This window comes from Shewanella sp. TB7-MNA-CIBAN-0143 (assembly GCF_040310065.1).
Taxonomy (GTDB): Bacteria; Pseudomonadota; Gammaproteobacteria; order Enterobacterales; family Shewanellaceae; genus Shewanella.
On record NZ_JBEOPL010000010.1, the window covers coordinates 1 to 115343 of the forward strand.

The 115343-nt window shown below is 42.3% G+C and carries 88 protein-coding genes and 1 pseudogene (1 of these 89 running past the window's edge); 60 read left to right on the forward strand and 29 right to left on the reverse strand.

The window, feature by feature from the left end; genetic code table 11:
• Positions 1–667: 667 nt before the first annotated feature.
• The 9 genes from mutT to nadC all read right to left on the reverse strand — a co-directional run bounded on the left by mutT (position 668) and on the right by nadC (position 9017).
• Positions 668–1063 (reverse strand): 8-oxo-dGTP diphosphatase MutT, encoded by a 396-nt coding sequence (gene mutT, locus AAEY97_RS09790; protein WP_192116417.1) that lies wholly within the window; start codon positions 1061–1063, stop codon positions 668–670.
• 24 nt (positions 1064–1087) lie between these two features.
• Positions 1088–1300, reverse strand: a complete 213-nt coding sequence (gene yacG / locus AAEY97_RS09795; protein WP_182773742.1) for a DNA gyrase inhibitor YacG — start codon at positions 1298–1300, stop codon at positions 1088–1090.
• A 42-nt stretch (positions 1301–1342) separates the two neighbouring features.
• Positions 1343–2077: a cell division protein ZapD gene (gene zapD / locus AAEY97_RS09800; RefSeq protein WP_350998497.1), complete on the reverse strand. Its 735-nt coding sequence runs from the start codon at positions 2075–2077 to the stop codon at positions 1343–1345.
• Positions 2070–2699 carry a dephospho-CoA kinase gene (coaE, locus tag AAEY97_RS09805; RefSeq protein WP_350998499.1) on the reverse strand — a complete coding sequence of 210 codons (630 nt, stop codon included), beginning with the start codon at positions 2697–2699 and terminating at the stop codon, positions 2070–2072. The genes zapD and coaE overlap by 8 nt, the downstream gene beginning before the upstream one ends.
• Complete coding sequence (locus tag AAEY97_RS09810; protein WP_350998501.1) at positions 2696–3622, reverse strand: prepilin peptidase; 927 nt, start codon at positions 3620–3622, stop codon at positions 2696–2698. The genes coaE and AAEY97_RS09810 overlap by 4 nt, the downstream gene beginning before the upstream one ends.
• A gap of 15 nt (positions 3623–3637) precedes the next feature.
• Positions 3638–4900 (reverse strand): type II secretion system F family protein, encoded by a 1263-nt coding sequence (locus tag AAEY97_RS09815; RefSeq protein WP_350998504.1) that lies wholly within the window; start codon positions 4898–4900, stop codon positions 3638–3640.
• A 107-nt stretch (positions 4901–5007) separates the two neighbouring features.
• Positions 5008–6714 (reverse strand): type IV-A pilus assembly ATPase PilB, encoded by a 1707-nt coding sequence (pilB, locus tag AAEY97_RS09820; protein ID WP_350998506.1) that lies wholly within the window; start codon positions 6712–6714, stop codon positions 5008–5010.
• 97 nt (positions 6715–6811) lie between these two features.
• Positions 6812–7246 carry a pilin gene (locus AAEY97_RS09825; RefSeq protein WP_350998509.1) on the reverse strand — a complete coding sequence of 145 codons (435 nt, stop codon included), beginning with the start codon at positions 7244–7246 and terminating at the stop codon, positions 6812–6814.
• 892 nt (positions 7247–8138) lie between these two features.
• Positions 8139–9017, reverse strand: a complete 879-nt coding sequence (gene nadC, locus AAEY97_RS09830) for a carboxylating nicotinate-nucleotide diphosphorylase (protein ID WP_350998512.1) — start codon at positions 9015–9017, stop codon at positions 8139–8141.
• A gap of 417 nt (positions 9018–9434) precedes the next feature.
• On the opposite strand from nadC, the gene ampD reads away from it, so the two are divergent.
• The 8 genes from ampD to AAEY97_RS09870 all read left to right on the forward strand — a co-directional run bounded on the left by ampD (position 9435) and on the right by AAEY97_RS09870 (position 25838).
• Positions 9435–9989 (forward strand): 1,6-anhydro-N-acetylmuramyl-L-alanine amidase AmpD, encoded by a 555-nt coding sequence (gene ampD / locus AAEY97_RS09835; protein ID WP_350998515.1) that lies wholly within the window; start codon positions 9435–9437, stop codon positions 9987–9989.
• A 149-nt stretch (positions 9990–10138) separates the two neighbouring features.
• The gene (ampE, locus tag AAEY97_RS09840) at positions 10139–10990 is read left to right on the forward strand and encodes a beta-lactamase regulator AmpE (RefSeq protein ID WP_101087721.1); all 852 of its coding nucleotides are present in this window, start codon (positions 10139–10141) and stop codon (positions 10988–10990) included.
• Between the two features lie 447 nt (positions 10991–11437).
• Positions 11438–12190 carry a pyruvate dehydrogenase complex transcriptional repressor PdhR gene (gene pdhR, locus AAEY97_RS09845; protein ID WP_101087720.1) on the forward strand — a complete coding sequence of 251 codons (753 nt, stop codon included), beginning with the start codon at positions 11438–11440 and terminating at the stop codon, positions 12188–12190.
• Between the two features lie 91 nt (positions 12191–12281).
• Positions 12282–14948 carry a pyruvate dehydrogenase (acetyl-transferring), homodimeric type gene (gene aceE / locus AAEY97_RS09850; protein ID WP_350998518.1) on the forward strand — a complete coding sequence of 889 codons (2667 nt, stop codon included), beginning with the start codon at positions 12282–12284 and terminating at the stop codon, positions 14946–14948.
• Positions 14949–14959: 11 nt separating this feature from the next.
• A complete protein-coding gene (aceF, locus tag AAEY97_RS09855; protein ID WP_350998521.1) occupies positions 14960–16972 on the forward strand; it encodes a dihydrolipoyllysine-residue acetyltransferase in 2013 nt (670 codons plus the stop codon).
• Between the two features lie 199 nt (positions 16973–17171).
• Complete coding sequence (gene lpdA, locus AAEY97_RS09860; protein ID WP_101087717.1) at positions 17172–18602, forward strand: dihydrolipoyl dehydrogenase; 1431 nt, start codon at positions 17172–17174, stop codon at positions 18600–18602.
• A gap of 399 nt (positions 18603–19001) precedes the next feature.
• On the forward strand, positions 19002–23465 hold the full coding sequence (locus AAEY97_RS09865; RefSeq protein ID WP_350998523.1) for an EAL domain-containing protein: 4464 nt from the start codon (positions 19002–19004) through the stop codon (positions 23463–23465).
• 108 nt (positions 23466–23573) lie between these two features.
• On the forward strand, positions 23574–25838 hold the full coding sequence (locus AAEY97_RS09870; protein ID WP_350998525.1) for a patatin-like phospholipase family protein: 2265 nt from the start codon (positions 23574–23576) through the stop codon (positions 25836–25838).
• Positions 25839–26463: 625 nt separating this feature from the next.
• On the opposite strand, the gene hxpB is transcribed toward AAEY97_RS09870, so the two are convergent.
• Positions 26464–27123 carry a hexitol phosphatase HxpB gene (gene hxpB, locus AAEY97_RS09875; RefSeq protein ID WP_350998687.1) on the reverse strand — a complete coding sequence of 220 codons (660 nt, stop codon included), beginning with the start codon at positions 27121–27123 and terminating at the stop codon, positions 26464–26466.
• Positions 27124–27525: 402 nt separating this feature from the next.
• Between hxpB and acnB the strand changes: the two genes are divergently transcribed.
• Positions 27526–30123, forward strand: a complete 2598-nt coding sequence (gene acnB / locus AAEY97_RS09880; RefSeq protein WP_350998527.1) for a bifunctional aconitate hydratase 2/2-methylisocitrate dehydratase — start codon at positions 27526–27528, stop codon at positions 30121–30123.
• A 149-nt stretch (positions 30124–30272) separates the two neighbouring features.
• Here acnB and AAEY97_RS09885 read toward each other — a convergent pair whose 3' ends face one another.
• The gene (locus AAEY97_RS09885; RefSeq protein WP_350998530.1) at positions 30273–30632 is read right to left on the reverse strand and encodes a hypothetical protein; all 360 of its coding nucleotides are present in this window, start codon (positions 30630–30632) and stop codon (positions 30273–30275) included.
• A gap of 131 nt (positions 30633–30763) precedes the next feature.
• Between AAEY97_RS09885 and AAEY97_RS09890 the strand changes: the two genes are divergently transcribed.
• Complete coding sequence (locus AAEY97_RS09890; RefSeq protein WP_350998532.1) at positions 30764–31543, forward strand: helix-turn-helix domain-containing protein; 780 nt, start codon at positions 30764–30766, stop codon at positions 31541–31543.
• 1724 nt (positions 31544–33267) lie between these two features.
• On the opposite strand, the gene AAEY97_RS09895 is transcribed toward AAEY97_RS09890, so the two are convergent.
• The 7 genes from AAEY97_RS09895 to priA all read right to left on the reverse strand — a co-directional run bounded on the left by AAEY97_RS09895 (position 33268) and on the right by priA (position 40949).
• Entirely contained in the window at positions 33268–33489 is a 222-nt protein-coding gene (locus AAEY97_RS09895) for a hypothetical protein (protein WP_350998535.1), read from the reverse strand.
• Positions 33490–33616: 127 nt separating this feature from the next.
• Positions 33617–34003 carry a gamma-butyrobetaine hydroxylase family protein gene (locus AAEY97_RS09900; RefSeq protein ID WP_011639181.1) on the reverse strand — a complete coding sequence of 129 codons (387 nt, stop codon included), beginning with the start codon at positions 34001–34003 and terminating at the stop codon, positions 33617–33619.
• A gap of 174 nt (positions 34004–34177) precedes the next feature.
• Positions 34178–35503 carry an ATP-dependent protease ATPase subunit HslU gene (hslU, locus tag AAEY97_RS09905; protein ID WP_101087709.1) on the reverse strand — a complete coding sequence of 442 codons (1326 nt, stop codon included), beginning with the start codon at positions 35501–35503 and terminating at the stop codon, positions 34178–34180.
• A 25-nt stretch (positions 35504–35528) separates the two neighbouring features.
• Positions 35529–36053, reverse strand: a complete 525-nt coding sequence (hslV, locus tag AAEY97_RS09910) for an ATP-dependent protease subunit HslV (RefSeq protein ID WP_101087708.1) — start codon at positions 36051–36053, stop codon at positions 35529–35531.
• A 170-nt stretch (positions 36054–36223) separates the two neighbouring features.
• On the reverse strand, positions 36224–36823 hold the full coding sequence (locus AAEY97_RS09915) for an SPOR domain-containing protein (protein WP_350998538.1): 600 nt from the start codon (positions 36821–36823) through the stop codon (positions 36224–36226).
• Between the two features lie 2 nt (positions 36824–36825).
• On the reverse strand, positions 36826–38571 hold the full coding sequence (argS, locus tag AAEY97_RS09920; RefSeq protein ID WP_101087706.1) for an arginine--tRNA ligase: 1746 nt from the start codon (positions 38569–38571) through the stop codon (positions 36826–36828).
• A gap of 182 nt (positions 38572–38753) precedes the next feature.
• Positions 38754–40949, reverse strand: coding sequence for a primosomal protein N' (gene priA / locus AAEY97_RS09925; protein WP_162024070.1), 2196 nt, complete (start codon positions 40947–40949; stop codon positions 38754–38756).
• A gap of 82 nt (positions 40950–41031) precedes the next feature.
• On the opposite strand from priA, the gene AAEY97_RS09930 reads away from it, so the two are divergent.
• The 34 genes from AAEY97_RS09930 to AAEY97_RS10095 all read left to right on the forward strand — a co-directional run bounded on the left by AAEY97_RS09930 (position 41032) and on the right by AAEY97_RS10095 (position 82880).
• Positions 41032–41901, forward strand: a complete 870-nt coding sequence (locus AAEY97_RS09930; RefSeq protein ID WP_350998543.1) for a FimV/HubP family polar landmark protein — start codon at positions 41032–41034, stop codon at positions 41899–41901.
• A 288-nt stretch (positions 41902–42189) separates the two neighbouring features.
• Positions 42190–43422, forward strand: coding sequence for a FimV/HubP family polar landmark protein (locus tag AAEY97_RS09935; RefSeq protein ID WP_350998546.1), 1233 nt, complete (start codon positions 42190–42192; stop codon positions 43420–43422).
• Positions 43423–43561: 139 nt separating this feature from the next.
• Entirely contained in the window at positions 43562–43774 is a 213-nt protein-coding gene (gene rpmE, locus AAEY97_RS09940) for a 50S ribosomal protein L31 (protein ID WP_011639173.1), read from the forward strand.
• 435 nt (positions 43775–44209) lie between these two features.
• Entirely contained in the window at positions 44210–45457 is a 1248-nt protein-coding gene (locus tag AAEY97_RS09945; RefSeq protein ID WP_101087702.1) for a malic enzyme-like NAD(P)-binding protein, read from the forward strand.
• Positions 45458–45662: 205 nt separating this feature from the next.
• Positions 45663–47573 carry an RNase E specificity factor CsrD gene (gene csrD, locus AAEY97_RS09950; protein ID WP_350998551.1) on the forward strand — a complete coding sequence of 637 codons (1911 nt, stop codon included), beginning with the start codon at positions 45663–45665 and terminating at the stop codon, positions 47571–47573.
• A gap of 287 nt (positions 47574–47860) precedes the next feature.
• A complete protein-coding gene (locus AAEY97_RS09955) occupies positions 47861–48742 on the forward strand; it encodes a protein-tyrosine phosphatase family protein (protein ID WP_242445183.1) in 882 nt (293 codons plus the stop codon).
• Complete coding sequence (locus tag AAEY97_RS09960) at positions 48739–49359, forward strand: PilN family protein (protein WP_350998554.1); 621 nt, start codon at positions 48739–48741, stop codon at positions 49357–49359. Before AAEY97_RS09955 ends, AAEY97_RS09960 begins: the two co-directional genes overlap by 4 nt.
• Complete coding sequence (locus AAEY97_RS09965) at positions 49356–50012, forward strand: MSHA biogenesis protein MshJ (protein WP_350998557.1); 657 nt, start codon at positions 49356–49358, stop codon at positions 50010–50012. Before AAEY97_RS09960 ends, AAEY97_RS09965 begins: the two co-directional genes overlap by 4 nt.
• Positions 49993–50319, forward strand: coding sequence for an MSHA biogenesis protein MshK (locus tag AAEY97_RS09970; RefSeq protein WP_502959450.1), 327 nt, complete (start codon positions 49993–49995; stop codon positions 50317–50319). Before AAEY97_RS09965 ends, AAEY97_RS09970 begins: the two co-directional genes overlap by 20 nt.
• 13 nt (positions 50320–50332) lie before the next feature.
• Positions 50333–52009 carry a pilus (MSHA type) biogenesis protein MshL gene (mshL, locus tag AAEY97_RS09975; RefSeq protein WP_192116400.1) on the forward strand — a complete coding sequence of 559 codons (1677 nt, stop codon included), beginning with the start codon at positions 50333–50335 and terminating at the stop codon, positions 52007–52009.
• 69 nt (positions 52010–52078) lie between these two features.
• Complete coding sequence (locus AAEY97_RS09980) at positions 52079–53023, forward strand: ExeA family protein (RefSeq protein WP_162024065.1); 945 nt, start codon at positions 52079–52081, stop codon at positions 53021–53023.
• Positions 53020–54372: a tetratricopeptide repeat protein gene (locus AAEY97_RS09985; RefSeq protein WP_350998562.1), complete on the forward strand. Its 1353-nt coding sequence runs from the start codon at positions 53020–53022 to the stop codon at positions 54370–54372. The genes AAEY97_RS09980 and AAEY97_RS09985 overlap by 4 nt, the downstream gene beginning before the upstream one ends.
• A complete protein-coding gene (locus AAEY97_RS09990) occupies positions 54369–56129 on the forward strand; it encodes a GspE/PulE family protein (protein ID WP_350998565.1) in 1761 nt (586 codons plus the stop codon). The genes AAEY97_RS09985 and AAEY97_RS09990 overlap by 4 nt, the downstream gene beginning before the upstream one ends.
• Positions 56130–56131: 2 nt before the next feature.
• Complete coding sequence (locus tag AAEY97_RS09995) at positions 56132–57346, forward strand: type II secretion system F family protein (RefSeq protein WP_350998568.1); 1215 nt, start codon at positions 56132–56134, stop codon at positions 57344–57346.
• Between the two features lie 56 nt (positions 57347–57402).
• Positions 57403–57981: a hypothetical protein gene (locus AAEY97_RS10000; protein ID WP_350998571.1), complete on the forward strand. Its 579-nt coding sequence runs from the start codon at positions 57403–57405 to the stop codon at positions 57979–57981.
• Positions 57982–58090: 109 nt separating this feature from the next.
• A complete protein-coding gene (locus tag AAEY97_RS10005) occupies positions 58091–58696 on the forward strand; it encodes a pilin (protein ID WP_101087690.1) in 606 nt (201 codons plus the stop codon).
• A gap of 65 nt (positions 58697–58761) precedes the next feature.
• Positions 58762–59280 (forward strand): type II secretion system protein, encoded by a 519-nt coding sequence (locus tag AAEY97_RS10010; RefSeq protein WP_350998574.1) that lies wholly within the window; start codon positions 58762–58764, stop codon positions 59278–59280.
• 206 nt (positions 59281–59486) lie between these two features.
• Positions 59487–59969 carry a type II secretion system protein gene (locus AAEY97_RS10015; protein ID WP_502959451.1) on the forward strand — a complete coding sequence of 161 codons (483 nt, stop codon included), beginning with the start codon at positions 59487–59489 and terminating at the stop codon, positions 59967–59969.
• A complete protein-coding gene (locus AAEY97_RS10020) occupies positions 59959–60495 on the forward strand; it encodes a type IV pilus modification PilV family protein (protein ID WP_350998580.1) in 537 nt (178 codons plus the stop codon). Before AAEY97_RS10015 ends, AAEY97_RS10020 begins: the two co-directional genes overlap by 11 nt.
• A complete protein-coding gene (locus AAEY97_RS10025; protein WP_350998583.1) occupies positions 60495–61322 on the forward strand; it encodes a prepilin-type N-terminal cleavage/methylation domain-containing protein in 828 nt (275 codons plus the stop codon). The genes AAEY97_RS10020 and AAEY97_RS10025 overlap by 1 nt, the downstream gene beginning before the upstream one ends.
• The gene (locus AAEY97_RS10030; protein WP_350998586.1) at positions 61312–61767 is read left to right on the forward strand and encodes an MSHA biogenesis protein MshP; all 456 of its coding nucleotides are present in this window, start codon (positions 61312–61314) and stop codon (positions 61765–61767) included. Before AAEY97_RS10025 ends, AAEY97_RS10030 begins: the two co-directional genes overlap by 11 nt.
• Before the next feature lie 85 nt (positions 61768–61852).
• Positions 61853–66364: a DUF6701 domain-containing protein gene (locus tag AAEY97_RS10035; RefSeq protein ID WP_350998587.1), complete on the forward strand. Its 4512-nt coding sequence runs from the start codon at positions 61853–61855 to the stop codon at positions 66362–66364.
• Between the two features lie 192 nt (positions 66365–66556).
• Complete coding sequence (locus AAEY97_RS10040) at positions 66557–67606, forward strand: rod shape-determining protein (protein WP_011639153.1); 1050 nt, start codon at positions 66557–66559, stop codon at positions 67604–67606.
• A 63-nt stretch (positions 67607–67669) separates the two neighbouring features.
• Positions 67670–68626, forward strand: a complete 957-nt coding sequence (gene mreC / locus AAEY97_RS10045) for a rod shape-determining protein MreC (RefSeq protein WP_101087684.1) — start codon at positions 67670–67672, stop codon at positions 68624–68626.
• Entirely contained in the window at positions 68623–69114 is a 492-nt protein-coding gene (gene mreD / locus AAEY97_RS10050) for a rod shape-determining protein MreD (RefSeq protein ID WP_011639151.1), read from the forward strand. Before mreC ends, mreD begins: the two co-directional genes overlap by 4 nt.
• Positions 69115–69171: 57 nt before the next feature.
• A complete protein-coding gene (locus AAEY97_RS10055; protein WP_350998590.1) occupies positions 69172–69759 on the forward strand; it encodes a Maf family protein in 588 nt (195 codons plus the stop codon).
• An 81-nt stretch (positions 69760–69840) separates the two neighbouring features.
• Positions 69841–71331, forward strand: a complete 1491-nt coding sequence (gene rng / locus AAEY97_RS10060; protein ID WP_059747760.1) for a ribonuclease G — start codon at positions 69841–69843, stop codon at positions 71329–71331.
• Entirely contained in the window at positions 71331–75647 is a 4317-nt protein-coding gene (locus AAEY97_RS10065; RefSeq protein WP_350998593.1) for a YhdP family protein, read from the forward strand. The genes rng and AAEY97_RS10065 overlap by 1 nt, the downstream gene beginning before the upstream one ends.
• Positions 75571–76401 (forward strand): carbon-nitrogen hydrolase family protein, encoded by an 831-nt coding sequence (locus AAEY97_RS10070; RefSeq protein ID WP_101087681.1) that lies wholly within the window; start codon positions 75571–75573, stop codon positions 76399–76401. The genes AAEY97_RS10065 and AAEY97_RS10070 overlap by 77 nt, the downstream gene beginning before the upstream one ends.
• 110 nt (positions 76402–76511) lie before the next feature.
• Positions 76512–77960 carry a metalloprotease TldD gene (gene tldD, locus AAEY97_RS10075; protein ID WP_101087680.1) on the forward strand — a complete coding sequence of 483 codons (1449 nt, stop codon included), beginning with the start codon at positions 76512–76514 and terminating at the stop codon, positions 77958–77960.
• A 180-nt stretch (positions 77961–78140) separates the two neighbouring features.
• Positions 78141–79574 (forward strand): TolC family protein, encoded by a 1434-nt coding sequence (locus tag AAEY97_RS10080; RefSeq protein WP_350998596.1) that lies wholly within the window; start codon positions 78141–78143, stop codon positions 79572–79574.
• The gene (locus tag AAEY97_RS10085; protein ID WP_101087678.1) at positions 79564–80553 is read left to right on the forward strand and encodes an HlyD family secretion protein; all 990 of its coding nucleotides are present in this window, start codon (positions 79564–79566) and stop codon (positions 80551–80553) included. Before AAEY97_RS10080 ends, AAEY97_RS10085 begins: the two co-directional genes overlap by 11 nt.
• Positions 80554–80565: 12 nt before the next feature.
• Positions 80566–81738 (forward strand): ABC transporter permease, encoded by a 1173-nt coding sequence (locus tag AAEY97_RS10090; RefSeq protein ID WP_350998599.1) that lies wholly within the window; start codon positions 80566–80568, stop codon positions 81736–81738.
• Positions 81735–82880: an ABC transporter permease gene (locus tag AAEY97_RS10095; protein WP_182744114.1), complete on the forward strand. Its 1146-nt coding sequence runs from the start codon at positions 81735–81737 to the stop codon at positions 82878–82880. Before AAEY97_RS10090 ends, AAEY97_RS10095 begins: the two co-directional genes overlap by 4 nt.
• Before the next feature lie 178 nt (positions 82881–83058).
• Here AAEY97_RS10095 and AAEY97_RS10100 read toward each other — a convergent pair whose 3' ends face one another.
• Positions 83059–83571, reverse strand: coding sequence for a tetratricopeptide repeat protein (locus AAEY97_RS10100; RefSeq protein ID WP_101087675.1), 513 nt, complete (start codon positions 83569–83571; stop codon positions 83059–83061).
• A gap of 479 nt (positions 83572–84050) precedes the next feature.
• Between AAEY97_RS10100 and AAEY97_RS10105 the strand changes: the two genes are divergently transcribed.
• Positions 84051–84635 (forward strand): aspartyl/asparaginyl beta-hydroxylase domain-containing protein, encoded by a 585-nt coding sequence (locus tag AAEY97_RS10105; RefSeq protein WP_220487301.1) that lies wholly within the window; start codon positions 84051–84053, stop codon positions 84633–84635.
• Between the two features lie 35 nt (positions 84636–84670).
• On the opposite strand, the gene AAEY97_RS10110 is transcribed toward AAEY97_RS10105, so the two are convergent.
• From AAEY97_RS10110 to yjgA, 4 genes and pseudogenes are all read right to left on the reverse strand, one after another.
• Entirely contained in the window at positions 84671–85561 is an 891-nt protein-coding gene (locus tag AAEY97_RS10110) for a LysR family transcriptional regulator (RefSeq protein ID WP_350998603.1), read from the reverse strand.
• 337 nt (positions 85562–85898) lie between these two features.
• Positions 85899–86300, reverse strand: a complete 402-nt coding sequence (locus tag AAEY97_RS10115) for a YajG family lipoprotein (RefSeq protein ID WP_101087673.1) — start codon at positions 86298–86300, stop codon at positions 85899–85901.
• Between the two features lie 291 nt (positions 86301–86591).
• Positions 86592–89072 (reverse strand): annotated as a pseudogene (locus AAEY97_RS10120) (hypothetical protein).
• Between the two features lie 46 nt (positions 89073–89118).
• Positions 89119–89652 (reverse strand): ribosome biogenesis factor YjgA, encoded by a 534-nt coding sequence (gene yjgA / locus AAEY97_RS10125; RefSeq protein ID WP_101087732.1) that lies wholly within the window; start codon positions 89650–89652, stop codon positions 89119–89121.
• Positions 89653–89811: 159 nt separating this feature from the next.
• Between yjgA and pmbA the strand changes: the two genes are divergently transcribed.
• Both pmbA and AAEY97_RS10135 read left to right on the forward strand, forming a co-directional pair.
• Positions 89812–91191: a metalloprotease PmbA gene (gene pmbA, locus AAEY97_RS10130; protein WP_101087671.1), complete on the forward strand. Its 1380-nt coding sequence runs from the start codon at positions 89812–89814 to the stop codon at positions 91189–91191.
• Between the two features lie 199 nt (positions 91192–91390).
• Positions 91391–92758: a hypothetical protein gene (locus AAEY97_RS10135; RefSeq protein WP_192116381.1), complete on the forward strand. Its 1368-nt coding sequence runs from the start codon at positions 91391–91393 to the stop codon at positions 92756–92758.
• A 136-nt stretch (positions 92759–92894) separates the two neighbouring features.
• Here the strand turns inward: AAEY97_RS10135 and AAEY97_RS10140 are convergent, their stop codons facing one another.
• Positions 92895–94334, reverse strand: coding sequence for a methyl-accepting chemotaxis protein (locus tag AAEY97_RS10140; protein ID WP_350998606.1), 1440 nt, complete (start codon positions 94332–94334; stop codon positions 92895–92897).
• Between the two features lie 579 nt (positions 94335–94913).
• On the opposite strand from AAEY97_RS10140, the gene exeM reads away from it, so the two are divergent.
• Positions 94914–97529: an extracellular exonuclease ExeM gene (gene exeM, locus AAEY97_RS10145; RefSeq protein ID WP_350998609.1), complete on the forward strand. Its 2616-nt coding sequence runs from the start codon at positions 94914–94916 to the stop codon at positions 97527–97529.
• Positions 97530–97605: 76 nt separating this feature from the next.
• Here the strand turns inward: exeM and AAEY97_RS10150 are convergent, their stop codons facing one another.
• Positions 97606–98709, reverse strand: a complete 1104-nt coding sequence (locus tag AAEY97_RS10150) for a phosphoribosylaminoimidazolesuccinocarboxamide synthase (RefSeq protein ID WP_350998612.1) — start codon at positions 98707–98709, stop codon at positions 97606–97608.
• A 207-nt stretch (positions 98710–98916) separates the two neighbouring features.
• Here AAEY97_RS10150 and AAEY97_RS10155 point away from each other — a divergent pair, with 207 nt between their 5' ends.
• A complete protein-coding gene (locus AAEY97_RS10155) occupies positions 98917–99885 on the forward strand; it encodes a DMT family transporter (protein WP_350998615.1) in 969 nt (322 codons plus the stop codon).
• Positions 99886–100327: 442 nt separating this feature from the next.
• On the opposite strand, the gene AAEY97_RS10160 is transcribed toward AAEY97_RS10155, so the two are convergent.
• The 3 genes from AAEY97_RS10160 to uvrA form a co-directional block, all read right to left on the reverse strand.
• On the reverse strand, positions 100328–102220 hold the full coding sequence (locus tag AAEY97_RS10160) for a DEAD/DEAH box helicase (protein ID WP_101084976.1): 1893 nt from the start codon (positions 102218–102220) through the stop codon (positions 100328–100330).
• 254 nt (positions 102221–102474) lie between these two features.
• A complete protein-coding gene (locus AAEY97_RS10165) occupies positions 102475–103446 on the reverse strand; it encodes a M20/M25/M40 family metallo-hydrolase (protein ID WP_350998618.1) in 972 nt (323 codons plus the stop codon).
• Between the two features lie 50 nt (positions 103447–103496).
• Positions 103497–106358: an excinuclease ABC subunit UvrA gene (gene uvrA, locus AAEY97_RS10170; protein ID WP_350998621.1), complete on the reverse strand. Its 2862-nt coding sequence runs from the start codon at positions 106356–106358 to the stop codon at positions 103497–103499.
• A 244-nt stretch (positions 106359–106602) separates the two neighbouring features.
• On the opposite strand from uvrA, the gene AAEY97_RS10175 reads away from it, so the two are divergent.
• Positions 106603–107970 (forward strand): MFS transporter, encoded by a 1368-nt coding sequence (locus tag AAEY97_RS10175; RefSeq protein ID WP_101084979.1) that lies wholly within the window; start codon positions 106603–106605, stop codon positions 107968–107970.
• A 65-nt stretch (positions 107971–108035) separates the two neighbouring features.
• Positions 108036–108764, forward strand: a complete 729-nt coding sequence (locus AAEY97_RS10180) for a single-stranded DNA-binding protein (protein ID WP_162024042.1) — start codon at positions 108036–108038, stop codon at positions 108762–108764.
• Between the two features lie 163 nt (positions 108765–108927).
• On the opposite strand, the gene AAEY97_RS10185 is transcribed toward AAEY97_RS10180, so the two are convergent.
• Positions 108928–109674, reverse strand: a complete 747-nt coding sequence (locus AAEY97_RS10185) for a phosphatase (RefSeq protein ID WP_101084981.1) — start codon at positions 109672–109674, stop codon at positions 108928–108930.
• Positions 109675–109952: 278 nt separating this feature from the next.
• On the opposite strand from AAEY97_RS10185, the gene AAEY97_RS10190 reads away from it, so the two are divergent.
• From AAEY97_RS10190 to AAEY97_RS10230, 9 genes are all read left to right on the forward strand, one after another.
• A complete protein-coding gene (locus tag AAEY97_RS10190; RefSeq protein WP_162024040.1) occupies positions 109953–110171 on the forward strand; it encodes a DUF6500 family protein in 219 nt (72 codons plus the stop codon).
• 275 nt (positions 110172–110446) lie between these two features.
• Complete coding sequence (locus tag AAEY97_RS10195) at positions 110447–111244, forward strand: MlaA family lipoprotein (protein WP_350998625.1); 798 nt, start codon at positions 110447–110449, stop codon at positions 111242–111244.
• A gap of 3 nt (positions 111245–111247) precedes the next feature.
• A complete protein-coding gene (locus AAEY97_RS10200) occupies positions 111248–111649 on the forward strand; it encodes an ATP-binding protein (protein ID WP_101084984.1) in 402 nt (133 codons plus the stop codon).
• A gap of 6 nt (positions 111650–111655) precedes the next feature.
• Positions 111656–111985 carry an STAS domain-containing protein gene (locus AAEY97_RS10205; RefSeq protein ID WP_011639120.1) on the forward strand — a complete coding sequence of 110 codons (330 nt, stop codon included), beginning with the start codon at positions 111656–111658 and terminating at the stop codon, positions 111983–111985.
• Positions 111978–112775: an ABC transporter ATP-binding protein gene (locus AAEY97_RS10210; protein ID WP_101084985.1), complete on the forward strand. Its 798-nt coding sequence runs from the start codon at positions 111978–111980 to the stop codon at positions 112773–112775. Before AAEY97_RS10205 ends, AAEY97_RS10210 begins: the two co-directional genes overlap by 8 nt.
• Entirely contained in the window at positions 112775–113569 is a 795-nt protein-coding gene (locus AAEY97_RS10215; RefSeq protein ID WP_162024038.1) for an MlaE family ABC transporter permease, read from the forward strand. Before AAEY97_RS10210 ends, AAEY97_RS10215 begins: the two co-directional genes overlap by 1 nt.
• Positions 113570–113581: 12 nt before the next feature.
• On the forward strand, positions 113582–114031 hold the full coding sequence (gene mlaD / locus AAEY97_RS10220) for an outer membrane lipid asymmetry maintenance protein MlaD (protein ID WP_101084987.1): 450 nt from the start codon (positions 113582–113584) through the stop codon (positions 114029–114031).
• Positions 114031–114606: an MlaC/ttg2D family ABC transporter substrate-binding protein gene (locus AAEY97_RS10225; RefSeq protein ID WP_350998628.1), complete on the forward strand. Its 576-nt coding sequence runs from the start codon at positions 114031–114033 to the stop codon at positions 114604–114606. The genes mlaD and AAEY97_RS10225 overlap by 1 nt, the downstream gene beginning before the upstream one ends.
• A gap of 8 nt (positions 114607–114614) precedes the next feature.
• A protein-coding gene (locus AAEY97_RS10230) for a PP2C family protein-serine/threonine phosphatase (protein WP_350998630.1) crosses the window boundary here: on the forward strand, positions 114615–115343 show its 5' portion. The gene runs 429 nt beyond the window's last position; 729 of the gene's 1158 nt are visible here — the first part of the coding sequence; its start codon is at positions 114615–114617; its stop codon lies off the right edge, out of view.

A 115343-nucleotide genomic window follows, 5' to 3' on the forward strand; every position in this document is an offset into this window, starting at 1 on the left:
GCGCCTAATTGACTCGAAAGAGTAGTGATAAGCCCGTTACTAACGTAACGGGCTTTTTTACGTCTGCAATTTATAGTATAGAGTTTGTTATTGGCCAAAACATGACAGCAGTTTGTCGAATATGGCCATGCGTCCCCTTCGGGGATAAAAGAGTAGGTCATTTCCAGGCGCCTAATTGACTTGAAATATTCGTAAATTGATTTTCAACCTACATCTTTAGCACCAGTGTAGCTTTGCCATTTATATTGATTATTTTATCTAATAGGTCATCATCTTCTTATCAATCATCTTATAAAAGCATCAACGTCACGGCAACGGATAAATCTCAGAAATACGCAAGTAAACGGTGTTTTAACTCGCTGGTCTATTTCATTAATAAACTGATCTGGTCAATTTAATCTGTACTAGGGGCAAGTGTTTACGCTGTCATTTCGGCTATTGATGTAGTCATATAGTCGTTATAACTATGACCACTTTTTATCGACTTAACGTTTTAAAATGACTAAGTAACGGTTAATTACGGCGCTATGTAATGCTCCAATGAATATTGATAGAGAAGGAGTATTTGTGAATTTTTTCAAGGCAGGGAAATATTTGTTTTAAGGCCATTACTTTATTAGCAATGGACTTATTTTTTAGATCGGTATTTAAATGGGGAGGGACAATTTCAGAGTTCAGCTAATATCTTTTCTACGATAGGCTGATTGGCTTCTGGGAAGTCGTATTCTGCAATACTATGTATCGGCACCCATTCAATTTGCTGTTGTTCCATACCTTGCGCTTGGTTTGAAAATTCAGTAATTAAATGAATATCAAGTCTGACGTGTTTATCTGGATAATCATGACTGATGTCCATGAAGGGAGTTGAATTAGCTACATCAAGATTAACTTCCTCTTTGAGTTCTCTAATTAACGCTTCAGTAACCGTTTCATTTATTTCCACCTTACCGCCTGGGAATTCCCACTTTCCACCTTGATGAAGGTGTCCTAGCCTCTTAGCCAGTAAAATGTGCCTATCTTGATTAATGATGACACCGACAGCGACATGAATTCTTTTTTGCATGTTTGCCCCCTTTATAATTTCAACTTATTGTTTAAAGAAGTCACCTTCATCAAAACCAGCATCATCCAACAGATCTAGGTCTACATCGTGCTTAACCGGAATGGCATGCTTCTCGCTGGCCCAGTCGCCAAGATCGATCAATTTACAGCGTTCGCTGCAAAAAGGTTTAAATAGGGATTCGTCTTTCCATTCAACTTTGGTTCTGCAAATTGGGCAGTTTACTACTGTTAAAGGCATAATCATTCTTGGTTATTTATATTACTAGTGATGTTAAAGTGTTTATGTGCAGGTTGCTAGTGAGAACTCAACAGTTTCACTCGTATGACGATGTAAATCGAAATCTACAAAATGAATGGCATAACGATTTCGATTGCCGCTGATGGTAGGATAGCAGTTTTGATTGGAATTTATTTGTACTCGAATTAATGACAGAGGTTGAACTGAGTTACCTTGGTAGAAACCCACTGGAGCTTGGCATAAACCAAAATCTGCTGTCGTTCGAATCAGTTCCAGAAGTAATGTGATCGGGGCGAGTAGAGGCTGGTATTGAATAAGCCAACTTTTGATATCTTGCTGTCGATGTTGCCAGTCTTTGCCAAGCCAAAAGTGCAATTGTGGAAAGTCGAAATTACAGTATGCGCCAGTCATGTTGAAGCGCTGTCGTAATGCAGAGATAAATTTGTCTTGTTTAAGGCTACAGCCAATTCTTTCTTGTGCTTGCAGTGGTAATTTTAGCGCGATAAGTCTTTGGGTGAGTTGATCCACTTGAGCGTTATCTACATTTGAGTGGGCACGCCAATGAGAAATTATCTGAATCTGTTTTTCAATATCTTTTAAAATATCGGTGCGATAATCACATCGTTCAGTTAGTTCGGCAAGAGCAAATAAAGGGCTAAAACATTGATGTTGGTTATCTTGTTCGGCATGCTGTTGCAACTGGAGGGCAAGGTTTTCTATACGTAAATAACTGCGTATTTTTTCATTTAATGGTTGTTCATAAATTAAATCAGTCATTGACGTTAGTTTCTAAATCGGCTGCCTGTTGTAAGTATTGTTGATGCAGACGAAGTACTTGACTGCGCAACAGCTCATATTCTCCTTGATTATCAATAATGTTATCAGCTTTAGCGAGTCGTTGCTCTCGAGTCATTTGACTCGCCAGAATATGCTCTACCTGTTGTTTACTGACACCATCACGTTGCATCGTCCTTGAAATCTGTAACTCTGGTGCTATATCTACAACCAAAGTAGTATTAACTAAACTATCTAAATGATTCTCAAATAGCAAGGGCACTACCATTATTACATATGCAGAAGTCGATGCTTGCACTTGGTCGAGCATCTTTTGGCGGATCATTGGATGGAGTAAATTATTAAGCCATAAACGTTGTTGAGGATTATCGAATACCTTTGCTCGCAAAGCTGCTCTATCAAGGCTACCATCGGATAATAGCAGTGACTGACCAAAGTGTTGCACTATTGCTTTGAGTCCATCAGAACCTATTGATACCACCTCTCGGGCAATAACATCGGCATCCACTAAGTCTATGCCATATTCTGCAAATAAGTTAGCCACGGTGGTTTTACCGCTGGCTATGCCGCCTGTTAACCCTACAACATACTTGTTTAAGCTCATAACGTACTAAGATACCAATTAAGAATGTCATGTCCCCATACTAACGCTATCCAGCCTGCAGCAGCAATATAAGGACCAAAAGGGATTGGGTTACCTTTATTGAGTTGTTTAGCCATAATCATGGTTATGCCCACTACCGCGCCTACTAGTGAAGACAGTAAGATAATTAATGGCAACACTTGCCAGCCTAACCAAGCACCGAAAACGGCTAATAGTTTAAAGTCACCGTAGCCCATACCTTCTTTGCCAGTGACTAATTTAAATAACCAGAATACCGACCATAAACTTAAATACCCTGCAGCAGCGCCAATAATCGCGTCTTCCGGACTGGTATAAATGCCTTTAAGGTTAATGATTAATCCTAACCACAGGATCGGTAGTGTTAGCTGATCCGGTAATAGCATTTCATCTAAATCGATACCCGTTAATGCCACTAACACAAAGGTTAAAATACTGGCATAAACAAATTGCCATGTAGGGCCAAAATGCCAGGCTAATGCGGCAACTAATACACCGGTTAACAGTTCAATAATGGGATAGCGGCTTGAAATGCTGGTTTTGCAATCGGCACATTTACCCTTAAGCATCATCCAACCTAATATTGGTAGATTATGCCAAGGCTTTATATTGGCTTTGCATTTAGGGCAGGCAGAGCCTGGCACTACCAGATTGTATTTTTCAGGAAAGGGATCGATGGCTTTCTGTAAACGCTCACTGCCTACTTGTTTGACAATGTCAGGATGATATTCATTGAGGTAAAAGTTACATTCGCTTTGCCATTCACGTTTCATCATCACTGGTAAACGGTGGATCACGACGTTGAGAAAGCTGCCAATAGTAGCAGCAAAAATAAAGCTAATTGCAACAAAGACCCAAGGGTATTGAGTCATTGTTGTAATAAAAGTTGTGATAAATTCAGTCATTTTTTCTTATTTAAATTATAAAACATCGCCAAGTTGGAAAATAGGTAAATACATACCGATGATCAAACCACCAACTAGAGTGCCAATGACGACCATCATTATCGGTTCTATTAAGCTAGATAAGCCATCAACTGCATCATCAACTTGCATTTCAAATATATTTGCAACTTTGTTAAGCATATCATCCAATGACCCCGCCTCTTCACCTATTTGGATCATTTGAATAAGCATATCTGGAAATAAGTTAGCCGTTCTCATTGCAACATTGAGCTGCATACCTGACATGACTTCTTGGCGAATCTTTAATAAGGCAATTCTATAAACGGCATTACCAGATGCACCAGCTGCAGAATCCAAACCATCAATCAAAGGCACACCAGCAGCAAAAGTTGTTGCTAAAGTACGAGCAAAGCGTGCCATCGCTGCCTTATGCAAAATATTGCCTAATATTGGAATTCGTAGAATGTTTGTATCAACTTGGTCTCTAAATTTTTGTGATTTTCTATGTGCTTGCTTAAAGAAGTAAATAAATATAATTATGCCTACAACAAAGAAATACCAAGATGCTTGTAACCATCTAGATGCATTTACTATTAATTGTGTGAATGCTGGTAATTCTGCACCAAACCCTTTGAATATTGATTCAAATTGTGGAACAACAAATAAGAGTAATAAGACTGTTACACCAATTGCAACGGTTGTGACTGCAGCAGGATAGAACATGGCTTTTTTTATCTTTGATTTTAATTGTTCTGCTTTTTCTCTATAAATAGCAATACGGTCAAAAACCACATCTAGTGAACCGGAGTTTTCACCTGCGGCTACTAAATCAACGTATAAATCATCAAAATATCGTCTATGGGGTCTTAATGCTTCGGAGAAAGGTATACCTGATTCTACATCAGATAGAATAATATTGAGCAACTCTCGCATTTTGGCTTTTTCATGACCGCGGGCTATTAGTTGCAAGGCAGTTACGAGTGGAACGCCTGAAGATAGCATTGTAGCAATTTGTCGAGTCATCATCGCAATATCCATTGCTTTAATACTCGGCTCTCCAAGTTTAAATAAAGGAGTTGCTTTTTTTCGAACACCTTTAGGTGTTACTCCTTGTGATTTTAGAATTCCTCTCACTTCAGCAACGGAGACACCTTTCAATTCTCCCGAAGTTTTTTTGCCATCTCTATTTAAACCTTTCCATTCAAATGTGAACACCTTGGGTTGGAGTTTTATTTTTTTCTTTACTTTAGATTTTCTATTCGCCGTTGTTGTGGCCATGAAGCCAGTCCTTTTATTATTGCTGCATCCACTTTAAAATACTAATGTTGATAAGAAATAATCAATTAAATGGTTGATTTACTCTAACAGATTTGACTATAGCTGAATTAAAAGCTGGTGACACGGTTAATCTCGGCAATACTGGTTACGCCATGAATGACTTTAAGTAACCCTGATTGACGTAAATCGCGCATCCCTTGTTGTTTGGCTAAAGTGGCAATTTGGAGTGAGTTGCCGCCTTCCATAATAGTGCGCGCTATTTCATCGCTCATTTTCATTACTTCATAAATGCCGACTCGGCCTTTATAGCCACCTGAGCATAGCTCACAACCAACAGGTTTAAATACGCTAAAACCAGCGGTTATATTGGCTTCAGAAAAACCTAAGCGTTGCATCTCAGCAACAGGAATTGTCTCTTCATGTTTACAAGCTGGGCATAGGCGCCTGGCAAGTCGTTGGGCAATAATTAAATTGACTGAGCTGGCAATATTATAACCGGGCACACCCATATTGATTAATCGAGTTAAGGTTTCTGCAGCCGAGTTGGTATGCAGGGTTGATAATACTAAGTGGCCGGTTTGTGCCGCTTTAATAGCTATTTCAGCCGTTTCTAGGTCGCGAATTTCACCCACCATCACTACATCAGGATCTTGGCGTAAAAAAGAGCGAAGTGCAGAGGCGAAAGTTAAACCAGCTTTTAAATTAATGTGGACCTGGTTAACCCCTTCAAGATTAATTTCGACCGGGTCTTCGGCGGTTGAAATATTACGCTCTTCTGTATTGAGGATGTTAAGACCAGTATATAAGGATACGGTTTTGCCTGAACCTGTAGGGCCGGTAACTAAAATCATCCCTTGTGGTTTGGCGAGCATTTCTTCGTATAATAAGCGTTGGTCATCCTCATAACCGAGCTTTTCAATACCCAGTTGGGCGGAAGATGAATCCAAAATACGCATCACGATCTTCTCGCCCCAAATGGTCGGCAAGCTACTGACACGAAAATCGATAGATTTGGTGCGTGACAGCTTCATTTTAATGCGACCATCTTGCGGCACTCGGCGCTCAGCAATGTCTAATTTCGACATGACTTTTAAACGGGCGGAAATGCGGTTGGACAGATTGACTGGCGGTTCTGATACTTCATGCAAGATACCATCAATACGAAACCGAATACGGTAACGTTTCTCGTAAGGCTCAAAATGTAAATCTGAGGCGCCTTTACGGATTGCATCGGTTAGAATTTTATTAATATAAATAACAATGGGTGCATCATCACTGCTATCACCGCTTGGTTCATCGTTACGACTGGTATCGGCAACTTCGATACCAGCTAATGCTTCTTCGTCAATCCCTTCTAATCCTAGACCACTAATGTCTTCTTCGAGAATTTTTTCTAAGGCTTTATTGAGTTTATCATCTTCAACGAGTATTGCTTCAGCATGTAAGCCTAGACTAAATTGAAAGTCTTCAAGGGCTGCAATGTTAGTTGGATCTGAGGTGGCAATATAGAGGCGATTACCGCGTTTAAACAACGGCAAACATTTATGTTTGGAGATGAGTTTTTTATTCAACAACGCTTCTGAAATATTAGTTATATCAAATTCATTTAAATCGAGTAGTGGTGTTCCGTATTCTTCGTAACACAATTCAGCTATTTCACGAGCGGAGAGTAGTTTTTTTTCTATTAAGGTAGTAACAAGCGAAACTTTTGCTTTTCGGGAGTCAGCTATAGCTGAGGATAACTGCTCTTCGTTGAGAAGGTTTTTACGAACAAATAAAGTTGATAATCCTAAATGAAGTGCTGTTGCAGACATATAACTTACTCAGAAGAAGGATAATATTTTCAGTATTACATAAAAGTGTTAAAAAATAAAAAAGGCAGCTCAATGCTGCCTTTTTAAATTAAACCTATTAGGCGCCGGGACAAGATTTTGGAGCAAAGGCTGTAGCAACTGTTGTCGCGCAAGTCCAAGTTCCTGTAGCTGAACGAGAAAGTATTACAGTTTTACCTTGTACATCAGGGCCACCTTGTGAATAGGTAAAGGTAACAGTTCCTTCACCACCACCTACTAGGGCCAAAGCGATAGTACCATTAGATGGTGCGTTAATACCTACATCACTCTCTTTACCTGCATCAGGAAAAACACCCTCAGTTAATACATATGATTCAACAGGCGATTTTAATGACGTTAATGATTGCACAGCAGAAGCTACATCTGATTTTGCCACATATGTTTGATACTGTGGAATAGCGATAGCAGCAAGAATACCGATAATTGCTACTACAATTAATAATTCGATAAGAGTGAAACCCTTAGCGTTTTTGATTTGGTTAATACCTTTCATTTTTCTCTCCGTAAAATAGGCTGTGGCAGTTTCAATCCTAGAGTTTTAGCACACTTTTTTATAGTTGAGTGTGCTAAATGGCAATCCATATGCCTAAGGCCTTACAGACACAAATATGTGACAATAATTGTCACGATGTCGTTTATGTCGTCGCTTGTGCATATTACTCATACCATAGTGTGCAATGATTTAAGTTTTATGTGTCCATGATGACAAGGTTTGTTAATTCTTTTTTCTAAAATGTGCTTTTAGAGGGCTAAACCTATGAAACATTTCAGTATAACAAGTTTTACAGTTTAGCCATCGCTATGTTTGTTATCCATTGGACAGTAAATTCCATCACTTATAGATAGCAACAAGCTACTTACTTTATTGTGTCAGTATTGCATTTCGGCTGAGCTGCAATGCTAGTGTAAACGCTCGTTTTATTAATCGGTAATATTAATATCACTAACAAGCTGTTGAATCAATGTTACGTGATTGATAAAACATAGACGTTTTTTGCAACTTTAGTATTGCAGTACATGGCCGAAAGGCCAACTCGCCTACATTAGACGTTAGTATAAACCGCCTAAAAAAGGAATAGTTTTATGATACAAATTAAAAATAAATGTCTAAAAAGGCTCTGCTTTCACATTTTCCGCACATTATACCCTATATGTTTTTTGACGTGCTAGGCATAGAGGAAAAATTATTTGACAAAAATGCAACAATGTCGGTTTATTGGCGCTCTTTTTGATGGCAGATGTGGCAGGTTTATCGCTAAACTAAAAGCCTAGGTTCTAGAGCGCTGCGCTGTTAGATGCTATAAAATCTTAGCAGCAAAGCTGTCCCTAGAAGCGCAGCGACCTAGCAGGACGCAGTCCGTTCTAGAACCTAGAAAATGTAAGTATTAAGCCTTTAATCTCAATGATAAATCTAATGCTTTGACATGCTTAGTCAGGGCACCTACCGAAATATAATCAACGCCAGTTTGTGCGAAGGTGGCTAGGGTGTCTAACGTGACATTGCCTGAAACTTCTAATTTTGCGCCTTTAGCTTGATCTTTATAACGATTATTAAGGCTGACTGCGTCGACCATCATGGTGACGTCAAAGTTGTCGAGCATAATGATATCGGCTCCGCCATCAAGTGCTTGGGTGAGCTCATCAAGAGACTCTACTTCCACTTCTACTGGCTTGTTAGCATCTAAGGCGCGTGCTGCTGTAATGGCTTGTGAGATGCCGCCGCAAGCCATAATGTGGTTTTCTTTGATTAAGAACGCATCGAATAAACCAATGCGATGGTTTTTGCCGCCACCGCAGGTTACTGCGTACTTTTGGGCGGTGCGAAGCCCTGGGATGGTTTTGCGAGTATCGAGCAATTGAGTATGGGTGCCTGCAAGCTTATTAACGTACAATTTGGTTAAGCTGGCTACCCCTGATAAGGTTTGAATGAAGTTCATTGCTGTACGCTCGCCAGTTAAAATAGCGCGTGCTGGGCCAGATAGTTCGCATAACAATTGATTGGCTACAATTAAGTCACCGTCATCAACATGCCAATGCAGCACGACTTCACTGCCAAGTTGATTAAATACTTGCTCTGCCCACGCTTTACCGCAAAAAACCCCATCTTCGCGGGTGATTAACGCGCCGGAAACGTGTTTGTCTGCAGGGATAAGCTGAGCGGTAATATCAGCATTGAGCATATCGTGAATGGTATTATGGGCTGTGTGACCTAAGTCTTCATCAAGCGCTGTTTGCACTGCATGACGGATGTCGTTTTCTAACATAAGCAAAATCCTTGCTAAAGAGTGTAATAAAGCTAAACAGTATCTGCATTCAACGGAGTGTTTGTTACAGAATGCATTTGTTAAAGATTACCATAACTTGGCTAGATACTGACACTACCCAGTCGGCAATTTTCAGCATGGGTATGGCCGTTTAATACTGTTAAATTCAGATTGAGAATGGTTAAATAACCTTAGTTTGGGATAATAAACTGTTATCGAACTGTCCTTTGAGCCGCTAACTGTGTTGCATTGACTTACAATGGACCAGCTACTGACACTGCTAATGATAAGTGGCAGCACCTTGTTAGCGAAGCAAATGACAAGTTTGATCTCCAATAGGCCAATTATTCTCGTTTTGGCTTACAATCCTATTGTTAACTCTGGTTGAGGTTATGTCGTTATGTTTAAAGGATGAATATGGCAAAAGGCTTATTAAAACAAGGTTGGTTAGCCAGCGCTAGAAAGTGTATTTCGCCCCATTTTAATTCACGGCCAACAGATGAGGTGAGTTTGTTGGTGATCCACAATATTAGTTTACCGGCGGGTTGTTTTGGCTTACCGCACATTGATGCACTTTTTCAAGGCTGCTTAGATATTGATGCTGACGACAGTTTTGCTGAGTTGGCAGGTTTGCAAGTTTCGGCACACTTTTTAATTCGCCGCGATGGTGAAGTGGTGCAGTATGTGAGTTGTGATGACAGAGCATGGCACGCTGGTATCTCTGAGTTTAACGGGCGTAAGGGCTGTAACGACTTTGCAATTGGTATTGAACTAGAAGGCACCGATAGTAGTGGTTATACCGATGAGCAATATCATCAATTAATGCTGTTAACATTTGAGTTAATGGCGCAGTATCCTATGATTAACGTAAATAATATTGTTGGCCATTGTGATATCGCACCAGGGCGTAAAACAGACCCAGGTTTTAGTTTTGATTGGCCTCGATATAAGCAAGCCATTGCCGTTGCTTAGGCTAGTCTTGTGGACATAACTGTTGTTGGTCGCATTTGTTGATCTCATTTATTGATCGCATTTGCTGAGAGCATTTGTAGCCATCGCCCACCTAAAAACGGTTCTTTAATGGCGACAGCAACAACTGAATTGAAGTTAAAAGGATATTCATGGCGTTATTTTCATTATTAGTGGCAATTCTAGTTGAGCGTATGAAGCTTCTGCCGAGTGGTTGGCAGTTCGATAGTGTGATGACGCGTTACCAAAAGCAGTTTTGGGATAGCCAGTCGCTAAAATCACCATTCGGTGTGGTGATTGCCATCGTGTTGCCTGCTTTATTAGTGTTGTTGATCTGTTTTCTGCTTGATGGCATTTTTTTTGATTTATTGAGCTTGTTGTTTTGGGTGCTGATATCGATTATTTGCTTTAGTCACCAAACATTACGAATTGTGTTTAAACAGTATATTCAAGCGGCATGCCGCGGAGATGTACAAGCCTGTTACTGTTACGCTAGCGAGTTGGACTCTACAGAGCATTTGGATGTCGTGGACGAACAGGATTTAGGCCGCAAAGTGGGCCAAATGGTGGCGTGGATTAATTACCGCTATTACGGTGCTGTGGCGTTGTATTTGATATTTTTAGGCCCAGTAGGTGCAGTTTTATATTGTACAGTGCGTTTTTATAGTGAGTACAACAGTAAGAATAAGCTTGAAATGCCATTGGTCGACCGTTTACAAATGATATTTGATTGGTTGCCAAGCAGAGTGTTTAGTTTTGGTTATGTGTTAAGTGGTCAGTTTAGTTCAGGGTTAAGCGTTTGGCGACAATATGGTTTAAGTGTCAATACCGATGCTAAAACGATAGTGACCCATACTGCTGTTGCGGCAGAGTCTTTACCTGAAGTTGGAGATGCGCCGTTGAGTGTGCAATCTACCCTGGCATTACTGGCATTAAGTAAGCGTAACTTTGTATTACTGCTAACCATGGTTTCGGTATTAACCATTTTTGGATTTGTTAGTTAGACTCTAGGGCGCTACGCTTCTAGGGCGGACTACGTCCTGCTAGGACAGCTTCGCTGCTGAGATTCTAGGACAGCTTCGCTGCTGAGATTCTAGGGCAGCTTTGCTGCTAGGATTCTAGGACAGCTTTGCTGCTAAGATTCTAGGACAGCTTCGCTGCTGAGATTCTAGGACAGCTTCGCTGCTGAGATTCTAGTACAGCTTCGCTGCTGAGATTTTATAGCCACTAGAAGCGTAGCGCTCTAGTTTCTAGGACTTCCGGGTAAATGGTCTGACCCCTTAAGCATAAATATCGGTTATGCTCTGGGCTTGAGCGTTTTAAACAAAGCGGTGTTCTTTTGTTGGTTTGCTGATAACTAGACACGGCTTGTATGATTTGATAAAGTGCGCTCTCTCATATTAATTGGTAAGACCAATTGACAATTGCTTGTTTAGGGAGCAGAGCGCTACATGGCTTATATTAAGATTAACCAGCCAAAAATTTCTGATGTGATCATGGAGCAATTAGAGCGGATGATCCTAGAAGGCAGTTTGCAGCCTGGTCAGAAACTACCTCCTGAACGCGAACTCGCGGTGCAATTTGAAGTGTCTCGTCCTTCTTTACGTGAAGCGATTCAAAAATTAGAAGCTAAAGGGTTGCTCATGCGTCGTCAAGGCGGTGGCACCTATGTTAAAGAACAACTGTGGCAAAGCCTTGCCGATCCTATCGTTGAATTAATGCATAACGACTCTGAAAGTCAGTATGACTTACTCGAATTCCGTCACGCCACTGAAGGCATGATGGCGTATTATGCTGCGCTGCGTGGCACCGATTCGGATATGCAGAATATTCAAAAACGAATTATTGAAGTAGAAGCTGCGACGAATATTGAGGCTAAAGCTGCTGCCATTGTACGTTTTTATCGTGCGGTTGCTGAGGCATCACACAATGTTGCTATGTTGCATTTAGTATTAAGTTTAACCCCTGTGCTGCACAAAAATGTCGCACAAAATCTGGAGCTTTTAAGCATACGCGAAGAAGCTTCCACCATGGCAAATGATCACAGACGCGCGTTACTGGCTGCGATTATACGCCGGGACCCAGACGCTGCACGTGAAGCTTCGAATGAGCACCTAAGCTACATAGAAGAAGTCATGTTGTCAGTAAGGGAAGAAGACAGTCGGTTGCAACGTAGTTTGCGCCGTTTAAAGAGCGGCGTGTAGCACTTGTCACTTTGAATAAGAATACACTTTTGCTGTGTCAACAAGCAGCAAAAAGCCGAAATATAATCCGTATATAGAGAAGGACTGCGAGATGTCTGAAGATATGCTTCAAGATTTAGACCCATCAGAAACCCAAGAGTGGGTTGATGCTCTACAAGCTGTGTTAGAGCAAGAAGGGCCTGAACGTGCACACTTTTTACTCGAAAAATTAATCGACAAAGCTCGCCGTAACGGTACTCACTTACCGTATAACGCGACAACTGCGTATTTAAACACTATTCCAGCAGGCCAAGAGCCAAACATGCCTGGCAACCAAGAAATGGAACGCCGTATTCGGGCGATTATTCGTTGGAATGCTTTGGCTATGGTGTTACGTGGTTCTAAGAAAGATTTAGAGCTGGGTGGCCATATTTCAAGTTTCGCGTCTAGTGCGACAATTTACGATGTGTGTTTTAACCATTTCTTCCGTGCGCCTAATGAGCATGACGGTGGTGATTTGGTGTATTTCCAAGGTCATATTGCACCTGGTATTTATGCGCGTTCGTTCCTTGAAGGCCGTATTACTGAAGAACAAATGGCTAACTTCCGTCAAGAAGTTGATGGCAAAGGACTTTCTTCGTACCCACACCCTAAGTTAATGCCTACTTATTGGCAGTTCCCGACGGTATCGATGGGTCTTGGTCCTATTCAAGCGATTTACCAAGCGCGTTATTTAAAGTATTTAACTGACCGTGGTTTAAAAGATTGTTCTAAGCAGACTGTTTACTGTTTCTTAGGCGACGGTGAGTGTGATGAGCCAGAAGCATTAGGTGCTATTGGTTTAGCTGCTCGTGAAGAATTAGATAACTTAGTCTTTATCGTTAACTGTAACTTACAGCGTCTTGATGGTCCTGTACGTGGTAACGGTAAAATTATCCAAGAACTTGAAGGCGAATTCCGCGGCGCAGGCTGGGAAGTGGTTAAAGTGATTTGGGGACGCTATTGGGATCCGTTATTGGCTCGTGATACTAGCGGTAAATTATTACAGTTAATGGAAGAAACCGTAGACGGTGAATACCAAAACTGTAAAGCCAAAGGCGGCGCGTATACGCGTGAGCATTTCTTTGGTAAGTACCCTGAAACTGCCGAAATGGTTGCTAACATGTCAGATGATGACATTTGGCGTTTAAACCGTGGTGGTCATGATCCTGTTAAAGTTTACGCTGCACTTGAACATGCACAGAAAACTAAAGGTCGCCCAACCGTTATCTTAGCTAAAACCGTTAAAGGTTACGGTTTAGGTGATGCAGGCGAAGGTAAAAACATCGCTCACAACGTGAAGAAGATGGGCGCTGAATCTATTCGCTACTTCCGTGATCGTTTCAATATCCCGATCCCTGATGACCAGCTGGAAGATCTGCCTTTCTATCATCCTGGTCCAGACTCTGAAGAAGTGAAATACTTGAAGAGTCGCCGTGAAGCATTATTAGGTTATTTACCGCAACGTCGTGAAAAGTTCACTGAAGAGTTAGAAATTCCTTCATTGAAAATTTTTGATTCGATTTTGAAAGGCTCTAATGGCCGTGAAATTTCGTCAACCATGGCGTTTGTACGGGTATTAACCGCGTTATTGAAAGACAAGGGTATTGGCAAGCGTATTGTGCCGATTATTCCTGATGAAGCGCGTACTTTTGGTATGGAAGGTTTATTCCGTCAAGTGGGTATTTATGCTCACGAAGGCCAAAAATATATCCCACAAGATTCTGATCAAGTGGCGTACTACCGTGAAGATAAAACCGGTCAAGTTTTACAAGAAGGTATTAACGAATTAGGTGCAATGTCATCTTGGGTATCAGCTGCAACTAGCTACTCAGTCAATAACATGCCAACGATTCCGTTTTACATCTACTACTCTATGTTTGGTTTCCAACGAATTGGCGACATGGCATGGGCTGCTGGCGACATGCGCGCTCGTGGTTTCTTAGTCGGTGGTACTTCAGGCCGTACAACATTGAACGGCGAAGGTTTACAGCATCAAGATGGTCACAGCCACGTATTGGCTAACACTATTCCAAACTGTATCTCTTACGATCCAACTTACGGTTATGAAATTGCAGTTGTAGTACAAGATGGTATTCGTCGTATGTATGGCGAAAATCAAGAAGATATCTTCTTCTACCTAACCACAATGAACGAAAACTATGTTCAGCCAGAAATGCCAGCCGGTGCCGAAGAAGGTATTGTCAAAGGTATTTACAAGCTTGAAACCGTTGCCGGTAGTGGTAAAGGTAAAGTGCAGTTAATGGGTTGCGGTACGATACTTGAAGAAGTGCGTAAAGCAGCACAAGCATTAGCAAAAGACTTTGGCGTAAGCGCTGACGTATTCAGTGTAACTAGCTTTAACGAGTTAACTCGTGACGGCCAGGCTGCTGAGCGTTGGAACATGTTGCACCCAACAGCAAAACCTAAGCAATCATATATTAGCCAAGTATTATCTGCAGACGCGCCAGCGATTGTGGCTACTGACTACATGAAGATATACGGCGAGCAATTACGTGCTTTCGTACCGACAGACTATAAAGTACTTGGTACTGATGGTTTTGGTCGTAGCGATAGCCGCGCAAACTTACGTCACCACTTTGAAGTAGACGCTAAGTTTATTGTTATTGCGGCACTGAAGTCTCTTGTTGATCGTAATGAAATGCCTGTTGATGTGTTGACTAAAGCCATCGCTGAATATGGTATTGATGCTGACAAGATTAACCCACAGTTCGCGTAAGGGGATACAAAATGGCTGAATTAAAAGAAGTTTTGGTTCCTAACATCGATACTGATGCAGTACAGGTTATTGAAATTTGTGCTGCGGTTGGTGATTATCTTGAAAAAGAAGCATCAATCATTACAGTTGAAAGTGATAAAGCGACCATGGACATTCCAGCACCTTTTGCTGGTACGTTAGCAGAATTAAAAATTGCTGTCGGTGATACCGTTTCTGAAGGTACCTTGATTGCGATGATGAGTGCAGCTGACGCTGCACCGGCTAAAGCCGAAGCAGCTGCGCCAGCACCTAAAGCTGAAGCGCCAGTGGCACAAGCAGCAGCTCCTGCACCAGTGACGCCAGTTGCCGCACCAAGTGTTGGTAGCTCAGAAGTGATTGAAGTAAAAGTACCTGATATCGGCGGAGACACTGATGTGTCAGTCATCGAAGTATTAGTTGCTGTTGGTGATAGCATTGACGTTGATACGGGGTTAATTACCTTAGAAACCGATAAAGCAACCATGGACGTACCGTCACCTAAAGCGGGTGTGGTTAAATCAGTGACTGTAGCCGTTGGCGACAAAGTGTCTGAAGGTTCATTGGTTATCACGCTAGAAGTTGTCGGTTCTGCGCCTGTTGCAGCTGCGCCTGTTGCAGCTGCACCTACTGCATCTGCGCCACAAGCCGCTGCACCGGTTGCTCAAGCGGCTCAGGCTCCTGCAGCACAAGCCGCAACGACAACTCAAGTACAAGAAATTCATGTGCCTGATATTGGCGACGCCAATGATGTTGATATTATCGAAGTGTTGGTTTCTGTTGGTGATGAAATCACTGCAGATCAAGGGTTAATTACCCTTGAAACAGACAAAGCTACGATGGAAGTGCCAGCACCGTTTGCCGGTAAATTAGTGTCGTTAACGGTTAAAGTGGGCGATAAAGTGTCTCAAGGTAGCTTAATTGCGACCATTGAAACCACTAGCTCTGCACCAGTAGCGCAAGCTGCTCCTGCTCAAGCAGAACCCGCTCCAGCGGCAGCCGTGCCAACTATGGCGGCTAATCGTCCATCAACTCCACCAGTGCCGTTTCATCCAAGTGCTGCAGTGACTGCGTCAACTGGCGTTGTTCATGCTTCGCCTGCGGTACGTCGCTTAGCGCGTGAATTTGGTGTTGATTTAACCAAGGTTTCTGGTACTGGCCGTAAAGCGCGTATTTTGAAAGAAGACGTGCAAGCGTTTGTTAAATACGAATTATCACGCCCTAAAGCAACTGCTGCTACAGCGGTTTCTGGTGGTGCTGGTGGCTTAAACGTGATTGCAGCGCCTAAAGTTGATTTCAGTAAGTTTGGTGAAGTGGAAGAAATACCACTAAGCCGTATCCAGAAAATCTCTGGTCCTAACTTGCATCGCAACTGGGTAACCATTCCACATGTCACCCAGTTTGACGAAGCTGATATCACTGAGATGGAAGCATTCCGTAAGCAGCAGAACGACCTTGCCGCGAAGAAGAAAGCGGATTACAAGATCACTCCACTAGTGTTCATGATGAAAGCTGTCGCCAAAGCATTAGCTGAGTTCCCAGTGTTTAACTCTAGTTTGAGCCCTGATGGTGAGTCGCTTATTCAGAAGAAGTACTTCCACATTGGTGTAGCTGTTGATACGCCAAATGGCCTAATGGTTCCGGTGGTACGTGACGTTGATAAGAAAGGCATTGTTGAATTGTCGCGTGAGTTAACCGACATTTCTATCCGTGCTCGTGACGGCAAACTAAAGTCTGCTGACATGCAAGGTAGCTGTTTTACCATTTCAAGTTTAGGTGGTATTGGCGGTACGGCGTTTACGCCGATTGTTAACTACCCAGACGTGGCTATTTTAGGTGTATCAAAATCTGAAATTAAGCCAAAGTGGAATGGTAAAGAGTTTGAACCTAAATTAATGTTGCCGTTATCGTTGTCATATGACCATCGCGTTATTGATGGCGCAATGGCTGCACGCTTTAGTGTGACCTTGTCTGCGATACTATCAGACATTCGTACATTGATTTTATAACCACAAAGGTCGCTCATATGAGCGACCTTTTTATTGTGATCGGTTTCAAACAAATTGATTTGAGTATAAAATGCGCCCATCCCAATTTTTTAGTCCACAATTGAAAGAAATTGGAAGTGAAACGTAAGTTTCAAGCTGGCGACATCGACATTTGGGCCGATCCGTCTTTCACACGGAATGAACAAGATTAGAGGAAATCATGAGTAACGAAATCAAAACTCAAGTAGTCGTACTAGGAGCAGGCCCAGCAGGTTATTCTGCGGCGTTTCGTGCTGCTGACTTAGGCTTAGACACCATAATTGTTGAGCGTTTCAGTACCCTTGGTGGTGTGTGTCTAAACGTTGGTTGTATTCCTTCAAAAGCACTATTGCACGTAGCAAAAGTCATTGAAGAAGCCAAAATTGTTGCTGACCATGGTGTTGTTTTTGGTGAGCCAAAGATTGATTTAGACAAATTACGTAGCTTTAAAAATAAAGTCATTGGCCAATTAACAGGCGGTTTAGGCGGAATGTCTAAAATGCGTAAAGTTGATGTGGTTAATGGTTTTGGTAAGTTCACTGGCCCTAATAGCTTAGAAGTTACTGCTGAAGATGGCACTGTGACTGTTGTTCAGTTTGAACAAGCCATTATTGCAGCGGGTTCACGTCCAATTAAATTACCGTTTATTCCACATGACGACCCACGTATTTGGGACTCAACTGATGCACTTGAACTGAAAGAAGTGCCTGGTAAGTTATTAGTGATGGGTGGCGGTATTATTGGTCTAGAAATGGGTACTGTGTATTCATCTTTAGGCAGCAAAATTGACGTGGTTGAAATGTTTGACCAAGTTATTCCTGCTGCAGATAAAGACGTTGTCCGTGTATTCACTAAGCAAATCAAGAAGAAGTTTAACCTTATTCTTGAAACTAAAGTGACCGCAGTTGAAGCAAAAGACGACGGTATTTACGTAACAATGGAAGGCAAGAATGCACCTGCCGAACCTGTTCGTTACGATGCTGTTTTAGTCGCAATTGGTCGTTCACCTAATGGTAAGTCTTTAGCTGCTGAAAAAGCAGGTGTGAATGTTGATGAACGTGGCTTTATTAACGTTGATAAGCAGTTACGTACTAACGTACCGCATATTTATGCTATCGGTGATATCGTTGGTCAGCCTATGTTGGCTCATAAAGGTGTGCATGAAGGTCATGTTGCAGCGGAAGTGATTTCGGGCATGAAGCACTACTTCGATCCTAAAGTGATTCCATCAATTGCTTATACTAATCCTGAAGTAGCATGGGTCGGTTTAACTGAGAAAGAAGCGAAAGAGCAAGGTATTGCTTACGAAACCGCGACTTTCCCTTGGGCTGCAAGCGGCCGTGCAATCGCTTCTGATTGCAGTGAAGGTATGACTAAGTTAATTTTCGACAAAGAGACTCATCGCGTGATCGGTGGTGCTATTGTTGGATCTAACGGCGGTGAATTATTAGGTGAAATTGGCCTAGCAATTGAAATGGGTTGTGATGCTGAAGATATCGCATTAACGATTCATGCTCACCCAACATTACATGAGTCTGTAGGCTTAGCGGCTGAAATGTATGAAGGTTCAATTACTGACTTACCTAACCCTAAAGCGGTTAAGAAGAAGTAATTAACACTGACTAAATAGCCTTAAAAAAAGCATTCCATTTTGGGGTGCTTTTTTTTGTCTTTTTTCTGATATTTTAGGCTAGTCTTAATGATTAATATGTGTGAGTTATATTACGTTATAGGGCATTTCACAACATGTTGATTTAGCAGAATAGAAAGCGAATCGAATAATGATTCAATCGGGGGTGACTTTCCTACTAAAATAATGTTAAAACATTAATATTACTTATAAAAATCGCATTCAAGTCGTTAACAATAAAAATAAGTGATATTAACTTTTTTGGCTAGTAACCGATCCATCACAACACCAAGATGATTAATGTGTCGATGATGATAAGCCTGTTTTTTACTACGTGTGGGGCTTGCCTGCATTTGATCACGTAAAGGATAAACTGAATTTATGACCAGAGCAGTATTGGTGAGCCTAGGCTGTTTTATATTGTCTTTATTTACTGTATTGCCTGCGTGCAGTGCAGACATTGTTCAGCGAGTCTTTAACGCCAAAGATGGCTTAGCTAATGCGACGATTCAAGACATTAGTTTTGACCGTTATGGTTATGTTTGGCTGGCGACTCAGCAAGGTCTTTATCGCGTTAGTAATAGTAAAGTAAGGCGTATTGATAAAGTGGGTTTTGATTCGGTACTTGATGACGAACTGATTACAACAGTAGTTAATTCTGGCCAAGACCATTTACTTGTTGGCACCAATTCCTCGCTATATCTTTACAGTATTTTAGATAATCACTTCAGTTTATTGCTTAAACCTGAAGATAATGATGCGACTAATATCAATAACAGTATTCGCGTGGCGGCAACTCAGCGTCAGCTTGATGGACGATTGCTGATACTCGCTTATTCTGGTCAAGTGTATTATTTTGATGATGCTTCTCAGCAATTGTCTTTATCTCCAAGTCATTCTTTAGACCATAATTTACCTTGGCGCAATGCGCTTGAATTGCACAATTCCCAGTATTTGTTTTCAACTAATCACGAGCTTCAACTTCACCAAGCCGATGGTAGCTTCATTGGTCTATTTTCGTTGTCTGATAAAAATGATTCCATCAGGAAGTTGTTTCAAGATAGACAACAACGAGTGTGGATGCTGACATCGAAAGGTTTATTTAAGGTCAATACCGAAACGCTTACGGTGCAATCTGTGCCTGAGATTCCCTATTATGTTGACCAAATGGAGCAAGATCTTAATGATGACTTGTGGATTTCAAGCCGAGCAGGATTGATTTTTTGGAGTCCAGAAAACAACAAGTTAACCGTATACCATGACGAGCTTAAACAGCGAGCTAATATTGATTACATTCATGATATGGCTGTGGATTCTGAAGGTTTACTGTGGGTTGGTGGCTCTGGTGATGGGTTAGCGGTGATAGCGGGTAAACCTCATTTTTTAATTGAAGATTATTCTAAAAAGCCGCCTTATCAACTTGATAATGAAATGGTTTGGTCGGTATACAGCGAAGGCGATAAGGTGTGGCTAGGCACCGATGGTGGTTTGTCTGTCGTTAACACTCAGAACCAAACCTCAACCATGGTAATCCCCAAAGGATTTGAACTGAGTGACAGTATTTATCGAATTGAGTCTTTAAACGCACAGCATCTTGTGTTGGCCACGACCAGTGGCTTATATGTTGTTAATAAATTGACTAATGCCAGTACCGACTTTGCGACATGGAGTGGTGGTAAAGAGTCACTGGACGATAGAATCGTCATTGGGATTTATCGTGACGAGTTACTGAGTGATGTGATTTGGTTTACCACCACTAAAGGATTGTATTATTGGCAAGATGGTAATACTGATTTGACGTTACAAGTTTTATCAGATGGCCAGCAGTCATTAAGTCATACGCTATATAAAGCCTTATTAAGGGATGATGCTGATCATTTATGGATTAGTGGCAGTAAACATTTTGGCTATTTAACCACTACGGGTGAATATATTTCTAAAGTGGATGTATTTGCTGATTTTACAAATATCCCAACCATGAATAGTCTTATGCAAGTGGCGCCGGGGGTTATATGGCTAGGCACGTCCCAGCAAGGTATTTATCAATTCAATACTCAAACCGATGAGCTCATTTCGCTGGATCAACAGTGGAAGATTGATTGTAAAGTGGTGTTCTTTTTACAGGACACTGAAACAGACCATATTGTTGGCTGTGCCAGTGCCATTATTAAGGTTAATAAGGCGACAGGTAAAGTCAGTTCGTTTAGCCATAAAGACGGTTTTATTTCCGATGAATTTAATGAGTCGGCAAAGTTTTATGACCCTGCAAAAGGCTTTTTTGTCGGTACGCCAGACGGAGCGATGTTAATCGATCTCGATAAACTGGCGCCACGGACTGTAAATGACAAAGTGATACTTGAATCTGTGTCGGTGTTTTATGAAAACAATACCGAGGTTTATCTCATTCCAAGTCAATTGTCGCAAGTCGAACCGGGTGCCAGCTTAATTAGCTTTCAAATTGCCGTGCTCGATTACCTTGATGATAAGCCAATGACTATACAGTATCGTTTGGTCAAAGATGGCGCAGACTCTGGCAATTACGTGCTATTAGAAGGCCAGTCACAGATTAATATTACCGGTTTAAGCGCTGGGTCGTATGCACTTGAGCTTTTATATAAAAGAAATGGCGTGTGGTCGAATGAGCCATTTCAATATCGATTTACTGTAAAGCAGTTTTGGTGGCGCTCACAACAATTTAAAGGCGCATTGATTTTTAGCATATTACTGATAGCCGCCATTATATTGTTATATAGACAGCGGCAAATTCATCGGTTTAAGCAAATGAATCATGCTTTGGTTGAAAGTGATGAACGCCTACGTCAATCGTTAAAAGGCAGCGATTCGGACCTATGGGAGTGGCATAAATCAACACAAGTGCTGTCACTCGATAATCGCGGTGGTGTATTAGGACCAGAGCAGCAGATTGACGTTAAACTAGAAGAGATCCCAATTCATCAAGACGATGTTGAGAGAATCACATCGGTTTGGCAGGACCTTGTTAACGGTAACGTCGAGATGATTGATGCCGAGTATCGATATCGTAATCAGCATGATCATCAGTGGCATTGGTTACGAATTAAAGGCCGTGCTATTGAGGTAGATCTTAACAATGGAAGATTAATTTATGCTGCAGGGATGTATACCGACATCACTCAACAAAAAACCCTTGAAAGTGAGGTTAATTTATTAGCCCAAGCATTTGAAAATACTTCCGAAGGCATGTTGATATTAGACATGAAAAAGAACATCAAAATTAGCAATGCTGCGGCTAATTTAATTCTAGCGGCTAAAAAGAGTGATTTAGCCGGCACACCTTTTTCCGACTTAGTGTTTGAGACCGTAGAACCTTTTGACATGGACGATGTGTTCGATAAGGAGCGCTTTTGGACCGGAGAATGTGAATTTAATTGTAGTGATGGTAGCCGATGCCCTGTTTGGATCAATGTATCGACCATGTTCAATATGAATGGTTCGGCATTACATTATGTGGTGGTGTTTTCTGATATCACTGAACGTAAGCATAATGAGTTACATCTGCGCCGCTTAGCAAACAATGACATGTTAACCGGCTTAGCTAATCGAGCGATGTTTTCGCGTCGATTGGGCCAGGTTATTGAAATAGCAAAACAGCATAAAGAAACCCTAGCGTTATTGTTTTTAGACCTCGACAGATTTAAACATGTTAACGACTCATACGGTCACAGTATGGGTGATGCATTACTCGTTGAAGCCGCAAGTCGACTACAGTCTTGTTTGTCTGAAGAACATTTATTGTGTCGTTTTGGTGGTGATGAGTTTGTTATTTTGCTGCGTGATGCAAAAGACGTCGACACCATTAACCACATTGCCAAACAGTTATTAAAACAAATCGAAACGCCTTTTAAATTATACGGTCGAGAATTTTTTATTTCGACCAGCATTGGTATCAGCATTTGGTCTGGCGATGATCAAACGCCAGAAACCTTGATTAAAAACGCCGATTTAGCCATGTACCATGCTAAAGAAGAGGGCCGTGGTAATTTTCAATATTATTCAGCAGAACGGAATGCAGAAGCCTTATATCACTTACGCATAGAGGCTGATTTGCATCGAGCGATACTGTGCAATGAATTTGAATTGTATTACCAGCCTCAGATAGATGTTAACCAACAAAATAGTATTGTTGGCGTTGAAGCGTTAATTCGTTGGAAGCACCCAAAAGATGGCATGGTGAACCCCGATGTGTTTATAGGTATTGCAGAATCCTGTGGTTTGATTGTTGAGATTGATCGTTGGGTGCTAACTCAAGCTTGTCTCGACGGTGCAGATTGGCATCAGCGATACCAAAGCGACATAAAAGTGTCGGTTAATGTGTCTGCAATGCATTTCAGACAGCCAGACTTTATCGACTTTTTAACCGCGACATTGCATCAAACTGGCATGCCTGCTAAATGTTTGTCGGTAGAAATTACCGAAGGCGTATTGATGAAAGAAATTGCTATCGCCAGCCAGCATTTACTCGCGTTAGAGCAGTTAGGTATTGATGTTGCTATAGATGATTTTGGTACAGGTTATTCGTCGCTAGCGTATTTACGTTCATTCCAAGTCAATATTCTGAAAATAGATCGCTCGTTTTTAATTCATATTGACAACCATCAAGCCGATCAAGCCATTGTGAGCAGTATTATTGAATTAGCACGTAACCTATCGCTTGAAGTCGTGGCTGAAGGTGTTGAAACATCTGAGCAACTTGCACAAGTCGTTAAGCGTGGTTGTCATATTATTCAGGGATATTATTTTGCCAAGCCGATGCCCAAAGCCGAACTTGAGCTCGATATTAAGCGACAAATGGGGATTAATGAATGATGAGTTCATTAGTGATGCCAGGGTAATCTTGTTACTGCTATCCATTAGTATGGGTATTGATTAAATTTTGTTAGAATAAGTTGTTTTTACTTACTTTCGGAATGATTTATGCAACAAATTTTGCGCCTTAACTTACCTACCTGGTTTTTGGCTAGCTATATTTGCTTTAGCCTAGTAGTGCAACCTGTCTATGCTGCAAAAAAAGCCGCTAAAGAAAGGCCCACTATTGGCTTAGTGCTGAGTGGCGGCGGGGCAAAAGGTGCTGCTCATATTGGTGTGTTGAAAGTACTTGAAAAATATCATATTCCTGTTGATTACATTGCGGGTACCAGTATTGGTGCTTATGTTGCTGGCATGTACGCGTTAGGCTATAACGCCGATCAAATAGAAGAAATAATGCTTAGTGGTGAGTGGTCTAAAGGCTACTCAGACACCATTCCGCGCGATAAATTAAGCTACCGTGATAAACAGCAACGTGATCAGTTTAATATTCCACTGACCGTGGGTTATAACAATAATAGCTTAACCTCACCTAGTGGCTTGTTACGTGGCCAAAGCATGTCTCAATTACTGCGCCACTCCACGGGTTTGGTTGAACAGTTTGGTGACTTTGATGAACTCGCGATTCCGTACCGAGCGGTGGCGACGGATTTAGCAACCAGTGAAGCAGTGGTGTTATCCAGCGGCAGTGTAGTACAAGCCATGCAAGCATCTGCCACCGTTCCAGGTGCATTGCAGCCAGCATTGATTAACGGTCGTTTACTGGTTGATGGCGGAATTGCCAATAATATGCCTATCGATGTGGTAAAAGCCATGGGGGCAGATATCATCATTGCCGTCGATATTGGTTCCGCACTGACCAAACAAGAACATTTAGACAGTACCATTGCGGTTTTAGAGCAACTTTCAACTATTTTGACTCAAGCGAGCACAGCTCGCCAAAAAACCTTACTGACTTCTAGCGATATCCTCATTCGTCCCGCCATTGATAGCCTAAGCACCACTGATTTTTCAATCATGCCATTAGCGCTCAAATTAGGTGAAAATGCCGCCAATTTAGAGTTAGTGAAGCTGGAAGCGCTTGGTATTAGTGAGCAAGACTATTTAGCTTATCAAGCGGATAAATTACAACAAAGTTTACTGTGGATCGATCCGCTTAAAAAACCCATTTATAAAATTGCTTTCGATAATCAATCAAAAGTCAGTGAAAAATTACTGCGTGAGCGTTTAGGGATTACCGAAGGCGTTGTACTGACCAAAGAAGAGTTAAATTTAGCGTTAAATCGAGTGTATTCACTGAATAAATTCGAGCGTGTCGATGCCGAGTTTGAAGATGTTGAACAGGGCCGAATTCTAACCATTACCACCAGAGCCAAATCATGGGGGCCGAATTACTTTCAAGCAGGCTTTAACTGGGAAGATGATTTCACCTTAGATTCGGCTATTACACTCAGTTTGGCTTACACCATGACCGACTTAACTGAAAATGGTGGTGAGTGGCGTAACGAATTAGAACTGGGGTATAAAAAGTTAGTCGGCACTGAGTTTTATCAACCATTAGACCGTGATCAAACATTTTATAGCCTAGCGCGATTCCAGTATGAAATGAAAGATTGGGATTTAATTGATCAAGATAGCCGTTATGTAGAACTCGAAAATAATGTTGCTCAAATCGTTTTAGGTATCGGCTATAACTTTGATTCAGATGGTATTATCGAATTAGGCTTTGTCGGCGAAGATGGTCGGGTTAGCAGTGAATTTGGCTCGGTTGATTCACTAGATTATCATTCCACGGGTGGCTATTTAAAAGTGGCCTACGACAGCCTAAACAGCATTAGCTTCCCGACGGAAGGTAATCGAATTACCTTTGTCAGCTACTTAAGAGATGAATCCTACAATGGACTAAGCAATGTCGATACGACTTTTAGTGATGACTTAGCATGGCAATTTGAAGCAGATTGGAAAGGTGCGTTGAAACTCGGAAATCACGCCATTGTAGGTAAGATGGAACTGGCAACTGTTGAGAATGACGGTAACTTTACCTTGCATGTGGCAGATTTAGGCGGCTTCTTGAATTTGTCGGGTTTCCGTAAAGACACCTTAATTGGTGCACATAAAGTGTTTGGAGCCGTGATTTATCAATATGATCTCGGCCGTGATGTACTGATCACCGACTTGCCTTTGTATTTAGGCACCAGTCTTGAAGCCGGTAATGTGTGGTTTGATCGTGATGATGTCGATTTAGATGATTTGATTTACGCCAGTAGTTTGTATTTAGGTACTGATACCGACTGGGGCCCGGCAGCATTAGGTTTTGGTTTTACCGATCGCGGTGAAACAGCATTCTATTTATTTGTTGGTAAAAACTTTTAGGCCGTCTACTACGCCAAAAGCTTAGAGCGCTTCGCTGCTAGGACGCTACGCGGCTAGAGGCTATAAAATCTTGGTGACGGGCGGTGGCAAGCGATGACGAGAGATAACAATCGAGCTAAAAGCTAAAAGCCTAGTGGCTAGAGCGCTTCGCTACTAGAGGCTATAAAATCTTGGTGATGAGCGGTAGCAAGCGATGACGAGAGATAGCAATCGAGCTAAAAGCCTAGTGGCTAGAGCGCTTCGCTGCTAGAGGCTATAAAATCTTGGTGACGGGCGGTGGCAAGCGATGACGAGAGATAACAATCGAGCTAAAAGCCTAGAGGCTAGAGCGCTTCGCTGCTAGAGGCTATAAAATCTTGGTGACGGGCGGTGGCAAGCGATGACGAGAGATAACCATCGAGCCAAAAGCCTAGAGGCTAGGACGCTGCGCTGCTAGAGGCTATAAAATCTTGGTGACGAGCGGTGGCAAGCGATGATGAGAGATAACAATCGAGCCAAAAGCCTAGAGTGCCCTATCCGTGAGCGCAGCGTTCGCTGTTATCGCTTGTTATCGTCCTCGCAGCGAAACTGTCCCTAGCAGGACGAAGTCCGCTCTAGAAGCGCAGCGGACTATCCGCGTAGCGGCCTAGGCCTCTAGCAGCGCGGGTAATAATCCTGCGTGAGCTAGCTGATGATGGGCAATCACCCATTTAGCTTGTGTAGCAGTGTGAGGCGCAGGAATTGCCACGGTTTGCATACTGGCTGCCCGCGCGGCGATTAAGCCATTAAACGAATCTTCAATTGCCATACATTGTCCCGGTGCGATGCCCAACCCTTTAGCACAATTTAAATATACCTCAGGATGTGGTTTACCATAATCGAGATTTTCAGCTGACTCAATCGCATCAAAATAATGGCTAATGGCCAGCTTATGCAGCACAGCTTCAATAATTAATGACGATGACGAGGTGGCTAACCCTATTTTAAGCCCTAAACGTTTGCACGCCTCTAGCGACTCAATAACGCCTCGCATCGGTTCACCATTGGCTTTTATTTGGCTTACCACTTCATTAACGATGGTATTCGCTGTAGCTGTATTGTCGTAATTCGGCCAAGGAAAACGTTGGTACCAATAGCTAACAACATGATCAATACGCAAGCCTGTGGTTTGCTCTACTTCTTCAAGACTGAGGTTAAGCCCAAAGCTATTTAGCACCGTCAGCTCGGCCAACTGCCAAGCCGGTTCGGAATCGATTAAAATTCCATCCATATCAAAAATAACGGCTTTTATTTGGTTTGACACAATACTGACTCCATAAACGGCACAACGTAAAGTGTTAATTATTACGTTGTTGTTGATTAGACACAATCAAAACACACTTTTTAAAAAATATTTCATCTAAAAAAGGGGATATCTTTTTGTATATAGTTTAATCAGCGGGTACTGTATAAGTTAATGTATTTAAATGTTTTTCCTTCTGTTTCAAACTATTGTCTAATTTTATTTTATTCAACTTAGCGCTAAATTGATTTTTAGGTTGATAAATCGCGTTGATTTCATACCTCTGAGAGTGTGAGCTGATTCATACTTTTATAAAGCTGTAGTATACTGGAGGTCGGATTTCAAGCCCGAACCAGTGGAATTATCAGCGTAACCATAGTGGCGCTGAGTTTCGCCGTTAGGCGCCAAACAAAGAGGAATGTTGCCGTGCTAGAAGCATATCGTAAACACGTCGCAGAACGTGCTGCAGAGGGCGTAGTCCCTAAGCCATTAAATGCACAACAAGTGGCTGAACTGGTTAAGTTATTTGAAACACCACCAGCAGGTGAAGAGGCGTTCATCCTCGACTTGCTCGAAAATCGTATTCCACCAGGAGTAGACGAAGCTGCTTACGTTAAAGCCGCTTTCCTTGATGCAGTCGCTAAAGGCACTGTGTCATCTCCTATCTTAAGCGCAGAACACGCTGTTAAACTGCTTGGCACTATGCAAGGTGGTTACAACATTGAGCCGCTAATTGACCAACTAGATAATGCAGCACTAGCACCTCTATCTGTTAAAGCACTTTCAAATACATTGTTGATGTTTGATTCATACCACGATGTTGTTGAAAAAATGCAAGCGGGTAATGACTTTGCTAAGCAAGTTGTCGACGCTTGGGCCAATGCTGACTGGTTCTTAAACCGTCCAAAATTGGCTGACAAAGTATCATTAACAGTGTTTAAAGTGTCTGGTGAAACCAACACTGATGACTTGTCTCCAGCGCCAGATGCATGGTCTCGTCCAGATATTCCATTACACGCATTAGCAATGCTAAAAAATGCGCGTGACGGTATTGTGCCTGATGAATCAGGTGTTGTGGGTCCAATCAAAGAAATCGAAGCGTTAAAAACTAAAGGTTTTCCTTTAGTTTACGTTGGCGATGTTGTTGGTACGGGTTCTTCACGTAAATCTGCCACTAACTCAGTGTTATGGTTTATGGGTGATGACATTCCTTTTGTGCCTAACAAGCGTGCTGGTGGCTTCTGTCTAGGTAACAAAATTGCGCCTATTTTCTTCAACACCATGGAAGATGCGGGTGCATTACCGATCGAACTCAACGTTGATCAAATGGAGACCGGTGATGTGATCGATATCTACCCTTATGAAGGTGTAGTTAAGCGTCACGGCACTGATGAAGTGATCTCTACATTTGAGCTTAAAACCGAAGTATTATTAGATGAAGTTCGTGCTGGTGGTCGTATTCCGTTGATCATTGGTCGTGGCCTTACTGACCGTGCGCGTGAAACCTTAGGTCTTGAAGCATCGAAAGTATTCGTTCGCCCACAAGATATCGCCGCTTCTGATAAAGGCTTTACTTTAGCTCAGAAAATGGTTGGTAAAGCATGTGGCGTATCAGGTGTTCGTCCTGGTCAATACTGCGAACCTAAGATGACCTCTGTAGGTTCACAAGACACTACCGGCCCTATGACACGTGATGAGTTAAAAGACTTAGCATGCTTAGGCTTTAGTGCTGATTTAACCATGCAGTCATTCTGTCACACTGCGGCTTATCCAAAGCCAGTTGATGTAACGACTCACCACACACTACCGGATTTCATTATGAACCGTGGTGGTGTTGCTTTACGTCCAGGTGACGGGGTTATTCACTCGTGGTTAAACCGCATGTTACTACCAGATACCGTAGGTACTGGTGGTGATTCACATACTCGTTTCCCTATTGGTATTTCGTTCCCTGCCGGTTCTGGTTTAGTGGCGTTTGCTGCTGCAACAGGTGTCATGCCTCTTGATATGCCTGAATCAGTGCTAGTGCGCTTTAAAGGCGAAATGCAACCCGGTATTACCTTACGCGATTTAGTCCATGCTATCCCATTAAAAGCAATTGAAATGGGTCTGCTAACGGTTGAGAAGAAAGGCAAAATCAACGCTTTCTCTGGCCGCGTATTAGAAATCGAAGGTCTTGAAAAACTTAAAGTTGAACAAGCATTCGAATTATCTGATGCATCTGCTGAGCGTTCAGCTGCAGGTTGTAGCATTAAGCTAGACAAAGAACCAATCATTGAATATCTAACCTCTAACATCGTGATGTTAAAGTGGATGATTGCTGAAGGTTATGGCGATCGTCGTACGATTGAACGTCGTATTACTGCGATGCAAGAGTGGATTGCCAAGCCAGAGTTGATGGAAGCAGATAAAGATGCAGAATATGCTGAAATTATCGAAATCAACTTAAACGACATCAAAGAACCAATCCTTTGTGCACCAAACGATCCTGATGATGCAGTATTATTATCAAGCGTTGCACAAACTAAGATTGACGAAGTGTTTGTTGGTTCTTGTATGACTAACATCGGTCACTTCCGTGCTACCGGTAAGATGTTAGAAAAGTTTGCTACTACGCTACCAACTCGTTTATGGATTGCACCACCAACTAAGATGGACCGCGATCAATTAACTGAAGAAGGTTACTACTCCATCTTCGGCCGTGTTGGTGCTCGCATCGAGATCCCTGGTTGTTCTCTATGTATGGGTAACCAAGCACGTGTTGCAGAAGGTGCTACTGTAGTATCAACTTCTACACGTAACTTCCCTAACCGTTTAGGTACTGGCGCAAACGTATACTTAGCATCAGCTGAGTTAGCAGCAGTAGCAGCGTTATTGGGTCGTTTACCTTCAGCAGAAGAGTATCAAGAATACGCTAAAGAATTAGATGCAACAGCAGCTGATACTTACCGTTACTTGAACTTCGACCAAATCGATTCTTACACTAAGAAAGCCGACAGCGTGATTTTCCAAGCCGCGCTTTAAGCTTAAACGAGTTAACAATTGATCAAAAATGCCAGCAGAAATGCTGGCATTTTTATTTGGTTTTTAGTTATGTAGGATTAGATATTGCTTTGTTAGAATGTAATATTTAGCAATAAGATAATTTACGGTGAGCCTGTCAAAACAAACAGTTATGTTTCTTTCTGTGACTTATGCCAATGGTGACCAAGCAGGATTTTACTAACATTTCCTTTTGCTTGATATGATGCATAAAGGATGTACATAAAGCCAAACATACCGCCCATAATAATGCTCAAAAATCCATAAATTGCCCCTTTCAGTTTCGATTCTTCACGCCAAAACACCCATGAACATAAAATGAATAAGTGAATTAAAAAATCAGTATTAAACTGCTGGCGCCAAGGATTACCTAAAAATAAATCTCCAAAATAGATAGCGGGCCAATTAGGACCGGCTTGTACGGTAGCGTAAGCCGTTATGCTCATAATTAATATCCATGATATTAACAATGCCACTCTAAAATTAGTCATCGCTTTTACTCTTTGTTGTGTGTGTAAACTATATTGATATTTGCAGGTAATAAAAGCTATTACCTCGGAGGTAATGTTCATTGATTTAAATCGCGGTAACATAGTCCTATAAAACGTTAGCAAGGGTCATCATGAATAAATTTGGTCAGCAGTTACGCTTTTGGCGTACTAGTCGTCGTTTGAGCCAACTAGATTTAGCATTAGAAGCAAACGTAAGTACTAAGCATATTAGTTTTATTGAAACGGGTCGCGCCAAACCCAGTAAAGAAATGGTCATGAACTTGTGTGAAGTACTTAGTTTGCCCTTAAGAAACCGCAATGAACTGATCACGTTAGCAGGCTTTGCTGAACAATATGTACGTACGCCACTGAGCGATAATAAAAAAGTGGAAGTAGCGAGTATTCTTGAGCTTATAGTCGCCAAACATGAACCATTCCCAGCTATTGTGGTTGATTGGTACTGGAATGTAGTGATTCGCAATAAAGGCTTTGATAAATTAATTGCCTTAATGGAGGCTGAAAACCCGCAATGTATCTGGTTGGATAATATTGCTCACTGGCTAATGCACCCTAATGGTTTACGTCATGTGATTACCAACTGGCAGGAAGTGGCTAAAACAACTTTGCAACGCTTGAATCTGGAGAATCAATACGCCCCTAAACGTCATGATGAATTGATCCAATCTTTATATCAATATCCTGGCGTAGCGAATTTATTAGCGGATAAAACACTTATCGTGTCGACTGAACCTTTTATCTATTTAGACATAGTGGTCTCTGGTAAAACGCTGCGCTTTTTAACTACATTGACTTCATTTGGTACGCCGTTAGACATAACAGCCTCGGAATTGTTGATGGAGCATTACTATCCTGCAAATGCACAAACAGAGCAATTTCTAAAAAGCCTGTAGAAGAGTCGATCGCTTGATAATGTCACTTTTTAGATTTATTTTATGAGGCTAATGCTAAATAACATCAATGGTGTGTGCAGGGCGACAATATAACAATTTATGTTCAGAGCGGGTATTCTCTCAGCTGCGACCTAGCTTTAAATGTGGTCCCTATAAACAATCTTGGAGATAATAGTCGGAATAAATCATCTGGGATAAGGATGTGAGTTTGATAATGTTGATATTCATTTACATATCATCTGCAGGCAATTGATACCATTGAGCTTAAGGACGTTGAAGACTCTTTACAACAGGATGTTTGAGCCTGGCAGACCTTTAACGTACATCCTTGTGCTTCAAGGCATTCTAGTTATTAGAGTCAGGCTAGCTTTTGCTGTAAAAAGGTCGTTCTTTAGTTTCCTGCCATCACGATATTCGTGAATCCGTCCACATCAGATGTACCATCGGAAGCATTAGCATTTACACTCTTTATTGAAAAATGGGCCGAAGCCGATGACAAACGACGTTAAATTAAATGCTGACATTTTTGGGATGTAAAATCATTTATTTGTTCTTCGAATGCCATTTCCCCGATAAGATCATAATATAAACTCCGATGGTTATTATGCCCAACATAAGACCGATAAAAGGATCTGTACTTCCGATAAGTAAAGACATACCAAATGAAACCCCAAGGCATAAGGTTACAGCACTCAGTTTTGCCTGAGTAAGCTTGTGGTTAAATTTCATTTATATCACCTCTTCCGATGAGTTTACCGATGGCAAATTTAAACATATAAAAGTGCTTTCGCACAGCATAGAATGCTTGTTCCGAGTATGGAACAATATAGTTGTACTTAAAGGATAACGTTTATAGTAATTATGATATCTATGGTTTCATCCCCATTCCTGAAGTTGATTCTAAAATAGCAGTCCAAAAATTCAATTTAACCAATTGCCAGTCGCAGGTCATCGTGTAGATAATTCAGCGAGACGCCGACTCTTGATGTAAAAATTAGCATCCATGTGGACGTATCCAAAACCTCCATGCTTTGGATACTCGCAGACTCATCTAAATCTGTGATTTTTATCTCTTCGATTAACGTTATTTATGGTTGTCAGTTATTTAAAGTTTAGAACTGATTAAACTCTTTCAGGTTTCATATTATTGAGGATGTTGAAGAAAATAGCGTGAAGCTCACATGGATGTGAGCTTAGCTTTAGAGGGGAAGGGACGCCCCATCTGAAGCGTTAGCATTTTCAAATAAGTCCGAAGAACACGAAACAGAGGCCAAAAGCTAGAGCCATTTCCGTCGCAATTTTTTCGCTGCTGTTGTTTGGTTAAATAGCGAAAATGTTGCCGGAACGGCAAGGGTGATCCAAGAGGGGATTGCTGTTGATCCCCTTTTGGCCGGTGCAGGGTGGAACCTTGCGATCTTAATTCAAACGAAGTTTGAAAAATCTGGTGTGGGCGAGGCGCTACGACCTTAGTGGCCGTATGCCATCAGGGATAAGTGCTAAGCATAACGAAACACCTGGATCCCGGCTCAAAAGCATTGCCGGGATGACGAGGTTAATGAGATTTATTTGGATTAAATTTATTGCCAGAAATGCAACTTTAGCACTTGGTCTGGTGTGGGCGAAGCGCCACGACGTTAGTGGCTGCAGGCCATTGTTAACACGAGTTAACTAAGTTCATTATTCAACAATGCCAGCAAAATAGCTGGCACTTATAGTAGAGTCATTTAACGTTTTCGAATGATAACAACATCCTTTTGATGAACGTTATTAACATTAACGACGCGATATGCCGCTGGTTTAACAACGATCACTTTAGTTACAGCAGTCTTATTTTTCGGTGCTTTTACGTGTCCATGATGAGCACGTGGGGCACAGGCACTTAAACTGATAATAGCGAATCCGACCAATAACACTTTAATCATCGGAAATTGAATTGACTGTTTCATACACACCTCGATACGAGTGAAGACTATGACTAAGCATAATCGTTTGAGTGTCAATTGCTGATCGCAATGAGTAAAGTTATGCAAATATAGTGTTGAAATTAACGTCTATCGTTAAAACGTACCGTCATCATGAATACTTAATATTCATTGAAATCAGTGGTTCTCGTGAGCCTTTCTCTGCCCGCAATCGGGCTAAATACTGTTGCCATAATTCAGTTTGATTACTGCACAGGTTATGTAGCACCTGCCAAGAATACAAGCCAGTATCATGACCATCATCAAAGGTAATTTTTACCGCATAGTGGCCAACAGGTTCGAGCGCTTTGATATTTACAGCTTTCTTATGGGTAACCAATATTGGGTCGCCATGACGTTGCACTTCAGCAGATGGCGAGAATACTCGGAGCATTTCACAACTGATGTTGTAAGTTTGGTCGTTATCAAAGGTCACTTCGAGTAACTTAGATTGACGCTTAAGCTTAATGCCGGTGACGGTAGGCGTTGATTGGGTCATGGGAATACCTATAAAAAAAAGGATTAACGCTAAATCGCAGATTATCATCATACGCGATTTTGCTGTTAATCCTATTGTTGTAACCTGCATTCGTGATGTTTATTCATAAACCAAAAGTCACGAGACCTCCAATTAATAATAACCAAATGGGAGGGCGCTTGATTCAAATAATGGTTATAAAATAAAGCGGCTTAAATCTTCATCTTGTACCAAGGTATCTAGGTGGTCATTGACATATTCAGCGTCAATGACAAATTTAGAACCCGACTTTTCAGAAGCTTCGTATGAAATCTCTTCCATCAATTTTTCCATCACGGTATGTAAACGGCGTGCACCAATGTTTTCGGTGCGCTCATTCACTTGCCATGCCGCTTCTGCAATGCGCTCAATACCTGATTCAGTAAACTCTATGGTGACGCCTTCGGTGTTCATCAGGGCGACATGTTGCTCAGTGAGTGAGGCAAATGGCTCTGTTAGAATGCGTTTAAAATCAGCAGCGGTAAGGGCGTCTAATTCAACACGAATCGGTAAACGGCCTTGAAGCTCTGGAATTAAATCAGACGGTTTAGACATCTGGAATGCACCAGAAGCAATAAACAAAATGTGGTCGGTTTTAACCATGCCGTGTTTAGTAGAAACTGTGCAGCCTTCCACTAATGGCAGTAGGTCACGTTGTACACCTTCACGGGATACATCGGGGCCTGAGCTTTCGCCGCGCTTACAAATTTTGTCGATTTCGTCTAAAAACACAATACCATTTTGCTCAACCAGCTCGATGGCTTGTTCTTTTAAGTCTTCTTGATTGACTAGCTTTGCCGCTTCATCTTCAACCAACTGCTTGTAAGCATCTTTGATTTTAAGCTTTTTGCGTTTAGAGGTGCTTTGGCCAAGATTTTGAAATAAGCCCTGTAACTGATTGGTCATTTCTTCCATGCCTGGTGGGGCCATGATTTCAACACCGACTTGAGGCGCAGCAACATCGATCTCAATTTCTTTGTCGTCTAATTGACCTTCGCGCAGCTTTTTACGGAAAACCTGACGGGTGGTAGAGTCATCTTTTTTGTCGGTATCCCAGTCATCTTTTGGCTTAGGTAATAAGGCATCTAAAATACGCTCTTCGGCCATTTCTTCGGCGCGATGACGGCATTTTTTCATTTGCTGTTCGCGAGTCATTTTCACTGCTGAGTCGGTTAAATCACGGATGATTTGTTCCACTTCTTTACCGACATAACCCACTTCGGTAAATTTTGTCGCTTCAACTTTGATAAAAGGTGCGTTAGCCAATTTGGCTAAACGACGGGCGATTTCAGTTTTACCGACACCTGTTGGGCCAATCATTAAAATATTTTTTGGCGTGACTTCATGACGAAGTTCTGGCTCAAGTTGCATCCGGCGCCAGCGATTTCGCAATGCAACGGCTACTGAGCGTTTGGCATTTTGTTGGCCAATGATATGTGCATCTAGTTCGTGAACAATTTCACGTGGAGTCATTTCAGACATAACTGTTCCTTTATTAACGCTCGAATTAGTAGTCTAACTTTTCGATAGTTTTGAATTGGTTGGTGAATACACAAATATCGCCTGCAATCGTCAGTGATTTTTCTGCTATTTCTTCTGCGCTTAACTCAGTATTTTGCAGTAATGCTAAGGCTGATGCATGAGCATAGTTTCCGCCAGAACCAATGGCAATTAAGTCATATTCTGGCTGAACAACGTCGCCATTACCGGTAATAATTAATGATGTTTCAGTATCCGCTACGACCAGCATAGCTTCGAGCTTACGCAGCATTTTGTCGCTACGCCAATCTTTGGCAAGCTCTACGGCAGATTTTAATAAATGGCCTTGATGCATTTCGAGCTTGGTTTCAAAACGCTCAAAAAGAGTAAATGCATCGGCAGTACCGCCAGCAAAACCGGCTAATACTTTATTGTGGTATAGGCGGCGCACTTTACGTGCATTACCTTTCATCACGGTATTGCCTAGAGACACTTGGCCATCACCAGCGATGACAACTTGATTATTACGGCGTACGGATACGATAGTAGTCACGGTAAATCCTCTTCACTAATACATCAACGGGTCATTAGGGTGAATGCAATTGTTGATTGATAAAATGGATATGGGGACAAAATGACAGATATCAAGCGATGGACAACAAAAAGCCCTGTTGCAGAGAACAGGGCTAAAGTGATTTATACAGCAATATCAGACGAGCAGCGTTATTCCCACAACCAAATGATGCAGCCATTTAACCCTGCGTTCTGCATCTTATGACGATTATGTTCCGCATCGCGCTTGTTCGGATAGGGTCCTAATACCACGCGATACCACACGCCATTGGTACCTTCGCTGCGGCGCACTTGTGCCTCAGCACCTTGGAAGGCAATTCTGGCCTTCATTTCATTTGCTTGCGACTCTTGCCTAAACGATCCGCATTGCATTTGATAGATGCCACTAGACACTACACCTGTTTCAGGTAAGTCTATCTCCACTTGCTTGTTTTCAAGCTCTTCCAGATAAGTCCATTCTTCCTGCGGCTTAGGTGGCAGTGCGTTAGGATCTTTCTTGACCACTTTTTTTGGCGCTTCTACGGTCGTGGTTGATAGCGTTTTCTTTTTAGGTTGTTGAGCTGGCTCAGATTCGACCGATGAGTCGGAGCTGCCATTAATGGACCATAAGAAATAACCAAAACCTATGACTAAGGTGAGTATCACAAAAACAGCCAAGTAAGGAAAAGAGCGTTTAGGTGCTTTTTTTCGTTGTGGCGCACGGGCTTTTGCGCCCGCACGAGGTTTGCGATTTGCGTAGTCACGACTCATGATTACATCCGCTCTAGGGTTTCAATGCCAAGTAGCGACAAGCCCGTTTTTAAGGTTTTAGCGGTTAATTGTGCAAGCAATAAACGGCTTTGCTTTTGTGCTTCAGTTTCGGCAGCAAGCACTGGGCAAGCTTCATAAAAACTCGAAAACTCACTCGCTAGCTCATACAGGTAACCACATAATACATGCGGTAAGCCTTTGTCTGTCATGCGAGTTAACACCTCACCAAATTGTGCCAGTTTAGTGCCTAAGTCTTTTTCTTTTTCATGCTCAAGCACAATCTTAGCTTGGCTAAGATCAATATCTGTTGCACGTTTAAAAATACCTGCCACGCGGGTATAGGCATAAAGAAGATAAGGTGCAGTATTACCTTCAAAGCTAAGCATTTGCTCAAAACTGAAAATATAATCACTGGTACGGTTCTTGGACAGATCTGCATACTTAACTGAGCTGATACCGACTACGCGAGCAATTTCAGTGAGGGTAGCTTCATCCATATCTGGATTTTTACTGCGAACCAGTTCAAGAGCGCGAACATCGGCTTCGTCAAGTAAATCGACTAACTTAACCACCCCGCCTGAACGTGTTTTAAATGGACGACCATCTTCACCATTCATGGTGCCAAAGCCTGTGTGCTCTAGCGACATTTCAGGGCGAACAAATTTAGCCAGTTTGGCAAGGCTAAACACTTGCTGGAAGTGCAAGGCTTGACGTAAATCGACAAAGTACATGGCGCGATCGGCTTTTAATACGTTTGAGCGGTAACGCATGGCGGCAAGATCTGAGGTGGCGTATAAATAGCCACCATCAGCTTTTTGAATAATAACCGGTAAAGGCTCGCCTTCTTTATTACGAAACGCTTCTTGGAATACCACTTTAGCGCCATTGCTTTCGCTTAACAGGCCTTGGGTATCTAAATCTTTAACTACTTGGGCTAAGTCTGCATTGTAGGCACTTTCGCCGTGAACATCTGCGCGGGTTAAGCTAACGCCTAAACGCTTATATACATCATGACAATGGCTTAATGAGATGTCGTTAAATTCGCGCCATAGCTTATTGCAGTATTCATCACCTGATTGTAACGCGACGACAAGTTGACGAGCGCGAGTGGCAAATTCTGTAGACTCATCAAAACGTACTTTAGCAGCACGATAAAAACTTTCTAAGTCAGACAATTCCATTTTGGCTTGTTCGCCATTAGCTGCGCGTAACTCTTCCATTAACGCCAGCAGCATACCAAACTGAGTCCCCCAATCGCCGACGTGGTTTTGGCGAATGACCTTATGGCCCAAATACTCGAGTGCGCGCACGACGCTGTCACCAATGATGGTTGAGCGTAAGTGACCGACGTGCATTTCTTTGGCTAAGTTTGGCGAAGAATAGTCGACAACGATAGTTTGCTTAGTCGGTAAAGCCACTCCTAAATGGTCGCTCGTCAGTGCTTGCTGTAGTTGATTAGCTAATGCATTGTCATCAATGAAAAAGTTAATAAACCCTGGTCCGGCAATTTCTACTTTGGCCACATAAGACGATGCTGGCAAGGTATCAATAATAAGCTGTGCTAATTCGCGCGGGTTCTTTTTAGCAACTTTAGTCAGCATCATTGCAAGGTTAGTCGCTAAGTCACCATGACTTTTATCTTTAGTGCGATCGACCTGAATGCGAGCTTGAAAATCAGCCGGCACAATTCCTTGCTGTTTGAAGGATTCGATGGTTTGTTCTAGTAAAGATTCAATATGTGATTTCATGGGCGTTTGCTTGCACTAATTCGTTAAATGAATGACATGACGGAACCGCATATTTTAGCCGTTTATGGGGGGTGATTGCTATCTGCTTTAACGGAAATATTGGTTTTTTTATGCTGATTATCAACCTAAGCGAAGTTTATGACAGATATAGGGTCCGTTGGCTTAGTAAAAATGCCGCTGTGTTACATTAAATCCTGTGGATCACGATCGATACTCCAACGGCAACGCTTACTTTCAGGTATTTGTTCAATGAGTGCTAATACGCGTTCGAATTCGGTTTGCAAGCGCTGACGACTTTTAGCTTGCAGTATTAATTGGCGTCGATATTTTCCAGCTTTACGATCAAGTGGCGCCGGAATTGGGCCAATAATTTCAAAGTCTTTATCTTGTGGTAATAGCTCGCTGGTGCGGGCGAGAAACGCATCAGCATCTTCGGCTAAATGTGCTTCTGCTCGAATTAATACCATGTGCCAAGCGGGTGGTAATAGTGCCTGTTGGCGCTCTTTCAGCTGAGTACGAGCGAACTCACCATAACCGCGTTTCAATAAATCACGTAAAATGGGGTTATCACTTTGATGGGTTTGCAGTAGCACTTTACCGGGTTTGTCTGCACGGCCAGCACGGCCAGACACTTGGGTGTATAGCTGCCCAAAACGTTCAGGTGCGCGAAAATCTGCACTGAACAATGCACCATCGACGTCCAATAAGCCAACAAGGGTAACATCTGGAAAGTGATGTCCTTTGGCGAGCATCTGTGTGCCGACCAAAATTTTATATTTACCCATGTAAATTCCTTTGAGCTGCTGTTCAAGGGAGCCTTTACGTCTGGTGGTGTCTCGGTCAATGCGGACAACCGGATATTTGGGAAACAGTTTAATCAATTCTTGTTCTAGCTGCTCTGTCCCCAAACCGTGGCCCATTAGCATGGTGCTACCACATTGATGGCATTGGCGCGGGATAGCGTATTGATTGCCACAGTGATGACAACAAATCTCGTTTAAGCCTTGATGAACGGTAAAAAAAGCATCACAACGATCGCACTCATGTAAATGACCACATTCATGACAAAGCAAGGCCGGGGCAAAGCCGCGGCGGTTGAGAAATAGCAGTACCTGATTACCCGCATCAAGGTGCATACGCATTTCATTAATTAATGATGTCGACATGCCTGCTTTTAATGGTTGCGAGGTGATATCGACAATTCCTTGCTTAACCTTTTGCGCAGCACCAGCGCGTTCACTCAGTTCCAAGTGATGATAGCGGCCAGATAGCGCATTTTGTAAGGTTTCTAATGATGGCGTCGCGGAGCCTAATACCACTTGAATATCTTCAAGATGCCCGCGCATTACTGCCAAGTCACGCGCGTGATAGCGCACACCTTCCTGTTGCTTAAAGCTGCTGTCATGCTCTTCATCGAGAATAATTAACCCTGGGTAGGCCATTGGAGTAAAGAGTGCTGAGCGAGTACCAATAATAATTGCCGCTTCACCGACACGAGCCTGACGCCAAGCTTCTAGGCGTTGGTTGTCGGTTAATCCGGAATGGATCACGGCAACATTGACTTCAAAACGGCGTTTGAAGCGATTAATGGTTTGCGGTGTTAAGCCAATTTCAGGCACGAGGATCAGTGCTTGTTTACCTTGTTTTAAAATTGTCTCAAGCAAGGTGAGGTAGACTTCGGTTTTGCCAGAGCCTGTGATCCCTTCTAATAAGGTGCAATGAAACCCTTGCTGTTGAGTGAGTACTGAAACGGCAACGGCTTGTTGTTTGTTAAGCTTATGAGGTGACTCATTCATAATAAGCTGTTGGCGCCAGCTTAAATCATGGCTGAGTACCTTTTGTTGCCGTTCAATCCATTGTTTTTGTTCTAATGCTTTTAATGCCGCTTTGCTTAATTGTTGGGTGGTGAACTCATCATGGCTGATGGGGTTTGCCAGTAATAACTCGTGCAGCTTTTTCTGTGCCGGGGCACGTTTTAATACGCTAGAATCAGCATTGCGTCCTTCGGGGCTTAAATGATATTCAACTACCGCTTGCGGCGCCGCTTCGAGGCCTTTTCTCAGTGCGACAGGCAGCGCTTGGCTGAGCATTTGTCCTTGGGTAGTAAAGTAATATCGGGCCGCCCAGAGGGTTAATTTATATAGCGAATCAGGTAACAATGGGGCATCATCTAGTACAGCTGTGACTGATTTTATTTGTTGCGGTGCTAAGTCACAGCTGTCAGTAATAGCAGTAATTAAGCCGATGAGTTGTTGAGGGCCAAAAGGGACTTTGACTCGAAGACCGATTTGTAATCCCGCTTGTTGTTCGTCTTTTACACGATAACTAAAGTTTCTGCGTAACGGGACGGGTAAGGCGACTTCAACAAACACGGGCATAAGGCTTCATCATTTTTCAATTCGATAGTGGATTGCGGATCAGTTTACCTCTAAGTGTCATCAAAGAGATAGGGCAACATATATGCGTAAAGGACTTATTGAGGTCATCATTCTAGTATTTGGATTATTGGGCTATATTGCTACGCCAATGGCTCAAGTGAATCATGTCAGTATCAATAGTCGCCAATTTGAATTGAATAATCTCCCGCACTTAAAGATCAACATCGTGGCACAAAATGATGATGTGTCGCGGTTAGGTTTTTATATTCGCCAGTTGGATGACAGCTTGGATGGCAATAAGGTTGTGCAGCAGAAGTTAGCAGTGCAGAGTATTAATCGTTTTTTATTGCAGCTTAAGGGTACTGATATCATCAGTGATGTAAATGCACAGTTAATCGTTACCGAAGATACTGCGAAAGGAGCGGTTACGTTAGCAGTAATGGCCTTATTTGATGCCCCGTACTCAGTTAATAGTGCCACCTTAGTCTCTAATGTTGTTACGTCTCGAGTACTGCCAGTAGCAAAAGACACCACTAGTGGGAAAGCATCCAAAAAACATCAACAAGATGACAGACGTCTAGAGCAGGCATCATCAGTACCAGAACTATCAGAACCATCAGAACCATCAGAACCATCAGAAACATCAGAAACATCAGAGCCATCCACAGTAGAATCCTCTCTTCAGGCAATCTGTGTAATTGAGCGAGATAATAGTGATACATTATGGCGTATTGCGAACCGTTACAAAGAGCAATGGCATACCAGTGTTTATGGGGCAATGTTAGCCATTTTTGAGGCTAACTTAATGGCATTTTCCAAACAGAAAATTCATTTATTACTCAAAGATGTTCCATTGCATTGCCCATCGAAGGCTATTTTAGCTGAATACAATAATAAAGCGGTAGATAGGAAAGTCTTTGAGGTCATTGAAGCAAAGCATGCGGCTAAATAAGGTTTCTGATCATAATTAGTGATAAAAAGTAGTCCTTAATCGAGTATTTACTTTGGTTTATCAGTAATTAGTTGCAGCTGTTTATGTTAGTTTATATAGTTGCCCGTGTTAATACTTATGATTTAGCTCAAGGATAAGGTTAAAAAAGTAAACAATAATAATAAATTACAGCCTGATGAGCTTTATGTGAACATTTTATTTGTCAGTGTATACGTGTATTTAACATCATGGTTTTACAGCGTGTTTTACGCTGTGCTGAAGCGGTTTATAATCGAAAGGATTGATTTAATGAAAAGCTTTAAGGTGCTAGCAATATTAGCATTATTGGCGGTTGATAGTATTTCAACTGTGATTGCACAAGTCAGTCATATCAGTATTGATACTATTCCATTTGAAAGCGGACAATCTCCTCAGTTCACCGTGAATGTTATAACCGATCACCATGATTTATCGCGGCTGACATTTTATTTACGCCAAATTTATCAAGATAATATTGTGTTAGAAAAGCTTGAGGTTGAACAGCGTGATCGTGATGTTTTTGTATTAAGTGGTACCGAAAAAATCCGCGATAAAGATGCGGCACTCATTGTTTCTGAATACCGTAATGCTAAATGGCTACAATACTCACCGGTACCTTTATTCTCTCAAGCCATTGTTCAGAGCCAATACCAACCAGTAGCAATTAAAACGATGAAGTCAGCTTCGGTATTACCGACTTCAATGCTTACGCCTATAAGTCGTAAAGCCAGCGTTATACCTCAGGTAGCTACAACGCAAAAAAATCTGAATGATTGCCAGATCAATCAGTTACCGAATGATACGTTATGGAAAATAGCGGTTCGCTATCGTAAGCAATGGAATTCAAACATTTATGGCGCCATGCTTGCGCTTTATCAAACGAATCCCTCTGCATTCTATCAAGATAAAATTAGTCTACTGCAATTAGGCCACTCGTTACGCTGCCCATCAATGGAGACGCTTTCGCGCTATCAAAATGTCGTGGTAGATAGGGTCACATTCGACAATTTAGTCGCCAGTCAACGTGGTAATTCTCAAGGACTATTAACGCCAACATTACCTGTACCTGTTCTCGCCACTCAGTCAGTATCAATGAATGGTTCAGTGAATGATATGGACAGTAAAAAATCTGAAAGTAATGCGTTATTGGCCGCTATTCATGACACGAAAATATCGCCTCAGCCATTGCCAATCAATAATATAGCCAAGTCATCGATACCGACTTATGGGCAAGATAAAACCTGTTTAATGGATAAATTTCCTCAAGACACGTTATGGCGAGTTGCCGATCGTTATTATCGACAATGGCAAATCAGTGTATATGGTGCAATGCTGGCGATTTATGAGGCAAACCCTAATGCGTTTGCCAATGGTAAAATTTACTTATTGATGTCTGATAGCCGTTTACAGTGCCCATCAAGTGAGATGTTAAAGCAACATCAAAATTCATCTAAGGCACAAATTACCTATGAGACTCTAGAGCGCACACATCGACAATCGTAGTATCGCTTAGAAATTCTACTTGTTTGTGTATAAGAGACACTGTATTATCTTGCGCCTAAAACATATTGTTATTAACTGCATGTGGTGCTCAACTTCGGGTTGGGAGAGCGACATGGCCTTCAATTTAAGGTAGCCCAAAATGAAAACAGGTATTCACCCAAATTACGCTGAAATTACTGCAACTTGTACTTGTGGTAACATCATCAAAGTGAACTCAACTGCAGGTAAAAACCTACACTTGGACGTATGTGGTGCATGTCACCCATTCTACACTGGTACTCAGAAAGTTGTTGATACTGGTGGTCGTATTGACAAGTTCAACAAGCGTTTTGGTATGCTTGGTAAAAAGTAATTGCATTGCAATTTACTTGAATAAGGCGCCTTTGGCGCCTTTTTTGTTTTTTATATGGCAACAGCAGTATTGTGCTGTAACGAAAACTAATTTTTTAGTGGTAAACAATACAAAAAAGCACAAACCTCGCTTTATTGTTATTTAGACAAAATAAACTGCAAATATCGACGTCTATATCCGATTGTTATCGTAAATCTTGTTATTTTCCTACATTTTTAACTTATTGATTTATATATATTCATGTTCGATTAGTTATAATTATAAAACGTAGCCTCTATTCTGACTCACAACACCTCCTATCACTGAGTTTTTGATGTATATAATCCCTGTATTAGCGTATTGTTATTAAAATTTTAGATGGCCTGCAAGTTCACGGTTAAAGTGAACTATGGATCATACTTTCCTTCATAGATAGCGCATTTCAGGATGTATAAAATGTCAGATATTCGTCAACAAGCTCTCGATTATCATGAATTCCCAGTACCAGGTAAAACCGCTGTTTGCCTGACAAAACCGGCTCAATCAAGCCACGATCTAGCGTTGGCCTATAGTCCTGGTGTGGCAGAGCCTGTTAGAGAGATCGCTTCTAATCCTGAAAATGCCTATCGGTATACCAATAAAGGCAATTCGGTTGCGGTTATTACCAACGGGACCGCTATTTTAGGTTTAGGCAATTTAGGACCATTAGCGTCAAAACCGGTTATGGAAGGCAAATCACTTCTGTTTAAACGTTTTGCGAATATTGATTCGATTGATATTGAAGTGAAACACCGCACAACTGAAGACTTTATTAATACTGTCGAATCTATTGCTGATACCTTTGGCGGGATTAATTTAGAAGATATCAAGGCGCCTGAATGTTTTGAAATTGAACAAGAACTGATTAAGCGATGCAATATTCCGGTATTTCATGACGATCAACACGGCACTGCTATTGTTACTGCAGCAGGCATGTTGAATGCTCTGGAAATTCAAGGTAAAAAAATTGATGATGCAATATTTGTTTGTTTAGGTGCCGGTGCTGCTGCGATTGCGTGTATGACTATGATCGTTAAATGTGGCGCATTGCGTGAAAATGTTTATATGCTAGACAGGCAAGGGGTGATTCATACACGCCGTGAAGATCTCAATGAATATAAAGCGTTATTTGCCAACAATACCGATAAACGCACCCTACAAGATGTGATTAAAGATGCCGATGTATTTTTAGGGTTGTCGGGTGCAAATTTATTGGCTGCCGATGATATTGCGTTAATGGCACCTAACCCGGTGATCTTTGCCTGTTCAAATCCTGATCCTGAAATTAAGCCTGAATTAGCTCATAATATCCGTAAAGACTTAATTATGGGTACTGGTCGTAGTGACTATCCAAATCAAGTGAACAATGTATTGTGCTTCCCGTTTATTTTTCGAGGCGCACTCGATGTTCGCGCGGCGGTCATTAACGACGAAATGAAGCTAGCTGCTGTATATGCTATTGCTAACCTCGCTAAAGAGCCGGTGCCAGCCGAGGTGTTAGCGGCTTATCCTAACGTGTCATCATTGAGTTTTGGTTCGCAATATGTGTTACCTAAACCCATGGACCCAAGATTACTGCCGCTGGTAGCTCGCGCAGTATCGCAAGCGGCTATCGATTCAGGGGTGGCAAAAATCACCACATTACCGACTGAATACAAAGTGTAGAAAGCAAGCATACCTAATCAGGTTTATTCATCCGAACAGAGATAATAAACCTGATTAGGTTAATAAAAGGGGCTTTTGCCCCTTTTTTATAGGCCTAAGATAAGCGTGATTAAAAACGATTAGTGAAGTTGTAGAGCACAATCGTTATACTGGATAACATTGGAGTCATTAATAAAATAAATAAATCCAGCAGGATAGCGGATAAATGAAACTCACCAAGATCCTTACTAAAAAATTAACCAGTTTTTGGCTGCTTTCATTAGCTGCGGTGGCTTTTGTATTTTTACTGTGTGCGGTGATGGGCTTTACCCAATTGACCTACACTTTTCAGCAACAAAAAGTCGCTGAGTTAGAAACCATGTTAGCCGACGATTATCAACAACACGGTAGTCGTCAATTTTCTACCTGGTTACCCCCTCTATTGACCGCTTATAAAGCGGTTGAATTCTCTCTGTCGCAAGACAACCAATTAGTTTATCAATTTCATCGTGATCAAGCAGGTATCGTTAAAAGTAGTTTAACGCTCTATAAGAGCGAATTAAGCCATGGCCAATTATCAATGACATTAATTATGCCGCCGCCATTTTCTTTACATGATCTTGGCTGGCACGAGCTTATTATTCTGGTTATTGGTTTTATCAGCATCGGAATTTTTGTCCGTTTTGGTTATGGATGGTACTCCAGAGAGCTAGATGGCATTGAACAACTTGCTCAACGAAGCAAACTCATTTTAGAAGGACATTTAAAGCAAGCTGCCGATATGCCGACAAATGGCAAACCACGGATGATCAATCGTGCGATCAGCAAATTGCTGGCCGAGTTGGATGATGCTCATAAAGAACGTGGCCGCTTAGATCAATTTATTCGTAAAGACACTTTTCTTGATAAACAAACTCAGATTGGCAACCCGATATTCTTTCAAAATCGTCTCGACGGATTAAGCCATAATCAGAAAATGGTTGCTCATGGTGTATTAATGTTAATTGAGTTTGATGATGTTGACTTAGTGGAAGACCAATACGGTGAAAGCGGCGTTAAGGCAATGCTGTCATTAACAACGGAAGCCATTACAGCCGCACTCGTTCAATACGAGGACAGTATTTTTGCTCGCCGCAGTTACTCACAATTAGTCATCATAGTGCCACAATTATCACTGGCAGAAGCCGACCAGTTAGCGCAACGAATACTCAAAACCTGCCTTGCATTACCTTTTTATGGCATTGGTAATCCCGATAACTTTTTACACTTAGGCTGTGCTTTTTTTAACGCAAGCGATTTACAAGTTCAGCTTATTGAAGAAGCCGAAATGGCACTTCGAGCTGCGCAACTGCAACGTATTAATAACTGGTTTATGTACGATAAAGGCGCGTTAGATGAGGAAATCGCTAAAGGGTCTGTGCGTTGGCGTAGTTTTATTGAAAATGCATTGGTGTCCAAACGATTTTTTACCTTACAGCAAGCTATTATTGATAGTGATAATCAAATTATGCACTATGAAATATTCAGCCGCGCCCGTGATTTAAAAGGTAATGATGTTCGCGCGACATTGTTTATTCCCATGGCTAACAAGTGTGGATTAATGCCACAGGTTGAGAGGCAAGTACTGGAACAAGTGCTCTTCAGGTTAATGTCTGATAATGAGTCAACTTACAGCATTAACTTAAGCCTTGATAGTTTGACCAGTAGGGCATTTGTTCGTTGGTTACAATCTACATTATTAGAGCATCGTCCTTTAGCTGCGCGACTTATTTTTGAAGTTTCTGAAGATATTATTGTCAAAAATCAGAAAAATACTTTGGTAGTTAAAACTCTCGATATGTTGAGAAAGATGGGTGCAAAATTGGCGGTAGATAATGTTGGTCAATCAGTTGTGGGTACTCATTATATCCAGGAGTATCACTTTGATTTAGTGAAATTACATCGGTCTATCGTGCGCCGAGTAGATCAACGCTCAGAAAATCAATTATTTATACGTAGTCTCATTGGTGGCCTTTATAGAGCCGAAGTGAAAGTGATTGCCGAGGGCGTTGAATGTTTAGAAGAATGGCAAACGTTAAAAATTCTTGGTGTGAGTGCAGCCCAAGGCGATTTTTTGGGGCAAAGATCTGAAGTTTAAGTCATATAATGCTATGTTTGTTTAAGTTAGATCTTGTTTATCAATAGATTGCACTCTATGTTCAATCTATATGCGCTATATTAATGAGCAGTTATAGCGTTAACGTATCAGTAACAAAGCTTCATCGTTTTAGATTTGAGCAATAATACTGAGAAATGACAATACAGCGTAATCGAATCATGTTGATGTTATATGCTTGTACATTGGCTTAAAAATGTCATTTTTACTGATATATTTATCATCAGTAATCTTAAATAATTAATATGTTAGCGAATATGGGCCACGCAATGGACAATGGTTTTTTGAGTAAACTAGCCTTTTGGCAGACATCGCAATTGATGGGTAATGTAGGTGTATTTATCGCCGGAAATTCCCTGTGGGTATGTAAGCCACAGCAAGGTCAATCAGCGCCTGTTATCAGCCAGTTTTTAGTACAAAAAAACAATTGGTCTCAAGCCTTTGAAGCATTAAAGAGTCAGTTTGGCCGAGTTCGGGTGCAATTAGTGCTGTCGCAGCAGTATTATCAATTATTACAAGTTGAAAAACCCAATGTTGAGCCTAGTGAAGTGACTCAAGCGTTGATTTGGTCTGTTAAAGACATGGTGTCAGAGCCCGTTACGAATATTCATCTAGATTATTTCGAATCCAGTTTTATTGCCAGTTCAAAAGTGAATGTGGTGGTCAGTAGTCGTCAATTTTTAATGCAATTGGCCAGTGCTTGTGATGCCAATGGATTAGATATTGTTGGGATCAGTATTGAAGAATTGGCATTAAGCCATGTCTTAGCACACGATAATATGGCACATATGTTAGTCGCTCACTTGCCGCAGCAAGAATTGTTGTTGTTAGTTGTTAAAGCGGGTGAAGTGTTAATGCAGCGTCGCGTTAGAGGATTTAACCACCTAGATAAAGCGACTTTAGAAGAATTAAAGCAAGGCTTAGCCGATAACCTCAGTTTAGAAATTCAACGTTCTATGGATTATTTTGAAAGCCAATTACGTCAAGCTCCAGTTGGGTCAATTAGTATTTTGGTTGAAGGTGATAGTTCATCATTGGCCAATCTCGTTAGTGCTAACTTTAATCAAAAAGTGGTCGCGGTTACTCACGATGGCGTATCGAATTTACTCGCGCAGTTAGCGTTGCAAGAATTAGCTCGAGGTGAAGTGTGATAAAAACCAGTGTTAATTTATATACCGCAGATTTGTTGCCGAAAAAGCAAAGGCTAACCTTTGCGAGAATGATGTTGGCATTGGCTTTTTTCACTGGAGGTTGCGCTGTACTTTATGTTGTAGGGCTGTGGCATACCGATGAATTGCAAAAGTTAAATCAACAGGCAAGCAGCACAAAAAGTCGATTAACTAACCAAAAGACACAACTAGAACAACAAATTGCTTTACGTAAACCTAATGCCGATTTGGTAGCAAAGGTTGAACTTGAGCAACAACGTTTAGATCTTAAAAAACTACTAAAAGATGAACTAAGTCAGCGCAAGACCATGATAAGCCAAGGTTACTCGCCAATGTTGACCGACTTGGCTGCTGTGGCTGATAGCAATGTGTGGTTGAGTCATATTACTATTGAGCAACAAAACACTAGCGCTCAGCGAATTGAGTTTGAAGGTTATGGTCGTAACCCTCAAAGTATTCCATTGTGGATAGACAAATTAAAAACCACTTCAACGTTAAAGGGTTATGCATTTTCAGCGATGACAATGGATCGCGGTGAAGCACAGCCGTTGGCGTTTAAATTGATAAGCCAGCCCGTTGCTAAGGAGTTTGCACAATGAAGCAACAATGGCTGGTGTGGTCGTCAAAATTTAATGAGCTAAGTCCACGAGAGCGGATATTGATTACGTTAGCCTTATTCGTTGTCATTGGGATGTTGCTGTTTATGCCATTAGAGTCATTGTGGAAGCAACAGCAAAGTGTTCAGAATCAGTTAAAGGGACTCGAACAAGAAAATTCGATTTCATTACAACAAGTGGCGCTTTATGAAGAGCGTTTACAGCTCGATCCCAATCAAGATTATCAACAACGATTACAGTTGATTACTGAGCAGATGCAATTGATTGATGCTGATCTCAGCAACAAAATGGTTGATATGGTTCCTGCGGATTATATGCCGACAGTATTAGCCAACTTACTGGGCAATGTGAAGGGGGTATCGCTCATGTCGTTTGCCTCTATTGCGCCCAAAGCCTTATTGCAAGTGGGTGATGGTAGTAAAGTTAATCTTTACAGCCATGGTATTAAGTTGACGTTACAAGGCGATTACTTTTCTATTTTAGCGTTTATTAAAGCGGTGGAAAGTATGCCCGATAAATTGTATTGGAAGCGTTTAGATTACCGTGTTGAATCTCATCCCGATGCGTTAGTTGAATTAGAACTTTACACACTTAGTGTGAATAAGGACTTTATCAGTGTTGCGAAACAAGATTAATGCTATGGCGTATGCATCCAGCCTAATGATGCTATTAATGTCGGCTGCTAACGCGCAAACATTACGTGATCCAACTTTACCAGGGCAGGGCTTTGTTGCTGTGCAGGCCAAAGCTGATAATCAATCTTTGGTGTTAAACAGTATTGTTAACGGCCAGAATACTTATGCGGTTATTAATAATATTATTCTTTCGGTAGGTGATGCTATTAGCGGTAGTGGATTACGAGTATCAAAGATTAACAAGGACGATGTTACCTTGTCAGACGGAAGAAAACTTCAACTATTTCAGTCGATAACAGAGCGATAGGATAAGAATAAAAATGAATGTGATTAGATATGTTACTCCTCTGATGTCGCTGTGCTTAGTTGCTTGCCAAACGACAGATAGGCCCGACCCACAAACAGCGAAAGCGGCCTTGAATGAGTCAAGGCAACAAGCTGAGGCGAGTCAAGCCATTACGCCTCCTCCAGCGGCAATGCCTGAAGATGTTCAGCGTGAGCTTAATGGTAATAATGTGTTGAGCCAATCAGCAAGAGCATTGCCCGCCGAGCGTCGTTTTGATGTATCAGCCAATGAAGTTGACGCCAGAGTTTTTTTCCCCAGCTTAGTAAAAGACACCCCATTGAGTGTCGCGGTACATCCAGATGTACAAGGTAAAATTTCATTATCTTTAAAAGCGGTAACCTTGTCAGAAGCCATTCAAGTTGTTGAAGACATTTATGGTTACGAAGTGAATCGAGAAGGTCGTATTTTACGTGTGTTTCCGTCGGGTATGCGAACCGAAACTTTCCCTTTGAATTATATCTACATGCAACGTGAAGGGTTGTCATTAACCTCCGTTAGCTCAGGACGGATTTCAGACCAAAATAATAATTCAAGTAATGGCAGTAACAATAGTAATAGCAACAGCAGTAACAGTAGTAATAGTTCAAATAGTAACAGTAGCAATGGCAATTCGAACAGCAGTGACAATACCAATGGCACGTTTATTCGTTCAACGACCAAGACCGATTTTTGGGGTGAATTACAAGCCACATTAATGTCAATAATGGGTGAAACAGGTGGCGGGCGACAGGTTGTGGTAACCCCTCAAGCAGGGCTTGTTACCGTTCGAGCTTTCCCTGATGAGCTACGTCAAATTCGAAGTTTCTTACAAATAGCCGAAAGCCATCTACAGCGCCAAGTGATTTTGGAAGCGAAAATTATTGAAGTGACCTTATCCGATGGTTACCAGCAAGGTATTCAGTGGGAAAATGTCTTAGGTCATGCTGGCAGTACCAATGTTGATTTCAGTACCTCAGCAGGACAAGGGTTAAGTAATGCGATTACGTCTGCAATTGGCGGTGTAACCTCGATTAATTTCACCGGAAGTGATTTCAGTACCATTATTAACTTGTTAGATACCCAAGGTGATGTTGATGTACTTTCAAGCCCTCGTGTTACCGCTTCTAATAATCAAAAAGCGGTTATTAAAGTCGGCAATGACGAATACTTTGTCACCGATGTATCTTCAACGACCGTAGCGGGTACCACTCCGGTAACGACGCCGCAGGTTGAGCTGACACCATTTTTCTCAGGCATTGCCTTAGATGTAACCCCGCAGATTGATGAATATGGCAACGTAATATTGCATGTCCATCCTTCGGTGATTGACGTGACCTCACAAACCAAAGAAATTAAAATCAGTGATTCAACCTTAGAATTACCGTTAGCACAAAGTGAGATCCGTGAATCGGATACCGTTATCCGCGCCGCTTCTGGTGATGTAGTGGTGATTGGTGGCTTGATGAAGAGCGAAAATATTGAAACAGTGTCTAAAGTACCTTTATTAGGTGATATTCCTTTTCTGGGCGAAGCCTTCACCAGTCGCACTAAATCTAAAAAGAAAACTGAATTGATTATTATGTTGAAGCCAACGGTTGTGGGTGGTGACACATGGAAGGATGAATTAAAGCGTTCGCAAGATTTAATCGAACGTTGGTACCCTTCTAAATAGCGACCGTTGACGGTAGAGAATTGACGATTAAAAATAGCGGTTGAAATTGATAAGGGATAGCCAGTAATTATGTATTTGCAGCACTTTGGCTTAAGTCAATTGCCCTTTACGCTTACCCCAAATACGAGTTTCTTTTTTGGGTTGTCGCCGCATGTGGAAGCGTTGCAAGTGCTGCAAACCGCATTACAGACAGGTGAAGGTTTTATTAAAGTCACTGGTGAAGTGGGTACCGGTAAAACCTTAGTGTGTCGTAAGCTGTTGAATGACTTACCGACTCAATATCATTGCGCTTACTTACCTAACCCCTATTTGAATCCTAAAGAATTACGTTTGGCCGTAGCGGGCGAACTCGGTTTAGCGTTACCGAACAAATTAGATCAACAACAATTGACAAGGCTTATCCATGAGCGCTTGTTAACGTTAAATCATCAGGGCTTTCACGTGGTGTTAGTGTTAGATGAAGCGCAATCATTACCGGATGACAGTATTGAGGCGTTAAGATTATTTACTAATTTAGAGACCGAAAGTCGTAAATTATTGCAAGTGGTGTTGTTTGGCCAACCAGAATTAGATGAGCGTTTAGCTCAACCCAAGTTTAGACAATTACGACAACGCATTACCTTTAGCTATGACTTACGTCCATTAACATGGGATGAGATACAAGCTTATATTGGTTACCGACTTGCTGTAGCGGGTTATCAAGGACCTGAATTGTTTAATACCGCGGATATTAAACGCATTGCCAAAGCTGCTCGAGGTATCCCGCGTTTAGTGAATATATTGGCGCATAAGAGCTTATTGCTATGTTATGGCCAAGGTAAAAAAAAGGTGACATCTCGCCATTGTCTAGCTGCGATAACGGATACAGAAGATATTAATTTACAACATAAAGTAGGGTTTTCCCGTGTCAGCATGCTGATAATTATGTTGCTTGTAACAGTGATGGTGGTTATTGGGTTAAATGGTGATAATTGTTGTGGTGAATGGATGACACAAATAAGCGAGATTAAATGAGTGTGATTATCAAGATGCTGAAAGATTTAGAGCAGCGTCAGCAACCCGGAACAGACAAACCACCAGTGCAACCTGCAGGTGAATTTGTGCGTCCTCAAATTCAGTATCATTCAGTAGCTAAATCTCGCTCACCACTTATTAGCCTTATTGTTGTTGCCGTACTCCTGATCCCTACATTGTGGTTTGGTGTATCTATGTATCGCCAAGCCAATATTCAAATGGTCAATGAGCAAACAGCTATCAATACATCGGTTACCGAAGATATTCAGTCATCGCTGGCGAGTCAGCCACAAGATAATGTCGTTGCTGCTGAACCTAAGCTTGCTCAAGTTTCAACTGAAGCACCAACCCAAGCAGCAGCTCAAATATCAACTCAAGCATCTATTCAAGCGAGCACCCCAGAAATCACTGCTGAGATGATTGAACCAACGGATCGCATATCCGAGCTTGATCCATCCAAAGTGAGCACTGCATCAGCCGTTAATAGCGAAACCGTTAATATCTCTTCGCCATTGGAACAACAAGTTAGTGCGAAAGTAGCAGAAACCGTCAATACACAAACATTTAACCAACAAACAGTACTAGCTTCAACCGTAGACACAGAGAAGCCCAGTGGTTCGGTGGATAATAATTCACAGAATATGGCTTCGCTGATTAATACTGAATCCACTCAAGGCCAAATCGTAGCACAAACATCTCGCTTCTTACCCGCAGAAGTATCTGCTGCAGCAAAAACTGTTGATATGAGCGTCAATGAAGTGGTGCTTTCCAAGACGCAAATGGCGCAATTGCAATATCGCAAAGCGATGGATGCTGAGCAAGCGCAACGTCTGGACGATGCGGCGGGTTACTATTTAGAAGCCATTATTTTACAACCGAGTTTACATAAAGCCCGTAAGCAATTAGTCGACATTTATTTTGCGCAAAATAATCCAACGACTGCAATGAGATTACTCGAGAGTGGAATCAGTATGTTTCCACAACAGTGGGAGTTTTATGTGATTTTGTCGCAAATTCAAACTGCAATAAAAGCTTATGATGAAGCGTTAACAACGGTGGCGATGATCCCAGATAGCTCATCGTGGGCTCGTGATAAGTGGATCGCACAAACCGATTTGGCACAAAACTCTAAAAACTTTGTTTTAGCGGAGGAGGCTTACCGAAACTTATTGGTATCTGAGTCAACTCAATCTCGCTGGTGGATGGGGTTAGGTTATGCGCTCGATTCCCAGCAAAAATATCCACAAGCCGCGCAAGCATACCGATCAGCATTAAGCTATGAAGGGCTATCAACTTCAGCTATGACATTTATTGAAAAGCGTTTAGATCAGCTAGGAGAAAACCGATGAAGCCTAAGTTAAAGATGCGGTTAGGAGATCTTCTTGTTCAAGAGCTGATTATTACTGACACCCAATTACAGCAAGCATTAGCAGAGCAGCGCAATTCAGGTAAAAAGCTCGGCCGCACCTTAATTGATTTGAACAGTATTACTGAAGACCAGTTACTTAAATTTTTATCTCATCAGCTTAATTTACCGTACCTCGATATTAGTCGTCGTCCGATTGCCGATGAAGTGGTGAATATTCTCCCCGAAGTACAAGCGAGGCGTTATCGAGCTTTAGTGGTGGAAAGTCATTCCGACCATGTATTAGTTGCTATGAGCGACCCGGCTGACTTGCAGGCTATTGATAATATTGAAGTGTTAGTTGCCCCTAAGCAGTTAATGATCGCGGTGGCACCAGAACAACAATTACTCGACGCGTTTGACAACCTTTATCGTCGTACCGGGCAAATTGCTGAAATTGCCGGTAAGCTTGATGAAGAATATGCCGCAGATGACATGTTCGATTTGGCTAATTTGACTCAAAGCGACAGTGATAACGAAACCACCGTGGTGAAGCTATTACAGTCTATTTTTGAAGATGCGGTGCAAATGCGTGCGTCAGATATTCACATTGAGCCTGGCGAGAAAGTGCTGCGGATCCGTCAGCGTATCGATGGCCAATTACATGAAAACCTTCTCAGTGAAGTTAATATCGCCTCTGCTTTAGTATTACGGCTTAAGTTGATGGCTGGACTGGATATTTCAGAAAAACGTATGCCACAAGATGGCCGTTTTCATATGGAAATAAAAGGTCATAAAATCGATGTGCGGATGTCGACCATGCCGATTTATCATGGTGAGTCGGTGGTGATGCGTTTATTGGATCAGACCACAGGTTTACGTACGTTAGATGAAACCGGTATGCCACCGCATATTGTGGCGCGTATTCGTAAACAGATTAAACGCCCCCACGGTATGTTGCTAGTTACAGGGCCAACCGGTAGTGGTAAAACGACCACCTTGTACGGTATTTTAAGTGAGCTTAACACTGCCGATAGAAAGATTATCACCGTAGAAGACCCGGTTGAGTATCAATTACCGCGCATTAACCAAGTACAAGTTAACCACAAGATTGGTTTAGACTTTTCTAACGTACTGCGTACCACGCTTCGTCAAGATCCTGACATTATCATGGTGGGAGAGATGCGTGACCAAGAAACGGTGGAAATTGGCTTACGCGGTGCATTAACCGGTCACTTTGTATTATCGACTTTGCATACAAATGATGCGGTTACCAGTGCATTGCGATTACTCGATATGGGCGCGGCGAGTTATTTGGTTGCCAGTGCGCTGCGGGTCATTATCGCTCAACGTCTTGTTAGGCGCGTTTGTCACAATTGTGCCGTAGATTATCAACCAACCGCAGCTGAGCGCAGTTGGCTTGTAAGTGTGACGAAAAGAGATATTAGCAGCGCTACGTTTAAAGTGGGTAGCGGTTGTCAAACTTGTAATGGTTCAGGTTATCGTGGCCGAATTGGTATTTTTGAAATACTTGAACTTGACGAAAATATGATAGATGCCATGCGAACCGGTAACCCACAAGATTTTGCCCGTGCAGCGCTGCGCAGTCCTAATTTTATTCCCCTTGCGCATTCTGCGATGGAGTATTTGTTCCTTGGCACCACAACACTGGAAGAGGTGTCAAAACTGGTTGAAGATGTCAGTGAGTCGAAAGTGCCGTTGTCGGAAGATATCGTTAGCCAACAAGATATTGGGTTGTAACAATGCCACTATATCAATATCGAGGACGTAATTCACAAGGTCAGGCGGTCAGTGCACAGCTTGAGTCTGCTAATGAAAGTTCGGCGGCAGATGCATTGCTTTCTCGTGGGATTATTCCGTTAGAATTGCGCGAAGTGAAAACGAAGCAATCTTTTTCGATGAGCTTATTTCAAAGCAAGGTGTCGCTGGAAGAGTTACAAATTTTTAGTCGACAAATGTATTCACTGACGCGTTCAGGTATCCCCATTTTAAGGGCCATAGCGGGCTTATCTGAAACGACGCATTCCGATCGAATGAAAAAAGCCTTAGATGATATTTCAGAGCAGCTGACGTCGGGAAGGCCGTTATCTTCGGCAATGAATCAACATCCAGATATATTTGATTCGTTGTTTGTCTCGATGATCCATGTTGGTGAGAATACCGGTAAGCTGGAAGATGCTTTTATCCAGTTGTCTGGTTATATCGAGCGAGAACAAGAAACCCGTCGACGGATTAAAGCCGCAATGCGTTATCCGATGTTTGTCTTGATTGCGATTACTATTGCGATGGTTATTTTGAACATTATGGTGATCCCTAAATTTGCCGATATGTTCTCTCGTTTTGGTGCTGAATTACCATGGGCGACAAAAATTTTAATTGGCACGTCTAATCTGTTTGTTAATTTTTGGCCTCACATGATTGTGCTATTAATCGGCATCATAGTCGGGATTCGATACTGGCATCACTCTGAAAAGGGCGAGAGGCAATGGGACTTATGGAAACTGCACATACCTGTTATTGGATCTATTATTGAGCGCTCAACCTTGTCACGTTATTGTCGCTGTTTTTCGATGATGCTCAGTGCAGGCGTTCCCATGACACAAGCATTAAGCTTGGTCGCAGATGCGGTCGATAACGCTTATATGCATGACAAAATCGTGGGTATGCGCCGTGGTATTGAATCTGGTGAGTCAATGCTAAGGGTATCAAATAGCAGCCAGCTGTTTACCCCATTAGTATTGCAAATGGTTGCCGTGGGTGAAGAAACCGGTCAAATAGATCAGCTGCTCAATGATGCCGCTGATTTTTATGAAGGTGAGGTGGATTATGATTTAAAAAACCTCACTGCAAAACTCGAACCTATTTTAATCGCATTTGTTGCTGGCATTGTATTGATATTGGCACTGGGTATTTATCTACCTATGTGGGATATGCTGAATGTGGTAAAAGGCGGTTAGCAAAGAATGCAACAAAGAACGCAACAAAGAATGCAAACAGATCATTGGGTATCGAGATGTTGAGCCAGCAAAAAGCGGATGGCGATCTGCTTAAAGTCTATGGGCGAGTTATTGCGATTGTGGTGGTGTTAACGCTGCTGGCTATTTTTGGCGGACGTTATGTCAATACTACCTCAAACATAGGTGGGCGTGGTTTAGAGTTTGAACATAATCGTTTTTTGAATGTCTTAGCTATGGTGCGTAGTCAGTGGTTAGCTTCTGGCCGACCTCATAAAATGCAGTTGTCCTGGCATCATATGGCATCGAATGTGACATCAAGTAAGATTAGCCATGACAATACAGTATCAAAAGATGCTCCGAGTAAGATGGATGCTATTAATACTGATGCTGATTTGGTTGGCACCGATAATTGGATTGCTATGTCTAATCAAGGTTGGCCAACCATTGACACTAATGATGTCCAAGGTTGTGAACAACTGTGGGGGCATTTATTGGCAACTAATGTTCAAGAGTTAAATATTACGGTAGATTATCAGCATGATGAGAACATTTGCCGCTACTATTCAGGCAATACAGCCAGTTTAAGTTATCAGCTACAAACCGGTAGAGTTATTTTTTTAATGAGCGATGGATAAAGTTTGTGCCATTAGTGTTAAATTTTAAATAAGCTGCTAATATTAGTGAAGTTATAGCTTAATCAGTATTATTTCCTGTTGTAGGCGCTATAGATAAGAGTGAGTTATTATGAAATTGAAACAACAAGGTTTTTCATTGATCGAGTTGGTTATTGTTATTGTCATCCTCGGTTTATTAGCCGCTACAGCGATCCCGCGTTTTTTAAATGTGACCGATGATGCTGAAGATGCCAGTGTTGATGGTGTTGCTGGTGGTTTAGCCACAGCAGTGAGTTTTGTTCGCGCACAATGGGAAGTTGATGGTCGTCGTAACAACAGTGTTATTTTAGATGGTACTAGCGTATCACTCGATACACGTTTTGGTTTTCCAACTGGCACAACCAATACTGATGTTACCTCAATGACCAACGAAACATGTCAGGAAGTATTTGATTCAGTTTTACAAAATGCTCCTAGAAATGTTCTTTTCAATCAGGATGCCCGTAATCATCGTTATACTGTAAGAATGCAAAATGGTGTCGGCGGTTCATCTACCAGTATAGATGGCCAAACTGTTACTGGTCTTGATTTGTGTGTTTATCACCAAGTGGCTACTTTAGCGCTAAATCAAACGTCGGGAGTGGCCGATCCTGCGCCTGATTTAGACACTGCGGGTGCTAACGGTGTAACATATAATGCAGGTACGGGTCAGGTCGTATCATTTACTAACAACTAATTTGATTTACCACTGTTCGCAGTGATGTTGGTTTACCCATTTATTTTCTATAGAGGTTATTTAATATGCAAAAACAACAAGGTTTTACATTAATCGAATTAGTGGTAGTGATCATTATTCTAGGTATTTTAGCGGTTACGGCAGCGCCGAAGTTTATTAACTTGCAAGGTGATGCGCGCGCGTCAGCGTTATCAGGAATGAAAGCGGCAATTCAAGGTGCAAACACCTTAGTTTATTCAAAAGCAGCATTAGCAGGTGAAGAGAAAAAAGCTAAAGATGATGCTACACCACCTTCTGTTGTTCTTGGTACAGGAACTCCAGCAGTTACACAGTTTGGTTATTTACAAGGTTTGCAAGCAGAACTTGAAAATGCGATGGATGTGACTTTTAATGTAGGTACTAGTGCATTAGACCCTACAATTGCTACAGATAATGATGCTGATTGGACTATCTTTGTTGATACAGGTGTTGCTACTATTTGGCAAGTTGGCGCTCCAGCTACCTGTACTCTAATCTATACAGAGGCAGCAAATGCAACGACCATTCCAACTTATGTAGCAATAACAGATCCTGATCTTTGTTAAAGCGCTTTTAATTAAAAATCAAAAGCCTGCTTTAAGCAGGTTTTTTTATAAGTTTTATTTATAGCAATCAGATCTGACATTAGAATAAACAGACAATATCACCTATGTTTGCGATACTGAATGCGTTAATATAAGTTATTGACACCATTATGGTTTAATTAATATTGAACGTTAATAATGTTCATCAGGTGAATGAGGACATCATCATAGTGAATCGACAACATCATATTCAAGCCGGGTTTACCTTGGTTGAATTGGTTACCACCATGATTGTGATTGGTATTATTGCCGTGGCGGTGTTGCCGCGTTTGATGTCTGATTCATCTTTTAGTGCCTACAGTTTACGCAGTGAATTTATTAGTGAGTTACGCCAGGTCCAACTTAAAGCCATCCAGAATACTGATCAGTGTTATCAAATTGATGTGACATCAAGCGGTTATACGTTACGCCATTTTAGCGGAAGAGCCGCTAGCTTATGTACAAACCAAGTACGTATAGAGCAACAACAAACCTTCAGCGGCAATGCTCATGTCGCCTTAACCAGTAATGCTAGCCAAGTGTTTTCGATTACCTTCGACAGCTTAGGTCGCATGTTATCTCCGGTTTGTTCTGGCCATTGCTTTAATGTGGTGGCAGATGAAACCTTAGCCATTGCGGTCGAGTCAGAGGGGTATATTTATGCTCCGTAACATTCAATTTCATCGTTTATCACAATCTACTCGTGGTTTTACTTTAATCGAACTTGTCATTGGCATGATGGTGATCGGCATTGCGATAGTGATGCTCACTAGCATGCTTTTTCCCCAGGCGGATAGAGCAGCATCAACATTACAAAGAGTGCGTTCGGCAGAATTAGCTCATTCGGTAATGAATGAAATTTGGGGTAAGCGATATGATCAAAATACCAATCCTAATGGCGGAGTACCAGCGTGTAATGCACCTATTGGTATCGCTTGTACTGCAGCATCAGCATTAGGACTAGACGGTGAAAGCCGAGACATGTTCAACGACGTTGATGATTATAATGGCTTGGATGAAGATGATAACATGCTCGACTCGAGCCAAACTTATGTCCAAGCCTATCCTCGCTATCAGTTGCAAGTCACTGTGTCATATCTCGACTCAGCAACGAAAGCGCAAAAATTAATTACAGTAGATGTAACAACGCCTGCTAATGAAGTGATCACTTACCAAGCGGTAAGGAGTAACTACTAATGCTTTTACGACGAGGATTAAAAGCAGCAGGTTTTACCTTAATTGAAATGGTGACGGTCATTTTAATCTTAGGGATTATTATTGTTGGGATTAGTAGTTTTGTGATTTTTGGTACCCGTATTTTTGTTGAATCAAGTGCGGTAGATCAAGTGCTCAGTCAAAGCCGTTTTGGTATCGAGCGGATGACCCGAGATATTCGCCGTGCAGTGCCCAATAGTATGCGGGTACTTACCGCAACCGATGGCAGTTATCAGTGTTTGGAGTTACTGCCTATTAGCACCAGCACATCGTATCTTGAAGCACCGTTTGTGCCTCAAATTGCGCAAAATACCATAACCGCGATTAAAAGTATTCGTCCCATTAATGCTGCTCAGTCAGTGCTAATTTATCCTTTAACCAATAGCGAAATTTATAATCCTCAAGCGACTACCGGCAAACGATTTATTGTGCAGAGTGTGGCTGAAATAAGCGATCAACTCACCATTACATTAACTCAAAGTGTGCGTTTTACTGAGGCCTCACCGTTAAAACGCTTGTTTGTTGCCGATAGCCCATTAAGCTACTGCTTTGTTAATACAGCTAGCAATGTTGATCTGCGCCTGTACCAAAACTATGGTTATAAGGTCAATCAGCCTGCACCAGCAGCAATGGGCAATGGCGTATTGATGGCACAAAATGTCACTAATACCTTAGCTGTTAATCCCGCGGTGATCTTGACTCCATCGACACTGGTGACTAATGCTATAGTGCATTTGCAGCCACTATTTAGCGTCAATGGTGAAACATTTCAATATCAACATCAAGTACAGGTGATGAATGTTCCCTAAGCTGAAATTAACCCAACATTCTCAACAAGGTAGCGCACTAATTATTGGTGTATTTGTGCTAACGGTGATGTTTTTACTTGCCGCGAGTTTAATTCGTATTGTCGGTGATGCAGATGAATCTGTAAATATGGAAGTGTGGGGCACTCGAGCTTTGTTTAGTGCCAATAGCGGTGCTGATGCGGCTTTGGCTGAGTTATTTCCAGTTAATGGCACTGTGGCAACTTGTACTAATGTTAGCTCAACATGGACACAGCCAAATAATGCCGTTGGATTCCATAACTGCACAGTGTCGATTAGCTGTAATACGGCCACTGTGGGCAGTGTGAGCCAATATCGCATTAACAGCTCGGCGGTATGCGAAACTGGTAATTGCGGTGGCAATTCAAATAGTTCAACATGTTTGCGAGTGAGTCGCCAAGTGGAGGTAGAAGCCCGTGGGAATTAATTTCCAGAGACTAAAAGGTAAAGCTTTTTACCTGTTTTTTAAGCTCTTGCTCTGTTTTAGTTTTTGTTTAACAGGCCTCCCTGTGATGGCGAGTTGGGATGGCAGCTTTATAGAAGGGCTTAATGCCCATGGCACTGATGCCACAATTAATTTTTCCGGTGGAGCACTGTTATATAATGCTCCAACCAACGGTCAGTTACCCGCATCTACAGTCACAGAGGCTGATAAGTCTTGTGTATCTGATAATAAGGCTAAAAACTGTAAAGCTTCGTCCCCAATAGCAATTATTCCAAATGATCGCCTAGCCTTTAGTTTATGTACTTCTACTAGCACTGAACAAATAGGGCCTCCTACATCGGCTGCCCCCAATGTCACTGTTGAACAGGGGGAATATGGCAATATAAATTTAAGCGGCGGCAGTGATAGGACACTGACTTTCAATACGGAAAATGGCATTTACAAAATGAAGTCTCTGACGGCATCATCAGGTAAAATAGTGCTATCGTCTGGGCAGTACTGGATTGAAACCTTATCTATAAACAATGGTGTGGAATTAGAGTTTCCAACAACAGGTACAGTGACATTTTTTATTAAAAACGATTATCAGCACTACAATCTAAATTTAATAAATGAATCAGAAAGATTTATTATTTATACCTATGGCAATTTTGTGCTTAATGGCAGTGCTTTACTTAATGCTTATGTTTTTTCTGAGGGTGATGCCACTATTAGTGGTAGTGCCAGTTTGAATGGAGCATTAACAGCAAGCAACATACTGCTAGAAGGTAATAGTAGTGTCAGTTTTGGCGATAAAGTGACTAGTGTTACTACTACCCCCAATTGTACTATTGATATACCGCCTACGGAATTTCATATTCAATATGGAAAAGCGACGACTAATAGTATTACTTTTGATAAAAAATTTCCTACAGGTGTGTCCCCCTTAGTCTTTTTAATGCCGACTGTTGAGGATAGTAATAACGACGGCCCAGCATCAGTATTTATTGATAGTGTATCGGAACAAGGATTTATCTGGTCAAAAAAACAACCAGATGCACCTAGTAACCGTTATGTAGCATCAAATGAAATGCCTGAAGTTCACTGGATTGCTGTCACTCCTGGCACATATAAATTACCGAACGACACAAAACTTATCGCGGGTTCTGTTGACTACAATCAGGCTTTGTTTGGTTCGAATTCCCCCTATACTTCTGTCACTTTAGCTTTATCTTTGAAGCAAAATATCTTGTTAAATCAAATTCAAACTCAAAAGAATAATTGTTGGTTAACTAGCTCATCACAATTTTCGACGACTGGAATTGAACTCGCGTTAGATACGTCTGAGGTTTATAGCAATAGTCGATGTCGACCAGACAATTTGAACAATAGCCAAATTAAGAATGAAACTATTGGTTACTTAGTATTGGAGTCAGGCAACGGCACTATGGAGATAAATGGTGAAGAAACCACTTATCACTTTGGCCAAGCGCAAACGTTTACTGATAGTGGTACCGAAGATATTAGGGCTCAATGTAGTTATACCACGCCTTTAACTGGCTTTAAGGGAATTCCCACATTAGTTGCGGGTAAAAATAGCCGTTTAGGTGGCGATGGCGGCTGGCTTCGTCGTTGTCAGTTGACTAACGACAAAGTGAGTATGGTCGTTGATGAAGATACTTTTAGCGATAATGATCGAAAACATCGATGGGAGAATTATAGCTTTGTTGCTTTTGAAAACGTTGAGCCAGTCTTCCAATGTTTTACTGACGATTTCCAACGAACTGACCTAGGGGATGACTGGGTTGTTTCCAATAGTCGAGGCAGTTTTACTCCATCCATTGTTAGTAATCGCTTACAAGTTACTCAAGCCGCAACCAATCAAGCAACTTCGTCAACTTACCAACGGCTATTTCCTGCAGCAGACAATTTCGTCACCATAGAATTTGATCATTATGCTTATAATGGCAGCGGTGCCGATGGTATTGCTTTTGTATTGTCAGATAGCACGATTACACCTCAAGCAGGCGCTTATGGCGGACCGTTAGGTTATGGCGCTCGCTCAAATGAAGCTGGTTTTGCTGGCGGTTGGTTAGGTTTTGGTATTGATGAATATGGTAATTTTTCACGAGAAGGTGGCTCCGGTGGTCCAGGGCGCCGTAAACAATCTGTTGCAATTAGAGGGTCTGGCTCAGGCACATCTGGTTATCCTTATTTACGTGGTACTTGTTCAAATGGCACGACTAATACGAGTGGTAATTGCTTATCGCCAACTATCGATAACAACAATGTTACTCCCGCGCATCGATATCGGATCACTGTAGACTCACAAGTTGCGAATCAATCGTTAGTCAAAGTAGAGCGAAATACTGGTAGTGGTTTTGTTGAAATTATTTCCGCATTTGATGCAGCAGCCATCGCTACCCAAGCAGTGATACCAAATAACTTTTTATTATCGTTAACAGGCTCAACAGGAGGATCAACCAATAAGCATGAAATTGATAATGTGAATATTTGTGCTCTAAAATCAAATCCAGTTGGAATACAAATAGATCACTTTGAATATTCATATTCTGGCCAAGGGATCACCTGCACACCTAAAACATTGTCGATTAAAGCGTGTGCCAATGCGGATTGTACGCAGACAGAGGCCGATACCGTTACAGCAACTTTAAGCCCTGCAACAGTCACCGGTGGTGGCGGTTGGGTTGGTGGTAACGTGATAACGTTTACTGGTGGGCAAAAATCAGATTTACAACTAAGACGTAATACTCCAGGCACAGTTACTTTAGGTGTTACAGGGTCTACGCCAAGTACTAAAGCATTCAGTAAAACCTTGTGCCGTGTTAATGGTAGCGCCGCGAGTGAGGCTAACTGTGGTTTAGTGTTTGCAGACAGTGGTTTCATTTTTGATGTGCCGGATAAGTTGGCTAACAAACCAACAGGTAATGTATCCATTAGTGCAGTGAAAAAATCGGATAGTACTCTTCAATGTGTACCTACTTTTGCTAGTACAACCAAAAACGTCGGTTTTTGGAGTACTTATATTGAGCCGACTACGTTGATTAGTGGTCAATCGGTAACCGTGAATGCAACAGCTGTGGGTAAACAGAGTAGTGCAGCAACCACGCTTGCGTTGGCATTCGATGCAGAAGGAAAAGCAGATATTATTGTTAACTATCCTGATGCAGGAAGAATGCAGCTAGATGCAAAGTATACTGGCACAGGCGATGAGCAGGGGTTGATCATGTTAGGTTCAGATCAGTTTGTTAGTTTCCCTGTAGGCTTATGCGTTACCCCCAAAGATAGTGTTGCAGAGTGCTCTGCAAATATTAGTAGTACTTGTAATCGATATAAAAAAGCTGGCGAGTCATTTGATTTAATTATGCAAGGTAAAGCATGGCAAGCGGATGGGGACACAAATTACTGCGATAATGTAAATACCCCTAATTATTCCCATACTAATATTGTATTAGGTCATCAGTTGGTTGCTCCAGCCGGAGGTGTGTTAGGGGCTGTGGGATCATCGCTATACAATCATGCTGCGCAAACGACTAATAGTAATACCGTCTCTCAGTCGGTAACCGAAGTGGGCGTCTTTAGCTTTACCGCTAATCCACCGAGTAGCTATTTAGGGTCGAGTTTTTATGACATTCCATTAGCCGCATCTCCTAATATAGGTCGTTTTATACCAGACCGATTTTTAGTCAGCAGTTCAAGTGTATTGCCATCTTGCGGTAGCTTTACCTACATTGATCAACCGTTTGGTTTGACATTAACATTAAGTGCCTTGAATACCGGTACTTACGTAACTCAAAATTATCAAGGAGCCTTTGCTAAAGGTAGTGCAAGCCTTGTGGGTGAAAACATCAATAATGGTGTAGATTTGAGTGGTAGATTAAGTGCTTTACCAATAAATGCTGGTTCTTGGGCTTTGGGTGAAGCAAACGTCGGATTATCTTATCAAGCAAATTTTCGTCGTACCGTGGCACCGGCTGTGGATGGACCATTTAGTCAGTTAGCTCTTGGCGTACAAGCATTTGATAATGATGGAGCGGTGTCGTTTATTGCCTCACCTGATATGCGTGCAGACAGCAGTGCTATTTGCGCTGACAGTAACACCTGCAATGCGAAACAATTGTCGACTCAAGATTTTCGTCATGGCAGAGTGGTGATGGATAATACCTATGGCCCTGAAAATGAAATTTTACGCATGCCAACGTATGCTCAATATTGGAATGGTAGCGGCTGGATAACTAACGTCAGTGATAGCTGTACTCGAGTAGTCGATCTACTTGATGGTAGCGAAATATACGACCCATTATTAACCTCTGGTGAAACCGTTACCCGTAGTGATGGCAACAGTGCCGTGAACGTTACGATGAACAATGGCCAACTCCCCTTATTATGGCAAAACACTGGTTCTGTCGCATATCGAGGTCAAGTGACCGCACCGCTACAAGTCGAGGATTGGCTTAAGTGGTATTGGAATTGGGACCAAGTAAGTCCGACTCAGCTCTATGAGCCAAGAGCAAGTGTGTACTTTGGTCGCTACCGAGGCCATGATAAGATCATTTATTGGCGTGAGGTTAGTCAATGATCCGAATAAAAAAGCATCTCTTTTACGCTTTTTAGGATTAAATTTGACCGATTAGCATTTTTTTAGATACTTTTACAAAAAAAAACGTCAGATTAGCAATTGTTAACCTGTTCGGTCTTGTAGAATGGGGGTGTCATTGATAAAGTTAGCTGATTTTTCTTCTTCTGATTTCACAGAATACAGGCCTGATACATGTTCAAAAAGCTGCGCGGCATTTTTTCTAACGACCTATCCATCGATTTAGGTACGGCAAATACTCTTATTTATGTTCGCGATGAAGGCATCGTGTTGAACGAACCCTCAGTGGTTGCCATTCGCGGCGAACGCAATAGCAATGGACCAAAGTCAGTTGCTGCAGTCGGTAGAGAGGCAAAACAAATGCTAGGCAGAACGCCTGGTAATATTCAAGCTATTCGTCCAATGAAAGACGGCGTAATTGCCGATTTTTATGTTACCGAAAAAATGCTTCAGCACTTTATCAAACAAGTGCACAACAACAGTTTCTTCCGTCCTAGTCCTCGCGTACTCGTGTGTGTTCCGGTAGGCGCGACTCAAGTTGAACGCCGTGCTATTCGCGAATCAGCGATGGGCGCTGGTGCTCGTGAAGTTTATCTAATCGAAGAGCCAATGGCTGCTGCGATTGGTGCGGGTTTACCAGTATCTGAAGCGACCGGTTCTATGGTTGTCGATATTGGTGGTGGTACGACCGAAGTGGCGATTATTTCATTGAATGGCGTGGTGTATTCTTCATCAGTGCGTATCGGTGGAGATAAGTTTGACGATGCCATTATCAATTATGTTCGCCGTAACTACGGTAGTTTAATTGGTGAAGCAACAGCTGAGCGTATTAAACATACTATTGGTACCGCATACCCTGGTGACGAAGTACTTGAAATTGAAGTGCGCGGTCGTAACCTTGCTGAAGGTGTACCAAGAAGTTTCACCTTAAACAGCAATGAAATCTTAGAAGCATTACAAGAGCCATTATCTGGCATTGTGAGCGCGGTAATGGTTGCCCTTGAGCAATCACCACCGGAGCTAGCGTCAGATATTTCTGAGCGCGGCATGGTATTAACTGGCGGTGGTGCATTACTTCGTGACCTAGACCGTTTATTAATGCAAGAAACCGGTATTCCAGTTATGGTCGCAGACGATCCACTGACCTGTGTTGCTCGTGGTGGTGGTAAAGCTCTTGAAATGATTGATATGCACGGTGGTGATTTGTTCTCTGAAGAGAACTAATTATCAACTGCTGAGCGGCTTTGTTAATGGCATTTTATGGGTTAACAAAGTTGCGAACAATTTATGAAACCAATTTTCGTTCGTGGCGTCTCGAGTCAATTTAGATTGACACTGGCAATTATTTTGTCGGTGGCATTACTTATGACCAATAATCGCCTTGATCCAATACGCCAATCTTTATCCTCAGTATTAAGTCCTCTACAGTATTTAGCCAATGTACCAGGGGTGATGCTCGACTGGTCAGCCGAGGCTTTTGCCACCCGCAATATGCTTGAACTGCAAAACAAAGAACTGTTACGCCAACAACTGGTTATGTCAGAACGTTTACAACGTTTTGAGCATGTTCGCCAAGAAAATGAGCGTTTACGTGCATTACTCGGTTCGCCTGTGCACATGGATTCTCGTAAAATGGTGGCTGAAGTGATGGAAGTTGCCAGTGACCCATTTCGTCAATTTGTGGTATTAAATCATGGTTCACAAACCGGCATTTATGTTGGTCAACCTGTGGTTGACGCCCAGGGCGTTGTGGGACAGGTGGTGGAGGTTAGTGAGTTTACCAGTCGAGTATTGATGGTGTCAGATACCACTCATGGTATTCCGGTACGTGTTACCCGTAACGATGTGCGGGCCATTGCGAATGGCATGGGTGATATTGATCAAATTGAACTACGTCATGTGGCGAAAAGCACTGACATTATAGTGGGTGATTTATTAGTCACTTCAGGGCTGGGTAATCGTTTTCCTGAAGGGTATCCTGTCGCGCGCGTTATTAGCGTGTCGCGTGATGATGGCCAGAGTTATGCCGTAATTTATGCTCAGCCTTTGGCAGCGCTAGATCGTATTCGATACGTGTTACTGATTTGGCCTGATGAAACCAAACCGTTTACGCTGCCTAATGACGTACAAGAGTTAATAAAAGAAGCGGCAGATAAAGCCGCTGCCACTGCAAATTCTTCAGCGCCCCAACCTCAACCCGTAGAAACAACCACTACACCAGTAACAAGCGAGGTAAACCAATGAGCGCACATATTGCAAATGGTCGCTTAGTGGTATGGCTGACCTTATTCATCGGGATGATGTTTCAGATTATGCCGTTGCCAAAAATGGTAGAAGCCTGGCGACCGGATTGGCTATTGATGGTGATGATGTATTGGGCCATGGCGCTACCGCATCGTTACAGTATTCTCACTGCGTGGTTGTTAGGGGTGATGCTTGATGTGTTGTTGGGCGCTCATCTAGGGATCCGTTCATTAGCATTATCATTAGTGATTTATATTGTGGTGTTGTTGTGCCAACAGTTACGTAACTATCCTCGCTGGCAACAGTCGTTACTAGTTGCTTGTTTTATTTGTATTTATCATGCAGTGATATTTTGGGTGCAGTTTGTTGTTGTAGGCGCAGCCCCATTTAATGTGGACATGTTTTTACCCGCTATTTCGAGTTTATTTATTTGGTGGTGGGTGTTTTGGGTGTTACGCAATATGCGCCGCCATTATAAAGTACGTTAATCCTTACGCACTAAAGTGAGTATGATTTTAATGTACACTAATTAGGGTAAATAACCGATGGCATGGGTACTGGCTTCAACATCACCAAGAAGAAAAGAATTATTGGCGCAAGCGGGATTTAGTCATCTCGATTTTTCGTTTCAGCTTGTCGCACCCAACATTGATGAAACACCTTTGTTGACTGAAACGGCAGAGCAATATGTCTGTCGTCTCGCACTTGAAAAAGCCCAAGCGGGTCTAGCGCTTAGCGGTCATGTGGTTAAGCCTCAAGTTCTGGGTTCAGATACGATAGTGGTGTTAAATGGCCTGATATTAGGTAAACCAACAGATTTAAATGATGCCAAACGTATGCTGGCATTATTATCCGGTCAAACTCACGAAGTGATGACCGCGGTAGCGTTAACAGACGGTGAACACACCTTTAACCGACTATGCCGTACCCAAGTGAGTTTTTGTGAATTGTCTGCAGCAGACATAGATGCTTATGTTGCCTCAGGTGAACCGATGGACAAAGCCGGTGCTTACGGTATACAAGCTCTGGGTGGTTGTTTTGTTAAATCGATTACTGGCAGTTACTCTGCAGTGGTTGGTTTGCCGTTAGTCGAAACACGTGAATTATTAGCCTGCATGATGCAGCAAACTTAACCTTTGCTTTAATCGGTCATCTACGGTGGTACAACTGCTGTCAATATTACGATTGGAGCATGACCCGAATACTGGTGGCTTATGAACATAAAAGCACAACGTAAAAAAGGCACAGAATTACTTATCAATGTCACGCCAACAGAAGCGCGTGTTGCATTAGTCGAGCATGGTGTTTTACAAGAGGTGCATATTGAACGTCGCATGAAGCGAGGTTTGGTCGGCAATATTTACAAAGGTAAAATCAGCCGTGTCCTCCCAGGTATGCAAGCCGCGTTTGTTGATATTGGCTTAGATAAAGCTGCTTTCTTACATGCCTCAGATATTGTTCCTCATACCGAATGTGTTGCCGATGTCGAAAAAGGCAACTTTGTGGTGCGTGATATTGCTGAGCTCGTGCGTCAAGGGCAAGACATTATGGTGCAAGTGGTCAAAGACCCACTCGGTACCAAAGGCGCCCGCCTTACGACTGACATTACCTTACCCTCACGTTATTTAGTCTTTATGCCTGGTTCTAGTCATGTTGGCGTATCGCAACGTATTGAGCTTGAAGACGAACGTCAACGCCTTAAAAATATTACTCTTCCTTATGTTGATGATGACGGCGGCTTTATTATTCGTACCGCGGCTGAAAATGTGGGTGAAGATGAACTTGCTCAAGATGCGGCCTTTTTACGCCGGGTGTGGGCTAAAGTCAGCGAGCGTCGTAAGCGTAAAGGCGTCACCTTACTGTATCAAGACTTAGCCTTACCAGTGCGGATCATTCGTGATTTTGTCGGAACCGAACTTGACCATATTCAAGTCGATTCGCGTCGAACTTATGCAGAGCTGCAACAGTTTGTGCAAGAGTTTATGCCTGAAATTGCGGATAAAATTGAACATTATGCCGGCCCCGCACCTATCTTTGAATTGTATGATGTTGAAAACGAAGTTCAACGGGCTTTGGGCCGTAAAGTTGAGCTTAAGTCTGGTGGTTATTTAATTATTGACCAAACTGAAGCCATGACTACCGTCGACATCAATACCGGCGCATTTGTTGGCCATCGCAACTTAGAAGAAACCATTTTCAATACTAATCTTGAAGCCACTCAAGCAATTGCAAGGCAACTACGGTTACGCAATTTGGGTGGGATTATCATTATCGACTTTATCGATATGCTAAGTAAGGAACACCAAGCGCGGGTGCTAGAAAGCTTAAATGCAGCATTGGCGTTAGATCGCGTTAAAACCAGTGTCAGTGGTTTTTCGGGCTTAGGTTTAGTGGAAATGACCCGTAAACGTACTCGCGAAAGTTTAGAGCATGTGGTGTGTGGTGAATGCCCTTCCTGTAAAGGCACCGGCACCATGAAAACGATTGAAACCGTGTCTTATGAAATTTTTCGAGAGATTATCCGTTTAGACCGAGCATACAAAGCCGATGAGTTTTTACTGTATTGCTCGCCGGCGGTGTATATGAGCTTTAGTGGTGATGAATCGCATTTGCTGGCAGAATTAGAAGTCTACATTGGTAAGCGTATTCGTTTGCAAAATGAACCGTTATACATTCAAAGTAAATATGATGTGGTGATGATGTAGTGTCGACAACTCAGGCAGTAACTATCAACAGATTATGTTGGCAAATTTTGGCTATCGCGCTGGTGCTTTTTGCACTGGTTGTGAGCCTTATTCGTGGTTTATTGCCCCATATTCCTGAAGTACGTACTGAGTTAATCCATTATCTTGAAAGTGAATACCAATTGCATGTGCAGATGGATAAACTGAGTGCAGAATGGCAAGCTTTTGGGCCAGCACTTACCGTTAATAATTTAGTCTTACCGCCACAAGATAACTTACCGATTACCGTTATCAGCGAAAATGTGCATATCAAACTCGATTTTTGGCAATCGCTTTTCACCTTGAGCCCACAGATTGAAACGGTAGTATTTGATGGCGTTAAAGTGGCGTTAAATCTTGATGAGTTAGCGGCTAGTGATGACCAGGCTACAGTGGGCGATAAAGCTAATCTTGATTGGTTATATGGTCTGTTACTAGAACAGCTGGGACATTTTTCAATTACCGACGCGTCTTTACAACTGGTGAGTAAACAACATGCTTATCAGCCGATTTTTATCGATAATCTGCTATGGCAAAACACGGCTAATCGTCACCAAGCGCAAGGTATTATCCACGTCGATCAGCTTAAGTCGGAGCAAGAGCAATTAACATTACGCATTGACCTTACAGGGGATGGTTATCAACCCGATACTGTAGCAGGCCAGCTTTATGTTACCGCAGACTCATTAGACCTAGGTGAATGGGCGTCAAGGCAGCATACCGCTCAAACAAACACTGATAATATTGAATTTCAAGGCGTGATAAACCTCGATGCGTGGATGACATTTGCTCATCGTCAAATTCGTGATGGCATATTGGTTTTTAAACCCAGCTGGTTACAATGGCACGATGCAGACACCCAGCAAAAATTTGCAATTAACTCAGGTTCATTGCTATGGACTCTACAACCCGATGGTTGGAAAATAGACAGCCACGATTTAGATTTATCGACCAATGATCAAACTTGGCCATCATTGACATTGGCAATTGGCACTCGCGAGGGTGACTTTTTTGGTTACGCTAACCAGATTATTCCAGCGAACTTAACCCCAATGTTGCCGCTAGTGCCCGATTTGGGTAAGCAGCAAGTGAATATTTGGCAACAACTCAACCCTCAAGGGCTAATTGGGCCGATTAGGCTGTATAAACCGGACGACAAACCCTTTATCGCCAAGGTCGAGTTACAGCAATTGCAGTGGCAACCTTATCTGTCAGTGCCTGGTATTAGCCCTATTGATGCTCAATTAACCTGGGCCAATAATCAACTCGAGTTTGCCTTGCCAGAGCAGGAGTATACGCTCGATTTTAGCGGTGATTTTGGTCAACCAATTGTGCTGCGCGGCAGCCCAATTATGGGGCGTTATAATGTCGAACAACAACGCTTAACAGTACCTAATATTGAATTTATTAATGATGATATTGCCCTGCAAGCAGGTTTGAATCTTGAGTTTTCCCAGCAGACACATATGGGTTTAGCTGCTCATGTCACTATTAATGATGTCTCTCATCTTGGGCGGTATTTTCCATTAATGGCGATGAGCCCCAATTTAATCAACTACCTAAATGACGGTTTAGTGGCTGGGAATATAAACGATGCACAAGTCGTTTGGCATGGTGCATTAGGCGATTATCCTTATCAAGATAGCAGTGGAGTATTTCAAGCTGGCTTTACCCTTGATAGCGGCATCTTTAAATTCCAACCAAATTGGCCTGCCGTTAGCTCGCTCACGCTTTCCGCATTATTTGAAAATGACATGATGGATTTGCATATTGATCAGGGCAAACTCGATAACGTGGTGGTGGACGGTGCGCGAGTTTCTATTCCACATCTTGGTAAAGAATCTTTATTAAGAGTAGAAGCAGATATCACCACCGATGCACAAGCCGCCACCAAAGTGATTAATGCCTCTTCATTGCGGGGTTCTGTTGGGGCAACGTTAGATGTGGTGCAAATTCAGCGAAATATTAATACCACATTAGATCTTTCCATTCCCTTATATAAAGGGGGTGGGCAATTGATTAAAGGCCAAGTCACACTTGATAATAACCCAGTGTTTATTAACTCGCCTGGTTTAGATTTACAGGCTGTGTCAGGGCAAGTGAGCTTTGTAAATCAATTGATTGAAGGTAAGAATATTAAGGCCAGATTATTTCAACAGCCGTTAACGTTTAGCGTAAAGACCGGTAAACACAACAGCAATTTAGCATTGAATGTCGATATGCGTGGCAAATGGGATCTTGATGCTCTGCCTGCCAGTTTACATAACCCAATGACGGAAACGTACCATGGGCAGCTAGACTGGAACGGCGGGCTAACCATGATTTTTGACCCCAGTGGTTACAGCTTACAAGTCTCTGCTAATTCCGATCTTATCGGTACGTCATTGGATTTACCGATGCCTTATCAAAAATCTGCAGACGAGCCCAGAAAGCTAAGTGCGGATCTTATTGGCGATAACAAACAATCATCATTGAGCATTAAACTGGGCAATGATCTGGAGTTTTGGGGAGGATTTAATGCTGATAGTGGCAGTCAGCTTGCCTATTATGATGTCATGATTGGTCGCCACTTTAGACTAGGTGACAACTTAAATAAGCAACAAGGACATCTACATTTAGACTTGCCAAAAGTGGATTTAGCGCAGTGGCTCCCGCTCATTAATCGCTTTAGTGCCACCTCAGAACCTGAAGTGATCACCTCATCGGTACGCGACCGCATCTTAACGGCTGCAGAGCTACCTGGCGCTACAGCACAACATAATGCCACCTCTTCGATTGAAGCTACAGCCCCCGCATTCCCTAAATTAGTCGGTATTCATGCCAACATCGCTCAATTAAATGTATTGGGGCAATCATTTGATAAATTGCATTTTGATGCTCAACCCACTGAACATGTGTGGCGCGTTGACGCTGATTCGCAGCAGTTTGAGGGACGTATCGATTTTTATCCTAACTGGCGCGATCAAGGCATCAAAGTGGTCGCGAAAAAGCTGCATTTATTCCCGGTAGTGAGTGGCCCTGAAACCGTTGCGTTAGCGCCAACGTCGATGCTAGAGAATCTGCCCACTTTAGCTGTAGATGTTGATGACTTTAGCGTTAATGATTTATCACTAGGTCACTTAGTGCTGCAAGGCTTACCACATAAACAAGGCTACCAATTTCAAACTGTTTCCATCACAAAACCGACGGTAGCATTACAGGCCAACGGTTTATGGTCTGTTGAAAATGGTATCGATAAAACCCTGTTTGAGGTTAATTTACAGGCTGACAAGTTTGATGACTTATCGACGATGTTAAAAATAAACCCGGGATTGCAAGATGCACCACTGGACCTATCTGGTCAGTTATCTTGGCAAGGCGCACCTTATCACTTCGCCCTCGACACCTTAAATGGCCAACTTAAGTTTGATTTGGGCAAAGGTCATTTATCGGAAATTAGTGATAAAGGTGCCCGAGTGTTTTCGTTATTTAGTTTAGATTCGTTGTTGCGCAAATTATCGTTAGATTTTTCGGACGTGTTTGGCGAAGGTTTATATTTCAATACATTTAACGGTAACTTGACGATTGATAATGGGGTGGTTAAAACCACTGATTCTGAAATGGATGCTATTGCTGGTAATATGCGAGTAAGAGGCTACACCGACTTAACCACCCAAAGCTTAAATTATGACATTCGTTTTGTGCCGCAACTTGCGTCAAGTGTGCCAACCGTGGTGTTATTGAGTACGAGTGCATGGACCCTAGGTTTAGGCGCGTTTGCCCTAACGAAAGTGTTAGAACCGGTTATTGAAGTTATCTCTGAAATTCGTTTCCGAGTCACCGGTACCATGGACAACCCGCAGCTAGAAGAGCTTGAGCGTAAGAGTAAAGAAATCGAAATACCTAAAGCAATTTTACCGCAAGCGGACGAGACCAGTGTAGAGACGACTATTGGAGCTAAAGCCAAAGCTAACTTAAATACTACAGCTAACGTAGAAACTAAAGCTAACATAGACAGTAAAGCAGAAAATAACGTTGAGGCAGATGTTCAGCGTGGCGATAACGCTCGTGAAGCGGAAGATAAATCGCTACCAAGAAGTTCGCCATCCACGCAACTTATGCCTGGTATCGATAATTTATCTGATGTAAATCAACCGTCAGCGACTGACACTGAAGTTGATCGAATGCGCAAAACTTTAGCCGAGCCAGCAACTAACGTCGTTATGCTACCAGGAGTGAGAAATGCAAATCAGCTTATTACAATGTCAAAGCAGTCGCGATGTCAAAGCCAATCTCGCGTTTGTCGACTCGCAGCTTAAAGACTTACCCCGCGAGGCCGATGAAGCGCAATTAGTGGTGTTGCCCGAGTGTTGTTTATTGTTTGGTGGCCATGAAAGCCAGCAACTTGAACATGCTGGCAACGAGCATCAAAGTGAGCTTAAAGATGCATTAGCTGCAATGGCAAAACAATACCAAGTGTATTTTATTGCCGGCACCATTCCCATGCGTGCAGATGATGGTAGAGTCTTTAGCCGCTGTTATTTTTTTGATGATCATGGCGTCACCCTAGGTCATTACGATAAACTGCATTTATTCGATGTTGAGGTGGCAGATGGCACCAAGACTTATCGTGAAAGTGATACCTTTCATCCCGGAGATAGCATTTGTGTCATAGACACCCCTTTTGGCAAAGTCGGCTTAGCCGTTTGTTACGATATCCGTTTTGGCGATATGTTTCGAGCGTTGCGTTTAGCGGGTGCAGACTATATTGCGTTACCTTCTGCTTTTACCAAAGTCACTGGTGAAGCGCATTGGCAGGTGTTATTACAAGCCCGAGCTATTGAAACTCAATGTTATTTGTTGGGGGCGGGCCAATGGGGACAACATAACCAGGGCAGTCGAGAAACATGGGGTCACAGTATGATCGTCGACCCATGGGGCCGAGTGATTGCAGAGCAAGCCACTGAATGCGGCTGGGTACAAGCTAAAGTCGATTTAACGGAACTACGACGTATTCGTCAACAAATGCCAGTGATAGGCCATAATCGATTTATAGAACCGCAGTTGAAATAACACTGGTTGAAATAACACTGGCTTAAATAATACTGGTTTAAATAACACTGAACGAGCCTGACAGAAACCAAATTCGCAGTACGCGTTACCAATTAAAAAAGAGAGTTTTAATGCCATTTTTAACCCAAGTAGAGCAGAGTTTATTGCAAGATGGATTAACCTTAGATGGACTGCAAGGTTACTTAAATACCATTCATCAACACAATATCGATTTTTCAGACCTGTATTTCCAAGCTTGTCGTCATGAGTCTTGGGTATTAGAAGATGGCATTGTAAAAGAAGGCAGCTTTCACATTGAACGTGGAGTAGGTGTGCGCGCTATTACCGGCGAAAAAACCGGTTTTGCTTATGCTGACGAAATCACCCCAGCAGCTTTAGATGCAGCAGCAAAAGCTGCCCGCGGAATTGCCAGTGCTGGTGAGCAACATAAAGTACAAGCTTTTAAGCGCCAAACAGCCCATAAATTGTATGACAGTGCTGACCCAATAGCTGCTATGGACGAAGTGAAGAAAATCGATTTATTAAAGCAAGCCGATGCTTATATTCGTAGCCTCGACAGCCGTATTATTCAAGTCGTCGTAAGTTTATCGGGCGTACATGAAGAAATATTGATAGCCGCCAGTGACGGCACATTAGCAGCAGATATTCGTCCATTAGTGCGCTTTAACTGTAGTGTTATCTTAGAAGACAAAGGTAAGCGCGAACGTGGCAGTGCTGGTGGCGGTGGTCGTCACGATTACAGCGCCTTTTTAGCCACCGATGAAGCTGGCTTACCGCAGAGTTTTGAGTTTGCCCGCGAAGCGGTACGCCAAGCTCAAGTTAATGTACACGCTATTGATGCACCTGCCGGTGAAATGACCGTGGTGTTAGGTAATGGTTGGCCTGGTGTTTTATTGCATGAGGCAGTTGGCCATGGCTTAGAAGGCGACTTTAACCGTAAAGGCAGCAGTGCATTTAGCGGTAAAATGGGCCAGCAGGTGGCGTCTACCTTAGTGACCATCGTGGATGACGGCACCTTAGAAAATCGTCGCGGTTCATTAAGCATCGATGATGAAGGCGTGCCAAGCCAAAAAACCACCTTAATTGAGAACGGTATTTTAAAAGGTTACATGCAAGACAAGTTAAATGCCCGCTTAATGGGGCAAGAGCCTACAGGTAACGGTCGCCGTGAATCTTATGCGCATTTACCTATGCCGCGCATGACCAATACCTATATGAATGCAGGTGAGTCAAATCCAGCCGACATTATTAAGTCGGTTAAAAAAGGCATTTACGCGCCTAACTTTGGTGGCGGACAGGTCGACATTACTTCAGGTAAGTTTGTGTTCTCGGCTTCTGAAGCCTATTTGATTGAAGACGGTGAAGTGACTCAGGCGATTAAAGGCGCGACCTTAATTGGTAATGGCCCTGAAGCTATGGGACTCATTTCAATGGTAGGTAATGACTTAGCCTTAGATAAAGGTGTTGGCGTGTGCGGTAAAGACGGACAAAGCGTGCCCGTTGGTGTGGGTCAGCCTACTCTAAAAATTGATCGCCTAACGGTTGGTGGCACCGCTTAACACTAACGTTTACTGTATTGGTCACTCACTGAGTGTTTATGCTCAGTGAGTTATGGTGATCTACACTGTGATCACTATCTTATGTGAGTGAATATGCACGTTATGATCTAGTGGCTGTGATAATAACGGAATTACGTTATAATTCATCAAGGAATTAGAGTATTAACTCTAGAGGTGTTTATGGTTGCACAACGTCATATCAGTACATATTGTCGCAGACGAGTGAACTTTACTCTGTGTTTCAGTGTTTTATTTGTCCATCTTAGTGTTTTTGCTGAACCCGTTACCTTTAGTCATGCTTGGCAGCAATTGGCGCAAGTGAGTGATCAGCTTCAAGCTAAAGCTCAGCTAGTCAACCGCGCCAAAGCGGAAGAGGATGCCGGTGATGCGTTAAATTACCCATCGCTTAATATTGCTGGCAGCTATACTCGCCTCGAAAAACCTATCGAACTTGATTTACGTGACTTAAATCCATTAGCGACTCTCGACACAAGTACATTACCAGCAGCTCTTAGTAGTGCATTAGCTGAAATCCCAGGCTCTCTCTTTGTCACTCCTTTTACCGAACAAGATGTGTTTCGTGCCAGTTTACAAGCCATGTGGCCCATTTATACCGGTGGTAAAATTACTGCAGCCCAAGGAATACATGCTGCCCAAGTTTCAGAGAGAGAACAAGAGTTTGCCCTAGCTCAGCGTGAGTTATTTCTTCAGTTAGTTGATCGCTACTACGCAGTATCGGTGACAAAAACCTTAGTAGATACCCAAAAGCAGCTGGTGGACTCGTTAACTTTGCATGTGAGTCATGCCCAAAAATTAGAACAACAAGGCCAAATAGCCAAAGTTGAACGCTTAAATGCCCAGGTCGCATTAGAAAATGCCAAAGTCAACTGGGGCAAAACCAAGCGTCAATACGAAATGACCGAAATTGCGCTAGCAAGAATGTTACATATACCGTCGGTCGATCCTATTTCCGCACTGTTTTTACTCGAACAACAACCTTCATTGCCCCGTCTTAGCCAGCTGACATTAACTCAGCATCCGGCGTTAAAACTACTCGAAGCTAAAGAAGCTCAAGCCAATGATTTAGTCGACTTAGAAAAGGGCAGTTACTACCCCACGGTGTATTTATACGGCAACTACACCTTGTATGAAGATGACAGCTTATTTTCTCAAGTAGAGCCGGACTGGATGGTGGGTGTTGGTATGAGCATACCGCTTATTAGCCGTGATGGTCGCAGTGGAAAAGTGCTCGCGGCGAAAAGTGCTTTACTGCAAGCGCGTTACACCAAAGCACAAACCAAACAAGATTTAAGTTTGTTGATTGATCAGAGTTATCGGCAAATGCTGCAAGCTAAAGAAGAAGCGGATGCGCTGGATGTGTCATTAGCATTGGCGACCGAGAATTTACGATTGCGAGAGTTGTCCTTTAACCAAGGCTTATCCACTTCAATTGACCGAATCGATGCCGAGTTGAGCTTAACTGCAGTGAAAACTCAGCAATTAGGTGCAAAATATCGTTATATGCAAGCCTATGCCAAAGTGATGGCCATTAGTGGTCAAGTAGATGAATTTATTAACCGAACTCAACTTCAAGGGGCTGCTTATGCGGGCTAACAAGATTATTGCAGTGGTCGCATTCGTGCTAGTTATATTATTGTTAGGGTACGGTGTCATGCTAGCTTTTACGCCTCAACCGACAGTGTTGCAAGGGCAAATAGAAGCTCGTGAATATAATATCTCGTCTAAAGTTCCTGGCCGAGTTGAGCAAGTTTTGGTTCGCAAAGGCGACCAAGTCAATGTGAATGATATTTTGTTTGCCATCAGCAGCCCAGAATTAGATGCTAAGTTACTGCAGGCTCAAGGCGGCCTTGAAGCGGCAACGGCTATGCAGCAACAAGCTAAAAATGGCGCAAGGCAGCAACAAGTTACCGCAGCTAAAGAACAGTGGTTAAAAGCCAAGGCTGCAACCGAACTTAGCCTAAAAACTTACCAACGAATTGAAAACTTATTTGATGAAGGTGTTGTCGCACGGCAAAAGCGCGATGAAGCTTATACCCAATGGCAAGCGGCAAAATATACCGAGCAAGCAGCTTACGCTATGTATCAAATGGCAAATGAAGGCGCGCGGGTTGAAACTAAAGCCGCAGCCGCAGGAAAAACTCGTATGGCAGAAGGTGCGGTTAACGAGGTCAATGCCATTTTAGCCGACAGCCAAATGCGCTCACCTAAAAAAGCGGAGGTGAGTGAAGTATTATTACAAGCAGGTGAGCTTGCGCCGAGTGGTTTTCCGGTGGTAAGCATTATTGATATGAGTGATGCGTGGGCCGTATTACAAGTTCGAGAAGATTTATTGAAGCTATTTAAACAAGATCAAACCGTCATGTTAGATATTCCAGCACTACAGCAGCAAGTCGAATTTACCGTTTCGCACGTTAGTGTTATGGGTAATTTTGCCACTTGGCGCTCGACAGAGAGCGGCCATGACTTTGATATGCGTACCTTTGAAGTTGAACTGACACCTAAGCAAAAGATTGTCGATTTACGAGTTGGTATGTCGGTATTGTTTCGTGCCGACAAGCTTGCCGAACATTAATAAGGCTTGCTGATGAGGCATTTATTCAGGCGAGAATGTAAAGCGTTGTGGAATTCACCATGGCAACTTGCCTTGGTGAGCTATATTCCGCTAATTAGCGTGATCGCACTTTGGTGGTTATTTAGTGCGGGGTTGCCAAGGCAGCTCCCCGTTGCCGTGGTTGACTTAGATAACAGCCAAATTAGCCGCATGCTAACAAGGCAATTATCGGCCAATGCCGTGATTGCACCACGTTCATTTGCCAATGAAGCTGCGGCGATTGAAGCTATGCGTCAAGCGCAAGTATACGGGCTAGTTATTTTACCTTACCAGCTCAGAAAAGATTTACTCACATCAAAACAACCCACTATTGATATTCGCTATAACAGCCAATTTTTGTTAGTAGGTAAGTTATTATCCAGCCAGTTACAACTCAGCCTTGCTGAGGGGTTAACGCATATTGGCGAGGAGAGCCTATTACTTAAAGGCGCAAATAAAGCCACCGTTGATGTGAGTTTAACGCCTATTAGTAACCAAACGACGGCGTTATTTAACCGAAATAATAACTATGTTGGTTTTTTAGTCCCGCCTATATTAATTGCATTATGGCAATTACTGTCGATGTTCGTATTTGTTAATAGTGTTAATGCGGAGCTTATTCCTCAAGGTGAACGCTATTATTTAGCCCGAAACATTTGGCCAAAAGTGTGGGTTAAAGTGTTATTTTATAGTCCGATCATGCTCGTTCATAGTGGCTTTATTTTAGTGTGGTTATACCACTATTTAGCTTTGCCCGTGTCGGGTTCGCTATGGTTATTGCTATTGGCACAGGCATTCATGCTCATGGCATTGTGGTTGTTAGTGTTGGTTATTTTTATGATTATGCGTGACAGTGCTCGCACGGTCAGTTTCTGTACCGCATTATTTGCTCCAGCATTTGCGTTTATGGGAATAACCTTTCCCGTAAACGATATGCCCTTATTGGCTAAATGGTGGCGGTTGGTGATGCCATCGAGTCACTATATAGACTCTCATATCAGCGTCGTCAGTTATGGTGTTGGCTTGCCGCAAGTATTGACTCAAATCAGTTCTTATTGGGGCTTTTTACTGTTATTGCCTTTGCTTTATGTGCTGGGCCGCCACGCGCAGAAAATACCGCCACAGGGTCATGTTAGTCACCCGGTTACTCTGGAGGTCAACCGATGAACTTCTGGCAATTAATCGTAGCAGAATGCAAAGCTATATTGGCTGACAAAGCGATTGTGATGACGCTATTTGGTGGAGTGTTATTTTACTCGGTTCTGTATCCGTTACCGTATTTGAATCAGGTGCCGACAGAGCAAAAGGTCGTGGTGGTAGATCACGATAATTCGTCACTCAGTAGGTTGGTGACTCGCCACGCAGATGCCAGTGCTAAGATAAAAATACTCGCTAAGGTAAGCAGTATTGAGCAAGCACAAATGTGGATCGATCAAGGTAAAGCTCACGGCTTACTGGTTATTCCGGCTAACTTTAGACGCGATTTGTTGTTAGGCAAGGGTGCAACATTAAGTTACGGCGGCGATGCGAGTTACTTTCTGATTTATTCAGCCGTAGTAGAAGGCTTAGTGTCAGCCGGTATAGATGCCAGTAAACAAGTGCAGTTAATTGGTTTATTGGCTCGGGGCCAAAACCCCCAACTTGCCCAGCAAGCTGTTAATTCTATTAATATTAATTCAGTTCCAGCGTTTAACCCCAGTTTAGGTTACACACCGTATGTGGTGCCGGGATTATTTTTATTAATTCTGCATCAAACCTTATTAATTGGCACCGGTATTTTGGGCGCAGGCCAATGGCGCAAACCCGGTTATTGGCAGCAAGTACGTCCAGTAACCTTGGTGCTTGCACGGTTAAGTGTGTTTATGATGATTTACGCGCTATTTAGTAGTTTCTATTTAGGTTTTTGTTTTTATTGGTACAAAGTAAGCGTGGTGGCTACGGTGATTGAAGTTGGGCTATTTATGTTGCCCTTTCTATTAGCCACGGGATCGTTAGGTATTTATCTTAGCAGTTTATTTAATCGTCGAGAATTACCTACCCAATTGTATTTACTGGTGTCGATGCCGATTTTATTTGTGTCAGGGTTTGTGTGGCCGATTGCATTAATTCCAGAACCATTGGTATTAGCATCTCAAGTTATTCCAGCTGTTCCAGCGATTATGGGGATGCTCGAGTTAAATCAATTAGGAGCTGGTTGGTCGGCGGTAATGCCTAAATGGTTACAATTGTGGGGCTTGTTTGCAGTATTCGTCACGATGGCCATAGTCGCCATTGGGCGGAAACAGAAAAATGTTGATGTTGCATCATAAATCACCCATAGAAGTTAGCCAGGTTCTATCATATCGAAATAAGGTTATAGCTAGGTTTGTCACTGAGTAAAAAAATAGACAGTTATCTTCTCGATAGACCTGTCTATTTCATTTGTTTTATGGGGTTTATTGTTGACTGATAAAGGGCAACCGTGACGGTTTCTTGGTCAGAGTCCAATTACATCATTCCGTTTTGGGCATTGTTTAAAGCGGCCTCTAAACGTTTAACGTTATGTTGGTATATCTCGCTGTGATCGACTTTTGCAGCATATTTAAAATCAGCTAATGCGCCTAAATTGTCATTATTCAGTAATTTCATTACACCACGATTATTATAGGCATAAGCCCGAACCGTCATTGATGGAATCGCCACTTGGGTACGAGCACTTTTCACGGCTGCACTACAGGCTTTTTGGGCTTTTTCCATATCAGCTAATTGCACATATCCAGCGCATAAGTTCACGTTGCGAGAATAGTCATCCACGGCGAACTTACTTGCAGACAAAGTAGCGGTTAAGCCTGCTTCAACATCACCAGACTGCAATGCGTTAACACCAGGCACATCTTCCACTAATACCATTTTGTAGGCATTACTTTTGATCTGTTGACCTTGCTCATCAGCCATTACGCTAGTCGATGCTGTCAGTACTAATGTGGCACAAATTAGGCCATTAACGATGCTCTTTTTCATGATGTAGCTCCTTTAAACGTTTGTGTAGCGCCGCGCTACAGGTGAACTTTAGTCAAAACGACTAGCGTCGACAAACGATAAAAAACGCATTAATGGGTTAAAAAAATTCACTTATGGGGAGGTGTGATAGTTTTGTTTAATTAATGGCCGCGGCAATTAACGTCGATGTGTTTCATGACATGGTCATCCAACGATTTTCTTTAACCTCCACAATTTTCATTGAACCTGAAACCTTAACGACTTACACATTCTTTTATAAACAGTCTTCAACGGTATCAAGGGATTTAATACTGATAGTGTGTAAGCCATATTGATATGATTCAAAGTCTATTTATACTGTCTGCGTCTGCACTGCTTAAGATTTTAATGTCTTTACATCAATAAGATAGGGCATGTAGGATTATAATTGATACTTAATTAAAGACGGCCAGAAACTATTGGTAATGATCACTGATTTTTAGCCCAAAATGTGGCTGATAATGCTAATAGTATATTTAGGATTAATGATTATGTTTATTGAAGCCTCTAAATTTTCTTTTGTGAAAGAGCTTGAAGCTAATTGGGAAATAATTCGAGATGAATTTCTTGCACTACCAAATGACTCGTTTGACCCATGGGTTCAACAACAAATGCATGGTCAAGGCTGGAGTGTCTTCGGCTTGTATGCGCTTGGGAATCGTGTTGAAGGTGCATGCGTTAAATGTCCTCAAACAGCGAAACTCGTTGAAAACATCGGCGGCATTTCTCTCGCTGGTTTTTCGCTACTAGCCCCCCATACGCATATAACACCACATGTCGGTTGGGCCAATAATGTATATCGTTTACATCTTGGATTAGTGGTGCCACCTGACTGCAGGCTTCGTGTTGCCAGCGAAACCCGTTATTGGGAAGAAGGTAAATGTTTAATATTTGATGATACTGCTGAACATGAAGCTTGGAACGATTCTGCTCAATATCGTGGCACATTAATGTTGGATTTTCTTCGGTCGGATATTTGTTCCTTCACAGAAGATATGGTGCCAGACGACGTTCGGCAATACGCTGAACAGCTATTGAAACGATAATAAACAGTGTAATAAATTCATTATCAATCTAATTATTAATGACTTTCATCATGGAAACTTTTGAGGATCCAATCGATCAGTAATTGCACTTCTGGTCGCTGTTGTTCATTGGTGTGGCGGATCAAATAATAGCGATCATGGCTAAAAAGTGGAGGAGGAAATAATGGTAGAAGGGTGCCATTATCGAACCATGCTTGGCTGATGGGTAATGGAATGAGTGCAATGCCTAATCCTTGTTCTGCAGCGCGGGCGACACTGAACATACTGTCTAGTTGAATTATCTGCTTAGGCTGAAATGCATCAAAGCCAACATTTTCGGCCCATTGATGCCAAGCGTAAGGTCGAGCTTTATGCAATATTAATGGCACCTTAGTTAATGCTTTAAAACCTTGTGAAGACAATTCAGCATGCAGTTGTGCATTACACGCAGGGATATAAGTGATTGGAAATAAATCATACACATCGGCATTCGTTTGTTGTTTACCAGAGAGCATAATGGATACATCAGTGTGCTTAATTGTATCGCTACGCGACTTAATGGTTTCGAGCTTAAGATTGATGGTGGGATATTTAGATGACCAACCAATGAGTTTAGGCATAAACAGTTCACTGGCAAAGAATTCTGGCATTGAAATACTGACTTCGAGCATTCTGTCTGACTGGTTAAATTCACTGACTGTGTTGACTAATTGCTGCATGACCGGCTCGATGGCCTGGTAAAAGCGTGCGCCCACTTCGGTCAATGTCACCGCGCGGGTTTGACGAATAAACAAGCTCTGGTTTAGTGATTCTTCTAACTGTTTAATCTGATGACTTACCGCCGAAGGGGTTAGATACAATCTTTTAGCGGTATCTTTAAAACTTAAGCATTCAGCAGCGACGCAAAAACAACGTAGGCCGCGCATGGAGGTGTGTAAAGGGATCATTCAATTCTCAACAAGGACAGTTTATCAACTCACTTCCCCTTGATGATAATCAATTATGATGACATCTGTAATGCATGCGGGTCGACTACTGAGTAATAGTTTAGTGAGACTAGGAGCTATTCTTGAAGAGAAAGCAAGGATTAGACCAGTAGTTAAAATCTAATTTAAACATAGTGTTAACTAATTTTATAAAAATTGATTGAGTTGCTCTGGTGCTGAATAAACCTTGTTCGCACCAATTTGGTGCTAACTGATGTTACGTTATCTCAACTGAGATAACGAAATGGATTAATAGATAGGTAGGTAAGCAGGGCTAGCGCTTAATTAATATGTCTAATTAGAAGTACAGTGTTTCTTGCTTGGTGCCATCGATAAAAATGTCGCATTTATCTGCAGTGCTCGATTTTGCTGATTGAACAATGCTAGCAACAATACCAAAGCTTCCACCTTGATCTCCGAGTACCGAACCAAAGTAACAATCACCTTTAAATTTCATATCTTTAAAGTTTGCATTAAGATTTTGGGTAGGCGTCATTGGCGGGAATCGACCCTGCATGATCGGGTCACCATTAGCGGTCAATAGCAGTTTATTATTTGCTTTATCATACGATCCGCCAAGCACGAAAGTTTGGTCATTGACGACAACCGTTTTGTTTTGAGCCACGATTGGTGGTTTAGCGGCACAAGCGGTGAGTAGTACACCTGCAGTTATAGTAAGAAGTAGAGAAATTTTGCGCATTATTATTCCTTAGTATGCGTCGAGAGTCGTAAATCGGTCCCTCGTAATAGTAAACTAGCCCTGTTTACAGATGCTATTGATGGTATCGAAACGCATAATGTTGAGCACTATTTAAGGCGCGAACATAACGTCAGCTAGAAAAAATAGTTTTTATTTCAACAGCATATCAATTAAATACCGTATTGCACGTCTTATTGTACCAACATATTTGTGAATGCCAAGTATAAAAAAGCCTGCTGAAGTAGCAGGCTTGAAGGATCGATATATATTATAGGAGTGAGAATATTGAGCTTATGACAAGGTCACATCAAATATCAATTTAGTGACCACACCTTTAGGCGTAGTTGCTGTCAGTGTGACTTGGCTTGCGCCTGGTGTACCATTATTTTTCAAGGTAAATGAGGTTGATGTTCCTCCTGCTGAACTCTTGTTAGGTACGGTATAGCCAGAGAACTGCAATTCACCTTCGGTGTTAGTAACGGTTAAGGTTGTACCTGAAGGTAATATTTGATTGGCGCTATCAGTGATTACCACATCAAACTTTGCCGTTTCATCTAGTGCAATAGGTTGAACATCAGTGTCGTAATCATTAATCACGCTGCCATCTTGGCTAACGACAAAATTAGCTTCAGAGCCTGACATTGTTAATACTAATGCTTTACGGATATAAGTACTCATAGCCGTGCTATCACATAATGCACCTTGGCATTGTGGGCCGTTAAATTGACCGTCAGCTAATTGGTATGTGTTGCTCGCTTGAATATTAAAGTACGGTTCAGCTGAATCATGGGTGCGAGATTCGTTGTCATCTCTAAAGGCGTCTGGCAAGTCAACAAAACCACCGTCATGGTAAGTTTCTACATCCATGCCGTTGCCACTGCATGCTACTGACGTTGTGCCGCTTAAGCAGCCGTTAACCACGCCACCATCAGCATCGTCAAATACATTGTTGCCATTGGTATCGAAGAAGGTTTCGTGTCCTAGCGCATAAGCCATAATCGTTACACGATGGTCACTTACCCGTGGTGATGCCGATGTCCAAATGACGGAACATTTTCCGTTTTCTATGGAACACGATGGTTCAATTTGACCACCTTCAGCGGTAAAGTTGATGGTAGTGTCGTCTGGTGCAGGGTTTGCAAAACTGTCAGAGGCATAAGCTGTAATGGTAACTTGTTCGCCGTTGTAGTCGCCCGCTTCAGGGTTGCCATTTGATCTTGAAATACTAAAACCAAGCTGTTGTGGCAAGCCGGTATTGACGGTCAGCTGTTCTGATTGGCTGGTAATGATTTGGTTAGTGTCGGCGTCTGTGGTTGATGCCACCACTCTTACCGGGGTTGGAATGGTGCCAGCTTGCACTCGCACACTGACTAATCCCTAGGAATTGGTAATACTGCTGTCGGTCACTTCACCATTAGCAAACCGCAGACCGCCAACACTGGTGTCTAAGCTGAAATTAACCGTTTGTTGTGCTGCCGGCTGGCCATTAGCACTGGTGACTAAAAAGGTCACTAACGATGATTCTGTTGAACCGGTACCACCAGAACCTTTGATACGAATTTGGCTTGGATCAGCTGACACAAAGCTCACATTAGATAATGTTTGACGGGCTAAGGTAAAAGGCAAACTTGCATTTAAACTAGCGCCATTAACCGTTGCTGTCGCGATGATGATGTCATTACGTTCGCTGTTGCCACTGCAGCTGACATCTGAAAAGGTTGAGCTGGCAGAACCTGATAAGCTAGTAACAGGTGAATCAAGTGTGGCGTTGTCATTGGTAGAACAGTCAGAACTAAAGCTGATGCTGGTTGGGCTTTGTAAGCGTGTAAATGTGCCATCGGTGTTTTCGGTAACTAACGTAGCGCTAATCCCAAAGGTGCCACCGGCACTAATGCTATAACTACCATCAGTTGTTGCGACTAGCGTTGTCGCTAATTCACTTTCAACAAACTCACCATTAGCATTATACGAGCCCATCTTAACATTACCATTCGTGGCAATATCGTCAGACGCTAACACTTCAAAAGCGCTGCTGCTGGTAAGAGTACTACCTTGATATTCGGTGGTAGCAGTTAACAGGCTCGCACCTAACTCTGCCTCGGACGGTGTGTAGTTTAGCGTAGCAATACCTGAGGATTTTGTCAGTGCAGTTGCTGGCGCTAACGTAGCGCTACCGGCATTGAATGTCACAATTTGGTTAGCAATAGCTTGATTATTACTGTCAGTAAGCAAGGCATTGAGCTGAACTGTTTTATCAATATTAAAGCGGGTAATAGGGCCGGTAGCATCACTTATCGAAGCGGTTAATTTAATCGCTTCGACAGAGATACTGGTGTCATATTCTTTAAATTGATAATTGCGAGTCGCACTAACAGCATCTGCATCACTTGGAGAGTAAGTTGCGCTAAGCGTGCCAGCGTCGGTACTACTTGATGTGACCAGAGTTGTCGCAAGACCAGAAGATAAGGTTAACACCGTGGTAGGTGATATTGTTGCATTGGTGGTGCTAAAAGTAATGAGCGCTCCACTAACGTTAGTACTACCAATTTTGAGATGTGCAATGGCACAAAAGCTACCATCAAGATCAAAAATCAGTGAGTCAGTATTCTCATCACATTGGCCATTGACGATATTTTGATAGCTGACGGCAATACTATAATTACCACTCAGTGTGTCAGTATCGGTGCCGTCCGCGGCACCGTTACAACCGGTAAATAACAGCACTGAAGTTAGTAATAACAATAGTGTGCGAGTCATCATTTTTAGCCGCATTAGCAACATCCTTATTCTATTAAACAGACTATTTTTGAGATGGACCCTAGTCTTTTATTTCAGATCTTAAATACTTATATAGCTCTTTAGACGATTTTGATTCTGGGTTTTTAGCCAGTTCTTTATTCGCTTGGCGGATCAGTTGACGCATTTTTTGACGATCAAGTTGTGGGTGTAAATCCAGTAATACTTGGACTTCATCGTCGCCATTCGCTAATAAACGTTCACGCATTTTTTCAAAAATCTGTATTTGAGCGGCTTCATTATTGTTTTTGTTCAACACTTTATCCAGTGCTGCTTCAATAGGTTCATGCTCAAAGCCACGCATTAATTTACCAATGTATTGTAAATGGCGGCGATAGGCTTCAGTTTTTTGTTTAATCAGTTTTGTTTTTAGAATCGCATCATATAGAAATTCATCTAAACCCATTTTGTCTAATTGAGTTTTGCTCAGGGCCACTAAACGCATGCCAAGTGCTTGAGCATCCTCACTTTCTTTTTTAACGCCTGTTCTGCTGACATAGTTGTCATCATTATCATAGGGCTGCTGAAATAGCTCAGAATCGCCAACAATTTTCATAGTCATAAACCTCAAGTCAATATGCATTAATGATAGCATTTATTTGGCCTAGAATATGCAGAATTTATTGATGATCAACTGCGATATAAATGCGCGGTTATCAATCGCCAATTGAATTTGATATGCTAGCGTCAATTAGACTAATCAAAGAGTAAATTTGTGGCTTCTCATCCTTCTTCAGCGCCTAGCGCAACTGAACCAACACCTAGAATTGATTCTGAATTATCGGCGTTAAAAGACGCGGTATCTGTCGCATTAGAATATGCGAAAGAGTTAGGCACTTCGGCCGCTGAAGTGGCTATCAGCAAGCAGCAAGGTTTGTCGGTTTCAACCCGTGAAAAAGAAGTTGAAACCGTTGAGTTTAATAAAGACGGTGCGTTGGGCATTACCATTTACCGTGATGGTCGCAAAGGCAGTTCATCGACCTCAGACTTAAGCCCTGAAGCAATTCGTCAAGCGGTAAAAGCGGCCGATGGCATTGCAAAATATACCTCAGAAGATCCTTTTAGTGGCTTGGCTGATCCCGCTTTGATGGCGCAAGATATTCGCGATTTGGAGTTATATCATCCACAAGATATCGATGCTGAAGAGCTCGCACAGTTGGCCATTCGGGCAGAAGAAGCCAGTTTATCGGTTGATAGCCGTATACGTAACTCAGACGGCGCGAGTGCCAATGCTCATACTGCCGCTAGGGTTTATGGTAACAGTCATGGGTTTCTTAACGGCTATTGCAGCTCTCGCTACAGTTTAAGTTGTGTTGTAATAGGCCAAGAGTCTGATGGCAATATGCAGCGCGACTACGACTATACGGTTGCCCGTAAATATCATGATTTACTGTCACCTGAAGCGGTTGGTTTGCAAGCGGCAAACAAAACCTTAAGCCGTTTGGATGCCCGTAAAATAGCCACGGCGAAAATGCCAGTGTTATTTGCTCCTGAACTTGCCACAGGCTTAATGGGACATTTAATTGGCGCGATTAGTGGCAGTAGTATTTACCGTAAGTCGAGCTTCTTAATGGAAGCTCTGAATACTCAAATATTCCCAGACTGGTTTAGTATTGAAGAACAACCGCATTTAATTGGCGCACTGGCCAGTGCTAACTACGACAGTGAAGGCGTGGCAACCCAAGACCGTCGTATTATTGATCGTGGCCAACTAGAAACTTACTTACTAACCAGTTATTCGGCGCGTAAATTATCGATGACCAATACAGGCCATGCTGGTGGTATTTATAACTGGACCCTAAGCCATTCAAATCAAACCTTTGATGACTTGGTTAAAGCCATGAATACCGGCTTAATTGTTACGGAAGTGATGGGCCAAGGCGTTAATGGCGTTACTGGTGATTATTCACGTGGCGCGGCAGGTTTTTATGTTGAAAATGGCGAAGTGTTGTATCCAGTAGAAGAAATTACTATCGCGGGTAATTTAAAAGACATGTTTATGGGAATACAAGGCGTAGGTAAAGATCGCGATTTACGTTCATCAATCCGCACCGGCGGTATTTTACTGAGCGAGATGAAAATCGCGGGTAATTAACTCCTTTTGCTGAAAAATGCATTTATGGTTTAAATGCAAAAAGAATTAAAGCCTCTTATCTAATTGATTAAGAGGCTTTTTTTAACTTTAATTTGGCTCTTTACGCTTTATATCTTTACTTTACCTTTCTTGACAGTCGTTTACAGGCAAGGGTTGTCATAACTCTTGCAAATGTAACTAGATGGTTAATGGAGTAAATATGTTTAACAAAAAAATAAGTCGATTGATGATGGTGTCTGCAATGGGAGCCTTGTTACTAGGGTGTGGCTCAGACAGTGAAGAAAGCAGTGATGATGTCGCTTATGTGCAGTTTTATAATGCATCACCTAATAGCACATCGACTTCGTTAGTACTGGATGACTATTCATATACGGCGGTTGATTTTGCTGATGCAATGCCGCGCTATGCTTATAGTGCAGGGAGCACAGAACTGGAAATTTATGGTCAAGACGAAGATAGTGAAACGGTAACCGTTTACAGCGACACCGTTGATTTAGCGAGCGACTCGAACCATTTGTTTGTACTTTATGGTGATTATCACGATCCAGAACTATTGGATATTAACTATTCACGCGATGAAATGGACGAGTTAAATGCCGACGATGATAATGACTACAGCAAAATGGAAGTGCTAGTGGCTAACGTAGCGACTGATGAAGGTACTTTTGATACCTATATTTCACTTGATACCCAAACCATTGACCAAGCGGTGATGCTGGGTAATGTGCCGTATAGCAGTTACACCAGCGAACAGATATTCGATACTGATGATTATATTGTCTATCTGACCGAAACCGGCACTAAAAATGTGCTCTACACCACAGGTAGCATGAGTTTAACCTCCGAAACCGCCTATAAACTAATTATTCGTAACAGTTTTGGTGCAGGTGATATTAACGTCACTATCGACAGCATTGACTCAACTACAACGCCAGTCACTTACGCCGCGTTAGAGGCAACTGCCGATTACCGGGTGTTTAATGGTTTAGAAACGCAAAGCATTGATGTTGATATTGCCAGTAAGCAAGAAACACAATACTTGTATGGTATTTCACCCTTCACAGTAACGGATTACCAATCAACATCGTTTAATGATTATGGTATCACCACTAAAGATGCGACCAGTAAAGCCAAGTTGTTCGATAACTTGTTGGTAACGTTTAACCAAGATGAAGTGAAGTCTTTACTGATTTATCAGCAAGAAGACAGTTCTGTTAAAGGTATGGTGATCGAGCAAGACTTACGACCTCGAGCTTTTGAATATAAAGTCGATGTGGTGAATTTAGCTTACGATTATGATGACTTAACCGTGTATTTTGTCCGCGCTTCAGAAACCATTGAAACCGCCGAATATACCTTAACGGATTTAGATTTTGTCGAAAAACTCAGCCTGACATTGCCTGAAGATGATTATGAAATTAACATTGTTTACGAAGCCGATAATGGCACGCAAACCTTAGTTTATCAGTCTGATTCAATCAGCTTTGATGGCGACAGTAATTATACTTTTGTGCTGACTCCAGACAGTACAAGCGCTTTAGGTCATAGACTGACGTCATTACAGTAATATTAAGTTGAATTAACCGTGAGTTAAGCCACTGCTTATTAAACATAAAAAAGCCGATATCATCGATATCGGCTTTTCATTTAGCGCTTATAATCAAATAAACATACAAACTAATAAGTTATAATCTGAGCTGAGATTAATTAGTACGGTATCGACTAAGAATTTTACCCAAATCAGCTGATGCTTTTGCTAGATCTTTAACACCACTTGAAGACTGTTGCGATAAGCCTCTAATAATATTTGATTTCTGTCTTATGTCCGTCAGCTCTTTTGCAATGTCATTGGCCACTGCACTTTGTTCTTCTGACGATGTAGAAATTTGGAAACTCATGTCCATAATTGAATTCGCAGATTCAGAAATGGCATTAATATCGGTTCCAATATTAGTAATTAGATCGCTACTGGTTTGTGCTTGTTTGACAGTATCTTGAGTAATGCTGTCAATATTGAGTGTTTCACTTTGCAGTAATTCAATCATTTTATGAATTTCAACCGTCGCAGCTTGAGTACGACCCGCAAGGGTTCTTACTTCGTCGGCAACCACCGCAAAACCACGGCCCATTTCACCTGCACGTGCCGCTTCAATTGCTGCGTTTAATGCCAGTAAGTTGGTTTGATCTGAAATAGCATTAATGGTGGTGATGACTTCATTAATATTGGTCGCGTTAATTTTTAGGGTATTGACTGAGTTTGATGTTTGTTCAATGTAGGTCGATAACTGCTTAATTTCATTAATCGCACGCTTAGCTCGGTCATAACTCTGACGCGTATACTCTGAATCTTGTTCAACACGTTGAGTTGAATTTCGAGCGATATTAGAGACTTCAGCAGCTGATGCCGTCATTTCTTCCATCGCGGTAGCAACCGAGTCAAGTGAAGCATATTGTAAATCAATTTGTTCAGCGCTTTGTACTGCTTCATTGGCGAATGAGCTCGAGGTTGTTTGCAATGTATCGGCACTTTTCTTCACCGCGACAACGAGATCGGTTAATGTGTCCATGGCTTTATCAAGTGCGCAACCAATGGTGCCAAATTCATCACGACCAGGATGGAAGCCTAAACGAGAGGTTAAATCACCTTTAGCAATTTTTTCCGTGGTATCCCATAACACCCAAAGTGCACCGCCAAGGAACGTGGCCGTCCAATAAATCACTACTACAAAAGGCAATACCCATAAAAATGACATTAACAGTGATATCAAAGCAGCTTGTTTTGCGCTGGCTTCTTGTCCAGAAACAGATTCGCTCAGGGTATAATATTGGTCATCTAATGCATAAACGGCAGTAATAGTATCTCGTTGGCGTGAACTTGTTTGTGAACGTCCTGAGACTTGTAAACCTAATGTTGAAGCTTGTTCTAGTTGGCTCGTGGCATCAAGTGCTTGAACCATAGCTGCTGTTTTTTGCTCTAAAACCAGTAATGATTGCTGTTCTATATTTTCAATTTTATTAACGTAACTACTAATCGATACACTAGATAAAATAATCAGGAACAGTCCGAAAATAGCCCAGAACTTATCGTTAATGGACATTTTGATGAAAAGTTTATCGATATTTCTGAAATCAACTTGTTTCATGGTTTGCGCACCTAAACCGGTAAAGATAATAAATTCAAATACTAGATGAGCTTTTAGTATATTGATACTAAATAGTCAGCTTAATAATATTTTGTTGTGACCAACATGACATCGAGTCATGATCAATATCGACAATAACTCACATACCTTAAGTGATTTATTGGTTTTTATTCATGGTGTATTCAACATACTACGAGTGTTGGTGGTCAATGTTAGCGTAATAATCGGGTAAAAACCTTACATTTTCAAGATGATTCCATGACATGAATTAAAATATCAAACAGTATGTTGTCATTTTTTTATTTTTTTGAACAATAAGTGTTACAAAATCTATATTTTTTAACAACCACCCCGTCAACGCTTGTTTTTACGCTAAATGTTGTTTTAGTTGAGGTATTTTTGATTTTATTTATCATCGTTTTCTAATTAAAACAAAATTACTTGATAATCAATCAGATAGTAAATTTGTTTACCCCATTAATGTGATCAATGTTCTTTTTTCTGTAAACAAACTTTGGGACAATCGCCCCGCATATTACAAAAAAATAGCATTTATATTACAAAATATGGGGTTAAAAAATGAAAGGACTGACTAAACTAACGGCGGTTTCACTCGCAGTAGCCGCTGCAATGCCGATAATGGCAAATGCAGAGGTGTTAATTAGTGAATACGTTGAAGGTAGTTCAAACAACAAAGCGATTGAACTGTATAACAACAGTGACGTTGCAATTGATTTAACAGGCTACAAATTAGTACGTTACAAAGACGGTGACTCTGCAGCGCTTGATATGGTGGAATTAACTGACACTATTGCCGCTAAAAGTGTCAAAGTCATTTTGCATTCAAGTGCAGCGATTACCTTGCCAGCCTCAACCGACTCGATGACCGGTAACTTATACTTTAATGGTGGCGATGCTGTCGGCTTATTAAAAGACGGTGTGTTGGTTGATGTTGTTGGTGACATTCCAACACCAGCAGGTTGGGGGTTTGACACCACATTCCAGCGTAAATTAGACGCCTTAACTGCCAGCACCACTTATGATGCTAGCCAATGGGTCACATTAGATAAAGACACCTTTAGTGGTTTAGGCTCGCTTGATACCGCAGTAACACCAGAGCCAACAGTATTTACCTGTAATGGGGCCACACTGACCAACATTTATGATGTGCAAGGTGCAGGTGACTCTAGTCCATTAATTGCCGATGGTAGTTATGAATCGGCTAATGAAGTGACCATAAAAGGGATTGTTACTTCTAGAAGCGACAGTTTATACAAAGGCTTCTTTATTCAAGACATGCAAGGTGACAACTCACCTTATACTTCAGACGGCATTTTCGTCTACTTGAACGAAGCTGCACCAGATACTATTCAGCCAGGCACTGAAGTGTGTGTGCAAGGTAAAGTAAACGAGTATTACGGCTCGACTCAGATTAACCTTAAGGACGATCAAAAAATTGAAGTTGGCGCATTAGGTGAAGTGCCTCTAGCCAGTGCATTTTATGTTGCCGATGGCGAAACCCTAACGCAAGCATTAGAGCGTGTTGAAGGCATGAAAGTAGTATTAGATGCGGGTAGTGAGATGAAAATCACCCGTACCTTTAGCTACGATTATGACGGACGTCGTAACAATATGGTGTTGTCACATAAAGCGCCATTAATGAAACCAACTCAAGTATTTGAGCCAAACTCAGCAGATTCTATTGCACTGGCTCAAGCTAACGCGGTGAACCAGTTATTTGTTGAATCTGATTTCAAAGCGAAGGATGGTGAAGTACCTTATTTCCCAGAGTTTAACGCAGAAACGGGTTACATTCGTGTTGGAGATCAATTGACTAACCTTGAAGGTGTGATCGGTTATAGCTACAACGCATTCCGTATTTTACCGACCAACATGATTACTGCTGGCGATTTTATCCGTGTAAACGATCGTACCGATGCGCCTACAGTGGCAGATATGGGCGACATTCGTGTAGCGAGCTTTAACGTGTTGAACTTCTTTAATGACGTTGTTGGCGGTGATGCTAATCCATCAAACAGCAATCGTGGTGCATTAATCGAAGAAGAAATGGTGTTGCAGCGTACTAAAATAGTGAATGCGCTTGTCGCCATGAATGCTGATGTTGTTGGCTTAATGGAAATCGCTAACAATGGCTTTGGCGAGTTAAGTGCCATTCAAAACCTTGTAGATGCATTGAACGCAGAATTAACTGATGATCAAGCGTATCGCTTTGTTGAAATTGAAGATGCTGATAAGTATGAAGACAAATTCATCGGCAGTGATGCGATTACAGTTGGCATGTTATATCGCCCAGCCCGTATTACATTAGACGGCGCGGCAAAAGTGATTGCGACGCCAGAACAACATGCTGCAGAAGGTGCGCAAACCCGTGAGAAAGATGGAGTTGTTGAGCAAAGCCCGAGTTATGAAAAGTTCCAACGTCATAGCTTAGTGCAAACCTTTAGCATTAACGATGAAAAGTTAACTGTTGTGGTTAACCACTTAAAATCGAAAGGTTCAGGCTGTATTGAAGACTGGGCTGAATTTAACGAAAACGCTGAGCCAGCAGACTTGCAAGGAAAGTGTAATGCATTCCGTGTATCAGCAGCCAAAGTACTCGGTGAGTCACTAAAAGATGTTGCTGGTGATGTACTGGTTATTGGTGATTTAAATGCCTACGGCAAAGAAGATCCGGTAGCAGTATTAACTGATTACGATGCCTCAACTACAGATCATGTTATCCGCACTGCATCGTGGACTACCTTAAACGGTAAAGTGTACGAGCGTGAAGGCAGCGTGATAGATAAAGGTTATGGTTTAATTAACTTAAACACTCAAGCACATGGCGCAGCCACTTATTCATATAGTTACAGTGGTGAATTAGGTAATTTAGACCATGCTTTAGCCAATGAGAGTTTAGCGGCTAAGTTAGTCGGTATTGACGACTGGCACATTAACTCAGTTGAATCTAACCTGTTTGAATATGGTAGCAAGTACACCGGAGATCTGGTTAAAACTGAAAGTCCATTCTCAGCTTCAGACCATGATCCAGTGATTATTGCATTAAGCTATCCTGCGCCAGTAACGCCAACTCCTACGCCAACACCAGAGCCTGTTCAAGACAGTGATGGTGGTAGTTTAGGTTACTTTGCATTGATGTTATTAGGTGCTCTAGGCTTACGCCGTCGCAGTTAATTATTGTTAACTGCTCAAGCACTAATAAAAAAGGATGACTGTTAAGTCATCCTTTTTTTTGAATATAGAGTGAACGTTACACGATCAAATCATACTGCTCACGTAGCACTTTAATAATGTCCGCTTTCGGGTTGGCTGGTAATGGAATACTTGAACCAGTGACTTTTTCTGCAACACCAATATAAGTGCGCGATACATTCATCATCGCGTCTAATGGTAAGTCGTTGTCACGAGCAAGTGCTTCACGCTCTGGCATTCTGTCTTTATTTAGCAAAATGTCGGCATCGTCGAAATGGTTTAACAAGAACTGGCGGAAGCCTTCTTTTGAGTTTTCAACAATCTTGCCCTCGCGATAAGCGGCCCCGTCCCAAATGCGTGATGAGTCAGGCGTACCGACTTCATCCATGTAAATCAGTTTTGATTGACCATTTTTGTCATTGACGTAGCCAAACTCAAACTTAGTATCGACAAACACTTGATCAAGCTTTGCTAGTGCATCTGAAATCACTTTAAAGCCTTGCTTTAGCAAGGTTTCATACAAGTCGATATCTTGTGGTTTTTCAAATCCAAAGGCTTGGTAGTTGGCTTCAATATCGCTACGGCTAATGTTAACGTCATCTTGCGCAGGCACGCCCGGGATGCCGGTTAAGATACCTTTGGTTGACGGGGTGATCAGTAACTCTGGCAGTTTTTGATCTTTGCTTAACCCTTCTGGCAAGGTGATACCACAAAATACCCGTTCGCCTTTTGAATAAGCACGCCACATTGAGCCGGTAATGTATTGGCGACAAATCGCTTCGACTTTAATTGGGCGAGCTTTTTGCACTATCCATACAAAAGGGTGCGGAATATCTAGAATGTGGCTGTCAGCTAAACCATTTTCGGCGAATAAACCAAACCAATGATTTGAAATCGCATTCAGTGCAGCGCCTTTACCTGGAATACCCTGCAAGTTACCTTCGCCATGAAAAATACAATCGAACGCCGAGATCCTGTCGCTGATCACCATAATTGCTAGCGGAGTATCTTCAGGTACATCGTAACCTTTGTCGCGGATTAAGCGGCGACTGTCTGTGTCGGTTAACCAGTAAACACTGCGTACTTTGCCACTGTGGACAGGCTTGTCGGTACGGATAGGTAAATCATTGTTCACGGCAAGAACGGAATCGGCAAGATTCATGCGAGTGTTCCTTAGGTAGTAGGGTACATAGGTTTTTATGGCGGCTATTTTACCTGCATTCAAAGCGTTTGCACGATAAAAGGAGGGGTTGAAATAGGCTTTTTTGTTATGCGAACAATCAAGGGTAAGGTTAACCTTTCTTGATAAAGACTTTATTGGGTTATTCAGGCAGAATTCACGCCTTAATGATGTGATGGATAAACCAACGTGAACAGTGAACAAGAAAGCGCGAATGCCCGTTTAGGACTGATATTTGTTTCTATAGCAGTATTTTTCTGGGGTATTTTGCCTATAGCATTAAAGCTATCAGGTGGATTCATTACACCAGTTACTCTGACCTGGTTTCGGTTTGTCATGGCGTTAGTCGTGACCTTGTTAATTCAATGGCGCTTAGGTACATTACGTCAATTTGTCGGTTTACCTTCATTAGTATGGTTGAAATTGGTGCTCGCTGGCGTGCTGTTGATGTGCAATTACGTGTCGTTTGTTTATTCGTTGGGATATCTAGCTCCTGGTACTGCACAGCTTAACTTCCAAACCGCGCCTTTCTTCTTGGCATTTGGTGGGGTGTTGTTTTTCAAAGAGCGTTTTAATGCATTTCAGTTAAGTTGTTTTGCCACGCTTGGACTGGGCATGCTGATGTTTTTCCATCCGCAGCTCGATTTAAATCAAGCAAGTGATCATCAAGTGTTGGTTGGGATTATGATTGTGCAGTTTTCGGTGATGTCGTGGACCAGCTATGCTTTGTTACAAAAGTCGGTGAGCCAACGACTGTCACCCAGTAATGTACTGTTATTTATTTACGCATTAGGCATTGTGCTTATGGCGCCATTTAGTGACTTTAGTCAGTTTGAAGCTATGACGCTCGATCAATGGTGGATAGTACTTTTTTGCGGTGCCAATACTTTGATTGCGTATGGCTGTTTTGGTCAAGCAATGCAATATTGGCCCACGGCACAAGTCAGTGCCATGTTGGCATTAACACCGGTATTGAGTTTTACTGCGACAGAAGTTGTGGTCAATCTTGGTTGGTGGAGCGGAGTATTTGCCGGTGCCGATATTGATGTATTGTCATTTGCTGGCATCGTTATGATTGTGTGTTCGGTGTTTGCCGTGCAAATTGTCCCCTTGTATCAAAAGCGTAAGCAGGCCAAAGCGTTCAGGACTGTATTGTAACACTTTAGTGCAAACGGATTATCACTAGGGTCGCTTCGCTGCTAGGGCGGACTGCGTCCTGCTAGGAAATGGTAACAAGCGATAACAAGCGAACGCTGCGCTCACAGATAAAGCGGTCTAGCACCTAGGCTCTCGGCTTGTCATCTCTTAATCTCTCTCGTCACCGCTTGCTATCTCAGGAATAGGGACAGCTTCGCTGCTAAGATTTTATAGCATCTAGCCGCGCAGCGTCCTAGCAGCGTAGCGATCTAGGCTCTTGCTATAGTATCTAGCCGCGTAGCGACCTAGAACCTAGAAATAGTGATATTAAACAGGTAATCGCCACGTTAATGGATGTTAGTTATTTTTTAGACTTATTTTGTAGAATAGAGAATAGAGAGTAAAAGCGGAAAACAAAAATGGAGCCCTTAGGCTCCATTTTTTGTGTCATTCAACTGAATGATTAACCGTTGTCACGTGGCTTACGTGGACGACGCTCTGCACTTGCAGGGCGGTCACTAGCCGGACGATCACCCGCTGGGCGGTCAGTACGTGGACGGTCACTACGAGCACGATCACTACGTGGACGACGTGGAGCGCCTGCGCCGCGAGTCGTGTCAGCAAACACTTCATCACCCGCTTCACGAATGTTTAAAGGACGACCACACACACGCACTTTTCTTAGGTGTGAAAGGATGTCTTTAGGCATTCCGTCTGGTAAATCAACGGTTGTGACTTGATCAAACAATTGGATTTGACCAATGAAACGGCTATCGATGTTTGCTTCGTTAGCGATAGCGCCAACGATGTTACCTACACCAACACCATTTTCACGACCTACATCGATAACATAACGATTCATTTTAACGTCTGGGTTATCTTTTAAGCCTTCTGCATCGCCAAAGCTATTTGGTGCTGGACGGCTACTACGCTCGCCACGGTCACTGCGTTCACGACGTGGACGGTCGCTGCTACTATTGCGATCACCACGGTCACTACCACGATCACTACGTTCGTCACGTGAATCACGTTGACGTTCGGTAATCGTTGGTAACTGAAGTGGACGCTCTTGCTGTACTTGTTGTAACAATGCAGCAGCCAGTAAATCGGTATCAACTTCAAGCTGTTGACATAATTCAGCTACAGCGTTTTTCATGAAATCTAAGTCACCGTTAATGGTTTCTTGGATTTGCTCGCCTAAACGAGATAAACGACGCTCTGCAACTGATTCAGGGCTAGGCACTTTCATTGGAGAAATACGGCTGTTTGTAGCGCGTTCGATAGTGCGTAACATACGCATTTCACGATTGGTTACAAATAGGATTGCCATACCAGTACGACCAGCACGGCCTGTACGACCGATACGGTGAACATAGGCTTCTGAATCATAAGGAATATCGTAGTTTACTACGTGTCCAATACGTTCAACGTCTAGACCACGTGCTGCAACGTCAGTCGCGATTAAAATGTCTAACTTGCCGCGCTTAAGCTGCTCAACAGCACGCTCACGTGCTTGTTGATTCATGTCACCATGTAATGGAGATGAAGCATAACCACGGGCTTCTAATTTTTCTGCTAATTCAACACAGCTGTTACGGGTACGAACGAAGATGATAATACCTTCAGTATTTTCAACTTCTAAAACACGTACTAACGCTTCTAGTTTATTGTGTTGTGATACTTGCACATAACGTTGGTCGATAGACTCAACAGTTGTCTGGCTAGACGCTATGCTGATGTTCACTGGGTTTGTTAAGTGCTTAGCTGCAACGCGCTTAATTTGCTCAGGCATAGTGGCAGAGAATAATGCAAGTTGGCTGTCAGTAGGCTTGTGCTCTAATACCCATTCGATATCATCGATGAAGCCCATTTTTAGCATTTCATCGGCTTCGTCTAATACTAAGGCTTTTAGATTATCTAGCTTTAATGTGCCACGACGCATGTGATCCATTACACGACCAGGAGTACCAACAATCACTTGTGGTCCGCGCTTAAGGGCGTTTAATTGTTGTTGCATGCTTTGACCACCGTAAATCGGTAGTACGTGGAAGCCTTTCATGAATTTGGCATAACTACCAAATGCTTCGGCAACTTGAACCGCTAATTCGCGGGTTGGTGCTAACACTAAAATCTGTGGAGCATTGATTTTCATGTCGATTTTGTTTAGTAAAGGCAGGGCAAACGCGCCTGTTTTACCGGTACCGGTTTGTGCTTGACCGATAATATCTTTACCAGCCATAAGCGGGTCGATACTAGCAGCTTGAATAGGAGTTGGGTTTTCATAACCTAACTCGTCAAGCGAACGCAACAAAGACTCAGACAGGCCGAGTTCGCGGAAAGTTCTTTCAGATGACATTGAGTTGTAGCCTTGTGGATGCGCACGAAGTTCGGAAGCTCGTGCTAAAGTTTCACAGACAGAAAATCAACCCCGTGTCGATTTCCCGCGCCGATAAGGGGGCGTATTATAGCAGCAACAATGCTAGTTGACCACGTAAAAACTGAAAATAAACATTAAATTGCCTATTCTAGTTTAAGATTGGCCTGATTCTTGATTTTTAAGATTTGTTAATTGGTTGAAAAATGAACATTTGTTGGCGTGAATTAGGCTGTTTATGGGGCCTTGGTCAGCTTATCGATGCTGAGCATTTGATATACTGTTTCAGCAACCGCCACAATAAAGTCGATGTCTAACGTGGCTATTGTGTCGTCGGCCGTATGATATTGCGCGTGGGGTGGTACGCCAAAATACACCCAGGAGTAGCCCGCTTTATGAAATGGATAGTGGTCTGAGGCTCTGAGCCAATCACTTTTTTTCATCCGCCCACTTAATAAATTTGTGTGATGAGTGCGAATACATAATTGGGTCTGTTGCATCAACAACGGTTTGATTGACTCAAAATTTGACAGATTTTTTTGCCCTTCCATGTAGATTGCTCTACGACGATCTGGGTGGCCTATCATGTCCAAGTTTACACTTAGCTCAATGTCCATCTGTGGGTATTGCTGCAATAACGTCACTAATTCATAGCTGCCATATAAGCCTGGTTCTTCAGCGTCGGTTGCCACAATCATCAAATTAACATCATCTAACGGCGGATTTTCCTGCCATTGGGCTGCAATTGCCATCATTCCGGCAATGCCTGAGGCATTATCATCAGCACCTGGATACATTTTATTGGCCGTTTGACCTAAGTGATCATAATGAGCGGTAATCACTCGCCATCGGTTTGAGCTATTTTTTGCCGCAATAGTGGCAATAATATTGACCCCAGAGACGGTCGAAAATTGATGTTGAAAACTAAACGGGACGGCAAAATTTGGCTGCCAGGGTTGTAAGCCCATCTCTGTAAATCGTGTGATTAAATACGCTTGAGTGAGGCGGGCTCCTTCAGAGTCAGTCTTGCGGCCTTGAAATTCAGTGGAACTCAGTGTGGTGATATCTTCAGTAATTTGGCTATGGGCGCTAGACCAAGAGGTGATAATAGCTGACGAGCATTGGCGAGGTGTTTGGCTGCAGGCATTGAGTAAGCAGCACAATAACATCATAGCCAATACCTTGAGGTGAATTTGAGTAGTAAACATAATGTGCTCTCCTCTTATTCACCTAAGGTTTGGTATTTTATCTCAGCTTGTTATTTGGCTTTTTTAGCCTTTACCCGTTTATTGTGAAGCGCCAGCATCGGCTTTAGGAATCTCGCGGTATGAGAATCTGGGTGCTCTGCTACTTCTTCTGGGCTGCCTGCGGCTAAAATCATGCCGCCGCCAGCACCACCTTCAGGGCCTAAATCGATAATCCAGTCTGCGGTTTTAATCACATCTAAATTATGCTCAATCACCACGACAGTGTTGCCATGAGACTTTAAGCGATGCAGTACTTCTAACAATAGTTGAATATCGGCAAAGTGAAGCCCTGTAGTGGGTTCATCTAAAATGTATAAGGTTTTACCTGTATCGCGTTTAGACAGCTCTTTGGCCAGTTTAACGCGCTGAGCTTCACCGCCAGATAAGGTTGTCGCGCTTTGCCCTAAGCGAATGTACGACAAGCCGACATCCATTAAGGTTTGCAATTTACGTGAAATAGATGGAATCGCATCAAAATAGCCACGAGCGTCTTCAACCGTCATTTGCAGCACTTCGTGAATGTTTTTGCCTTTGTATTTTACTTCTAAGGTTTCGCGGTTATAACGCTTACCTTTACACGAATCACAAGGCACATAAACATCAGGTAAAAAGTGCATTTCCACTTTAATTAACCCATCACCTTGGCAGGCTTCACAACGACCGCCCTTGACGTTAAACGAGAAGCGACCCACTTGATAACCACGGGTGCGCGATTCTTGTGTGCCAGCAAACAGTTCACGTATTGGGGTGAAAATACCCGTATAGGTGGCAGGGTTCGAGCGTGGCGTGCGGCCAATAGGACTTTGATCAATATCGACGACTTTGTCGCAATGATCCATGCCTTCAATACTTCTGTAAGGTGCAGGTTCATCTACGGTAGCGCCATTGAGCATCCTATGGGCAATTTTAAAGAAAGTGTCGTTAATCAGTGTCGATTTACCTGAACCCGATACGCCAGTAACACAGGTAAACAATCCAACTGGAATGGTTAAATCAACATCTCTTAGGTTATTACCCGATGCGCCAAATAACTCAATCACCTTTTTCGGATCGATAGGGGTGCGCTGGTCACTAATGTGTATTTGCTTTTTACCGGAAATATATTGGCCCGTAACCGACGCTTCACAGTTAAGAATATCTTCTAGCGTACCGTCACAAATGACTTCACCGCCATGTACGCCGGCACCTGGGCCAATATCGATAATGTGATCTGCTAAGCGAATCGCATCTTCATCGTGTTCAACCACAATCACGGTATTGCCTAAATCACGAAGATGGATCAGGGTTTGTAATAAACGTTCGTTATCGCGTTGATGCAAACCAATTGAAGGCTCATCAAGCACGTACATCACGCCCACTAAACCCGCTCCAATTTGGCTGGCTAGGCGAATACGTTGCGCCTCGCCACCCGATAAGGTTTCAGCTGAGCGCGACAAGCTTAAATAGTTAAGCCCCACATTGACCAAGAAGCCAAGGCGTTGACTGATCTCTTTTAAGATTTTCTCGGCAATTTGCGCACGTTGTCCTTCAAACACTACGGTGTCGAAGTATTGTTTAGCTTCGCCAATCGACCAAATGGTCAGTTGCGGTAGGTTTAACTCACCAATAAATACGTTACGGGCTTCTTCACGTAAGCGCGAACCACCACAACTATTACAAGGCTGCATATTAATAAATTTAGACAGCTCATCGCGTACCGAGTTACTTTCGGTTTCACGGTAACGGCGATCCATATTATTCAAAATGCCTTCAAACGGATGGTTACGGATCACAACATCGCCGCGGTCATTAATGTACTTAAAGGCAATGTTTTGTTTGCCAGAACCATATAAGACAATCTTTTTAACTTTGTCACTTAGTTCGGCATATGGCTTCTCAACATCAAACTTATAATGTTCGGCTAGAGAGCTGAGCATTTGGAAATAGTAAAAGTTGCGTCGGTCCCAGCCTCTAATCGCGCCGCCAGCTAACGATAGTTCATCATTAGCAATGACTCGTTCAGGGTCAAAAAACTGCTGCACACCTAAACCATCACAAGTTTGACAAGCACCGGCCGGATTGTTAAACGAGAAAATACGCGGCTCAAGTTCGGCCATCGAATAGCCACAATGCGGACACGCGAAATTAGCTGAAAATATCAGTTCTTCGGCTTTGCTATCGTCCATACTGGCAATTTTTGCAATGCCACCAGATAATTCTAAAGCGGTTTCAAACGACTCAGCCAAGCGCTGTTTCATGTCTTCGCGGACTTTGAAGCGATCGACAACCACTTCAATGGTATGTTTGATGTGTAAATCTAATGTTGGAGGATCGGTTAAGTCACATACTTCACCGTCAATACGGGCGCGGATGTAGCCTTGTGCCGATAAGCTTTCCAGTAACTTAACGTGCTCACCTTTACGGTCGTTAACCACTGGCGCAAGCAGCATTTGGCGGCTGTCTGCCGGCATCGCCAACACTTTATCCACCATTTGACTCACTGTTTGCGCTGACAACGGCTGATTATGCGTTGGGCAGCGAGGCTCGCCCACACGGGCAAACAACAAGCGTAAATAGTCATAGATTTCGGTAATGGTACCGACCGTAGATCGTGGATTGTGCGAGGTTGATTTTTGTTCAATTGAAATGGCAGGGCTAAGGCCTTCAATATGATCTACATCGGGTTTTTCCATTAAGCTCAAGAATTGACGCGCATACGCCGACAGCGATTCGACATAACGACGTTGGCCTTCTGCATACAAAGTATCAAAGGCTAATGATGATTTTCCTGAACCGGATAACCCAGTTATCACAATAAGTTTGTCACGGGGAATGGTTAGATTGATGTTCTTAAGATTGTGGGTTCGGGCACCGCGTATTTCAATTTTATCCATCTATATCACTCTATGACTTATGTAAAACAAAACAGCGATCAGTATCGCATAGTTTGTTGGGGGACTTCATATCAATTTTGACTATGTTGGTTTCATGGTACGCATAAAACTCAGCTAAAGTTTAACATGCGCAGATAAAACACCTTATATCAAAAACTGTGATTTCCTTTTGAGCTAATTTCTGGCGCTGTGATAATATGCGCACCTTATAATATTGTTGAATTACTTATCGAAGGGCAACAGCATGGCCAGTAATGGACTGTCGGGTATGGAGAAAAAGGTCGCATTTTCGTTAGCCAGTGTGTTTGGTTTACGAATGATGGGATTGTTTATGATTATGCCTGTCTTCGCGCTGTATGGTCAGCACCTTGAAGGCTTTTCACCGCTATGGGTGGGTATTGCCATTGGTGCTTACGGATTAACCCAGGCTTTTTTACAGATCCCAATGGGCATTTTGTCCGACAAATACGGACGTAAGCCGATTATTCTAGGTGGCTTGGTATTGTTTGCCATTGGTAGTTTAATTGCCGCATCATCGGATCACATTTACGGGGTAGTGTTTGGTCGCGCAGTCCAAGGTATGGGCGCAATAGCTGCCGCCGTGTTAGCGCTTGCCGCCGATTTAACTCGAGACGAGCAACGCACTAAAGTCATGGCGATTATCGGCATGTGTATTGGCTTTTCATTTGCCTTGTCATTATTGGTTGGGCCTATTGTGGCGCAATACATGGGCTTAACGGGGTTGTTTTTATTAACAGCAGTTCTGGCAGTATTGGGCATGTTAATTGTGCAGTTTTTTGTTCCCAATCCTATTAGCCAAGCGCCTAAAGGCGATACGGTCGCCACTCCGACAAAATTAAAGCGTATGTTGTTAGACCCGCAGTTATTTCGCCTAGATGCAGGTATTTTTATTCTGCACTTAGTGCTAACCGCGGTGTTTGTTGCATTGCCGCTCGATTTGGTGGATGCCGGTTTAGTCAAAGAAAAGCATTGGATGTTGTACTTCCCCGCTTTTGTTGGTGCATTTTTCTTAATGGTGCCGTTAATTATCATTGGGGTGAAACGCAACAACACCAAAACCATGTTCCAGTTGTCGTTAATGATCATGATGGTGTCACTTGCCGCGATGGGGCTGTATGCCGATAACCTTTGGGTGTTAAGTGGGGCTGTAGTACTATTTTTCACCGGCTTTAATTACCTTGAAGCATCATTGCCAAGTTTGATTGCTAAGTTTTGTCCTGTCGGCGATAAAGGTTCGGCTATGGGCGTGTATTCAACTAGTCAATTTTTAGGCGCATTTTGTGGCGGCATGTTAGGCGGCGGAGCTTATCAGCTCGTCGGCGCATCGGGAGTGTTTTTTGTCGCGCTAGGGCTAATGTGTGTGTGGTTATTTTTGACCCTCGGCATGCAAAAGCCTGTGTTATTGAAAAGCTATACTCTTGAAGCTACAGTAAAAGATAGAAGCGATGCACAAGATATGGCCAGTAAATTGTCACAGTTAATCGGTGTTGTAGAGGCCATTGTGGTGCTCGAAGAGAAAGTGGCTTATTTAAAGGTCGATGATAAATTCAATTTAAGCGAAGCGCGAGCTGTGTTAGGCTCTGTGAATTAGATCGTGTAGATCATTCAGCTTAGTATTCAGTTAAAGTAAACAGATAAAAATCTCAGGAGATTTCGATGGCTAGTCGTGGTGTGAATAAAGTGATTTTGGTCGGTAACTTAGGTAAAGACCCTGAGGTTCGTTACATGCCAAACGGCAATGCTGTTGCCAACTTTACTATAGCGACAAGTGAGTCGTGGAAAGACCAACAAGGTCAAATGCAAGAACGTACCGAGTGGCACAACATTGTTATGTATCGTCGTCTTGCGGAAATTGCTGGCGAGTACTTAAAGAAAGGCTCTAAAGTTTATTTAGAAGGCAAATTGCAAACCAGTAAGTGGCAAGATCAGACTACCGGTCAAGACCGTTATAAGACTGAAATCAACGCTATGGAAATGCAAATGTTAGACAGCCGCAACTCAGGTGATAATGCCGGTGGTGGTCAGTATCAAGGGCAAGGTCAAAGCTCTGGGCAAAACGCCGGACAAAATATGGGACAACAACAGTCTCGTCCTGCACCAGCACCTCAAGCTCGTCAGCCACAAGCGCAATACAATCAAACTGCGCCTGCTGCAGGTAATGAAGCTTACCAAGCTCAGCCTAATGCTGGCCAGCAAGGTGGTGGTTACCAGCAACAATCTGCGCCAGCGCAACAAGCTGCACCTGCTTATGCACCAAAGCCAGCCGCTGCACCTCAGGGTAATTTCCAACCACAAAATGCTCCTGCACAGCGTCCAGCACCACAGCCACAACAAAACTTCACTCCAGATTTAGATGAAGGCTGGGATGACGATATTCCGTTCTAATCTTCACTAGAGATTACATAATCCAATGTGTTGATTAAAACTTTTAAGGCCTGCTTTTGCAGGCCTTTTTGTTTTCTACGATAGAGAAGCAACGAGACTGACTCTGCCAGCAGTATCTTTATGGTGTAAATATCACTGTGGCAGTTTTAGGATATAAAATGTTTTATTCAATTAAAACAGAGTATTCATCAAGTGACTTATGACCTCTTGCCGTCAGAAAGCTCAACAACGCTTCGGGGCTACGGTTCAGTAAGCGTTCAATTGGAAATTCCACTGTTTCAATGACCTCAATGGCTTTTTCAAACTCGCCTAAGCTAAAAGCAACATGCGAGTCAGAACCCATAACGAGCAGTCCACCTGCTACTTTTACTGCATTAGCTATTTCAATACAGTTGCATGTACTGCCTTTTCTCGACGTCAAAAAAGAGGAGTTATTTATCTCTAGTGCCACGTTATGTTTGGCAGCGGCAGCGGCGACGCGCTTAATATCGATTGGATAAGCAGGGTTGCCTGGGTGAGTAATAATGTCGACATTACCACTTTCAATACAGTTGATGAGTGCTGTAGTGTGAGCCTCTTTAGTCGATGGTGGGAAAACGGGTTCATGGAACCCTGCCAACACAATATCGAGCTCTTTTAAATAATCACCAAAAAAATCAATCTCGCCATGTTCATTTTTGATATTCGCTTCAATGCCGCGCAGCACGCCAACACCGTCAACAATTCTAGGTAACACTCTCATATTTACAAAGTGCCAAAAATGGGGCGCATCAGCCATATCTGGGCCATGATCGGTAATGGCGAATAACTTGATACCTTTGGCTTTCGCAACACAAAGGTAATCATGGAAGGTACTATAAGCGTGAGTTGACGCTATAGTATGCGCGTGAATATCAACAAGGAATTTCATGGCGAGTCTCGTTCTCTGAATCAAAAACAGTAGGCATCAAGTCTACGCTGTTAACTGGGCTTTCTCTATGATCACTTTTGTTGATTACTTGCAGCAGGTATTGAGGCATATTGTCGAAGATGCCTTGGCGTTATACATGGCTGTTTTTCGGCATTTGTAGTGAGCCAATCGGCCGCACATGATATTAACGATGTTGTAAGGCATTTGATCTGAAATAGGCCGAATGTTGTCACTTTGCCTTACATATTCCACTTCTTAACCCGAGTTGAGGCTGAATAATGAGAGATGAGTTAAGAGCGAAAATTATTGCCGTGTGTGATAAAAAAATTGCGGCGAAAGGCGATAACGTCGGTTTGTCATTTTATGCATTTTTTGCCAACAAAAATGATAATCCTCAATTGCTGATGGAAGCGGCAACATGGTGGATTCAAACACACCAATTGGATCATTTTGTGAAGGCCCACAAAATTAAACAAATGATTCATAATGGCTTGTAATAGTCTGAATAAATTATGTGCGGCGGAGCAATACTGACCAATATTCAATAAGTAACCGATATATAGATTAAGTCATGCCTTAATGATTAAGCTTAATCGCTTAACGGGTTTTTAGATGACACAAGTCGTTTTTGAACGATCAATCAAAATTGTACTAATAGTTTTGACCGTTTTAATGTTATATTTTCACTCTTGAGTGACATTAACGATATTAAATGTCGTGCTTAATACCGATATAGTTAGCAGATATTTTTTGAAAAAAGCCGGAGGAATGAGTGGGAATAATTGGTCGACTGTTAGTTATTGGCGCCACTTTACTATTTTTTAGTGGCTGCGCTAGCACCTCAACAGCGGGTGATCCATTCGAAGCGGTTAATCGAAAAAGCTGGGACTTTAATTACCAGGTCATGGACAAATATGCTTTAAAACCAGCAGCAGAAGGCTATGAAACCATCCCTCAGCCGATCCGACAAGGTGTGACAAATCTGCTATCAAATCTAAGTGAACCTCTTTATGCAGTAAATAACCTTTTACAATGGAAAGTGACCGACAGCGGTAGCAGTGTTTTACGTTTTGTCGTCAACACCACAATCGGCCTTGTGGGTCTTTTTGATCCTGCTACCGATATGGGATTAGTGAAAAAAGAAGAAACATTTGCGCAAACCTTTGGTGTTTGGGGTATTGGCAATGGGCCTTTCATCATGTGGCCTGTTTATGGCGCCAGTACTGCACGTAATACCGTCGGCGATTTTGTTGATGTTTTTGTGTATCCCTTATCTATTCTGTCGTTTGAACAAAGGGCCGGAAAGTTTGTGTTGGAAGGTTTAGACAGTCGGATTGATTTTCAGCAATATGAACCCATATTAGACGGATCGTTAGATCCTTATGGCTATGTTAAAGATGTCTATTTGCAGCGAGATGCTCACTTGGTCAGTGACGGTAAAGTGGCTGAGACTGAATCTGACGAATTTGATCTAGAGTTTGATGACGAACTATTAGATGATGAGCTATTAAATGACGCACCTGCAGACGACAAATCAGACGATCACACTGATTACAAGGTAACGGACTAGCCAATGTCAAACATCAAAACGTTTTCATCTTGTACGAGTGAATTAAAAAATATTCGCGAATTTGTGGTAGATGCATGCCGCGATTTTCCTTTTAGCGAAGGTAAAGTCAATGAAATCGTATTGGCCGTTGATGAGGCTTGTGCCAATGTTATTCGTCATGGTTATCACATGTCGAAAAAGGGCTGTATAGAAATCGTGGTCAGCAGTGATGATGAGCATGCGCTATTTGTGATTAAAGATGTGTGTTCGCAGATTACTGACAAGCAATTAATACCGGCAGAAAATAATTTATGTAAACCAGGTGGATTAGGCCTTTGCCTCATTCATTATGTGGCTGAAAAAGTAAGACTTATCCCACATAAAGGCAAAGGTAATTGGTTAGAACTGACGGTTAAATTTGAGTGATATAAAATGAATATTGAAATTGAGACACATAACAATTACCAAGTGGTTAAGCTTTATGGCGAGGTCGATCTGAGCAACTCTCGCAGTATCAAACTCGACATCATAAAGTTAATTAAGAGTAAAAATAACATCATTGTCGATTTCACCCACCTGCAATATATCGATAGCTCAGGGATGGCTTCACTGGTTGAGGCCTTCAATGAAGCCAGAGAAAATGACACTGAATTTCATATCGTTGGTGCCAATGGTTCACCGCTTCAAGTACTGCAACTAACCCGTTTAAACACGGTGTTTAACTTAGCTGATTCAGTAAGTGCTGTGAGTAACAATGGTTAACCCTATCATTACTGTAGAGCATTTGTTTGCCCAATATGGCGATACCCATGTACTCAAAGACGTCAATTTAGAGGTCAACCCCGGCGAAATTCTGGTGGTGATGGGCGGATCTGGTTCTGGTAAAAGTACCTTGCTTAACCATATGCTTGGGCTTAAAACCCCTACGTCAGGCACTATCATGATTGATGGTGTGAATATTTTTACGGCTAAAAATAAGCAATTACGTAACTTACGCAAAAAAATGGGCGTGGCTTTCCAAGGCGGCGCACTACTGAGTTCATTAACGGTGGCAGATAATGTCAGGTTACCTTTAGAGCACAATACTTCATTGGATACCCAAACCATTGATATTATGGTGCGGATGAAGCTTGAATTAATGAACATGGCTGGAACCGGCCATCTAATGCCTTCGGAATTATCAGGCGGCATGCTAAAACGAGCAGGACTGGCTAGGGCCGTTATTATGGACCCTAAATTACTGTTTTTTGATGAACCTTCAGCAGGGCTTGATCCCACAACTGCAGTTGAACTTGACGAGCTTATTCTCACTTTGAGAGATGCCATGAACATGACTATCGTGGTGGTCACTCATGAGTTAGAAAGTGTGTTTAAAATTGCCGATCGCGTGGTGGTATTGTTTGCGGGTGAAGTGGTGGCGAATGGCACCGTTGATGAGATTAAAAACTCGCCAGATGAACGCATTCAAAACATGATCAACCGTCAACCGAACACTTACAGAGATGATGGTGAGGTTTATCTCAATCGTTTGTTAAATAAGGATGAAAAATAATGAATGCCTTGTTTAATTCAGTCAGTAACTTAGGTGCCGCAACGCGTAAAAATATTGAAAGTGTTGGCCTAGCAACATTATTTTTAATGCGTATCGTCAGCAGCCTATTCACTGGGCTGGTGTCATTTAAGCAAGTGATTAAGCAGATATATTTTATAGGTAATCGGTCTTTAATTGTCATTATTGTTGCCGCGCTCTTTACCGGTATGGTTGTGGCACTGCAGTTTTACGATACCTTAGTGCGATTTGGTTCAGTGGATTTATTGGGTTCGGCAGTTGCCTTGAGCCTGATTAAAGAATTAGGTCCGGTGATGACAGCATTAATGGTAATAGCACGAGTTGGCTCTGCGACCTGTTCAGAAATTGGTATTATGCGTAACGAGCAACAATTTGATGCGCTTGATTGCATGGCGATTAACAGTTACCGCTATGTGATGCTGCCAAGACTATTAGCGGCGTTGTTTTGTGTTCCTATGCTGACGGCCGTTTTTGACTTGGTGGGCATTGGCGGTGGCTATATCGTTGGAGTACACATTCAAGGAGAAAGTCCTGGTGCATATATTCAAGGTGTAATGGATACCATTAGCTTTAAAGATGTGCTGGTTGGTCAAATAAAGTCATTGGTATTTGGTTTGTTTATTATGTGGATACCTTTATATTACGGCTTTTATTTACACTTAAATCAAAAAAATATGGGCGCTGAAGGCGTCAGCAATGGCACCACTCAGGCGGTGGTAATGAGTGCAATTATTATGTTATTTAGTGACTATATCGTTAGCTCATTAGCGCTATAACTAGAGGTTTCAATGAAAAACAATTACGTCAATTTTCTCGTCGGCCTGTTTGTATTATTCGGGATTGGGGCCTTGGTATTTATGTCAATTACCATTGGTGGAGCATCGGTCACTAATAGTGGTAACTACACCTTAGTGGCTAAATTTGAAAATTCTTCAGGTTTAAAAGAAGGTGCCTTTGTCGAAATGTCAGGTGTACGTGTTGGATTAATTCAATCGATTAATTACGATCCTAAAGCGTATGAGTCAGTCGTTAAAATATCATTAGATAATGCGATTACCGTACCTGATGATTCGATAGCCTCTATTCGTACATCAGGTATTATTGGCGACAGATTTGTTAAAATATCTACCGGTGGTTCAGAAATAAACATGGCAGATGGTGAAGAGTTTATTGAAACAGAATCATCAATCAGCATCGAAGAGTTAATAAGCAAGTATATGTTTAGTCAGGATAAATAATGAAATCAATAATTTTTTTAATCATGATGCTAGTGATGCCGTCTCTAGCTTTGGCGGCACAAGAACCAACAGAACGCGTTAAATTAGGTGTGACAGATATCATTAGTATCGCATCAAATAGCGCCTTGTCAGTCGAACAGAAAAAAAAATCACTCAGTGATGTGATTGAAAAACACGTCGACATACAAGCCTCTGCACAACGAGTGTTAGGTAAGTATTGGAGACAGGCAAGCGATACCGAGAAACGTCAATTTATGGTGTTGTTAAAAGGCGTATTAGTCGATACCTATATTGTGTTGCTAGAACAGTATGATAATCAAACGGTTGATTACACCAATGAAACAATCAAGAAAAAGGTTTATGCATCGGTAGATACTGAAATTCATACCAAAGAAAATATCATTCCGGTTTCATATCAGCTTTATCAACGTAATAATGAATGGAAAATTTACGATTTTGTTGCTGAAGGTTTATCGATGATCCGTACCTTTAGTAATGACTATAAAAGTACTTTGAAAAAAAGCGGTGTCACTGGTTTGAATGAAGCCCTTGCTGCTAAATTAGCCCAAAAGTAAGGTTACCCTTGAATATTTATAGAGCATTAGCTAACAGCATTATTGATGAAACCTTATGGTTTAAAACCAATTTGGCAGTCACATTAAGTGAGTTTAATTATTACTTAATTAAAAAAAATGGCCAAGTCAGCTGTAATTTTTCATCCTTGTGTGATGAGCATTACACCCGGCTCTATCAACAATTTAAAGCATTGTCGTTACAACACAGTATTACGGAAATTGTGCCTCTAAAGGACGATGGAAAAATGTGTTGGGTACTGCCTTTTGGTAAAGAATCGAGCTTATTTGACTGTATCATTCTGCTTAATTTACCTGCAGGAACTGAATCGCATCATGTTAGCTCGTTGTATTTTAGGCTTTTGTACCAGCTAAAAAGCTTCCAGTTTTCCGAAGCGTCATCACAACTTAACGCTGCCCAGGTGTGGATCCGCGATGAGATAGAAGAAATTTCGCGCTTGCAGCAATTGATGTTGCCAGACAAAGGTATCGTACTTAGCTCTGTTAAAATGGCTTATACCTATAAAGCGATGAAAGGTGCTGGTGGTGATTATTTAGACATTGTCGACCTTGGTAAAAGTCGCCCGGATGTCCAGGGTGATATCGGAATGATTATTGCTGACGTATCGGGTCACGGCCCCGCCGCGGCAGTAGAAACCGCCATGATAGATGCCATCTTACGCACCTTTGAACCGAAAGATTTAAACAGTAGTTCTTCTGAAGTGCTTAATTATATCAAT

Coding starts and splice junctions, on each gene's coding strand:
- AAEY97_RS10140 (WP_350998606.1), bottom strand. CDS start 94,334: ATGAAACAAGTTGATTTCAGAAATATCGATAAACTTTTCATCAAAATG.
- AAEY97_RS10020 (WP_350998580.1), top strand. CDS start 59,959: ATGCTCCGTAACATTCAATTTCATCGTTTATCACAATCTACTCGTGGT.
- AAEY97_RS10005 (WP_101087690.1), top strand. CDS start 58,091: ATGAAATTGAAACAACAAGGTTTTTCATTGATCGAGTTGGTTATTGTT.
- AAEY97_RS10190 (WP_162024040.1), top strand. CDS start 109,953: ATGAGAGATGAGTTAAGAGCGAAAATTATTGCCGTGTGTGATAAAAAA.
- pilB (WP_350998506.1), bottom strand. CDS start 6,714: ATGTCTGCAACAGCACTTCATTTAGGATTATCAACTTTATTTGTTCGT.
- AAEY97_RS10025 (WP_350998583.1), top strand. CDS start 60,495: ATGCTTTTACGACGAGGATTAAAAGCAGCAGGTTTTACCTTAATTGAA.
- AAEY97_RS10160 (WP_101084976.1), bottom strand. CDS start 102,220: ATGTCATCTGAAAGAACTTTCCGCGAACTCGGCCTGTCTGAGTCTTTG.
- lpdA (WP_101087717.1), top strand. CDS start 17,172: ATGAGTAACGAAATCAAAACTCAAGTAGTCGTACTAGGAGCAGGCCCA.
- AAEY97_RS10000 (WP_350998571.1), top strand. CDS start 57,403: ATGTTGAGCCAGCAAAAAGCGGATGGCGATCTGCTTAAAGTCTATGGG.
- AAEY97_RS10035 (WP_350998587.1), top strand. CDS start 61,853: ATGGCGAGTTGGGATGGCAGCTTTATAGAAGGGCTTAATGCCCATGGC.
- AAEY97_RS10210 (WP_101084985.1), top strand. CDS start 111,978: ATGGTTAACCCTATCATTACTGTAGAGCATTTGTTTGCCCAATATGGC.
- AAEY97_RS09980 (WP_162024065.1), top strand. CDS start 52,079: ATGTATTTGCAGCACTTTGGCTTAAGTCAATTGCCCTTTACGCTTACC.
- AAEY97_RS09870 (WP_350998525.1), top strand. CDS start 23,574: ATGCAACAAATTTTGCGCCTTAACTTACCTACCTGGTTTTTGGCTAGC.
- mreC (WP_101087684.1), top strand. CDS start 67,670: ATGAAACCAATTTTCGTTCGTGGCGTCTCGAGTCAATTTAGATTGACA.
- AAEY97_RS10110 (WP_350998603.1), bottom strand. CDS start 85,561: ATGATCCCTTTACACACCTCCATGCGCGGCCTACGTTGTTTTTGCGTC.
- AAEY97_RS09985 (WP_350998562.1), top strand. CDS start 53,020: ATGAGTGTGATTATCAAGATGCTGAAAGATTTAGAGCAGCGTCAGCAA.
- mshL (WP_192116400.1), top strand. CDS start 50,333: ATGAATGTGATTAGATATGTTACTCCTCTGATGTCGCTGTGCTTAGTT.
- AAEY97_RS09990 (WP_350998565.1), top strand. CDS start 54,369: ATGAAGCCTAAGTTAAAGATGCGGTTAGGAGATCTTCTTGTTCAAGAG.
- AAEY97_RS09915 (WP_350998538.1), bottom strand. CDS start 36,823: ATGAGTCGTGACTACGCAAATCGCAAACCTCGTGCGGGCGCAAAAGCC.
- AAEY97_RS09945 (WP_101087702.1), top strand. CDS start 44,210: ATGTCAGATATTCGTCAACAAGCTCTCGATTATCATGAATTCCCAGTA.
- mreD (WP_011639151.1), top strand. CDS start 68,623: ATGAGCGCACATATTGCAAATGGTCGCTTAGTGGTATGGCTGACCTTA.
- ampD (WP_350998515.1), top strand. CDS start 9,435: ATGGCAAAAGGCTTATTAAAACAAGGTTGGTTAGCCAGCGCTAGAAAG.
- AAEY97_RS10115 (WP_101087673.1), bottom strand. CDS start 86,300: ATGCGCAAAATTTCTCTACTTCTTACTATAACTGCAGGTGTACTACTC.
- AAEY97_RS10215 (WP_162024038.1), top strand. CDS start 112,775: ATGAATGCCTTGTTTAATTCAGTCAGTAACTTAGGTGCCGCAACGCGT.
- ampE (WP_101087721.1), top strand. CDS start 10,139: ATGGCGTTATTTTCATTATTAGTGGCAATTCTAGTTGAGCGTATGAAG.
- AAEY97_RS10150 (WP_350998612.1), bottom strand. CDS start 98,709: ATGAATCTTGCCGATTCCGTTCTTGCCGTGAACAATGATTTACCTATC.
- AAEY97_RS10175 (WP_101084979.1), top strand. CDS start 106,603: ATGGCCAGTAATGGACTGTCGGGTATGGAGAAAAAGGTCGCATTTTCG.
- AAEY97_RS09900 (WP_011639181.1), bottom strand. CDS start 34,003: ATGACCCAATCAACGCCTACCGTCACCGGCATTAAGCTTAAGCGTCAA.
- AAEY97_RS10070 (WP_101087681.1), top strand. CDS start 75,571: ATGCAAATCAGCTTATTACAATGTCAAAGCAGTCGCGATGTCAAAGCC.
- AAEY97_RS10205 (WP_011639120.1), top strand. CDS start 111,656: ATGAATATTGAAATTGAGACACATAACAATTACCAAGTGGTTAAGCTT.
- AAEY97_RS10185 (WP_101084981.1), bottom strand. CDS start 109,674: ATGAAATTCCTTGTTGATATTCACGCGCATACTATAGCGTCAACTCAC.
- hslU (WP_101087709.1), bottom strand. CDS start 35,503: ATGTCTGAAATGACTCCACGTGAAATTGTTCACGAACTAGATGCACAT.
- AAEY97_RS10100 (WP_101087675.1), bottom strand. CDS start 83,571: ATGAAAAAGAGCATCGTTAATGGCCTAATTTGTGCCACATTAGTACTG.
- AAEY97_RS09965 (WP_350998557.1), top strand. CDS start 49,356: ATGAAGCAACAATGGCTGGTGTGGTCGTCAAAATTTAATGAGCTAAGT.
- yacG (WP_182773742.1), bottom strand. CDS start 1,300: ATGCCTTTAACAGTAGTAAACTGCCCAATTTGCAGAACCAAAGTTGAA.
- AAEY97_RS09935 (WP_350998546.1), top strand. CDS start 42,190: ATGAAAAGCTTTAAGGTGCTAGCAATATTAGCATTATTGGCGGTTGAT.
- AAEY97_RS10055 (WP_350998590.1), top strand. CDS start 69,172: ATGGCATGGGTACTGGCTTCAACATCACCAAGAAGAAAAGAATTATTG.
- yjgA (WP_101087732.1), bottom strand. CDS start 89,652: ATGAAAATTGTTGGCGATTCTGAGCTATTTCAGCAGCCCTATGATAAT.
- AAEY97_RS09930 (WP_350998543.1), top strand. CDS start 41,032: ATGCGTAAAGGACTTATTGAGGTCATCATTCTAGTATTTGGATTATTG.
- mlaD (WP_101084987.1), top strand. CDS start 113,582: ATGAAAAACAATTACGTCAATTTTCTCGTCGGCCTGTTTGTATTATTC.
- AAEY97_RS10090 (WP_350998599.1), top strand. CDS start 80,566: ATGAGGCATTTATTCAGGCGAGAATGTAAAGCGTTGTGGAATTCACCA.
- rng (WP_059747760.1), top strand. CDS start 69,841: ATGAACATAAAAGCACAACGTAAAAAAGGCACAGAATTACTTATCAAT.
- AAEY97_RS09895 (WP_350998535.1), bottom strand. CDS start 33,489: ATGAAACAGTCAATTCAATTTCCGATGATTAAAGTGTTATTGGTCGGA.
- rpmE (WP_011639173.1), top strand. CDS start 43,562: ATGAAAACAGGTATTCACCCAAATTACGCTGAAATTACTGCAACTTGT.
- mutT (WP_192116417.1), bottom strand. CDS start 1,063: ATGCAAAAAAGAATTCATGTCGCTGTCGGTGTCATCATTAATCAAGAT.
- AAEY97_RS09890 (WP_350998532.1), top strand. CDS start 30,764: ATGAATAAATTTGGTCAGCAGTTACGCTTTTGGCGTACTAGTCGTCGT.
- AAEY97_RS09810 (WP_350998501.1), bottom strand. CDS start 3,622: ATGACTGAATTTATCACAACTTTTATTACAACAATGACTCAATACCCT.
- AAEY97_RS10165 (WP_350998618.1), bottom strand. CDS start 103,446: ATGTTTACTACTCAAATTCACCTCAAGGTATTGGCTATGATGTTATTG.
- exeM (WP_350998609.1), top strand. CDS start 94,914: ATGAAAGGACTGACTAAACTAACGGCGGTTTCACTCGCAGTAGCCGCT.
- tldD (WP_101087680.1), top strand. CDS start 76,512: ATGCCATTTTTAACCCAAGTAGAGCAGAGTTTATTGCAAGATGGATTA.
- zapD (WP_350998497.1), bottom strand. CDS start 2,077: ATGACTGATTTAATTTATGAACAACCATTAAATGAAAAAATACGCAGT.
- nadC (WP_350998512.1), bottom strand. CDS start 9,017: ATGTTAGAAAACGACATCCGTCATGCAGTGCAAACAGCGCTTGATGAA.
- AAEY97_RS09865 (WP_350998523.1), top strand. CDS start 19,002: ATGACCAGAGCAGTATTGGTGAGCCTAGGCTGTTTTATATTGTCTTTA.
- aceF (WP_350998521.1), top strand. CDS start 14,960: ATGGCTGAATTAAAAGAAGTTTTGGTTCCTAACATCGATACTGATGCA.
- AAEY97_RS10225 (WP_350998628.1), top strand. CDS start 114,031: ATGAAATCAATAATTTTTTTAATCATGATGCTAGTGATGCCGTCTCTA.
- coaE (WP_350998499.1), bottom strand. CDS start 2,699: ATGAGCTTAAACAAGTATGTTGTAGGGTTAACAGGCGGCATAGCCAGC.
- AAEY97_RS09825 (WP_350998509.1), bottom strand. CDS start 7,246: ATGAAAGGTATTAACCAAATCAAAAACGCTAAGGGTTTCACTCTTATC.
- argS (WP_101087706.1), bottom strand. CDS start 38,571: ATGAAATCACATATTGAATCTTTACTAGAACAAACCATCGAATCCTTC.
- aceE (WP_350998518.1), top strand. CDS start 12,282: ATGTCTGAAGATATGCTTCAAGATTTAGACCCATCAGAAACCCAAGAG.
- AAEY97_RS09885 (WP_350998530.1), bottom strand. CDS start 30,632: ATGACTAATTTTAGAGTGGCATTGTTAATATCATGGATATTAATTATG.
- AAEY97_RS10030 (WP_350998586.1), top strand. CDS start 61,312: ATGTTCCCTAAGCTGAAATTAACCCAACATTCTCAACAAGGTAGCGCA.
- AAEY97_RS10010 (WP_350998574.1), top strand. CDS start 58,762: ATGCAAAAACAACAAGGTTTTACATTAATCGAATTAGTGGTAGTGATC.
- AAEY97_RS10095 (WP_182744114.1), top strand. CDS start 81,735: ATGAACTTCTGGCAATTAATCGTAGCAGAATGCAAAGCTATATTGGCT.
- AAEY97_RS10085 (WP_101087678.1), top strand. CDS start 79,564: ATGCGGGCTAACAAGATTATTGCAGTGGTCGCATTCGTGCTAGTTATA.
- AAEY97_RS10180 (WP_162024042.1), top strand. CDS start 108,036: ATGGCTAGTCGTGGTGTGAATAAAGTGATTTTGGTCGGTAACTTAGGT.
- csrD (WP_350998551.1), top strand. CDS start 45,663: ATGAAACTCACCAAGATCCTTACTAAAAAATTAACCAGTTTTTGGCTG.
- pdhR (WP_101087720.1), top strand. CDS start 11,438: ATGGCTTATATTAAGATTAACCAGCCAAAAATTTCTGATGTGATCATG.
- AAEY97_RS10200 (WP_101084984.1), top strand. CDS start 111,248: ATGTCAAACATCAAAACGTTTTCATCTTGTACGAGTGAATTAAAAAAT.
- AAEY97_RS10135 (WP_192116381.1), top strand. CDS start 91,391: ATGTTTAACAAAAAAATAAGTCGATTGATGATGGTGTCTGCAATGGGA.
- AAEY97_RS10040 (WP_011639153.1), top strand. CDS start 66,557: ATGTTCAAAAAGCTGCGCGGCATTTTTTCTAACGACCTATCCATCGAT.
- AAEY97_RS09995 (WP_350998568.1), top strand. CDS start 56,132: ATGCCACTATATCAATATCGAGGACGTAATTCACAAGGTCAGGCGGTC.
- AAEY97_RS10080 (WP_350998596.1), top strand. CDS start 78,141: ATGGTTGCACAACGTCATATCAGTACATATTGTCGCAGACGAGTGAAC.
- uvrA (WP_350998621.1), bottom strand. CDS start 106,358: ATGGATAAAATTGAAATACGCGGTGCCCGAACCCACAATCTTAAGAAC.
- AAEY97_RS09815 (WP_350998504.1), bottom strand. CDS start 4,900: ATGGCCACAACAACGGCGAATAGAAAATCTAAAGTAAAGAAAAAAATA.
- AAEY97_RS10105 (WP_220487301.1), top strand. CDS start 84,051: ATGCTAATAGTATATTTAGGATTAATGATTATGTTTATTGAAGCCTCT.
- AAEY97_RS09955 (WP_242445183.1), top strand. CDS start 47,861: ATGGACAATGGTTTTTTGAGTAAACTAGCCTTTTGGCAGACATCGCAA.
- priA (WP_162024070.1), bottom strand. CDS start 40,949: ATGCCCGTGTTTGTTGAAGTCGCCTTACCCGTCCCGTTACGCAGAAAC.